The sequence below is a fragment of the Algoriphagus sediminis genome (assembly GCF_030403435.1).
Taxonomy (GTDB): domain Bacteria; phylum Bacteroidota; class Bacteroidia; order Cytophagales; family Cyclobacteriaceae; genus Algoriphagus; species Algoriphagus sediminis.
In genome coordinates this window covers 1-115,343 of record NZ_JAUEPH010000005.1, presented here as the reverse complement: position 1 = coordinate 115,343, position 115,343 = coordinate 1, and the positions used below count along the sequence as shown (strand labels likewise).

Below are 115,343 nucleotides of genomic sequence, written 5' to 3'. Positions count from 1 at the left end.
TGTATCTGTATTCGAAATGGTTGGTGCTTTTGGGACTTTTGTAAACAAAGGGGAATATACCACACCGTTCTACATCGATAGGATTGAAGACAAAAATGGAAATGTCATCCAGCAATTTACTCCTCGTAAAAGACCAGCTATGAGTGAGGAGCACGCATACTTAATGACTTATATGCTGCGAGGAGGTTTTGAAGAAACCGGTGGTACGAGTCAAGGTGTACCTTACGACCTTCGCGAAGGAAATGAGCTGGGCGGAAAGACTGGAACTACTCAAAACGCCTCGGATGGTTGGTACATGGGCATAAGCAAAGATTTGGTTTCTGGAACCTGGGTTGGTGGTGACGACAGGGCTATTCACTTCAGGAGTTGGATAGCTGGCCAAGGGGGTAGAACCGCGAGACCAATTTGGGTGAAATACATGACCAAAGTGTATGCGGATGAAAGTCTGGGTTATACAAAGGGACCTTTCCCGAGACCAGAAAGACCACTAAGCATAGAAATCGATTGTGATGTTTATGAGCAGGAAAGTCAGCGATTCGCAGATTTTGACTATGATGCAGATAAGAACGATTATTAAGTGACCCTAAACAAGAAGAAAATGGCTGAACCTCTTCAGCCATTTTTTTATTTTTAAAGTATGGAGTCATCCTCATTTTTACCCGAAGAACACCTCAAGCTTCCAGATCAGCCCGGAGTCTATAAATATTTTAATGCTGATAAGGACCTGATCTATGTTGGCAAGGCCAAAAGTCTGAAAAAGCGGGTGAGTAGCTATTTCAACAAGAATTCCGGAGTAAATCTGAAAACAAGGAGAATGGTTCGGGAAATCCGTAAAATTGAAATCACCATGGTGAATTCGGAACTGGATGCTCTCCTTCTGGAAAATAATCTCATCAAGAAACACCAACCCAAGTATAACATCCTTCTTCGGGATGATAAGACCTATCCATATCTCTTAGTTACCAAGGAACCATTTCCTCGCATTTTTCAGACTAGAAGAATGATACCTAAAAGAGGAACTTATTTCGGGCCTTTTGCAAGTGTAAAAGCAATGAATAATGTTCTGGATCTGATTAGGGAATTATTCACCATCAGAACATGTAAGCTGGATTTATCTCAAGCCAAAATAGCTGAAGGAAAGTATAAGGTGTGTTTGGAATATCATTTAGGAAACTGCCAGGGGCCTTGTGTGGGGAAACAAGAAGAGGCAGACTATTTAAAAGACTTGGAGCAAGCAAAGCATATCCTAAAAGGGAACTTAGGAGCAGCCAAGAGTTATTTCAAACAGGAAATGCAAACCTATGCGGAGGAACTAAATTTTGAATTGGCTCAAAAGTTCAAAGATAAATTAGATTTGCTCGAAAAATACCAATCGAAGTCACTCGTAGCCAGTCCAAGTGTGAAAAACCTGGATGTTTGCACATTGGTTACAGATGAGAAAAGTGGATACGTAAATTATATGCGAGTCAAGGACGGAGCTTTGATCACCTCAAAGAATGTGGAGGTCAAAAAAAGACTCGATGAAAACGATGAGCAATTACTTCTCACAGCTTTGATTCGCTTGCAAGATCAATTCAATAGTGACGCAGATGAAGTCTTGTTGAATATTGAGCTTGAAGAGGAAATAGATGGCCTCAATGTTTTTACTCCAAAAATTGGTGACAAGAAAAAATTAATCGAGCTATCTATCAAAAATGCCATGTACTATAAAAAGGAAAAGGCATTGCTCAAGGGGCTTAATGAGGATAAGAAGGACCGAGTAATTAAACAACTTCAGGCAGATTTAAGCCTTCAGGAAATACCCGATCATATCGAATGCTTCGATAATTCAAATATTCAAGGTACTAATCCTGTGGCAAGCATGGTTTGCTTTCTGAATGGTAAACCTGCGGTCAAAGAGTATAGACATTACCATATTAAAACGGTGGATGGTCCTGATGATTTTGCATCAATGAAAGAGGTGGTGGGAAGAAGGTACCGAAGGCTAATTGAAGAAAAAAAACCACTTCCCAAACTAGTAGTGATTGATGGGGGTAAAGGTCAACTCTCTTCTGCTGTTGAAGCATTGAAAGAGCTAGATCTTTATGGCAAAATGCCAATAATCGGCATCGCAAAAAGATTGGAGGAAATCTATTTTCCAGGCGATCAATTCCCCATTCACATTGATAAAAAATCAGAAAGTCTGAGATTAATCCAGAGAATCCGTGACGAAGCTCACCGCTTTGCTATTACTTTCCACAGAAAGGTTCGTAGCAGAAACGCCTTCGGAACCGAATTAACCTCTATTCCGGGAATAGGAAAAAATACTGCAGATCAACTCCTCAAACACTTTAAATCTGTCAAGAAAATCAAAGAAGCCGAAAAAGAGGAAATTCTAAATGTTATCGGTAAAAGCAGGGGGAAACAACTTTGGGAGTGGATGGAAAAAAATAAAGGGGCTTGAAGCCCCTTTTATTTTACCACTCCCAGAGAGTGTTTTCGAATTCTAATAGTTTGTACTCAAAAGCCAAAGCATCCATATAGGCCTGAACATCAGGATTAGGGTGTTCCGCATCAACCATATCCGCGATCAATGCTTCATCAGGATTGGTAAATCGACGTACTACAGACCTGAATAATCTCGTATCAAAAGCTTTGTCATAGGTTAAGCTTTGAGAGAGATTCTGAAAATTAATCCATCTTGCCTCAGGATGATCTTTAAAGTAGTTGTAGAAATCCTTATACCTGATATAGGCGATTGTTTTTTGACCAGCATTTGAATTGGTCTGTGAAGGCATCACCAAGTGGATATACTTTATATCAAAAACCATATCAGAATGATGCTTATCAAAAACAAAATCCTCTTTGAAATCCAAATAATAAAGCTGCTTCACGAAAATCGAATCACCAACTGCATTTAACCAGAAGTTCTCTTGAAACTCAGCAATTGACAATGGGGTAGTAAATTCATCATCACCAAAAACTTCTAAGGCATTTTCGTCAACAACTGCCTTGTAAATGTGATTAATGATTCCATTTCTTTTACTATCACCAGATCCATAAAGAGAAAGATTGTATTTCTCCCTTAGGTCTATTCTTCTCCATACCGAAATTTGATACATCTTATCATCCTCTCTAATTCTTTTTGCAGAGAAGATCGTATCCATATCGAATTGCCTGTCTCCGTAACCCGATGGATTAACGCTCGTCGCTACTTGAGCAGTCGAGCCTACAGGCATCCAGGCACAAGCAAGGAGCAAAGCAACGATTAGGTGTGGAAAATACTTTTTCATAATCCTTTTATTTTTCTGTTTCCGCCCGAATTACTTAACCGGGATTCGGATAATTTGTCTTAATTCTGAAGGAATTCTATTCCCTCGGAAGTTCGTTCTGGTTACCTGACGAATTTCAAATACAATGTCATCACCAGCCCGTGCAGTTTCTAGAAGTTGTCTCATAGCAAGACTAGCGCCATTTGTGATTTGAACAGTCTGACGAGGAACTTCATTTCTCAGCAGCCTCATCTCACCACCTGTCACCTCGAAATTAGCATCTCTCGCCATCGTTCTTCCAAATGTTGGCTCAGGAACTGCATTGATTTTGAGCCCCGTTAAAGAACCAATTGCTTGAGCTTGTGAAAGATCTACAGGTGTTCCGTTACCTAGCACAGGCTCTAAAGTAGGAGCTGGTACTGGTTTTATTTCATACGAAACATCTCCGATTTTATTGCCTCCACTGCTCACTCCGATAGTTACAGATCCAGATGCTCCTGGCACAACGGTAAGTTGACCTGGTGAATTTCCTTTGATAGCCTGACCATTAGACACTGTGAAATCTGGTGCATATGAATTACCTAGAGCAGGCACTTCAATCAAAAGATCATTAGCACAATCAGCATATAGCTGTTGAACTACCTCAGAGGAAACCTTTATTATTGGCTGAGCCACATAATATGGGTATTCAACTTCGAGAACTTGATCCTCTCCACCTACATTGGTAAGAATCTCTCCCCTCAATACCCTTTCGGCGAGTCCTCTCTCATCATATTCACTAGCAGGAGGAACAGTAAAGCTAATTTTACCAAATCCATTTTCCACTGGAACCTCTCTTCCGTCCAATGTCATGGTCGGAGCTGCTGAAGAAGAACTTGATGCAATAAACATATCCCCTTCAAATTGTAAACCTGCAGCTACCACATTTGAAGTGGCTGCGATTCTCGCTTCTACAATATCGGCCTTGAAATAGAACGTACCGATTGAATTGGAGATTCTGGTAAGCGACTCACTTTCAATGTTTAAAACTTCATTTTGCCACTGTGAGATTAAAGCTAAAACGGCTCCAACTGGTGACTTCACAAAATTCAAAGAAACAAAGTCTTTATTTCTTACTTCAGAGTCATTCGCAAAAATTGGAATTTCATTTGCGTCCTTTGCGATATCATCAAACTGAAGATCATCAATACCAATTCCTTGTAAAATGCCCTCTATTTGATCTGGATAAGAATTGAGTCTTGTTTTAAGTTCTTCACCTATTCCCTGGTTATTAAACATGTTTCCAGGAATTTCAGTGTTTTTCAAATTTGCGTTCTCAAAGTTTCCCTCATCATTCTTTGCATTTGACTGCTCAATAAGGTCTTGCTTTAATTGCCCTAGATAAGAATAGATATCCCTTGTAGCAGAGCGAATTTCTTGTGCTGCTCCTACCTTTGGCACATCCTTCTCATTGTTTCCCTGCTGCTCAACTGTATATTCAATTGACTCAACTGTCGAAACATTCTTATTTATAAAGTTCTGAGATGTTCTCTCCATTCCGTCATTGATCAGAATGAATTTTTGTAGAATCTGATTACTTACCTGCAATGCTAGCAAAGCCGTAAGAACCAGGTACATCATCCCGATCATCCGTTGTCTTGGTGTCTCTTTTACTCCTGCCATTTCTTTTTGTTAGCGTTTAAAATTTGAAGAGTTTTGAGATTAACCTTTCATGGCAGAAAGCATTCCACCATAGATTTTATTAAGAGAACTTACATTATGATTCAACTTGGAAAGCTCATTTTTGAAAGCTTCAGTTTCTTTTCCAGCCTCAGAAAGACCTTCCATAGCAGCAGTCATATTGGAGTAGAACTTATTTAAAGTCTTCACATGACTGTTTGCATCCTGTAATTCCATCTCGTAAACAGAATTCAAAGCTGAAAGATTTTTCGTTACTGCCTGTACCTGATTATGATATTCTTTGGCATCCTGAGAAGCAGAAGACATTTCTGTCAAAGCCGCAGCTGTCTTGCTGTAAGAAGAGTTCATGTCTACAAGAGTCTTCGCAGCGGTTTTTACGTTCGCGGCATATTCGTTAGTCGCAACTGCTGCATCAGAAAGATTACCCATCTTTTCGGCAGAAGAAGCAAGGTTTTGCATTCCTTTCCCTAGACTATCGATCAATTCAGGGCCGATCTTAGATTTCTCAAGCATCTTATCCAACTCCTGAGTCACAGAACCAGATTTTGCTTTTGCCCTAGCTTGTGCTGGACTTTCACCTGCAAGTTCAGGATAAACTTTTGTCCAATCTACTTCTTCTGGCCTTGGCTCGAAAGCTGACAAAAAGAAAATGATTGCCTCAGTTGTCAAACCTATACCAATCATTAAGTTACCGCCTGCCCAATCAAGAATTTTGAACATGGCACCAAGGATAACGATAGAAGCACCGATACCGTAAATTTTCGGCATCACATTGCTGTAGAATTTTGCTTTAAATGAAGTGTTGTCAGCCATCAGGTTAAATTAAATTTTAAGGTGTTAGGTTTTTTTATTGTTGAAGTGATTTTATCTTTTTCTTCTTCTTGAAGATTTTACGTCCATAGAACCTGATCTACCAATGAAGGTCATAACAGTTCTAAAACCGATGTGCGCTTGAGCTACATCTTCATACTCATAAGTTCTAGTGGAAGTCTCCAAATAGTGAGCGATATCTTTCCATGATCCCCCTCTTACTACTTTTCTTGGCTCATTTGGATCATCATAAATTGGATCCAAATCCCAGGTAAGGGTTCTTGAAGTAGTGGAATAAGCATCCATTACCCATTCAGCAACATTTCCAGACATATTATATAATCCAAAACCATTTGGAGCGAAAACATCTACAGGAGCAGTATATGCAAATCCGTCATCGATGTAATTACCTCTTCCAGGCTTGAAGTTTGCCATAAGACAACCTCTTTTATTCTTAAGATACGGACCACCCCAAGGGTACTTGGCAACATCCTTTCCGCCTTTGGCAGCATATTCCCACTCTGCTTCACTTGGAAGTCTAAAACTTGGAGCATCAAAATCTACATCATCGTTGGCGTTTTGATGATAAGTTCTCCACTCGCAGTATTGCTTTGCCTGATCCCAGGAAACTCCGACTACCGGGTAATTGTCAAACGCAGGATGATCAAAGTAGAATTCCATTAATGGATCTCCATAGTGATAAGAAAAGCTTGTGGACCAAACTGTGGTATCAGGCTTTAGCTCTTCAAGATTAAAGGTGGGCGGCTCTTTTAGAGTAGTAGGAGTACCCGTCTCAAGCTGACCCTGAGCAACTGCCTCAAGAAATTGCCTGTATTTATTGTTAGAAACTTCGTATTTGTCCATGAAGAACTCAGAAATGGTTATCTGCTTGTTCATGGAAGATTGGGTAAACGCTATATCTTCATCAGATTGACCCATCCAAAAAGTTCCCGCTTTCACAGGGACCATTTCTAAAGGAAGTTGTTGTTGCCAGGCAGTTCTTTTAGGAACACCCGTAACCTCACCTCTTCTGTTCGCCTTTTCACTTGCTGAACCCTTTTTATTAAAGAGTCCACAGCCTGGTAAAAGTGTCGCTATAGCCAAGCCAAGCACTACTGGCAAGAGGCGACTGTTCATTTTTTTATACATAAATGACAATTTTGATCATATCTATTGCTGACTAGAAAGTTCGTATCAGTCAGACTGCGAAATTTAGCTGAATTTGGCACAATAATGCAAATAACTTGCCAACTTTAAACGTTCTGTTTTCTGCTTAAAGTGAATCAATTCTTTAGTTTTTTATCCATAAATCAGGCTTAAAACCTGAACCGCGGAGTACGCTGAATCACCCTCTCTATTTCCCTGCTGATATCAGGTAAAGTATACCTCAACATCAGCTCATGGCTAGTTGGTGATTTCGCCTCAAGACCTCCTACCACTAAATCAAATGCATACCCCACTGTAAGAGAGTTATCTCTAAGCAGACTATAGCCTAAAATAATCGAAACGGATTCCTCGCCTCTAAAGGCCAGACCTCCACTTATTCTATTTTGATGCGTAGCCATAACGCTCACTTCGTAGGAAAAATTATTAAAGGATACAGTTTTCAACAAAAAGCTTGGCTCAATCACCAAAGCTCCAACTGGTCTGAATCGGTATCCGAATAATGCATAACTATGATTTCTAAGCTGGTTGTCAAAAGAACCATCTCCAAAATCAAAAGCGGGCTCATTCAAATGCCTACTGCTGAGCCCCAAATAATATCGCCCTTTGTCAAGCAAAAGACCTGCACCAAAATTGATATTTACTTGTGTTTCCTTTCCCGATGTGGGCAAGCCTGGCTCGGGATTCACAGTAATTAATTCACCATAATCCAGTGAACTTGAGAACATACCAGCATATAACCCAAAACTCAGTGTCCCTTTCTTTAAATTGCGGTGATATGCACCCTGTAAGTTAATTTCAAGATTACCATTAGCACCGATTTGATCATTCACTAGGGTAATTCCATAACCAATATTCTTCCCGTCTAGACTTCCCTGTGCTGTCAAAAGCTGAGTAACAGGAGCTCCTCCTGCACCAGAGCTGGTCGTATAATTAAGCCACTGAGATCGGTGTAGGGCTGAAAATCTAAAACCTCCATCTTTTCCCGCAAAAGCAGGATTATAATACATGCCATTGTACATGTACTGTGTGAACTGAGCATCTTGCTGGGCCCACCCCTCTTCTATGAATCCAAAGGAGGAAATCAAAAAAATCGATATCCGAATGAAAGGAAAGAAAACTCCTTTTCGACTCATCTGTGGTTGCTTTAGTTTTAGTTTTCGGCTAATGATATTGATTTAAACTGAAAAACAACACATTTTGATTCCAAGAATTACAAATTATTTGCCTTCTTGATGTAAAGCTCCAGAGCTCCGGTCATACTTGGGGCGTTTGGAAGCGGTGCTTCTATATCGATAATCATCCCCAAATCTGCAGCTGCCTGAGATGTCGTGGGCCCGAAAGTCGCAATTCTCGTTTGCCCCTGAACAAAATCCGGAAAGTTCTGCATGAGTGATTTTAATCCAGAAGGGCTAAAAAACGCCAAAATATCGTACTTCACATTTGCCAAGTCAGATAGATCGTCTGCGAGGGTATGGTAAATTACAGCCTCGGTGAAATCAATATCATTTTCGGTAAGAAAATTCGGAATGTCATCCTTTCTAATATCAGAACAGGGGAAAAGAAATTTCTCTCCCTTGTGCTTTTTAAAATATTCGAAAAGATCCCGAGCAGTCTTATATCCTACAAAAAGCTTTCGCTTTCTGATAACAATGTATTTCTGAAGGTAGTGAGCGGTCTGCTCTGAAATACAGAAGTATTTCATATCTGCAGGCATCTCAATTTTGAAATCTTTACAGATGGAAAAAAAATGATCGATAGCATTCCTAGAGGTAAAAATTACCGCTGTATGCTTAAGGATATCTATTTTTTGCTTTCTAAATTCTTTAGCTGGAACAGGCTCGACCCGGATAAATTGCCTGAAGTCAATCTTAAGCTTATATTTTTCTGCCAGCTGAATGTAAGGAGACTTTGGATTAGAGGGCTTAGGCTGAGAAACCAAAATGCTTTTCACTGGTCTCAACCTATCTTTGCTCACTGTGCTCATTCGAAAATACGTGTTTTAGCTTCCTAAATTACTGACCCAAATTCATGATGATCTTGGCAAACACCAGAAAGGGTACCATTTCTGCGAGGCAAAGGTAAGTAAATAAATGATATTTATTAAAGCTGAATCGATTACTCATAATTATGAAAAGCATAAAAACCCCTAAAAGGTAAAGCCAAAAAATTGCCTGTAGCAAAAGATTCAAAGCCTCTTGAGACTGATCAAAGTTGTTTACCAAAAAAAAGGCGATGATCAATAGAAGAATTCCACTTCCAATGATCAGAATTCTTAGCAAATAGAAAAAATGTGAAAATGGAACCCTTCCCAGATCAAAAACAAAAGCCGTGGTTCTCAAAAAGGAAAATTTGACAATTGTAATCAGAAAGAACGCAAAGGAAAGTAGGAGCCATAAACCAGCCAAAGGCCAAAACTCAAACCCCGTCCAATTTGAGACCCATGAATCCTGAAATAAGGCCAGCCCAACCAAGGATATCATTCCCAACAATAAATTCGTGATCATCACGAAAAGTAAAATATCAAGTGAAAAGAATTTTTGAAGGGATCCACTTTGAGAAAAGTCCTCCGCATTAATCAAGGATAAAGGCTGAGTCATCGAAGCAAAGAGAAAAGGATAGGCCATCCTGTAAATCGCAGTGAGAAAAAGAATAATGATCACCCCAACGAAAAAAACATTATTTAAAGAAGATTTGGTCAACCCTTGTCTTACCTCTAGAACATTTGATGTTTTCTTTGCCTGTGGAAGATTAGCTGATGATAGAACCTTTTGGACCTTGAAATCTTCGATACTTAGCTTTTCACCCATGAATATCAAACTTAGCTCCTCTCCGGCAAACGAATTTTTTATTGAAGACAAAGGCATTAGAATGGTTGTGTCTTGCCCTGCAAAAAACCAAACTTCAGAATTGGCAAACACCGTAATCGGACCCGGTAAATTCATCAGCACATTGGAACTAGGAAAAGCCTTTAAATCCAAGTCCAATTCGTATCGTACCTGAGTATCTAATAAATTTTCCTTCGGCAGTCTTTCAATCTCACCTGTGTGATCAACGAGGGTTTGAGCATAGCCCTTGAGACCTATTGCAAAAATGATAAAAACTAAAATTGCTCTAATTACTCTCATTTGTCAAAAGGTTGCCACATATCCAAAATGAATCCTTGAATAGGAAATAGAAAACGGCTGTTCATTGGATGAACCCAATCCCAAAATAAATTTAAATAACCCATTGCCAGTGTCTAAATTAAGCCCCCCTCCTACTGAGAAGGCTGTATCCCGGCTTATCTGAGAAAATGGATCTTGTATAATCCCTCCATCCACGAAGGCCAACAAATAGGACCCTTCTCCGAAAAACAGGCGCTGCTCAAAATTCAGATATCCAAAACTACGTGCATAAAAGAAGTTTTCATTAAATCCACGGATACTTTTTAACCCACCAAGCCGAAAAAGATCATTCGTTAATAGGTTTTCGTTTTCTATCCATCCAAAAGAAGAGCGAGCCCACATTCCCCATGATGGATTTACGTTGATGAATTTTTCGATAGATCCATACACTGAATACTGAGCGGTATTTAAATCAATGGAATTATAGATTTCTTCTGGAATCGCGGTGTTTTGGATGATCCTTTTATTTCCAGCGGAGAAATTCGTCAAAAATCTCCACCCTGATCTTGGAAGAATCGGTGAGTCTAGAGTATTCCAATCCAGGCCAAATCCATATTGATTCCAGCGAAAATCAGCAGCATCTGGTAACTCCGTTATTTCACCAAAGCCAAAAGTGGAAATTAGATCACTGGCTTCTCTAATCGTAAAAAAGCTCAAACTTAGATTTGGCCTTGGCCTATAGCCAAAGGATAATTCAAAATTCCTATTGAGGAAAGTCGTATCCTGCTTAAGCAAGTTAAACCCAATGCGGGCGCTGAGAGGTGATCCAAAGAGGAAGGATTCCCGATAACCGAGGCTTAGACTCTGAGTTTCCACATTCAATCGCTGCCAGTGAACTTCAATATCCCTTCCTTTTCCTCCCAAGTGATAGAGCTCCAGATCAAGCTGGCCTGTGATTAACACCTTGCCTTGCTCGTTCTCATTTGGCAAAATTCCAATCACCCCATCCAGCCTATTTGCCCTTCTATCTCGGAGAGTAAAAACTGGTTGGGCCTTGCGCTGTTGAAACCTTAATTCAGGATTTCTGGCTAGCGAAAAGTAAGGTGAACAAGAAATCAGAAGTGTTGCTTGCTCGAATTTAGATTGTGAGAATGGTTTCCCTATTTCTAGAAAACTTAAATTCTGAAGATATTTAGGTGAAGTCCTACTTTGCCCTTCTACCTTTACAGAATCCCAAGTAATTCTTGGACCAGGGTCGAAAACCAAACTCCCGATCAAGCTCTCTCCGTCTCTTTTTACGGAGTCCAGTTCCAAACTTGCAAAAGGGAAACCTTCGTTTTCAGCCTGTAAAAGAATCTTCTGAGTCCATTTCGAGTACTCTAAATAGGTCCTTTCATTTTTGCTTTCGCCTTCATTAAATCTGGTCGGAAGGTTATCTGAATAAATTCGAACTGACTTGATTTTTGGACCTAGATCCAAAACAGCAAAAAGTGTATCCGCTTTTGTTTCCTGATTCCAATAGGCAGAAAGATATCCTTCAGCTACCTTCTGGGTAAGTATAGAGTCAAGAAAAATTTCCCTCGAACTCGAGCTGAGAAATAATTTTTCCTGCTTAACCTCATCATTATTTGTCAGCCAAATCAAAACCGAAGAATCCTGGGCGTAACTGATCTGTGTAAAGCAAATCAACAGGAAAAATACTATTTGGGTCAGTCGGTTCAGAGGAGTAAGACTAGTAGTTATATTTGCAAAATAACGGAATTACTTTGGCAGGCATTTACATCCATATCCCATTTTGCAAGCAAGCTTGTCATTATTGTGATTTTCATTTTTCTACGAGCCTGAATCTTAAAGAGCAGATGATTTCAGCAATCTGCAAGGAATTGGAGCTTAGAAGGGGTTTTCTTAAAGGACAGAGGATACAGACCATTTATTTTGGAGGTGGAAGTCCTTCTATTCTTGAAGCAAAGGATATCGAGCGCATTCTGAACACGGTCCACTCATTTCACCGTTGTGAACTTCAAGAAGTGACCCTAGAAGCAAACCCGGATGACCTCTCTGAGGAAAAACTTCAAAGCTGGAAAAGCTTAGGGATCGACAGGCTTTCCCTTGGAATTCAGAGCTTTCAGCAAAACCGACTGTCCTTTTATAATAGAGCCCACACAGCAGAAGAATCTTTATTAGCCATTGACAAGGCTAGAAAAGAGGGATTTGAGAAGTTCAATCTGGACCTGATTTATGGGTATCCCGACACAAGCCATGATGCCTGGATGAAGGATTTGCAAATTGCCCTTGAACTAGATCCTGGCCATTTGTCCTGCTATGCTTTGACTGTGGAGCCAAATACAGCTTTAGGCCACTGGGCCCAAAAAGGCAGCTTTAAAGAGGCCAATGATGATTACGTAGCTGTGGAATTTGAAATCCTCCAGGAATACACAGAAAAGATGGGCTACACTCAGTATGAGGTATCGAACTTTGCCAAGGATGGTAAGCTATCCCTCCACAATTCAAACTATTGGAAACATATTTCTTACTTGGGGGTGGGGCCTTCTGCCTTTAGTTTTGATGGTGAGGACAGAGGAAGTAATGTTAGAAATAATGCCATCTACATTAGAAAGCTTTCTCAAAATCAAATCGCATATGAATCAGCATTTTTAAGCCGTGAAGACAAAATCAATGAGTATCTTCTTACCAGTCTCAGAACGATTTGGGGAGCTGATCTGGATTATCTAAAGTCAAAATTGAACTTTGATCTCCTTAAATTAAAAATCAAACTAATCGAGAAGATGAATGAGGAAGGCTTACTTCTTTGGAATGAAAAAAATGTAACTTTGACGAAGAAAGGTAAGCTACTCGCAGATAGTGTGGCTTCAGCACTTTTTACCGATTAATATGCAAAGATTTTCCAGCTCAAGCCGAAAGAAAGACGCTGCTCCCATGGAGTCGGCCTTTAAGGAGTTATTAAAAGCATATCGTCTTGAGGATAAATTCCAGGAAAAGTCTTTGATCCATCAGTGGCCTGAACTGGTGGGAAAAACCATCTCAAGTCGAACCACAAACCTTTATATAAAGGACAAAAAACTTTTTGTAAAAATACAATCTGGACCGGTGAAAAAAGAGCTTCAGATGAATAAGCAGAAAGTTCTGAACCTAATCCATGAAAAGTATGGGGAAGATTTGATTACGGATCTGGTGTTTTATTAGAATTCGTTAAAACCTACCTTTCTCCAACTTCAGCGCGAGATTTCTCCACCTAATTTCAGGGATAAATAAGTATACTTGTGCGAGATAACTATGTTAAAAGCACTCAAGATTAATTCAGGTAGGCTAAGCTTTCTCCTCGCTATTCTAGTGTGGCTGGCTCTGCTATTCGTGGACTTAGTCAGGGTTTTTGGTATAGTGAATGAACTGGAATCCGGTATTCGAGAAGAGTTCACATGGATTCTGGAGATTCTCTTTTTCCTTTCCGTTTACAGTTTCTATAACTACACGATAAATAAGGGAAATCAAATCAATTTTCTTGGTCTTATCTGGAGAGCTGCTTCAACCGGGATTTTCGCATCTGGATTTGCCTTGCTTGTGACATTTTTTTATTCGAGCCTTGGTGACACAAAACTGGCAAATGAGCCTTTCCTGAAAAACTTTTTCTATCACATAAATTTTGCCCTCACATCCATCTTTTTGATCTCCGTTACCCTGCTTTGGAAGAATTTGATTTTATATCAAAAGAACAAACGGGTAGTAAAGCAATGGCAGGCCTTTGAGTTTATACTCCTGATCTCCATGGTTTTCATTTTTTTCAATCAAAACACACTTGACTACAGCTTCCTTTTTGGAATGGTAATTTTGATTGGTTTTGGAATTATTCTGTCTGTTAACCTGAAGTGGATACCCTATTTGACCTTCAAAGAAAAATGGAAGTCGCTTCTGTTTTTAGCGATAATCATCATTTCCTGTGGATACCTTTTTTTCCAGCTTCGAAATTATACAGATAGAAGTGTATACATGGTAAACCTAACAGACAACCTGTTTTTAATTGCTCTTTTCTCCTTCATTTTCACATATGCTGTTTTTGCCTTTCTAGTCACCCTATTCAATCTACCTACTTCTTCAGTCTTCGAGCAAAAACTCACTGAGGCCCTCAGCTTTCAGCGTCTAAGCCAATCAATTCAGCCCGATGAAAATGAGGAAAAAGTTCTGGACATTTTGATGGACTCATGTATGAGCGCTTCATTTTCAGATGCGGCATGGTTAGAATTGAATGGGAAAATTATAGAGAGTGATTCCAATCTTCAAGCTCGACTCATTGATAAAAATACTAAGGAAGAAGTCGCTAACCTAATCGAACAAAACAAGGCATCGAGAGATTTTCCCGAAGACGAAATTTCGCATGAAATAGAACCGATTCCACTTCGCCTTGTACACCCGAAATTTGAGTCTGCACTTTTAGTACCCTTGATTCTAAATCGAACAGTTATTGGAAGGATGGTTCTATTAAAAGAGGTGAAGGATGGTTTTAATAAAGAGATGATCTCCATCATCACCACCTTCGTCAGGCAAGCATCCATTTCTGTAGAAAATCATAGGCTGCTTAACCAAGCAATTAGAAATGAGCGATATCAGGAGGAATTAAAGATTGCTCAGCGCGTACAAAAAGCCCTATTACCTGAGAATCTGGATCACAACGAGCATTTCGATATTTGTGCATTTTCAAACACCGCAGATGAGGTAGGAGGTGACTATTACGACACTTATCAATTAGATGAGAATCGATTCGTTCTGATTATTGGAGACGTTTCTGGGAAGGGAACATCAGCTGCATTTCACATGTCACAGATGAAGGGAATCTTCCAAAGTTTAATTCAACTTGATCTATCTCCGGCAGCATTTATGGTGAAGGCCAATGCAGCCTTGAGTAAGTGTTTGGAAAGAAACCACTTCATTACCGCTTCCATCTTTATTTTGGACACTTCGAAAAAATCGATTTGTCATGCCAGAGCAGGTCATGTACCGACTCTTTACTTTGATACCAAAACTTCCCATTCAGAGTACCTTGGAATCGAAGGTCTTGGCTTAGGAATTTTAAGAAACAAGCAATATTCAAATCACGTAGAAGAAAAGACTTTCCACTACAGCGATGGAGATACTTTGGTGCTATTCACAGATGGAATCGTAGAGGCTAAAAATGAAAAGTCCCAGCAATTTGGTTATGAAAGAATCCGAAACCTTTTAGAGGTTTATCATGGTCTAGGCCCCGAAGAAATTCAACAAAAAATAATTCAATCTCTCCACGGTTTCGTTGGTGGTGATGGTCTGATAGACGATGACTATTCCATGATGGTGGTAAAGTTTAAGAAATAAACAATGCTCAAACTCAAACAAATTTCCGAAAGTCCAAATCATATCTTGAGGGTACAGGGAGAAATAGATGCCAGTAACTCCGTGCAGCTGGATGAAGCCATGCAGGAAGCTATTCAAACAGGAACCAAAAGTATTTTGGTGGATTGTCTAGGATTGGAATACATTTCCTCGGCCGGGCTCGGTGTTTTCATGTCATACTTAGAAGATTTTAAAGAAGAGGGCATTTCATTCAAGATTTATGGTCTTTCCGAGAAAGTTTTCGAAGTATTCAAAATCCTAGGTTTGGATCAGTTAATACCAATATTCACAGATAAGGAAGCTGCTTTGGCCAGCTGAAAATGAATAATGTCATAAAATTATATTGCCAAACTGCATCGCTCGCCGAACTCCGTAAATTCTTGCAAGAGAAGCTGGAAGAAAGTGCCATTTCGGATGCTTTACAATTACAGTTGATCCTTGCTGTGGAAGAGGTTTGTGCCAACCTGATCATTCATTCGCATCATTGTAACCAAAGCGAACATATCAGTGTGCAAGTGAGCCAGAGCGAGAGTAGAATTATTTTTGAGATCAGGGATCAAGGTGATTCCTTTAATTTACTCGAATACGACACTCCAAAAATCAAACAAGTGGTGGGAGAAAAAAGAAAAGGTGGTATAGGAATTATTCTGGTCAAGAAAATTATGGATGAAATCAAATTTTCAGCCGTAGGAAAAACAAACATCTGTCAGCTGATAAAGAAGATTTGATCCTAATTCATGTTAAAAGCCTGATGGGCAATTAGAATCCCCTCATTTCTTGATAAATTTGTAACATTGCGAACTGAACGCATTACGATCAACCATGAATTTTTATCTCAAAATAGCAACATTTTATGCGCTGCTGAGCTGTCTTAGTTTCTTTCAGATGGAAGGGGCATTGGCTGATCAGTCAGATGAGATCATGACTATCGGTGGGGAGCCCGTTTCCAAATCTGAGCTAATTTATCTCATCTCAAAAGGTCAAAAAGAAGATCCATCTGTGGGAGGATTATCCAGAGAGGAGTTCGAAGAAAACCTGGAGCTTTTCGTCAATTATAAACTGAAAGTTAAAGAAGCCGAAAGCCTGAACCTCCACAAAACCGAAGAATTTTTAAGGGAATATGAATCCTTCAAGGAGAACTTAATGGCCCCTTATTTAATAAAAAATTCTTTGGAAGAAGGAGAAGTTCGAAAAGCATATTCCAGAATGCAAGAGGTGGTAAGGGCGAGCCATATCCTTTTCCAATTCCCTCCAAATGCCAGCAAAGAAGATTCTCTGATCGTATTGCGGATGGCTGTAAAAGTGAAGCAGGAAGTAGAAAATGGAGGAAACATTAATGAACTCGCAGTAGAGTATTCGGATGATCCTTCTGCCAAACTAAATCGTGGCGATTTGGGCTATTTCACTGCTTTGCAAATGGTACCTGCTTTTGAAGATGCAGTTTACAATATGCGCACGGGAGAAATATCAGATCCGGTATTGACCGACTTTGGGTACCATATCATCCAGGTAATGGATCGACGACCAAACCCAGGGCAGGTAAAGGTTTCTCACCTGCTGGTCAGAATAGATCCTGAAAATCCTGATGGCGAAGACAATGCAAAACGGTTGGTTGGAGATATCTACCAGGAAATTCAAAAAGAGAGCACCAGCTGGACTGAAATAGTTAAAAATTTCTCAGAAGACGCATCTACGCGAGAAAAAGGTGGAATGCTACCCTGGTTTAGTGTGGGGTCAATGATCCCAGAATTTGAAATGACTGCATTTTCACTTTCCGAAGAGGGAGAAATTTCTCCTCCAGTAAAAACTCAATATGGGTACCATATTTTGAGATTGGAAGACAAAAGGCCCTTAGAGTCCTTTGAATCTCAGGAACAGGTTATTCGTTCCAAAATACTTCGAGCTTCCAGGAGATCACTGATTCAGTCCCAGGTAATGGCGATCCAGAAATCAAGATACAGTTTTGAGGAAAATGAATCGAACTACCTTAGCCTAAAGGAAAACCTAGAGGGCTTTTCCAGAGCCAGTGACTATCAAAATTTCAAAGATTCACCCAATTGGAGTGATAGTGAACTCTTCCGAATCAGTGGAAAAGCGTACACCACCACAGATTTTTTGAGCTTTGTCTCATGGAAAGAAAGAATCCCAAATTCAAACTCTGAAACTTTGTTCGATAGCTGGTATACTGCCTTTACGGCCGAGTGCCTCAATAGAACTGAAGAAAAGGACGTCACTGAATCAAATCGGGATTATCAAATGACTCTGAACGAGTACAGAGATGGCATTCTCCTTTTTTCACTGATGAATCAGGAAGTATGGCAAAAAGGCATTATGGATTCTTTGGGGCAGAGAAGCTACTATAACGCAAATCTGGAAGATTACTTCTGGAAAGATCGTGTAGAGGCTATGATGGTCAAGGTCTTAGACATTGGTAAAGCCTCCCTCGCAAGAGATTTTCTTATTTCAAAAAACCTGACCCCTGACTTAAAGAAGGAATTTGAAAATTCGATACAAAGCCAAAATCAGCTTGCCTTTCAAAGTGAATACGGATTGATGGAAATAGACAATCACCCTGTTCTTTCCTCAGCCGACCTCAACCAGACCTATCAGGAAGTAGAAGCAAATGGTCACCTTCATCTTTTAGTAATAGGAGATGTAATTGAAGGCGGTCCCAAAGATTTTACCGAGATTCGCGGTTTGGTTATCAAAGATTATCAGGAATACCTGGACGATAGTTTAATCGAAAAACTAAGAGAAAAATATCCAATTGTAATCGATGAAGAGGCAAAAGAGGAAGCTTTCATCGCATTGAATCAATAATTTAATCACCTAGTTAACTATCCGTATGGGATAGCTCATTTATAAAATGAAAAAACTAAACCACATAATTTTACTAGCCCTTTTCTTGATCAGTAGTGGAAATATCCTTGCCCAGGATGAAGAACCCACCGGTCAGGTATTGGATAAAATCGTTGCCAAAGTTGATAATTTCATTGTACTGGAATCAGATGTTCAGCGAAGTTTCATTGAAGCGATCGCTCAATCCCAGCAAGGAATCGAACCTCCCACACGATGTCAGGTTTTTGAGTCTTTACTCATCAATAAACTAATGGTTGCCAAGGCCGAAATAGATTCGGTGGTTGTTTCAGATGCTGAGGTTATGCTTCAGGCTGACCAAAGATTCAATATGGTCATGCAGCAATTTGGAGGTGACGAAGGTACCCTTATCGAAGTTTATGGAAAGACTTCAGACCAACTCAAGTCTGAGATCGAAGAAGTAATCAAAGAGCAGATGATTGTGCAAAGGATGCGGAGTAGAATCACTGAAGGATTAAGTGTTTCTCCAGCTGAGGTTCGGGAGTTTTTTGAACTAATCCCAACCGATTCTTTGCCATTTTTCTCTGCTGAAGTGACTGTGGGACAAATCGTAAAAAAGCCTGAAGTGAGCCTGGAAATAAAAGATCAGATTGTGAATCAGCTTAGGCAGTTCAAGGAAGATATTTTAGCAGGGAAAGCAGATTTTGCCGATCTAGCAAGGAGGTTTTCTGAAGATCCTGGTTCTGGCCCTCAAGGTGGAGATTTAGGTTTCTTCCGTAGGGGTGAACTAGCTCCAGAATATGAAGCCACAGCTCTAGGTCTCAGACAGGGAGAAATAAGTGATCCCGTTGAAACTGATTTCGGAATTCATATGATTCAACTACTGGAAATCGATGGATCCAGATACAACACCAGACATATCCTTAGAATACCTCAAGCTTCAGAAGCAGATCTAATGAAGGCAGAAAGGTTTTTGGATAGTTTGAAAACAGAAATCCAAGCAGGAAATATTGATTTTGCGAAGGCCGCCAAGGAAAACTCTGATGATAGAACTACCTCTGACAATGGAGGATTTTTCACAGATCCAAATAACGGTTCAAACCGGCTGACCTTAAGAACTCTCGAAGATCCTGTTTTATACTTTACTCTAGATAGTATGGAAGTGGGAGAAATTACTGAACCTATTCGTTTTGAAACCCCACGAGCTGGGACCCAAATTCGGATTCTTTACTATCAATCCAGATATCCTGCTCACAGAGCTAATCTCAACGATGACTACGAAAAAATGAAAGCAGCAACTTTGAGATCAAAAGAGGATGAACTACTCAGTGAATGGTTTCTCACAGCAAAGGAAGATGTTTTTATAGATTTGGATCCGAGCTATGACCGATGTAATGTTTTAGAAGAAAAATGAGAAAAAGCTCCAATATTGGAGCTTTTTCTCATTTCATGAAAAGTGCCTTAAGGGCCAATCCAATTTGTTTTAATCCTTCGGCTAAATGATTTTTTGATTCTTCTAGCCTTGGGTCAATTTTTTCCTTTTGAGATTTAAATTCTTTTTCGAGTAGGTCTTTACCCTTTTTTAACTCTTCCTCCAGAGTCGTTTTATTTTCTCTTAGCTCTGAAAGCTTTTTGTCAATTTCCACTTTTGCCTCCTTTCCAGCTTCCTCACCCTTTTTCACGAGTTCTTCTATTTTCTCTCCTATCTCCTGAAGGACGTCTTCAATTTCGTCAATTGTGCTTTTTTCTTTTTTCATAAGGCTTAGGTTTGAATTAATAAGTTACTCAATTTTTGAGTGAAAAAGAGGCTAAATCAAAGGTTCGTCCATGGATTCGCTACTTTGGGTCTGCTTCTCATATAGGTCTGCATAGACTCCTTTCTTATCCATCAGTAGGCTATGTGTACCCTGCTCAACAATTCTTCCATCATCTAATACGATGATGTGGTCAGCAAGTTTGGCTGAAGAAACTCTATGAGAGATAATGATGGACGTTCGATCCTTCATAATATCTCTCAAAGCATTTAGAATGACATTTTCTGTTTTGGTGTCCACTGCAGAAAGACAGTCGTCTAAAATGAGGATCTTTGGTTCCTTTGCAATAGCCCTGGCAATGGATACTCTCTGTTTTTGTCCGCCGGAAAGAGTAATTCCTCTTTCCCCAAGAATTGTATCAAAGCCCCTGGGGAAGTCGACAATATTTTGATAAACGTCTGCATCTTTGGCCGCCTGTTCGATAATTTCCTTTGTTGGGTTTTCCAGACCAAAAGCGATATTATTTCGAATGGTATCTGAAAATAAGAAGACGTCCTGAGGAACATAACCTATTTGCTTTCTAAGGCTCTCTGTGGAATATTTTTCCAAAAGCTGACCATCCACTTTTATCTCACCGTTTGTAGGATGATACATTCGCATCAATAGATTGGCGATAGTTGACTTCCCTGAGCCGGTTGTACCTATAATGCCCAAAGTCTGCCCATGTCCAATCTCAAAAGACACTTTATCCAGCGCTTTCACCCCTGAGTCCGGATACACAAAAGACAAATCAGTCACTTGAATTTCACCTTGAATATCAGCCTCTAGGTTTTCCGTACTAACCAGATGGTTTTTCTCATCCAAAAATTCATTGATACGAGTCTGGGAGGCTGCGGCACGTTGGATGATACTAGTCACCCAACCTAAAGATGTCACAGGCCAGGTCAACATATTTACATAAAGAATAAATTCTGCGATCACCCCATAGCCTATTTGACCATTGATCACCTGCATCCCTCCAACATAGACTGTAATTATGGTTGAGATACCTACAAGCGCCATAATCAATGGAAAAAACAAGGCATTTACTTTTGTGAGATCGATTGATTTTACTTTATAATCTTCACTCGCTGTATCAAAATCTCTTGCACTGTCTTCTTCCCTCACGAAAGCCTTTAAAACCCGAATACCCGAGAATGCCTCCTGAACAAAAGTGCTCAGTCCAGACAAGCTCCTTTGAATTTTTTCAGACCGCTCGTTAATTAGATTATTCACGAAATAAATACTGATCGAAAGTACAGGAAGAGGAAGAAGTGAATAGAAAGTGAGCGTAGGATTTACGGAAATCATGTAGGAGATCACCAATGGAAAAAGAATCAAAAGATTAATCCCATACATAATGGCAGGTCCCAGATACATTCTTACCCGGCTTACATCCTCGGTGATCCGAGCCATAAGGTCTCCCGTGCTATTTTTTCTAAAAAAACTTAAAGGGAGCTGTTGATAATGATTGAAAATGTCATTTTTTAAATCATACTCTATCTTTCGAGACATGATGATAATCGTCTGCCGAATTAGAAAGAGGAAAAACCCTCTTAATAAAGCCATTGCCAGAATGAGGACTCCAAAAATAAGAACGTAATGGAGGAACACCTCCCTTGCTTCATCAGCCAGACCTGCCATTTGAAGAGGCTGATAAAAAGTAACACTCTCAACCACATAATCTATGGCTAAACGAACCAACTGTGCAGGAATAATTACGAATATGTTTGAGATTACCGTAAATAGTATTCCCAGAAGTAATAGTCCCCGATATCGGTACAAATACTTATTTAATCTCCAAAGTGACTTCACCAAATAAAAACTTTAATTATGAGAAAACAGTCATTTAAAACTGCGTATCTTGACCCAATAAAGACGGAAAAAAGTATTTAATTTTGTTCTTCAATTTTCCTGTCAAGGAATTACCCAAATATAACACATTCTAAAAGTGTAAGTTCGTATGTTAGAAACTAAAGCCAAAGAAACAATGAAGCAAGGGTCTGTTTTTGGTCAAATCACGGAAATGGAACACGAACAGCTTGTCGTTTGCCACGATAAGGCTACCGGGCTAAAAGCCCTTGTTGGAATTCATAACACTACTTTGGGGCCTGCATTGGGTGGTACCCGAATGTGGCCCTACGCCACCGAAGAGGAAGCTATCACTGATGTCTTGCGACTTTCCAGAGGGATGACTTTCAAAAATGCCCTCGCCGGATTAAATCTTGGCGGTGGTAAAGCGGTAATCATTGGGGATCCTAAAATGAAAAATGAAGCATTTCTGAGACGATTCGGACGTTTCATTGAAGGGCTTTCAGGTAGGTATGTGACAGCTGAAGATGTGAACATGAGCACTGCTGACATGGAATATATTGCCATGGAGACAAAGCATGTCACCGGATTACCCGAAACTCGTGGTGGTGGTGGAGACCCCTCACCTGTCACAGCTTATGGAACTTACATTGGAATGAAAGCTGCCGCAAAAAAAGCATTTGGTAGTGATAGCCTTGAAGGAAAAACAATTGCTGTTCAGGGCGTAGGGCAAGTTGGCCGATTTCTAATTGACTACCTTGTGAAAGAAAAAGCAGACATTCTTATCTCGGACATTTTTGAAGACAAATTGAAGAAAGTGGCAGCAGAGACAGGGGCTACCATCGTGGATCCGAATTTAATTTATGAAGTGGAGATGGATATCTATGCTCCTTGTGCTTTGGGTGCAACTCTTAATGACGATACCATAGACAAGTTAAAGTGTCAGGTGATTGCCGGAGCTGCGAATAATCAATTGAAAGACGAAGAAAAGCATGGTCTTGAGCTTCAAAACCGAGGAATTATCTATGCCCCTGATTTTCTAATCAATGCCGGTGGAGTAATTAATGTTGGAGCTGAATATTTAGGAGGTCATGACAAAGAAACCGTCTATCGACAAACTGAGAAGATTTATGATACCTGTTTGGAGATTTTTGAAAAATCTGAAAGGGAACAGATATCTGCTCAATTAGCGGCCATCAAGGTTGCGAAAGAAAGAATAGAGGCCATTGGTAGGGTCAAACTATCCTTCTGATAAACTCACATGCTAATGAGACCACTGATATACTCAGTGGTTTTTTAGTGTCTCAAGTAAATTCACGGACGCGTAGAATTCAGTATATTTAGATCAATTTTTCATATCATGCTTAATCGAAGAATCTTACGAGTAAAAGCCTTTCAAACTTTGTATGCTTACGAACAATGCAAAGCTTCGAACCTGAATCTGGCAAAAGACCACGTCAAAGAAGCCTTCCAACCGGATTTAAATAGCATGGAATATCAGGACAAAGATCTTCTGAATGCTCAAGCCAATGTTGCCATGAACCTTTTAGATCAAAGTGTGCAGGCAAGCCAAACCCATATCAGTGAGTCTGAAGACGCCAAAGTCAATAAGGTTGCCAAGGATGCCCTTGAGCAATACCTGAAATCCAATCAGGCAGACCGGGACTTCCTCATTAAGAATATGGTAAGTTCCGCTGAAAGAATTCCTCAACTTTACCTTTCCACTATTCAGCTTTTAATCTCCTTTTCAGACCATGTCGCAACTGAATTTGAAAAGAAAAGGAAGTTCGAAGACAAAACTGGTACCGCAGGAACTGATACCAGATTAAATCTGGCCCAAAATAAAATCTTAGCTAGAATTAAAGACTCTAAGTCCTACCAGGCCGCAATTGGGAGATATCATGTGTCCCTTGAGGACATCGAATTGGAGATTAAAGAATGGTTCAGGGAATATGTAAAACCTTCGGAGGAATATCAGGAGTATTTAAAAATCGAAAAACCTGATTTAGCTGACGACCTCCATGCTGCGGAAGCAATCCTGAAAAGGATAATTTTCAAAAATGAAGTGATTTTGAACTACTTCGTAGAAAAGGACCTTAATTGGGTAGAGAATAAATCTATCGTAAGAAGTTTGGCTTCGAAAGTTTTGAAAAACGCAGCTGAAAATGATTCAAAAGAAGACAATCTACTACCCGAGCTAGCAATCAACTGGGAGGAGGATAGGGAATTCTTTCAAAATATCTTTAAATTCACACTTGAAGAAGCGCCTAGAAGCAAGGCGCTTATTGCTCAAAAAACGCAAAACTGGGACATTGAAAGGCTAGCTTTTACTGACAAAGTAATTATTTCGATGGCTTTGGCAGAAATGAAAAATTTCCCAAGCATCCCAGTGAAGGTCAGTATCAATGAATACATTGATATTTCTAAGACATACAGTACGCCAAAAAGCAAACAGTTTGTAAATGGCCTGCTGGATGTTATTTCAAAAGAGTTAACTGAAAGCGGAGAAATCCGTAAAAGTGGTAGAGGACTTTTAGATAATAAATAATAAAGACATGAGTAAAGGAAGCAATTCATTAGTAGCATTTCTTGTAGGGGCAGGCGTAGGTGCCGCTCTGGGAGTTTTATTCGCTCCAGACACAGGAGATAACACCAGAGATAGATTGTCATACAGACTATCTAAATACCAGAAGGAACTTGAAGACCTTATCGGGGATTTAGTGGAAGGAAAGGAAATCCATTTAAATGAGGCAAAGACCGAAGGGAAACGAGTTATTTCAGAAGCAAAAAGCAAAGCTGAGGGTTTACTCAGCGACGTGAATAAGCTAATTGAACAAATCAATAAAGACCAGAATTAATTTAAGTGGAATAGTGATTTTTGGGAATATTCCCAAGCTTTGTTTATTTCGCGATCTATTTAAGACCAAATAAATACCATTATGAAATTAAGATTATTGAGTGCTCTGGCGCTTTGTGGACTGCTGGCCATGGGAGCTTGCAACCAAAAGAGTGACCAGGAAGCCAAAATTCAAGCATTAGAAGAGAAAATAGCAGCTTTGGAATCAAAATCTCCAAGTGCTGTCACTCCAGTAAATGCTCAGGCATCACAGCCAGCTGACCCTTCTTCTCTAGGCCAATTCGAGTTTTCCGAAATGGAATATAACTTTGGAACCATCCAAGAAGGTGAAGTTATTGAACATATTTTCAACTTCACCAACAATGGACAGGCTCCACTAGTGATTTCAAATATCACAGCGTCTTGTGGATGTACCAGCCCTGACTGGACCAAAACTCCTGTTAATCCAGGTGAAGATGGATTTGTAAAGGTAGTATTTAACTCAAGGGCAAAATCCGGTTCTCAGGCTCCAACAGTGACTATTCAAGCAAACACTAACCCAACAGTTACTCGTCTTAGAATGAGGGGAACTGTTAATCCTAAGGCAGGTGGTGCTGGTGCTCCAGTTGGACCAGTTAAGAGATAATATATGATCACAAGCATTTTAGCCCAGGCTGTTCCCGGTGGGAGCGGTATTATGGGTCAAGTATTTCTATTTGGCTCAATAATTCTGATCATGTATTTCTTCATGTTCAGACCTCAGCAAAAGAAACAGAAAGAGACAAAAAAGTTTATTGAGGAGATAAAAAAAGGAGATCAAGTAGTTACCATAGGCGGTCTTCATGGAAAAGTATTTAGCGTAGACGGTGATGTAGTCACGATGGAACTGGATCGTGGCTTAAAAGTGAAAGTAGAAAAATCAGCTATCTCCTTAGACTTCTCAAAAAAGACAGATAAGAAATAATTGAATTTTGCCGGAAACCAAAAAATCATCCTTTAGGATAACACCTAAAAAAGTTTCCAATTTAAAAGTGGTAGTCCTGTGTATAATCACGGCTACCACTTTTTGGGTTTTAAACGCCCTGAATAAGGATGATTACAACACTATTGTTGATTTTCCGATAGAATTCACCTTTGACGAGAGCAGGTATGTGGCGGTTTCTGAATTGCCAAGGAGGCTAGAAATTGAAATAAATGGAAACGGCTGGGACCTTTTACGGAAATACTTCAATATCAATGAAACTCCATTCTTAATTGAACTTGGAAATGCAGGAAATACCGACTATCTCCTGTCAGATGACCTAGAGAGACCGCTCGCCGAGTTTATCTCACCCACCGAACTTGTTTCAATCCTGAATGATAGCCTTATATTTAATATTGACCGAATCGAAACTGCTCGACTTCGCCCGGTTTTAGATTCAAATTCCTACAGCCTAGCGGAGAATCACCGACTGATTTCAAAGCCAGTTTTTACCCCTGACCAAATAACGGTACAAGGTGCAAGTTCCATTTTGGAGAGTTTTGCTGGAGAGTTTCCAATCGACCTAGATGAAACCCGAATTAATGCGAATCTTTCCAAAGAAATTACTTTGGAGGTCCCCCGGAATTTGGAAAACCTATTGTCATTAGAAAATGAAAAGGTTGAGGTATCAATGGAAATTGTACCCTTTTTGGAGGGAAACCAAACATTAAAACCGGTTCGCAGAAACTTTCCAAGATCAGCAAGCATAGTAGAAGAAGAGGATCCTATTATTTTTTATTATCTCTTGGATTCCAGAGAAATTGAAAAATTCCAAGAATTGGAGTTCGAAGCAATCTTGGATTATTCTCAAAGGAATCGGGAGGATTCTACACTTAATGTGCGAGTCAACCCTCTCCCTAAATATGTAGAACTGATCAGAATTGAGCCTTCCACAGTCAAACTGAAATATGAATAATCCGCTGAAAATAGGAATCACGGGAGGAATAGGCTCAGGAAAAAGTATCATTGCCAAAGTTTTTAAATTACTCGGAATTCAGGTTTATTCAGCAGATAATAGAGCAAAATGGCTTATCTCAAACGACCCGGATCTTAAGAAAGCCATCATTAAGAACTTTGGGCAGGAGGCCTATTTCCCTGATGGAACTTTAAATCGGGGTTTTTTAGCAAACACAGTTTTTTCTGATCCGGAAAAGGTCAAAATAATAAACTCTCTGGTCCATCCTGCAGTGGGAAAAGATTTTGAAAACTGGGTAAAAGATCAAGGGGGTCAATATGTTTTGAAAGAAGCCGCATTGATCTTCGAGACTGGGGGTGAGAAGAAACTAGATGGAGTAATTAATGTTAGTGCTCCTTTAAAAATCCGAATCAATCGTGTTCTTTCAAGAGATTCACATAGAACTCTGGACCAAGTAAATAAAATCATCGATCAGCAACTTCCTGACAAGCAAAAATGTGATAAGGCTGATTGGGTGATAAGAAATTCGCCAAATCGTCTCGTACTTCCCCAAATTTTGGAAATTCATCAGGAACTTTCCGGGAGAAAGAATTAAGATTTCTGAGAAAATTATCCAACCCTCGCTAGATTTATGGCTTTTTACCGAAGGTCAAAAAATTGACAGAATTAGTCTAGAACTCTGGATGTCCAGCTTTTGTGAACAATCTTCCAGGCCCCATCTATTTTTAGAAGAGTAAGGTAATCGTAATAGTAGATTCCGGGCCAAAAAAGCTCTGTTTCAGCCACAGCTGTAGTTCCATTCACGTGAATGACTACCAAATTATTTTTGTATTTACTGATATCACGAGGCTCTCCGCTGGCTGTTCCACTAGCCCAGTCTTCATATTCGGTAACCGTGTATTGATCTTTGCGAAAGCCGATCAAACGAGCCTCTGAAGCAAATGCCTTATCCAGTTTTGCCCTGTCCCGCTCCATCATCCCATCAAAATATAGTTGTACCGTCGCGGCGATTTGCTCTTTTTCTTTGGATTCCTGTGAAAAAGAAGAAACCGAGAACCCTAACAAAAGGACGAGAAAGCCAATCAAATTTTTCATGACTATCAATTAATTATATCAAAGCCAAGGTAAGGGATGAGAACCTTTGGCATTTTAATTCCATCCTCTGTCTGATTATTTTCCAGAATGGAAGCCACTATTCTTGGTAATGCCAAGGCACTTCCATTCAAAGAATGAGCTAACTGACTTTTTTTATCCTCCCCTCGAAATCTCAATTTAAGGCGATTCGCTTGATACGTCTCGAAATTTGAAACAGAACTGACCTCAAGCCATCTTTCCTGCGCTGCCGAATAAACTTCCATGTCATAGGTCAAAGCAGAAGTAAAACCTGTATCCCCACCACATAGTCTCAGAACACGGTAAGGAAGTTCAAGTTTTTCAAGGATGCCCTGGACATATGAACTCATATCTTCCAATACTTCATAAGAACGGTCGGGATGAGTAATCTGCACGATCTCAACCTTATCAAACTGATGAAGTCGATTCAGTCCTCGAACATGCGCACCCCAGCTGCCAGCCTCTCTTCTGAAACAGGGTGTATACCCCACATTCTTTATGGGAAAATCCTCTTCTGAAAGGATCATATCTCTATATAAATTGGTGATTGGAACCTCTGCTGTAGGAATCAGATATAGATTATCCTCATTGGCATGGTACATTTGTCCTTCTTTATCAGGAAGTTGGCCGGTTCCATATCCTGAATCTTCATTTACCAGTATTGGTGGTTGTACTTCCATGTAGCCTTCGGCCAAAGCTTCATCAAGGAAGAAATTAATCAAAGCCCTCTGTAATCGAGCCCCCTTACCTTTATATACCGGAAATCCAGCTCCGGTAATTTTTGCACCTAGGTCAAAGTCAATAATGTCATATTTTTTTATCAGCTCCCAATGAGGCAACTTGCTAGCACCTAAAACTGGCTTTCCCCCTTTTTCTAGAATAATTTCATTATCCTCGGCACTCTTACCAGCTTTCACGGAGCTATGTGGAATATTTGGAATCGTATAAAGCAGTTCTCTTAGAGAAATCTCTATTTGATTGTAATCTTCTTCTAAATCTTTGATTTGACCCTTAATCTCGCTGGTTTTCTCCTTGATAGCATTCGCTTCTTCCCGCTTCCCTTCTTTCATCAGCCCACCAATTTGCCTTGATAAGGAATTAGATTCAGCCTGAATTTTATCTCTTTGAGTTTGGGTGTCTTTCCTGGCACGATCAAGATCCAGCACTTTGTTTAAGGTGGTCTCGGCATTTGGAAAGTTTCTTTTTTCTAGGCCCTTAAGGCATCTCTGAAAATCTTCTCGTATTTGACTGACTAATAACATGCGACTGATTAAATCATGAAGCCGCAAAGATAAAAAGGTTATTCTACAATTATGGTCTTATTGACTTGAGAGAACGGTCCTTCTAATGCTTTTCCAGACTTTCTTTCCAGGCTTACCTGAAGATTGTATTCTCCTGGGGATAAATTAGAAATGATAATTGGAGACATATGATCTACCTCATAGGTAAGATTCCCCACCCCAACTTTAACATTCAATCCATCTAACTTCATATCCCCTCCCAATACCAAAAAGTCAACCACTATATCCTCTCCGCCTTCATATCGCTGTAGGTTTCTTGGATAATTCAATGCCAAATATGGCTCTGCAGAATATGGAAAAGGGCGGGAATCACCAACTTGGAAATCCCGATCCACGTAGTTCCCAAAGTTTTTTAATGCTAAACCATCCTCATCAACAAGGTAAGCCACCAGTCTATAGCTGCCTTCTGCCAATTCCTGCTGGAATATGGGAGCATAATGTCCTACGGGATCACCTCCATTTAAAATATTGAATAGCTTAAAATCCCTCGAATCCGAATCTTCGAAGGGATAATTTTTAATGTTGAATTCGAATGGAACTTTGCCAGGGGCAAAAACCTGATTTCCCAAAGGTGTGAATAGCTCTAAGATCGCATCTGGATATTCAGGGGCATCCTCGTATTGAAAAAAAGAAACCTGAGGTTTTTTCTCCTCCACATCAGACAAAACAGAATCCACAATGGGTACATCCATTACAGTTTCATTTATTTTTTTCTTTTCCTCAGAGCAGGAAATCAAGAGAAAAACAAGACACGAGGAATAGCAAAGGATTTTTTTCATATTGGAATGAAATGAGTTTAAAGATATTTAATTTTAGAGAAAAGCGAGTAATAACACACCAACCTTAGTTATGGAAATACTTTTTGATGAAGTTCCAAGTCTGGATCTGGCCGACTTCACCCATGGAAATGAAGAAAAGAAATTAGCTTTTGTGCAAAAACTTGGAGAGGCTTACCAAAATATCGGTTTTGTTGCCATTAAAAATCATGGCCTGGACGATGAACTTCAAAAAAGCCTTTATACATCAATAAAGTCATTTTTCAACTTACCGGAAGAGGTAAAAAGCAAATATGAACATCCGGAAATAGGTTACCAGCGCGGCTACACCGGCAAAGGTAAAGAGCACGCCAAGGGTCGCAATACCGGAGATTTAAAAGAATTTTATCATGTAGGTCAAGAATTGGAAATGGTTCCAGACTCGGATCCGGTAAAGAAAGAATACCCTGAGAATATATGGCCTTCTGAAGTAGTGGAGCTAAAAAGTGCTTCCATTAGGGCTTTTCAGACACTTGAAAAGGCAGGTAAGGCCATGCTTAGAGCGATAGCTTTGCATTTGGAACTTGAAGAAGATTACTTCGAGGATAAGGTGGCATATGGGAATTCAATTCTTCGTCAAATTCACTATTTCCCAATTGAAAATCCAGAAGAAGTTCCTTCTGATGCAGTTAGGGCAGCTGAGCACGGAGATATTAATCTGATCACACTTCTGATGGGTGCTAGCGCAGATGGGCTCCAGGTTCTCCGAAAGGATGGAAAATGGATTCCCATTACAGCTTTACCCGATCAGATTGTGGTAAATGTGGGAGATATGCTGGAGCGATTGACGAATAAAAAATTGAAGTCAACCATTCACCGGGTAGTAAACCCTCCACGGGAAAAAATGAATAGCAGTAGATATTCTATTCCCTTTTTCATGCATCCAAGATCCGAGATGGATCTTACTTGCCTTGAAAATTGCATAGATGAAAATAACCCAAAACAATTTCCAGATATTACCGCTGGAGGATTTTTAGATGAGAGATTGAGGGAACTAGGTTTGAAATCCTAACTCATGTCCGTCAAAAAGGTCAGATATTACCTTTTCCTCAAAGACATTTTAGCTCTTGCCATCACAGCTTTTGGAGGCCCTCAGGCCTTTCTGGCGATGCTTCTGGAACGAATGGTTCAACATCGAAAATATGTCAGCGAGGAAGAACTGTGGGAACTAAATGCCCTTTGTAATATGCTCCCTGGACCCTCCTCGACACAATTGGTGTGCGCCATTGCCTTTCGCGTTGGCGGACCTAACCTGGCCTATTTGGCACTTTTGGTATGGATTCTACCGGCCAGTCTACTAATGACAACTGCTGCGATTTTGATTGATTTTCTTCAGGAAAACACCCCTGGAGCACTGAATTTCGCGCAGTTTATTCAGCCCATGGCTATTGGCTTCGTGATCTTTGCTGCGCAAAAGACAATCAGTAAACTGGTCCAAACGACTGAAGCAGGGATATTGGTTTTGATTTCGGCCTTTGTTTCGTTTTTCTATAGCTCTCCATATGTATTCCCAATTCTGCTCATTTTAGGTGGATTAAGCACTTCCATCAAATACAAGAATCAACCAAAAATGGAACGGGATGAGCCCTTGAAGATTAAGTGGGCTAATTTTTACCTATGGGGTGGAGTATTGCTAGGGGCAGCTCTCCTTGGTGCCTTTACCAAAGACCCTTCGATTTTACTTTTTGAAAATTTTTATCGTAACGGGAGTTTGATCTTCGGTGGAGGCCAAGTTTTGGTTCCTTATCTATATACCGAGTTTGTAGATTTTAAGCAATTTTTATCCTCGGAGGAATTTCTTACCGGTTATGCCATTTCTCAGGGTATCCCTGGTCCCACATTTAGTATTTCTTCTTATGTTGGCGCCCTTTCATTAAGGGAATTTGGACCAGGTGGTTTTATGCTTGGCGGTATGGTATCCGCAGCAGGGATTTTCTTGCCTGGGATATTCCTTATTTTCTTTGTCATTCGATTTTGGGACCAGTTGAAAACCTATCGACCCGTTCGTGCAGCTTTGGAAGGAATTAATGCTACTTCATGTGGAATGTTAATTGCGGCAGCTTATTTGCTGTTCGAACCTCTAGAAGCAAATTTCATAAATATCTTTATGATATTGGGGACCTATATTCTTCTCCAATTCACGAAGATATCGTCCCCGATGATTATTTCTGGGGGTATTTTGCTTGGAATTATAGTCAATTACTTGACGAATGGAATAGGGAGTTAAGTCAATCTGGAACAAGTTAAAGGTCCAAAGCGTTTTATTCAGAACTGATATTATTTATATTTCACAATGCAAGCATCCGAGTTCATAACAGATTTTATCCCGCCGCTCAAATTGAGCGATAAGGTTAGCCTTGCATTGGCTTGGATGGAGGAGATTAGGACAGCCGTACTGCCCGTAGTGGATCAAGGCAAATTCCTTGGCTTTGTCAGAGATGAAGTCATCCTTGACCTAAACGATTTAGGCTTAACCATTGCAGAAATTGAACTGGATGGTTTAGACTGCAAGGTTTATGGGGATCAGCATGTTTATGAGATTTTAAAAGCCGGTGCAGAAAATGGGTTTAATGCAGTGGCTATTCTAAATAGGGAAGATATTTATCAGGGTGTGGTTACCATCGAGGATTCCCTGACGGCTTTTGCAGAAAGTTTATCTATTCAGGCAACAGGAAGTGTATTGGTTCTATCAATGGAAATGACAGATTATAGTCTGTCAGAAATAGCCAGGTTAGTAGAAACCGAAAATGGAAAAATTTTAAGTTCGATAATTAGTAGTGATCCTCTGGACTCTTCCAAAATCAAGCTTACCCTAAAAATAGACCAACCTGAATTAAGACATATCAAAGCTACTCTGGAGCGATTTGGTTACAAGATTATTGATCATTTTGAGGAAGAGGCAGGAATTAGCAGCGAAGAAGATCGAATCGGAAACCTTTTGAGATTTTTAGATATTTAAACCATGAAAGTGGTCCTGCACGGCCTGAAATTAAAGGTCAGTCAATTTGCGCACATTGAATTCCTTGTTACTCAGCTAGCCAGTCATTCTGTAGAAATTTTTTTGACAGAAAGGCTAAAAAAAGAACTGAGAAAAATCGGTACTGAACAGTTACCTGTTAAGGTTTTAAATGAGGAACAATCCCTTTCTGATATGGATTTTCTGATATCAATAGGCGGAGATGGGACCATGCTTGACTCTCTTTGTGAGGTTGGAAATCTTGAGATTCCGATGTTAGGGATAAATACAGGGAGGCTGGGTTTTTTAGCTACCGTGGCCACAGAAGAGATTTCAAAAGCTGTTAAATTCCTCGTAGAAAGAGATTTTCAAATCGAGTCCAGAAGTCTCATTTCACTGGAATCAGAAGAGGTCTTATTTGATGGTTTGAACTTTGGCCTGAATGAATTTACCATTCATAAAAGAGACACCTCTTCCATGATTACTGTCCATACTTTTATTGACGGCACTTATTTAAATAGCTATTGGGCCGATGGTCTAATCGTATCCACTCCTACTGGATCCACAGGCTATTCTCTCAGTTGCGGCGGGCCATTAATCTCACCTGAGGCAAAGAATTTTGTCATTACACCGGTAAGTCCTCATAATTTAAATGTACGCCCCATAATTGTATCAGATGAGAGCGAAATAAGCTTTGAGATTGAGGGGAGATCAAAAAAGTTTTTGATTTCACTTGATTCTCGATCTACTTCAATCTCCCCAAAAGTAAAATTGAAGGTGAAAAAGGAGAACTTTTCGGCTAAATTGGTGAAGCTTCCAGAGTATCATTTTTTTGATACCTTGAGGCATAAATTAAATTGGGGTTTCGATATGAGAAATTAGCATCAAATAATCTAATTGGAACTAAATTTAGCTTAACAATAATTAACCCAGCAGATACTAAAGGCCGTTTTTAATACGTTTTGTACTTCATAACTTGCACCGTCTTGAAAAAAGTCAATTTTCAGATTTTCAAACACTTAATTCTCATTTGCAGTGTGTTTTTCCTATTTGGAAATTCTCTACTAGCGCAAAAATATGAGGTGGGTGCTGGAGCTGGAGTGGCTGCCTATTCTGGAGATATTATTCGTCGAATTGATCCAGGTCAATTAGGACTTCAAGGAACGTTGTTTGGCAAGAGAAATTTTGACAATGTATGGTCACTTCGAGCTGGTATTAATCTGGCAAGATTAAATGGAGCAGATAGTATAAAGCCAATAGACAGATTGGCTGAAGTAAGAGATGGTAGGTTCCGCGCTGGAATAGTTGAAATCAGTGCAGTGATGGAGTTTAATTTTCTAGACTATCTAAGGAATAATTCTGAATTCAGATGGTCTCCTTATGCCTTCTTTGGTCTGGGATACACCTTCGTAATAGGCCGAGGGAATACTTATGCTTTTAACCCTTCTACGGATTATAATCTGAGTACACTTGTAATTCCCTTTGGAGGAGGAGTTAAATATCGTTTAAACGACCGTTGGACACTTGCCCTGGAAGTGGGAATGCGACCCACCTTTACAGACTATTTAGACAAAATAGACACTCAAGAACCCGTAGTCCCACGGTTTCAGGACCCGAATGCTCCTGGAGAACCCTACGGCATTAATTTTGGCAATCCTAATGATAAGGATTGGTATTACTTCACCGGCCTCATGATAAGTTACACTATCGCAAGCACCAAGTGCTACGCCTATTAATTATTTGGCACATCGTCTGAATAATTGGAAAAGAAATGGCATTTTTGTAGCTGCAAAAAAGTGAGCTGTTCGGATACTATCTAGTATGAAGGAAGTAATAGACCCTACACGCATCCCTAAACATATCGCGATTATCATGGATGGCAATGGCAGATGGGCCAAGCAAAAAGGCGCTTTGCGCATTTTCGGCCATAAAAATGCTGTTCAGGCGGTGAAGGATGCTATTGAAGGGGCAAAGGATTTAGGTGTAAAATATCTGACCTTATTTTCATTTTCAACTGAAAACTGGTCCCGTCCTCAAGATGAGGTAGATGGACTGATGGAGCTATTAGTGAAAACTATCACCAAACAAGTTCCATTGATGATGAAAGATAATATCCGTTTTGCAGCTATGGGAGATATCGACAGCATGCCGGATGCAGTCCAGAAAAAACTGGCATGGGCAAAGGAAATGACCAAAAATAACGATGGGCTGATTCTAAATTTAGCTCTAAGTTATAGTGGTCGTTGGGAGCTTACACAGACCTTTAAACGCATTGCTCAAAAAATCTCAGAAGGGAAACTTACTGTGGACGAAGTTACTCAAGAGTTGATCCATGATCACTTGGAGACACCCGACATTCCTGATCCTGAACTTATGATCAGAACGAGTGGTGAATTTCGCATAAGTAATTTTCTCTTATGGCAACTGGCTTACACGGAGTTACATTTTACTCCAGTGCTTTGGCCAGACTTTAGACGGGAACACCTGATCGAAGCTATATTGGATTATCAGCGGAGAGAAAGGCGGTTTGGAATGACAGGGGAGCAAGTTAAACCTTAAGGTATTGATGAAAAAAAGTTTACTGTTTTTAATATGTTTAGTTTGGGCCAATATGGCAATGTCTCAGATTCGTCTGGGCCAGAGTCGGTATGCCTCGAACAAACCAGTAGATATATTGGAGTTAAATTACTCCAAACCGGAGACTTACCGAATTGCGGAAATTAAAGCCGTTGGTCTTACCACCCTGGATGAAATCGCAATTATTTCTCTTTCAGGCCTGAAGGTAGATGACCAGATAGAAGTTCCTGGAGATGAGATTTCAAACGCACTAAAAAAACTTTGGAGCCAGGGCATCATTGGCGATGTGAAAATCTTGGTGACCAAAATAGAAGGAGATGACATCTATCTTCTTTTGGACCTTACTGAGCGTCCGCGATTTTCACGCGTTGAATTTACCGGAGTGAATAAAACTCAGGAAAGTGAACTACGGGATAAAATCAATATACGTGGACGAGTAGTTCGTGACGATGTGCTTAACAATGCCAAAAGAAACATAGAGAAATATTATGTGGACAAAGGCTTCCTGAATACAGAAGTAAAAGTCATTCAAGAGCGAGACACTTTGCTACCTAATAGTGTCAAACTTCGATTTGCTGTTGATACCCAGACTAAAGTTAAAATCAACGAAATCAAAGTCTATGGTAATGATGAAGTTACCGACAACAAGGTGAAAGGCAAACTGAAGAAAACGAAAGAACATGCACGTGTGCATATTTTTAAGGACCTTTTCTCTAGGGCTACTGATGCTTCTGCAAAGGATTATGCAAATGCGCTATTGCACACCGACTCAGCTTCTACTCAAGATGCCAAAAGCTACATCAATAAAACCTTAAAGCTAAATTTCTTCAATGGGTCCAAATTCATTCCAAAGGAGTACAGAGCAGACAAGGATAATGTCATTGGATACTACAACTCTCAAGGATTCCGGGACGCGGAAATCGTAGAAGATTCAGTTTATGATTTTTCTAAAGACAAAATCAATATTGATCTTGAAGTAGAAGAAGGTAAAAAGTACTACTACAGAAATATCACTTTCCGCGGAAATTACATTCACCCAGACCAAGTACTACTTGCTAAACTTGGGATTCAGAAGGGTGACGTATATAATCGTGAAAAACTAGATAAAAGACTGAATTACGATCCTCAAAAAGGTGATGATGTTTCATCCCTTTATCAGGATGATGGCTACCTGTTCTTTAGCATCGATCCAGTGGAGGTGAATGTGTTTCAGGATTCCATTGACTTGGAGATGAGAATTTTCGAGGGGCCTCAGGTCACTGTGAATAGTGTGAATATCCAGGGTAATGAGAGAACTTCAGACCATGTGGTCATGCGAGAAATTCGAATCTTACCTGGACAAAAGTTCAATAGGAGCCTTTTGGTTAGAACTATTCGGGAACTTTCCCAGCTTGGATACTTTGACCCTGAAAATATTGAGCCGGATCTAAGGCCTAATTTTGAGGCAGCCACTGTAGATATCACTTTTAAGCTTCAGGAAAGACCTAATGACCAAATCGAACTATCTGGTGGTTGGGGAGGATTCTTCGGCTTTGTAGGAACGGTTGGATTGACCTTCAATAATTTCTCTTTGAAAAACATTGGAAACTTTGACAAGTGGGATCCACTTCCTGTAGGAGATGGTCAGAGGCTTTCATTAAGAGTACAGGCTAATGGCCGTTCTTTCCAGAATTATTCAATTTCACTTACTGAACCATGGTTTGGAGGTAGAAAGCCGAATGCATTGAGCTTTAGCTTTAACCACTCTGTCCAAAGACAGGTAGACTTCTTCAATCAGGATAATTTTGGAAACGAAATAGGCTTCTTTAAAATTACCGGGGCAACCATAGGCCTGGCCAAAAGGGTAACATGGCCTGATGATTACTTCAGCATCAGTAACTCTCTTCAGTTCCAGGTTTACGAATTTGATCAGTTTGGTACCTCTTTCGGTCTGAGCTATCCAACAGGAGTATCAAACAGTATTGCCTTTAACACAACTGTTTCTAGAAACAACATAGATAATCCAATATATCCGAGATTTGGATCTAATATTATCCTTTCAGCTACTTTGACTCCTCCTTATTCCTCCTTGAATCAAAATATCGATAGAGAATCACCTGATGAGGAGAAGTACAAGTGGCTGGAATACCACAAGTGGATGTTTGATGCTTCCATTTACACGCCTCTTTTTGGTTCAAATAAATTAGTGGCAAGCGCCAGAGCTCACATGGGCTTCCTTGGATCATATGGAAACAGAATTGGTCTAATTCCCCTGGAGAGGTTTGTAATGGGTGGAGACGGTATGACCTTTAATAACTTTGCTCTAGGGCAAGAGATTATTGGTCTTCGAGGATATGAAAACCAGTCCATCACTCCTGGTAGAGACACCAGAGGAACCGCAAATCCTGATCCTTTTGGAGGGGTAGTGTATAACAAATATGTGATGGAAGTTCGTTACCTCGTATCCCCTAACCCATCGGCAACAATTTTCGTACTTGGTTTTGCGGAAGCTGGAAATAACTGGGGCTCATATGCAGACTTTAATCCATACGATCTGAAAAAATCTGCTGGTGTAGGTGCAAGAATATTTATGCCGGCCTTCGGACTACTTGGTGTGGATTGGGGTTATGGCTTTGATGCCATCCCAGGAGCTATTAGACGAAGCGGATCTCAGTTCCACTTTACTATTGGTCAACAATTCAGATAAAATGATAAAGTCGCTTAGGCTTGTTGTAATATTGTTCTGTCTAAGTTTTGCCTTCAAAACTGAAGCGCAAAAGCTAGGTTATGTGGATACTGAATATATTCTGAATAAACACCCTGATTACAAAATCATTCAGGATGAATTAGAGAAGCTAGGAAATCAGTGGAAACAGCAAGCTAAAGAGCTAGATACAGAAATTAAAGAGCTTTACACCCAACTTCAGGCCGAGGAAGTCCTCCTGACTGAAGAGATGTATAAGTCCAGATTAGCCGCTATTCAGCAAAAAGAAAAGGAGTCTCAAGCCTTTAATAGCAGAATTTTTGGAATTAATGGGGAATATTATCAAAAACAGGCAGAATTATTGCAACCTTTGCAATCCAAAATCTACGACGCTCTGGAAGTTGTGTCCAGAAAAAATAATCTGGGGATGCTTTTTGATAAAGCCTCCGTGCCGACGGGATTGATTTATACCGACCCAATTCACGATTATTCAGAGTTTGTCTTAGCAGAATTAGGAATAGAAGAAAACAATTAATTATTAAACTACAGAATGATGAAAGTAAAAGTTATCCTTTCGGCAATTGCATTGCTTTGTGTAGGATTTGCAGCGAATGCGCAGGAAATCAAGATTGGTTACACCAATGTGGAATTGATTATGGACTTGATGCCAGAGATGGAACAGATTGGTGCTGATATCCAAGACTATCAGACTCAACTTCAAACAAACATCCAGACAAAAGGTGCAGATTTCCAGAGACAAGTTCAAACCTATCAACAAGCGGCCGCTACCATGACTGAAGAGGCTAGAGCTGTTCGTGAAGAAGAACTTGGAAAGCTTCAGCAGGAAATCCAGAAATATGAGCAGGATGCTCAAATCAGCTACCAAAGAAAACTTCAGGAGCTTCTAGAGCCAGTCCAGACCAAAGTGATCAATGCCATCAACGCAGTGGCCGCAGAAAATAATTACACCCATATTTTTGCAGAAACTGCAGGTCAGGCCCCAATTCTTCTTTATACTAAGGAAGAGGATAAGTTCACCGAATTGGTTTTAGAAAGACTAGGCGTTGAACTTCCAACTGCTCCAACAGGAACTGAAGGAGGAAATTAAAATTAAAGTACTGTAAAAAAACCGGCCAAGGCCGGTTTTTTTGTTTCTTAGCGACTATGCCAAAGCAAAGTCCAAAAGAGAAAATACTCAAGAGCCAAAATCCGGTCTTAGTAGACTTTTATGCAGATTGGTGTGCCCCATGTCAAACCATGAATCCCATAATAGAAAGTGTGCTTTCGGAATTAAATGGAAAGATTCGACTGGTGAAAGTTAACATTGACAAAAGTCCACAACTAGCTCAGCAATTCGGTGTACGCTCTATTCCCCACTATATCCTTTTTAAAAAAGGTAAGATAATATGGAGAAAAGGAGGTATTATCCTCAAAAGAGAATTAGAAAAATCTCTCCAGGGATTTGCTTAGATAAAGTATTTTAGTCGGATGACTTCTTTTTCCGAAAGGAATCGATAATTACCCCTCTTCAGGTCCTTTTTATCAAGACCAGCATACATTACCCGATCCAAAGCTGTGACCTCATAGCCAAGATGTGCAAAAATCCTTCGCACAATACGGTTTCTTCCAATATGAATTTCAAGTCCAAGAATTTTTCTATCCTTTGAAAGAACCTGGATATCATCTACCGGAGCTGGTCCATCTTCTAATGTCAAGCCTTCCCTTACATCGGCTTCATCATTTTGTGATAATGGCTTATCGAGAGTAACCTGATAGATTTTTTTCACTTGATTCGAAGGGTGGGAAAGTTTAGCGGCGAGTTCTCCATCATTAGTAAAAAATAAAAGACCCGTAGTATTTCTGTCCAATCGTCCCACCGGGAAAATACGCTCATCACAAGCATTTTTCACCAAATTCATAACTGTCTTTCTCTCTAAGGGATCATCCGTAGTCGTAATAAAATCCTTTGGTTTATTCAGTAGGATGTAAACAGGCTTCTCTGGGTTAATCTTTTTACCCTGATAAACTACTCTGTCAGATCTCTTAACCCTTAATCCCATCTCAGTAACGACTTCACCGTTTACTGAAATTTCTCCCTTCTTAATCAACTCATCTGCTTCTCTTCTCGAACAAATGCCGGAGTTTGCAATAAACTTATTAAGCCTGAACTCTTCATCCGGAGATTTTTTTCTGCTAGAGGGAATGGATTCGAATTTATATTCGGGGCGCTCAGAATCTGATTCATTAAAGCCACCTTGCCTGTTTTTACCGAAACCAAATGATTTCTTAGGCTTCTTAAGCCTTTCAGGTTTCTTACTTCCGAAAACCGGCTTTTCGTCCTTACTTCTTCCCTGATAATACGTATTCTCTTCCCTTTCATTATGGCTTCTTTTTTTCCCAAAGCCTCTTGGCTCTCTTGGCTGATCTTTGCTCTTTGAGCGTGAATCTTTGTGCTTAGGTTTATGAGTTAAGGATTGCTCTTTTGGCCCTTCCTTTGAGGAAGACTTTTTTGAAGCAGTATCGGAATTTTGGAAAAACTGTTTTTTCGGACTTTTCATATTAACGCAGCATCTCTGCTGGATTATTTTTTTGAACTAACTGACTACCAATTTTTTATTGGGATGCAAAGCTAGAGCTATTCTATCTCAAAAGCTAATCTCTTACGAAAATGAGATTAATTTTTACTCTGAAAATAATCAGTAGCAGCCCTGACTGATCCCTTTTCAAGGAGTAATTTTTTTGCCTCACCTTCCGGTAAATTAGTGGCCTCCATGATCATCCTTGTTCCTCTTTCCACAAGCTTAGCATTTGAGAGCTGCATATCCACCATTTTATTTCCTTTTACTCTGCCAAGCTTAATCATAACGCTGGTAGAAATCATGTTCAAAACTAACTTTTGTGCGGTTCCTGCTTTCATCCTAGTACTTCCCGTCACAAATTCAGGTCCTACCACAGCCTCTAATGGAAAATCTACCTCTTTCGATAGAGGAGAGTTAGGATTGCATGTAATAGCGCCCGTGAGTAAACCTTCATGTCTAGCTTTCCTCACACCACCTATTACATAGGGAGTTGTCCCTGAGGCCGCAATCCCAATAACAGTATCGTTTGCATTGAATCCATATTCCTGAATATCAGACCAGGCTTGATTCGGGTCATCCTCCGCATTTTCGACTGCTTTGCGAATGGCATGATCTCCCCCCGCAATCAAACCAATAACCAAATCATGAGGAACCCCGTAAGTGGGAGGACACTCTGAGGCATCCAAAATACCCAGCCTTCCACTTGTCCCTGCTCCGATGTAGAAAAGTCTACCGCCTTTTGCCATCCGAGGTACAATTGCCTCCACAAAAGCCGAAATCTGAGGAACAATTTTTCCCACTGCCAAAGGAACCGTTTGATCTTCTTTATTCATGTTTGACAAAATGTCTAAAACAGACATTTCTTCCAGATTTTCGTAATTCGAAGAGCTCTCAGTTACTTTCATAATTTCTCCTGATGATATAGAGTTAGTCCTGCTATTGGGCTTTCCAAAATTAGGTTTACTTGAATATTTGAATCCATGGCTGCTTTTCGGAGAATATCGCTGTTGTAGAAAGCGATTGAGCCAACAAAGTTTACCGGTTTTGATTCATAATTTTTGTATTTCTTCACGTGGCGATCGAAGAAATCCAAGAAACTCTGGTAGTAAAGCCCATAGCAATATGGGTTTGATTTGTGTTCTGAGATGAATTTACAGAAACTTGCCATATATCGATTGGGGAATGGTTGTCGATATACGTGCTCCTGAATAATATTTGCAGTCAGGGAAAATTTCTCCTTAACTTCCTCATAGATTTCTTGAGGCATTTCTGAATTGATGAAGTCTTTAAGGAACTGCTTCCCGATATAACCTCCACCCCCTTCATCCCCGAGAATGTATCCAGGAGCTGGCCTGGTATCAATTATTTTGTTCCCATCGTAATCGCAGCTATTAGAACCTGTTCCGAGAATACAGGCTATTCCCGCATTATGTCCACAAGTAGCATGAGCTGCTGCGGCTAAATCATGATCTACTGCGATAAAAGCTTCAGGAAAAATGGTGTGAAGGGCTCTTTCCACCTCCCGGTTCCTTTCTGGAGCAGAACAACCAGCGCCATAATAGAATATTTTTTCAATCTCAGATTGTAGATTAATCAAAAAGTCCTGCTGCAGTTCCATGGCCATTTCTTCAGAAGTTTGATAATAGGGGTTAAACCCTAATCCTCTGAACTGACTTATCTCTCCATTTTTATGAATTACTCTCCAGTCTGTCTTGCTGGAACCACTATCTGCGATAAGAATCATTTTACTTTCAAATGGCCTATAGCCTCAAATTTCTCAAAAACTTTATCCGTATGAGGAGCATCCTTAAGTTCTGACGTCAAGTCCTGACCTGCCCAGTGCTCGTAATGCTTCCCATCTCTCCAAAGTCTTGACTCAGTGACCTCATAAATCACTCCTTTATAACATACCCAGATTTCAGGCCTATCCTGACCATTTCTCAGGGCTAACTGTCCCAGTGAATAATCTTTCATAAATATTTGATCTGAGCATTTACCCATCGCTCAGGAATCTCTCCAGTCTGCGCCAACTCATAATCCGAATAGCTACATGCTATCGTCTGAATTCGGTCATATGGATAGCCCTCCTGTTGTGGAATCTCAATCCACCATTTTCCACTTTTTTTACTTTTATAAAAAACCAATTCATTGGGTTTATTATCTAAGGCCACCCGATATTTCACATAATCACTGCTTTCAAATGAAAGACTATCCTTTCGGCTGTAAAACCCTTCAAGAAAGTACCATATCATTACTGCGACAATCTTAGCAGTTTTATTATGCATATCATCCTGGTATGGGTCATATCCATAAATACCAAATGAACTTAATTTCTCATTGGTACCGGCAAACCAGGCTATTTGACAAGCCTCTTCCCCTGTTAATCCAAAGGGCTGTGGATTTAAGGCCCCAGGAGCATCTGAAGATTGAATAGCTGACAAGTCAAAGCTCAGGAAGTCTGCTTCCCTGATCAAAGGCTCAGCTTCTTGGAAATTATCTCTAAGCTGACCCAGTCTCAAATGGTCAAAGGATAACTTTTCAAGAACTCCTAAAAGCTTTGGGTCAACCAAAAAACTCTGATGACCAATCTGAGCATAAGAAAACAGAAAATTAGGTTGATGAAGGATAATGTCCTGAACATGGCCCGCAGCTTTCGATTCATTCTCTTCTAAATCAAAAGAGGAATCGACATTCAACATGGTAACTAGCTTGTCCAGATTTTCATAAGACATGTATTGGCCGTAATCCAAATCATGAGTTCCCCCAAAATAAACAGGCAAAATCTGCCTTTTCATTAAGTATTCTCCCACTTGCTGCATTCTGGAGTAAGTCTCTTCAAGGCTGTCCCCCAAGATTAAATTCCCCAGATCTGCTACTCGATAAGAATTCACCCCACGTTTGAGCTGATAAAGCTTTTCCCGAATCTCGATACTTCCCCTCTCTATACTTTCACCACCTTTATATCCACGGGTCTCCTTGAGCCCTATTAAAGCGACATGAACACCCTTCAGATCAGGGAAGCTTTCTCTGTAAATATGAATCTGTTCAAAAAAAGAGCTATCCGAATACTTGGTCTGCCAAAGAAATTCATCTACGGGCTCAAAAAAAGAATCTATTCTCATGTCACTTTAGGCTTAGGTAAAAATAAGGAAAAAATATCGGCCTAAAGAATAAATTTTTAAAGAAGAGTATTCGCTTTATTTGAAATTTTAGAAAATCCCACAAAATGAAAAATCTCGCCAAATGGCGAGATTTTCACTTATCCTCCGAAATCATCAAATCGGATATTTTCATCTGGAATTCCCAAATCATCCAACAATTTGAGAACCGCTGCATTCATCAATGGTGGTCCACAAAGGTAATATTCAACCTCATCTGGCTCTGGGTGATCTTTCAAATAGTTATCGTAAAGCACCTGGTGAATAAATCCTACGTAGCCGTCACCATCATCATCTAGGGACTCTTTAATTTTCCAGTTATCTTCTGGTAGAGGTTCAGACAGCCCGATGTAAAACTTGAAGTTCGGGAAGTCTTTTTCAATGTCTCTGAAGTGTGGGGTATAGAAAAGTTCTTTCTTTGATCGACCACCATACCAGTAAGAAACTTTCCTATCAGTTTTCTCCGTGTGGAAAAGGTGGAAGATATGAGATCTCAATGGGGCCATTCCAGCACCACCACCAATATAGATCATTTCTCGGTCGGTAGGATTGATATGGAATTCTCCATAAGGTCCCGAAATGGTTACTTTGTCACCTGGCTTTCTACTAAACACATAAGAAGAACAAACTCCTGGATTCACATCCATCCATCTGTTATTGGCACGATCCCATGGTGGAGTTGCTATACGGATGGTAAGCATTACAATGTTACCTTCGGCAGGGTGATTAGCCATGGAGTAAGCTCTGAATAGCTCCTCGTCATTTTTCATCACCAAATCCCAAAGTCCAAATTTATCCCAATCACTTTGATATACATCTGCCGGGTGACCCAACTCAGGATGAGGAGCAATGTCCATATCCTTAAAGTTTACAGTAATCTCAGGAACATCAATCTGGATATATCCACCAGATTCGAAGTCCAAATTTTCCCCTTCTGGTAGTTTCACCTTAAATTCTTTGATAAAAGTGGATACGTTGTAATTGGAAATTACTTCACACTCCCACTTTTTAATACCGAATATTTCCTCTGGAATTCGGATTTGCATATCGTTTTTCACCTTCACCTGGCAGGATAAACGAACATTACCCTGCTTCTCAGCACGGCTCAAGTGGCCTTCCTCGGTAGGTAATACTTCGCCTCCACCCTCTTCAATCACACACTTACACATGGCACATGTTCCCCCACCACCACAAGCTGATGGCAAGAAAATCTTCTGATTTCCTAAAGTGGAGAGCAGGTTTGTTCCGGCTGAAGTGATGATAGGATTACTTTCGTCTCCATTGACAATGATTTTCACATCACCTGAAGAGACAAGTTTTGACTGCGCGAATAAAAGAATAAAAACGAGCAGCAAGATGATAATCGTAAAGGCTACAATCGACGTGATTATTACAGAACCCATATACGTGTTATTTCATTAATGTTTTGTCCCGATTTCGAGAGCACAAATATATTTATTAATAGACATTTTCTACCAATTAGGAAGCCCTTTTTGGCTAGAAAATACATCTACGGTTATGTCTCTAACTGATTAATTATTCAAGAGGTTTAAAAGAGTGGTTAGTCTGGTTTTCAACTGCCGCCTATCGATGATAAAATCAAGAAATCCGTGTTCCAAAACAAACTCGGAACTCTGGAAACCTTTTGGTAAATCCTTGCCAATAGTCTCTCTAATTACTCTTGGGCCCGCAAAACCAATCAAGGCTTCAGGCTCTGCAATGTTAAAATCTCCCAACATTGCATAGGAAGCAGTAACACCTCCAGTGGTGGGGTTAGTTAGTAAAGAAATGTAAGGAATACCAGCCTGACTAAGCTGCGCCAACTTTGCTGAAGTCTTTGCCATTTGCATTAATGAGAATCCTGCTTCCATCATTCTTGCCCCACCTGACTTTGAAATCATGAGAAAGGGAATCTTATTTTTCAGAGAATGCTCGATAGCTCTAGCAATCTTCTCACCTACCACAGAGCCCATAGATCCACCTATGAAATTAAAATCCATACAAGCTACCACCAGGTCTAGCCCATTCATTTTACCATAAGCCGTCCTGACAGCATCATTTAATGAAGTCTTTGAAATAGTGGCCTGGATTCGAGTAGTGTAGGGCTTGGTGTCGCTGAATTTGAGTGGGTCCCCTGAGGTCATATTTGGGTTCAGCTCGGTAAACTTGTTGTCATCGAAAAGAATCTCAAAGTACTCTTTCGAGCCTATCTTGACATGAAAGTCGTCATCCGGACAGACATATGCATTGTTCTTAAGCTCCCTAGTGTGGATGATATTTCCTTTTGGTGTTTTAAACCAAAGACCATCTGGAGAATCTTTCTTTTCAGCCGTGGAAGTTTTAATTCCTTTATCTGTTCTTTTAAACCAAGCCATACATAATATTTTGTCATGCTTTGATACCAAAGCTCTAACAAATTTAGACCTTATCTCCATTAAATAAAATCTTAGATTTAGGATAAGGAGGCAAAGGTTTTTGGCCTTTTGCTAAATTGTGGCTTATTAGCTGAAAATTAGAACTTATTTCAAAATCTGGCCAGATCTCAAAATTAAAATCAAATGAGCATTGCAGTATTACTAACTATCTCAGGAATTATCCTATTTGCTGCATATAAAATCTATGGCGCATTTGTCTATAAGCAATTTAACCTCAGTGATGAGCAACCTTCTCCAGCACATACTCACAGGGATGGAGTAGACTATGAGCCGAGTAAGCCCATCGTGGTCTTAGGTCATCATTTCGCTTCTATTGCTGGTGCTGGGCCTATTGTCGGTCCAATTATAGCCTTAACCTTCGGGTGGATTCCGGCCGTTATCTGGATTCTGGTCGGCGGAATATTTTTTGGTGCCGTACACGATCTTGGGAGTCTTGCGGCCTCATTGAGAACCGAGGGTAAATCTATAGGAGTAATCATTAAAAATCAGATTGGAATACAAGGAAAGCAGCTATTTATTCTTTTCAGCTTTTCTACTCTAATCTTAGTCATCGGAGTCTTCGCTGATATTATTGCAAAGACCTTTGTCAGTAACCCAGGGGTAGCTTCAGCATCCATTTCCTTTATTTTGCTCGCTGTAATCTTTGGTGGATTCAGCAAGCGATTTGGAAACCGGAAAAATGCTTTCGTTATCATTACTATTGTAGGAGTTGTTTTGATGTACCTTTTTGTTTACTTGGGTACACTTTTCCCCTTCTCCTTGGACTACAGGGCCTGGATCGCATGCCTGCTGATCTATGCATTTATTGCTTCCGTCACTCCAGTAAGTATTCTTTTGCAGCCCAGAGATTATTTGAATAGTTACCTTCTTTATGGTTTAATAATCGCTGCGGTGATCGGTGTTTTTATAGCTAACCCAGAAATTCAAATGGGCAATGAGATCTATTTCAAAAGTGAAAATCTGGGTGTGATTTTCCCTGTTCTTTTTGTCACCATTGCCTGTGGAGCTATAAGCGGTTTCCATTCCCTAGTCGCCTCCGGAACTACTTCAAAACAGCTGAATAAGTTCAGCGATGCCAAAGTTGTAGGATTTGGCGGTATGCTCATTGAATCTTTTTTAGCCATTATTGCTGTTGGGGCGGTAGCAATTTTAAGCAGGGCTGAATATCTGGATCGGTTTTCCACTGAAGGGCCAGTGCCCTTGTTTTCGACAGGGCTTGGAGGAATGATTTCTTCCTTGGGGGTTTCAGAGGAATTTGCAGTTGGATTTGTTGCACTTACCGTCTCAGCTTTTGCCCTAACCACCTTGGACACCTGCACGCGATTAGCTCGATTTACCCTGCAAGAGTATTTTGAGGACATGCCTCAAAAAGGCGCACAAACCATTTCCAAAAACCGATTTGTTTCTACTGGGCTGGTAGTCTTATTTTCTGTGTTGCTTCTAGCTTCAGGCGAATTCACTACTCTCTGGCCTATCTTTGGTTCTGCCAACCAGCTCCTGGCAGCTTTGGCACTATTAACAATTTCTGTATGGCTTATTAAGAAAAAGGTGAATGCAATATTCGTGATCCTTCCCATGTTTTTCATGTTCACAGTCACTTTGGCTTCATTAGGCCTTTTTGCATGGAAAAATTTTCAGGATCAGATTTATGTGCTCTCCCTTATTGCTACACTACTTTTTGTTCTTGCCGTTTCTTTAATGGTTTTGGCTTATAAAAGCCTAAAAAAAGAAGCAATAAAAAAGGTTACTTCCTAGATAAATAACACAATCATTCCAAAAACAAGGAAAGGTACACCGTAGTATAGAAGGACTTTTTTACGATTAACACTGTCTAAAAACCATAGGCTATAGACAGGTCTTATTAGTCCCAGGAATAGCCCCAAAAAGCAAACCCAGAAACATCCCCAAATTAAAGCGATCAAAATCTCCATAAAAAAAAAGGAGCTTATGAGCTCCTTTAAGTTTTTACTTTTTCCTTTTTATTTCTTTCATCTCGTAACCTTCAATGGTATCATCAATCTGGATGTCATTGTAGCCCTTTATTGAAATACCACATTCGTAACCAGCTTTCACTTCAGCTACATCATCCTTGAATCTCTTCAGTTGATCGATCTCACCTTCATGAATTACAATACCGTCTCGAATCACGCGAATCTTATTCTTTCTTGTCACAAAGCCATCAGTCACATAACAACCAGCAACTGTACCAACCTTAGAAATCTTGAAGACCTCACGAACTTGGATATTACCAGTGATTACTTCCTCGAATTCAGGCTCCAGCATTCCTTCGATCGCATCCTTAATTTGATTGATCGCATCATAAATGATGGAATAGTGCCTAATTTCAATTTCCTCTTGTTCGGCCAGTCTCTTGGCGTTTGCAGATGGTCTCACTTGGAAACCAATGATGATCGCATCTGAAGCCGACGCCAGAAGTACATCGGATTCGGAAATCTGACCTACACCTTTATGAACGATCGAAACTCCAACCTCGTCTTTTGACAGTTTTAGCAAAGAATCTGAAAGAGCTTCCACGGAACCATCCACATCACCTTTAATGATAATATTTAGCTCTTTAAAGCTTCCGATAGCCAATCGACGACCGATCTCATCCAGAGTTATATGCTTTTTAGTACGGATACTTTGCTCTCTTTGAATTTGCTCTCTTGAATTCGCAATTTCTCTGGCTTCTCTTTCGGTATCATAAACCTTTATGATATCACCCGCCTGAGGCGCACCACTCAGACCCAATACTTGAACAGGTGTAGCCGGACCAGCTTCTTTCACCTTTTTACCCAAGTGATCAAACATGGCTTTTACGCGTCCATAATGCTGACCTGCCAGCATCACATCCCCAACTCTTAGAGTACCAGTCTGAATCATCAAGGTAGCTACATATCCACGCCCCTTATCAAGAGAAGCTTCTATAACCGTACCTTGTGCATTTCTGTCAGGATTGGCTTTGAGTTCAAGAATTTCAGCTTCCAGCAATACCTTCTCTAAAAGGTCATCAACGCCTTGGCCTGTTTTGGCAGAAATATCCTGAGACTGATATTTACCACCCCAATCTTCCACGAGTAAATTCATATTTGCCAGTTCCTCCTTGATCTTATCAGGATTGGCATTCGGTTTATCAACCTTATTGATCGCAAAGATCATAGGTACTCCAGCCACTTGCGCGTGATTAATGGCTTCCTTGGTTTGAGGCATTATGCTATCATCCGCAGCAATCACAATAATCGCAACATCGGTGATTTTGGCACCACGTGCTCTCATCGCAGTAAAGGCTTCGTGACCCGGTGTATCAAGGAAGGCAATCTTATGCCCATCTTTTGTGGTCACATCGTAAGCTCCAATGTGCTGGGTAATACCTCCAGCCTCATCAGCGGTAACCTTTGAAGTTCTTATATAATCCAGTAAGGATGTTTTACCATGGTCAACGTGTCCCATTATGGTCACGATAGGAGCTCTTTCTGAAAGGTCTTCCTCACTATCCTCTACCTCTGTTTCAACTTCTTCTTCAGCGTCCTTAGTGAACTCTACCTCATACCCAAATTCATCCGCTATAATGGTAATTGCTTCAGCATCCAATCGCTGGTTTATAGAAACGAACATACCAAGCGACATACAAGTGGAGATGATTTCATTTACACTGATATCTAGAAGTGAAGCCAGATCATTTGCTGATATAAACTCAGTAACCTTTAAAAGCTTTGTTTCCTCCGCTCCTTCTACTTCAGCCTCTCTTTCTCTCTCCGCTTTTTTATCTTTTCTACTCTTAGTTTTGCCTCCGGATTTATTTCCCTGAAGTCTGGCAAGAGTTTGCTTAATCTGATCTTGGATTTCCTTCTGAGTTGGCTCTCCTTTTTGTGGTCTACCTCCTTTTTGGCCACGGTTACCTTGGTTTCTATTCCCCTGGTTTCTGTTTCCTTTATCAATCCTTTTCCGAGGACGCTTTTTATCTCTATTACGCTCATCAGAGGAAGCTACTGGACCACCCTTTTTCTTTTTCTCAGCAGGAAGCTCAATTTTTCCCAAAACTGTCAGACCTTTCAGGGAATCCGCTTTGGCTTCAATAACCTTTGAATCAGGCTTTTCAGGTTGCTCAGGCTTTTTCACCTCTGGTGCTTTCGGAGCTTTTGGAGTCTCTACAGGTTTAGCCGGAGGAGCTTGCTTTTCTTGAGCTGGCTCTGACTTCTCCTTTTTCTTTTCTTCAGGCTTTTTACCAAAAGGTTTCTTTCCTGAAGTTTTGCTCAGATCGATTTTACCCAAGACCTTAATGCCCTCCAGTTTCGGTGCTTCACTTTTCACCGGTTCAGCTGGCTTCTCTTCCTTTTTAAGCTCTTCTTTAGGCTCCTCCTTGGCCTTTGGCTCTGGCGTTGGTTCTGGAGCAGGCTTTTCTTCTATTTTAGGTTCTGGAGCAGGAGGCGCAGGTGCTTCAGGCTCTTCTTGCTTTGGCTCACTTTCCAGGGTGACAGGCTCATGGCGTTTGCCAATGGAAAGGTGTGAAGCCTCTTCTTTTTCTAAAGCAGAGGATCTAAACTCCTTATTCAACATTTCCACTTGGGTCATATTGATTTTGGAGTTCGGATTATTCTCGACCTCAAAGCCATTTTTAGCTAGAGTCTCCACGATGGTCGCCGTACCAACGTTGAGCTTCCGAGCTACCTGGGCTAATCGCATCATTTTTTCGTCTGACATAAGCTAAAAACTCTTTCGATTCTTGTCTTTTATTCTTCTGGCAGGGCTAAAGATTTATTGTTCAAATTCCTGTTTAAGGATTTTGAAAATCTCTTCTATAGTCTCCTCCTCTAATTCTGTTCTCCTGGATAAATCTTCCACAGTGAGGTTCAAAACGCTCTTTGCAGTATCTAATCCAGTCTTTTTCAATTCTTCAAGGATCCACTCATCGATTTCATCAGCAAACTCTGAAAGAAGAACATCTTCCTCCTCATGTTCACTAAGCTCTCTGAATACATCTATTTCATAACCCACAAGTCTGGAAGCCAGCTTGATATTATGACCGCCCTTACCGATGGCTAAAGAAACCTGGTCAGGCTTTAGGAATACCGAAATACGTTTGGTCTCCTCATTCACCGTTAACGATGAAACTTTAGCCGGGCTCAGGGCACGGCTTACATATAAATCCAGATTTTCAGTGTAGTTAATTACATCGATATTTTCATTCTGAAGCTCTCTTACTACAGCATGAATTCTGGACCCTTTCATACCCACACAGGCACCTACCGGATCAATTCTATCATCATAGGATTCCACAGCCACTTTGGCTCTCTCCCCTGGCTCTCTCACGATTTTCACAATGGTAATCAACCCATCATAAACCTCGGGAACTTCATTTTCAAATAACCTCTCAAGAAAAACTGGAGAAGTTCTGGATAAAATGATTCTTGGGTTGGCATTCGACATATCCACTCGATGTACGATTGCCTTCACTGAATCTCCCTTTCTGAATCGGTCCTTTGGAATCTGTTCGCCTTTCGGCAAAATCAATTCATTTCCTTCCTGGTCAATAAGTAAAACCTCTCTGCTCAAGATCTGATAAACTTCTGCGCTTACTATTTCTCCAACTTGCTCCTCATACTTATTGAATAGTATATCTTTTTCAAGGTCTTTAATCCGTTGGATCAAAGTCTGGCGAGCCATTTGGACCGCTCTTCTACCGAAGTCTTCTAATTCGATTTTTTCATAAACCTCTTCACCAATCTCAAAATCGGGCTCAATTTTGATAGCTTCAGAATGACTTATCTTATCAAAATCCCAAATGTCCTCGGAGTTGTCATCTACGATTTCTCTATATCGGAATATCTCCAAATCTCCCTGATCAGCATTGATAGTCACGTCGAAGTTCTCATCAGATTCGAACTTTTTTCGGATCATAGCTCTAAATACATCTTCCAGAATTCGGATCATGGTAGGACGATCCACATTTTTTGATCTCGCAAATTCAGCGAAGGATTCAATTAAGACTTTAGCATCCATGTGATTTATTTAAACGATATCTGAACAATTGATTTTATGATTTCAGAAAAAGGAATCTCAACCTCTTTCGTTACTATTTTTTTCGATTTCCCCTTTGCCTTTTCTTTGGCATTCAGCTTAATTCCTGAATCATCCACTTCCAGCAAAGTACCTAACACTTCTTTTCCTTCTCCCAGAGTGACCAGTATATCGCGATTCAAATTTTTACGATACTGTCTCAAGGTTTTCAAAGGAAAATCTACTCCTGGCGATGACACTTCCAGTACAAATGCATCTTCTATGATGTCCTCAGCCTCTAATTCTTCCGAAATAGCCCGACTCATGTCTGCACATGTTTGAATATTTACTCCCTGGTCACCATCTACCAATACGCTCACTAACTTTTTACCCGCTTTTTCGCTGATAAGCACATCTACCAGATAATGACTTTCATCCGGCAAATGCTTTTGAGCAATATCAATGAGCTTTTCTTTTAGCATTTTCTAGTCAAATACAGAAAGAGGGGACGTGGTGTCCCCTCAAGAAACTTTCAAATACGGCACAAATGTAAAATAATTTTACTCTAAAAACAATTTCTGTGCAAAATGTAAATCTTACCCTGATGTCATTTTCAGCATACTTTTTGTGCTCTTGTTAAAGTGAGTTTTTTATGAGATAAAATTAACTGCAAAGTTAAGTTTGTAAAAAGATTCCAATTCGTTCAGAATTGTGCTCACAACATAATAGTTTTGCTGAGTTAAAGATGCTTTCCTGACTCAGGAGTAGTAAAATCATTGTCCTTTACCGTAAAGCCAGCCAATAGAAAATGGGATTATTTGACTTTTTTTCAAGCGATATCGCTATAGATTTAGGTACAGCTAATACCTTAATTATCCACAAGGATAAAATTGTCGTAGATGAGCCTTCGATTATCGCGATTGATAAATCAAATAATCGGGTTTTGGCCGTGGGAAGAGAAGCAATGAACATGCATGAAAAAACGCATGAAAACATTAAAACTATACGGCCGCTAAAAGACGGTGTGATTGCTGACTTCTACGCAGCTGAGCAAATGATCCGAGGCTTAATCAAAATGATCCCCGGTCAAAAGAAAGGACTATTCCCGCAGTCTCATCGAATGGTTATCTGTATTCCTTCGGGGATTACTGAAGTGGAGAAAAGAGCCGTTAGAGACTCTGCTGAGCATGCGGGAGCAAAAGAAGTTTACATGATTTTTGAGCCCATCGCAGCGGCCATAGGTATAGGAATCGACATAGAAAAACCTATGGGATCCATGATCGTGGATATCGGGGGTGGTACTACTGAGATCGCTTTGATCGCACTTTCAGGAATCGTAGCCGATCAGTCCATTCGTGTAGCAGGTGATACCTTCACCAAGGACATCCTTGATTATATGAGACGTCAGCACAATCTTTTGATTGGCGAGCGATCCGCTGAGAAAGTGAAAATTGCTATAGGTTCTGCCCTTACTGAACTGGAAGATGGTCCAGAAGATTACGAAATCAGAGGCCGGGATCTGATGACGGGAATCCCAAAAGTGATCAAAGTATCCTATTCGGAAATCGCTTTTGCATTGGATAAGTCGGTTTCGAAGATTGAGGAGGCGGTCCTCAAGGCATTGGAAATTGCTCCACCTGAGCTGTCCGCGGATATTTATGACAATGGCATTCACCTGACAGGTGGTGGAGCTCTTCTGAAAGGTCTGGATAAAAGACTTCATCAGAAGACTAAGCTCCCAATTCACATTGCAGAGGATCCACTTAGAGCTGTGGTACGTGGTACCGGTACAGCACTAAAAAATGTTCACAATTTCAGAACCGTATTGATGAGCTAAGATTTAATGCTACGAATTCTCCAGTTTCTTTATAACCTCCGAGCATTTATCTTATTTGTATTCCTAGAAGCGATCGCCGTTTGGCTCATCGTTTCGAACAATTCTCCACAGGGAGCAGCTTTCTTTAATTCCTCATCTAAGCTGATAGGCATTGTCCTCGAAACTCAGTCAAATGTGTCGGAATTTTTCGACCTTGATGATGCCAATATCATTTTGCAAGAAGAGAATGCCCAGCTGATGGAGAGATTAAACTTCACCTCAGCTCAGGCCGACTCGTCATATATTGAGTTGGACTCCGCATTCGAAGCAACTTTTGAATTCAAGGGAGCACGTGTGATAAGTAATTCTTTGCGCTTCGCGCAAAACCATGTTACCCTGAATAAAGGAGCAAAGGATGGTTTAAAGCCGGGAATGGGTATTTTCAATCAGCAAGGCGTAGTTGGTCGCCTGAAAATGGTATCAGAAAATTTTTCTGTCGGCATCTCCCTTTTGAACACGGATTTATTGGTTTCTTCAAAAATAAAATCATCTGACGTCTTCGGCTCGGTAAAGTGGATGGGAGAAGATGCCAAAAAAGCCAAGCTTTTATATGTTCCTAGGCACGTGACCGCTCAGGCCGGAGATTCTGTAATCACCTCTGGATTTAATGCAGTTTTTCCCGAAGGAATTCCGATAGGGGTGATCAGGGAAGTAAGTCCATCCTCGGATAACCCTAACTACCTTGATATTGACCTGGAGCTCACTACCGACTTCAGTAAGGTAGGGTACGTTTACTTGGTCGAAAACACCCAAATTCAGGAGCTCGACTCCTTATACTCAGAATCAGAATTACCCAATGAATTTTAGATCAATTTTCGGCACAGTTGGGCAGTTTCTTTTACTTCTGGCCATACAGATTCTTTTTCTGAAGAACTTAGCCCTTTTTGGATTAGCATTTTGCTTTATCTACTTATTGGCTTTACTTCTTTTACCCGTTTCGATTCGTTCTATTCCGCTAATGATCATTGCATTCATGATGGGAATTAGTGTGGATGTTTTTTATGAAACCATAGGAATGCATGCTGCAGCCGCCACTTTTCTTGCCTTTTTGAGGAACTTTTGGTTAAAAATCATTAGTCCATCCGGAGGCTATGATGAAGGGGATATTCCTTCCATTCGATCTCAAAGTACAAGTTGGTTTGTAACCTATGCTTTTCCTTTACTTTTTGCCTTTTGCCTGGTTTTATTCTCGCTAGATTTTTGGGGAACAGGAAATTGGTTAAATGTGCTTAACAAAAGCTTTTTCTCCTCGATTTTCACCCTCATTTTGGCTATAATTGTACAACTTTTATTCTTCCCACGTAGAAGGGTAATCTAAATGACAGACAAGAGGCCACAGATCATAATTATTGTAATATTTTTGGTTGGGTTTGTCTTGCTCGCAAAGCTCTTTTCCATCCAGGTTTTGGATGACAGCTTCACCAAAAAAGCCGAAAGAAATGCAGTTCAGAGAATAGTAGACCATCCTTACCGGGGTCTGATTTATGATCGTAATGGGAAGCTTCTGGTTTACAATAACCCGATTTTTGATCTCATGGTGGTCCCGAAAGAATTTGCTTTGGAGGACACGACCAGATTCCTTGAAATCTTTAAGATAGAAAAAGAAGAATTAGAAGAACGCTACGAGGCAGCGAGGAAATATTCTTGGGTAAAGCCTTCCATTCTGAAAAAGCAAATCTCAACAACTGATTTCGCCAAAATCCAGGACTATCTTATCGACTATCCTGGCTTATTTATCACGACTCGTTCAGTTAGATCTTACCCTGAGCCCATTGGATCACATGCTCTAGGCTACATCGGTGAAATCAGTGGAAGAGCACTGGAAAGAGACACTACGGATTATTATAAACAAGGCGACTATGTAGGTCTGAGTGGGATGGAAAGGTACTATGAGTCCCTTCTGAGAGGAGTCAAAGGTGCCAAATATAAAATGGTCAATGTGCGCGGCATCGATAAGGGTCCTTTCAAAGATGGCATTTATGATACTGCTTCAGTGGAGGGTCTTAATATTACTTCTACGCTCGATATGGATCTTCAGAAATACGGAGAAATGCTCATGCAGGGGAAAACGGGTTCTGTAGTGGCCATTGAGCCTAAAACTGGTGAAATCCTTTCCATGATTTCTGCTCCTTTCTATAATCCAAATGATCTAACCGGAGCTGATTTCGGAAAGAATTACCAAGCACTGAACTCCCTACCCACAAAACCATTATTCAATCGTCCGATAATGGCCATGTATCCACCAGGATCCATATTTAAAATAGTCCAAAGTTTAATCGGCCTGCAGGAAGGAATCCTATTTCCTGAAACTACTTTCGCTTGCAATAGGTCTTTGGTGGCCTGCCATAATCACCCTTCTCCGGTCAATCTTTTCGGAGCTATCCGAAACTCTTGCAACCCTTATTACCATCAGGCTTTCAGAAGGATGATTAATCAGGAAGTCTCTTCTAATACTTACAAGGATACAGAGATTGGTCTCACTGCCTGGAAAGAAAAGGTGGAAAAGTTTGGACTTGGATCAGCTCTAGGTATGGATATGAGCGGTGAACTAGGTGGTTCCATCCCTTCTAGTCAATACTATGACAAAGTTTATGGAGAAGGTCGATGGAAATATTCCACAATTTATTCTCTCTCTATAGGTCAGGGAGAATTGCAGGTGACTCCACTTCAAATGGCGAACCTAGCAGCGATTTTTGCGAACAAAGGATATTATTACACTCCTCATTTAATAAAAGCTGTAAATGGTGATCCTGATGAGATTCCAGCCAAGTTCAGAGAAAGACATAATGTCGGCGTCGATGCAAAGCATTTTGATTTGATTCAAGACGCAATGGCTGAGGCTATTTATGGAACTGCTGCAAGGGCAGTGATAGATGATATCGTATTAGCCGGCAAAACGGGAACTGCGCAAAATCCTCATGGTGAAGACCACTCCGTTTTTATCGCATTTGCACCAAAGGATGATCCCAAAATTGCTATTGCGGTTTACGTGGAGAATGCAGGCTGGGGTGGCCGAGCTGCAGCGAGCACAGCTTCTTTGATGATTGAAAAATACTTGAGAGGGGAAGTACTTCGAGAAGGACTTCAGGAATATGTTTTGGCGGGAGACTTTATTTATTGATGAGACAGGACATTCAGGTTAATCGGATCGATTGGGTCACCATACTCATTTACTTTGCCCTTGTCTTTATTGGCTGGTTCAATATTTATGCTGCTGTTTACGACGGTCAAGATGCCAAAAGCATCTTTGACCTTTCCATTAATTCCGGGATCCAGCTTGTTTGGATAGGCACATCTGTAGTTTTGATTATTCTCATTATGGCGGCCGATTATCGGTTATTTGAGAATCTTGCCATTCCTCTTTATTTACTCTTTTTGGTCCTTCTTATTCTTACTCCTTTCGTCGGAAAAGAAGTAAATGGACAAGTCCTTTCTATCGGAGTAGGTTCTTTCAGAATCCAACCTGGAGAATTTGCCAAGTTTGCCACGGCTTTGGCTTTAGCCAAATTTATGGAGCGCCCCACTTTCGATCTTAGCAAAGTGAAATATCAGATCAGGGCCTTCGCTATTCTGATGGTTCCGGTGGTTTTGATTCTTTTGCAGCCTGATACAGGAACCGCAATGGTTTATTTTTCCCTTCTCATCATGTTTTATAGGGAAGGCTTTCCGTCCAAGTATTATCTTCTTGGAATCGGAATGATCGCCATAGTTCTCCTGTCCCTAGGGATAGAAAATAATCTCTATTTGGCTGTGGCTATTGGAGCAATTTGCCTCTTTTTAATCCTCTTGGGAAAGAGATCCTGGCAAAAAACAATAGTCTTCAGCCTGATTGGACTTGGACTGATTGGGATTACTTACAGTATTGATTTTGTGGTATCTAAGCTGCCTTCTCACCAGCAAAATCGTATCATGGTATTATTTAATCCTGATATAGACCCTTTGGGGGTGGGCTGGAATGTGACACAATCCAAGATTGCGATAGGATCAGGTGGTATGTTTGGGAAAGGCTATTTACAAGGTACGCAGACCAAGTTTGACTTTGTACCAGAACAGCATACAGATTTTATCTTTTGTACTCTCGGAGAGGAATTCGGGTGGTTTGGAAGCCTTGTGGTCATCAGTTTGTTCGTAGCACTACTGGTGCGAATTGTGATTATGGCAGAACGACAAAAGAATCGTTTCTCAAGGATCTATGGATACTCTGTGTTATCCATTCTCATGTTCCACTTTATGGTGAATATCGCCATGACAATAGGCCTCTTTCCGGTAGTAGGTATTCCTTTGCCTTTCCTTAGTTATGGTGGCTCATCACTTTGGTCATTTACAGTCCTACTATTCATTTTTATAAAAATGGATGCATCCAGAGCCTCACAGCTGGGTAGACTGAGTTAAGAGTTCAGCAATTTAGATAACCAATATTGTTTCTTTGGCTCTCTATTCTTTTTAGCAAATGGAGTGTGGAAATAATGCGACTTTAAAAAATTGACCTGAAGATTTTTCCATTCCTCTTCAGTTTTCAGGATATTCATAAAACTGAGCTCCTTGTATAATTTCTGGCTAATTTGGGGATAATCATCTCTCCCAAGATAATCCAAATCTGCATCACAGATAATCTTTTCAAGTTCGTTCTTTGGAGATTGAGGTATTTTGGTGGCCATAACCAAACCTCTCATTACGTCAATTCTCTTTTTACTCATCCCAATTTCCTGCATAATCTTAGCCGCCATATTAGCACCGGTTTCCTCATGATTGGCAGGACCTTTTAAAAATCCCATATCGTGAACGATGGCTCCAATTTTAAGCATTAACCGGTCTTCAGCATCTAAATTATACCTTCTGATATATTGATTGCACACATTCAATACGTCTAAGGTATGGGCAATACCATGATAAGACAGGTGAGCAGGAAGCTCCTCTTTAAGCTGATTTAGGACTGTACGGCGTAAAAAAAGATAATCCTTCATTGATTACTCTGGGTTAGCTTTGTAGATAAGCTTTGATCGCATAATACAAAATAAAAACAAACAATAGGCCAATGTTATAGGAAAGATACTTAATTGATAAGTTCACATTCCTAAACTTAGTAGCGGTGATTTTTGCATTCACAAAAACTTGCTCACCGAGTTGATCATATAGGGGTCGTGATTTGGTACTTACTCTTTCTAATTCTTTCACATAATCCTTTATGCCACCATACTCCTTCAGGATATCCCCGAAAAAAAAGACAGAATTATCAAACTTATCTTCTATTTGGGGCATAAAGCAGCGAAAACTGTAATAAATAGACACTACACTGAATACAAACCACAGAACCATGAAAATATACACAAAAGGATCATCCGCTGCCGTAGTAAACAAATGGTCTGAAAATTGAAAAAAGAAATTAAATAGAAGGCCGTAAAAGGAAAGCACTAGCCCAGCTTTGATCTCTGAAGCTTTGATCAAATCTCTTAAATAATTGATTAGATACCAGTAATTGTCGACGGGATCCAGACCCGCATCGAATTGAGGTTCTTTATCAAATTCTTCTTCGCTTTTCTCGCTCATTAATTAAATAGGGCGCTGAGTAAAAGGGTAAATTCAAAATAATCTTCGTATAAACCAAACCATTTATAGCCTAATACAAAACAGAGCACTATAAAATCAGTGGAACATGATATTTTCTAATTCTCAAATCGATGGTAAATAAGTCGAAGAAACTCCTGAACAGGATCAGAATTTAGATTCCAATTCATTTCCTCCACGTAGCGAACATCAATGTAATTCACCGCCTCCTCAAAACTATTACTGGAATCAATTTTCTTAAGGGCATGCATAAGCAAATCTGAATTTCCTTCAAAAAGCTCCTTGGTAAACATGAATCGCTGATTTATCGCCAAACTTTCAGCTAAACTACCCATCACGGATTTCATTCCTGGATATGATTCCACCTCGAATTGACGTCTTAGCTCTGAAGCATCCAGTTTCCCGCTGGGGCCAGTCACAGTATTTTCAACTGGTGCAGATTCCGATTCATGCTCTGAAACTGGAGCCTCATCTGGCACCTCTTTCTTGACTTCTTCTCCTTCCTTTGCTTCAGGAATAGGAGACGTCTCCTGTTTATCAACTGAATCAAAAAAAGATTTATCTGAGGAGTCAATCTGGCTATTTGCATCAGATCCTAAATAGGCATCCAAGTCAAATGGAGCAATATCCCCTAATGTCGCCAAAAGCAGGTTTTGCGATTCCAGGTCATCTTTGATCACCTGATAATTTGCACTGATAGCTTTTAGGTATGGGTCTTTTTCTAATCCAAATCCAGCTTTGTCAATAAGGAAAGAAATTACCGGTACATGCCATTTGTAATACTTCCTATTCTCCTTAAGGTACTCATTGATATGATCTTTTGGGGCTCTTTCGACTTCAGCCTTGTAATACGAAACCGGGTCTGTAGCCACATGAATAGCTTCTGAGACTGCTTTCACCAAAAGAGGTTCAAAATCGGATTTTTCTACCTTGATTCGTTTGGAAAGAATATTCATGAAATTGGTTAAAGCCTCATGAACTGTGATATCCCTATAGTCGAAATAGGGGTTGCTTCTGAGCTTTTCAAGCTCTGATTGCCATTGAGAAAAAAGCTCTTTCAACACGAAAAAATTAACCTGGGTGCTGTTAGTCAGGTTCACTATATCCTGACCGGAAATAAACTGTTTCCCTTTGAAAAACTTATTACAAACCTCGCTGGAATACCTGGAGGCATAATTTTCTAAATATTTGCTGTTAATTTGGCCCACAATAGATCGGATTAAATTATTTCAACACATCGATGCCCAAAGTCATCATTGAAAACCTGTTTGAACTGGAAATAGAAACAAACGACGCTGATCGTAAAGTTATAGATTTAATTCACGAAAATGGAATAGATTGGATGCATGCTTGCGGGAAAAAGGGCAGATGCACCACCTGTAAAATGATCATGGTCTCCGGAGAAGAAAACCTCTCCCCTATGAATGAGTTTGAGAAGCGGTTCTATGAACTGGGAAGGCTAAAAAATGGCGAACGCTTAGCCTGCCAAAGTATCTTGAAGAAAAAACAAATCAAAATGCGGGTCGCAGAAAATAACAAGTTCCCTCATATTAGATACAGCGATTGATATGTTCATAGAACCACGAATCGGCAGAAAAAAATTGCCTGAAGGCAAAGGGCAGATCGAAATAATCTGTGGGTCCATGTTTTCCGGCAAAACAGAGGAACTTATCCGTCGGCTTAACCGTGCCATCATTGCGAAGCAAAAGGTTGAAATCTTTAAACCAAGCATAGATAAGAGATATGACACTTCTGAAGTGGTCAGCCATGATGATGCCCGCATCCGTTCTACGCCTGTAAATTTTGCAGAGGACATCCTTCTTCTCAGTGGAGATTGTGATGTCATAGGGATAGACGAAGTTCAGTTTTTCGACTCTCAAATAATTTCGGTTGTACAAAAACTTGCTAGACAAGGCAAAAGAGTGATCATGGCAGGACTCGACATGGATTTCAAAGGAAAACCATTTGAACCGGTTCCTCAGCTTATGGCCATTGCGGAATATGTCACCAAAGTCCATGCAATTTGTATGAAATGTGGAGATCTCGCTTCTTTTTCGTTTCGGAAGACTTCCAATGAGGAAAAGGTTCTTTTAGGAGAAAAGGAGAGTTACGAAGCGAGATGCAGAAAGTGCTTTTATGAAGACCTCACTTAAGACCTTATTCATTTTCTGTCTTTTTTTCTCTCTTTCCAATTCATCCATACTGGGACAGCAGGCGGTTGGAGATTGGAAATATCACCTTAATTATACGGATGGAGAGCAAATCGTAGGCAGTGAAAACGAAAGCCTTTTTGTCTTAAACCCACATAGTCTTTATTATTTCTCTGGGCCAAATCAAGAACTTGATGAACTAGACCGAACGGACGGCCTTTCAACTCAAAACTTACGAAGTCTATATTTTGATAATACCAAGAATCAACTGCTACTTGCTCATCAAAATGGAATCATAGATTTCATCTCAGAGGAAGATATAATCCCTTTTTTCGGGATTCGGGATAGCGAGTTTATCTCTGAGAAAACTTTGGCAGGCTTTTCTTCTCAAGGAAATCAAGTCTGGGTTTCCGGAAGTTTTGGATTTGCAGAACTTGATCTACAAAATCAAATTCTAAAAGATACCTATCTAAACCTCGGGGAGAATGGCGAAACCCTTCAGGTAAATAGCGTCGCAAGCAATACAGGTATTATTTTCATTGGCACGACTAAGGGCATTCGATATGCGGCGCTTAGCTCTAATCTGAAAGATTTTCGATCCTGGCAAACTATCCCCGGTTCTGAAGAATTCTTATGGAAGACTTTGATTATCGATGGACCAGCTCAATGGGCTTTGAATGAAAATGGAGCTCTTATTGAATTTTCAGTTACCGGCATTGATGAAATCGCTGGCATAAACGGGGCAAAAAATCTAAAGTCAATCGATGGAGAAGTTTTCTTCCAGATGGATAATCAAATCTTCAATTTGGAAGAAAATGGAAATTTCAGACAGATCGCAGAAGCCGAGGATAAAATTCTAGACTTTTGGGTCAGCGAATCTGTAATCCACTTTCTTTTAGAGAATAAAGGTATCCTTCTCTCCAATCAGGCAGAAGGATTGCTTCCGAATGGTCCTGACAGTAAATCAAACGGACTTGGCCATCTCAATGGCAATCCTATTTCCCTTTCAACCAGATATGATATCGATCAAGGCGTTATCAGCTCTTCCTCAGCTAGGTCCAGTGAATTTGATTACAGCATTTGGGAGGAACTGTCGGCTCCTGATTCAGTAACCGTGTCCATTTCCTGGAATGGAGAAAACTATTGGGGCACTCCAAATGGACTTTGGAAATCGACTGCAGAAGGTTTGGAAAAAGTATCACTCCCGGATGGACAGGATAATTTACCTATCAGTTCTTTTACTAGCGATGCCTTGGGGAATCTTTGGATAGGAGTTTTTGATCAGGAAAGCCGGCTTTTAAAAATCAATTCAGAAGGAATCAGCTCAGTTCCTGTTCCCGGACTATTACTTTCCAAAAAACTAATATCCGATCTACAATCAAGAATCTGGATCATTCAAGGGAATAGATTTGGCAGAACCCTCAGACTTTTTGATCCGGAATCCGGAAGATCTCAAAGCTTTGGCTCCGCTTCAAATCAGGGAGGGCTCCCTGATAATCGGGTAAATGATATTTTTTTGGATGATTCGGATCGGCTTTGGATGGGTACCGATCGAGGAATAGCCTTCTTCCCTTCCGCACCCTTGGTAGATGAAGGCAGCAATATCCAGGCTTTGCTGCCCTTAATAAATAATCGCCCGGTTCTAGCTGGAGATCGGGTGAATACCATTCAACAGCTCGCTGATGAGACATTTTTTGTAGGAACCAACAGTTCGGGGCTCTGGCATTTTGATGTCAACTTTGAAGCTATCAAAGCAAACTACACCTTTGAAAACAGTCCGATCCCTTCGAATCAAATCCTGTCACTTTTAGATTTTTCCAAAGGCGGGGAGCTTTTCATTTTGGCACCTGAGGGCATCATAAGTCTGAGAACAGGAATTAAAGAAAGTTTTCCAGAATTAGATGAGCTGAAAATATTTCCAAACCCGGTAACGGATCAATTTGACGGGATTCTCACCATAGAAGGATTGGTGGATGGAGTGGATGTGATAATCACAGATACAGCAGGGAATGCAGTATTCCGTGCATTTACGCAAGGAGGCTCCCTTACCTGGAACCTTCAAGACGGAAATGGAGCCAGGCTAAAAACCGGAGTTTATTTGGTTTATGTTTTGGATTCAAATGGAAATCAACGTGCAAGAGGTAAATTTTTGGTGATCTGATATGCTTAAAAAGACCAGTGCCGTCGTCCTAAACTACATCAAGTACAAGGAAACTAGTATCATCGCTAAGATTTTCACTCGTGAAATAGGGCTGAAGAGTTATATCATCAATGGAGTCAGGAGTAAAACTGGAAAAAATAAGATCGGTTTTTACCAACCCATGAGCTTGCTCGATCTGGTGGTTTATGACAAAGGGAATTCAGGACTGCAAAGAATCTCCGAAACCAAATTAGCTTACGCAAGCCAGCAAATTCCTTTTGATTTTCGCAGAACCAGCATTTCTCTTTTCATGGCAGAAGTGATTGGAAAGTCAATTTTTGAGGATTATCAGAATGAAAGCCTTTTTGATTTTATCCATCAGAGTGTCCTCCATTTAGACAGTAATCGTGTGAATCTTGCTCACTTCCCTTCCATTTTTCTGATCAATCAGGCAAAGTATCTGGGCTTTGCACCTGCGGATGCTAAAGAGTTTTTCCTGGAATCCATGATCCAGCCTTTTGAAATTGAAGAACTGGAAAGGGTAAAATATTTTGTAGATGATGCATTGCGAAATGGATTTTCCACTAGCCAAAAACTTAGTAAAACCAATCGACAACTGATGCTCGATTATCTTAAAGACTTCTATTCCAGACACATGGATCAGGATTTGAAATGGAAAACCCTAGATATTTTAAGGCAGATTTCTGGTTAATCTTGATATACGTAAATAATATTTGTTAAATCCGTTAGCAAGGCGTAATATTGTGCCATCACGATGAATTACAAGTCATCCCACTTGACTTGAGCTTTTCTTGCAGATTTTTTGCTCCGAAAGATATTCATCACCCGAAATACCGATACTACATTTCATTTATTTCATACCCTTTTTATGTACAACATAGAAGAACTCAGAATCAGACTTCTGTCTGAGCTTAAAGAAATTGCTGAGGAACTCAAGGTTAAAAACTTCAAAAGTCTGAAGAAAGACGAATTGATTTACGCCATTTTGGACCAACAGGCTATCCTACCGGAAAATGCCCTCCCAAAGAAAAAACCTTCATCCGCTGAAGCAGAGCCTGAACAGAAACCAAAGTCTCAGCCTAAAAGAAAGCCTGCGGCAAATTCAGGACCAGGCGAGGAAGAAGCTTCCTACAAACCAAAGTTTAAAAGGCAAAACGTAAAAGATTCCAGCTCCGAAGAAAGTAAGCCTTCAGAGACTCCTTCAGAAGAAAAAGCTGAAGCAAAGCCAAAATATGAGCGAAAAGAGCGAAAGCCAGCCGAAAAAACTGAAGCTTCCGAAGAAGGTAAAACCTTCCGTCCAAGACGTAAAGTGGTAGAACAAGTGGCCACAGATGGCTCAGAAACCGATGAAAAGGCTGAAGCTTCAGAAAAGCAGGATCGTAGCAACGACAATCGCGGCCGAAGAAATTCAAAATCAGACGATCAAAACGGTAATACTGACAACAACAACGGGCGAAGAAAGCAGCAGGTCAATGTTCGTGAGTTTGACGGAGTGATCGAAAATGAAGGTGTTTTGGAAATGATGCAGGAGGGTTACGGTTTCCTAAGATCCTTGGATTATAATTACCTCGCTTCACCAGATGATATTTATGTTTCTCCAAGTCAAGTGAAACTTTTCGGTTTGAAAACCGGTGATCATATCAAGGGCACCATCAGACCACCCAAAGAGGGTGAAAAGTATTTTGCTCTGCTGAAAATCTCCACGGTCAACGGAAAAACCATCGATGAGATAAGGGACAGGGTTCCATTTGAATACTTAACTCCCCTATTCCCAGAGGAAAGATTAAATCTTACCACGACTCCAGATAAGTTCTCCACCAGAGTTCTTGACCTCTTCGCTCCTATTGGAAAAGGCCAGAGAGGAATGATTGTGGCGCAGCCAAAAACTGGTAAGACTGTTTTGCTTCAGCAAATCGCAAATGCCATCACCAGAAACCATCCAGAAGTTCACCTGATGATCCTATTGATTGATGAGCGACCTGAAGAAGTGACGGATATGGCCAGATCTGTAAATGCGGAGGTGATTTCCTCTACATTTGATGAGACTGCCGATCGACATGTGAAGGTTTCTAATATCGTATTGGAAAAAGCCAAGCGTATGGTAGAAGTGGGACATGATGTGGTTATCCTTTTGGATTCCATCACCCGACTTGCCCGAGCTCATAACACCGTAGTTCCAAGTTCAGGAAAAATCCTTTCCGGTGGTGTGGATGCGAATGCATTGCATAAGCCAAAAAGATTCTTTGGAGCTGCCAGAAATGTAGAAAATGGAGGGTCGCTTACTATAATTGCCACAGCACTGGTAGAAACTGGTTCCAAGATGGATGAGGTAATCTTTGAAGAATTCAAAGGTACAGGTAACATGGAATTGGCTTTGGACAGAAAGCTGGCAAACAGAAGGATCTATCCTTCTATCGATGTTTTGGCATCCGGTACCAGAAGAGAAGATCTCCTGATGGACAAAGAAGAGATGCAACGTGTTTGGATTCTGCGAAAGCTAATGAGCGACATGACTGCCCAAGAATCTATGGAATTCCTATTACAGCGAATGAAAGGAACCCGCGACAATGCGGAATTCTTGATCAGTATGAATGGGTAAATAAGAAAAACCATCAACCCATAAAGAACCCCAAGTCGCAAGTCTTGGGGTTTTTTGGTTCAATTAAATTTTTTAGAGGAGAAATCAAATTATGGTCCTATCGAGTATTGCTTATTATGTTGGGAGTCTAGTTTGTATCTTTAGATTCTTTTTAAACCATCGGTAGGAAAAGTTAGTAAGATAATTAATGCCCTTCTATACCCGACCATATTTTCAATTCAATACAGCATTTAAACTTAGTGGGTTTAGTATTGCACTTTTCTTATTATTTTTTGGAAAAGCCTTTAATAGCCAGGCTCAATATTCCCGCTCATTCACTGTTACTAATACCTATACAAGCACTGGTTTATTTACATTAACAGATATTTCTGATGACCCCTCCTTTGACCCTACAACAGAAACTTTTGCTGTTGCGGATGCCGAAATAATTATTGTTGGCGGTGGTGGAGGTGGAGGTGGAGGGATATCTTCAGGTGGCGGCGGTGGCGGTGAAGTTCGAGTTAGAAACGTCCAACTTGGGTTAGGAGCTACTCTAGAAATCATTGATTTTGGAACAGGGGGTGCAGGTGGAACAAATCGAGGAAGTAATGGAAGTAACACGAATGTTAGATTAATTTCTGGCACTCTTAATGAACGTGCCGTCGCACGAAGAGGTGGTGGAGGCGGTGGTTCTGGGAGTCAAAATGGAAGAAATGGTCCTGGCAGTGGAGGAGCCGGAGCTTCAACATCTTCAGCTGGAAACCCTGGTACCACTGGAGGTGGAGGAGGTAGTAATGACGGCTTATGGTCCAGCAGTGCCCCTAGTTCAGGTGGTAATGGCGATTTTGAAAATTCCAATTTCTTTGGTTTTTCGGGTTCCGCTGGAGGCGGAGGCGGAGGGGCCGGCTCTGCGGGTGGTGATGGAACAATTCTGGATTTATTTTTCGTTTTTGGTAACGGGGGTGATGGTGGTGATGGAGCAGTTACTTCCCAGGGTACTTTTGGAGCAGGTGGGGGTGGTGTCGGTACTACTACCAATGGTAGTGGTGGAGCAGGTGGGGGCGGTGATGCAGGAACCATTAATGGCGATGATGCATCTGGTATTGGTGCAGGGGGCGGTGCAGGGGGGACTCAAGGAGGCGATGGTGCAGATGGCGTGGTGATTGTAACCATCACTTATAGGATTCTACCTGTAGAATTTGCTTTCATTAGTGCCGTTTATAATGAAGCACTGCGAACATCAATAATTAGTTGGGCTACCACAAAAGAATGGGAAAATTCTCACTTCGATATAGAACGTTCTATCAACAACGTGACTTCTTGGGTAACGATTGGCCGCGTAGAAGGTCAGGGCTATTCGGAGGTTTTGGTTGATTACAACTTCATTGACAAGGTCCTACCAGTTTCCGGAGGAAATATTTTTTATCGCTTAAAGCAAAACGACTTTAATGGGGACTTCTCCTATAGTGAGACGAGGGCGATTCAGGTGGAACCGCTTTCTGGAACAAAATTCTGGAGAGTCTATCCTAACCCGACCGATGGCGATCCTTTCACTATTGCAATGCTTAATCCAGAAGATTTTAGGGATGAGCCCATCACCCTAAGTGTAATCTCAATGTCCGGGGTAGAACAGTCTTGGCCCATCCTAGATCCTGACACCATGGGTCAGCTGGCGGGACAACACTTACTCTCCCAGTCTTCAGGTGTATACTTAATTCGAATAACTTGGGGTGAGCGATCCGAGACCCATAGGGTAATTCTGAATAAGTAAAAGAGTAGTATTCATCACTGTGAGTTTCGTACTCGCCTATCCCCTTCCCATATTTCTGGACTGATCTTGTTATAATATCTAGATTTATGCAATGGAATAGATAAATAATAACTTCTTCAAAATAAATCAGGAAAATCGATTTAAAAAACTCTAAATCAGTGATATAAGAAAATTGGAAGAATGGTCTGAATTCAAAGCTCCCAGATTTCCAAATCACTCCGATTTAGGCAAAGTTCAACTTTTTGTATACCAAAGGAAGAAAACATATGCCCAAAATAAGATTTTGTTATATTAGTATTTACCATATATTTTTCGATTACAATTCGAGTTTTAAAACAAAACAAAAGTTGGAAAACGAGGAAAAAATATTGGTCTTATTAATCCTTTATGGAGGATCAAAAGGACCTCGAAGACAAGTTCAAAAGTGTCTGCTAACACCCTGAAAATCATGCAATTTTATTAGTACAAAATGCATTTTTTTGTATTTTTGTAGGTTAGATAACTCTAATGGATGAGGAACGTTTACCCCGAAATATTTTCTACGCTTAGATTCCGAATTTCACAATCCGGTTTTGGTGGGGTGTTTTTTCTTTTTTTCCTAGTCACTTTTTTTATATCCAGCTCATTTCTTTCCAATTACGCGAATGCCCAATGTGCCTCGACCACACTCACTTATGATGGTACTGGTACATTTACCTATGTAGTTCCAGCTGGAGTCACAAGCATTGATATTCAAGTTTGGGGAGCCGGTGGAGCTGGTGGTGGAAGTACTGATGCTGGAAGGTTTCGTGGTCGTGGTGGTGCCGGAGGTGGCGGAGGTGCTTATGTAACGGGTACAGTCACAGTCCAAGAAGGCGAAACACTTACGATTATAGTAGGTGCTGGTGGGACAGGAGTTTCAGGAGGTAATGGAGGTAACGGTGAAAATTCAAGTATCACTGGATCAGTAAGTGGTACCCTAGCTATTGCTGTTGGTGGTAATGGCGGGGCCGGAAATACTTCTGGTGGTTCCCCTGCGGGTGGTGCTGGTGGGAATTCTGGATCTATAGGCGGAACGGTGACGGCGGGGCAGAATGGAGGTAATGGAGAAACAGGATTTGGTGTAGACAGTGGAGCTGGTGGAAACGGCGGAAACGGTGGAAACGGTGGTGGTTCAATTGGTGGAGGCTCCTCAGATGGTAATCAAGGAAGCGTAATCGGCGGAGGCGGAGGCGGTTCACGAACATCTCAAAACGGAGGGCCCTATGCTGGTGGGAACGGAGCTCGAGGGGAAGTCCGTATTTCTTTTGATGCGGATCCTCCGGATTCAGGTTCTATTTCAGGTACCCAAACGATCTGCTCTGGGGGTGACCCTTCAATACTCAGTAATTCCATAGCAGGGGAAGGATCAACCTATCAGTGGGAAAGCTCCGTAAGTCCTTTCTCCAGCTGGAATGAAATATCAGGGGCGACTTCTGCCAATTACGATCCTCCCGCAGGACTTACCGAAACAACACAATACAGAAGAATATCGATTACTTCAGATGGATGCGAATCAAACCCATCCAATACTGTACAGGTATCGATCGAAAGCGTCAATCCAGGATCAATTACCGGAACTCAAAGTGTTTGTGCAGGAGGAGACCCTTCTCAAATAGCTAATGCAAATGCGGGAAATGGTGCTTCCTACCGATGGGAGAGCTCAGTGAGTCCTTTTTCTTCCTGGACTACCATAGCAGGAGCTACTGCTACTAGCTATGATCCTCCATCTGGTTTGACAGAAACAACTCGCTATAGAAGGGTTGCTATTACAGCTTCTAATTGTGAAGATGTTACAGTTGAAGTAGAGGTTACTGTAAATCCTGACCCAACGGCAAATGCCGGGTCTGCTCTTGCGCCAGTTTGTTTGGGCGACACAACCCCGGCAATGGGTGGAAGTGTGGGTGGATCTGCTGCCGGAGGAACCTGGTCAGGAGGAGCTGGTTCATGGTCTAATCCAACTGACCCAGCGAATGCTACATACACGCCGGATGCAAGTGAAACAGGTTCGACCATTACATTAACATTAACTACCGTTGATGGAGGCTGTGGGGTGACAACAGCCACTAAAACACTTACCATCACGCCAAGTCCAATCGCAAATCCCGGAGGTACACTTGCAGAAATTTGTGACGGTGAGACTTCAGCGCCAATGGGAGGAAGTATTGGTGGTTCGGCCACAAGCGGTGTATGGACGAATCTAAATGGTAACGGTACCTGGACCAATGCAAACAATCCTGCCACTGCAACCTATACTGCTGCAGCAGACGATAGTTCTTTGGGTATTATCACCTTACAACTTACCGCCAGCGGAGGGTCTTGTAGTGATGTTCTGGCCACGAAAACTCTGACTGTTAACCCAGGAAAAACGGTAACCCCAGTATCTACAGAGACTGTTTGCTTTTTTACAGGAAATGTGAACCTCACTCATGCGACTACAGGCGCCACCGGAATTGATTCTGACGGAGTGGATAGTGCGAATGGGCTACCAGATGGTGTAAGCGCTTCTTTTAATGCCTCAACAGGCCAAATCAGCATAACTGGGAACCCAACCGAACTGGGAACATTCAACTATAGCATCGAATTACTAGGGACCTGCGGAGTCGCTTTTGCTACAGGTACAATCGAAGTTGAGGATTGCGGATGTGTGGAAACTTTTGATTTTGATACGGATCCTTCAGGGACTTGGGTGGTTCCTGATGGAGTAACAGAGCTAATCGTAGAAGCCTGGGGTGCTGGAGGAAGAGGTGGCACTAGGACTAGCGATGGGTATGGAGCAGGAGGAGGCGGAGGTGGATATTCGCGTTCAATCCTTTCAGTAAATCCTGGAGATAGTTTTAGTTACTCAATAGGACAGGGAGGAAACAACAGCAATATTGATGGTGGAAATACGATCTTTGGGTCCAATTTAGTTGTTGCAAATGGTGGTGAAGGGGCATCCAACAACTCGTCTGCAGGTGGTGATGGGGCTACTGCAGGTACGGGTGATGTTACTTATTCAGGTGGAGATGGTGCCAATGCAGATAACTTCGGAGGAGGACAAAGAAGTGGTGGTGGAGGTTCATCCGGTGGTCAGGACTCTGATGGAAATGGTGGAAGTGGAAGAAATGGAGGTACCGCAGTAACAGGTGGTGGAGCAGGAGGGGATGGAGCAAATGGAGGTTCAAATGATCAAGCAGGTGGTGATGGTGCTCAACCGGGCGGTGGAGGTGGAGGTGCTGATAGAATTGGCAGTAGCACAGTTAACGGAGGCGAAGGTGGGGATGGTCGAATTAAATTAACCTATACCCTAAACGCCGGAATTGTGAATGGCCCACAGTCTATTTGTGTGGGTGGAACAACCACTTTCACTTCCACCATGATGGGCGGAGTATGGTCTTCAGCTGATCCTGCTATAGCTACAGTCGATCCTAGCGCTGGTGTGATCACAGGAGTAAGCCCAGGTGCTGCTACTATCCGATATACGATTACTGGTTGCACAATCGCAACCTCATCGAGAACTGTCTTTGTTAATGCCCCTATCAGCCCAGGGACAATCAGCGGAGATCAAGATATCTGTATAGGAGGAGATACTCAGCTTTTATCCTCTACAGCATTTGGAACTTGGTCTTCTGACAATACTTCTATCGCTACCGTGTCAAACACGGGTGTTGTAACAGGGGTGTCACCTGGAATTGTTGATATTTTCTATACCCTTCCAGCAAGTGGAGGCTGCCCAGCTCCCGAAACCAGTATTAGCATTACTGTCACAGCGCCACCAGATGCAGGCACATTAAGTGGAACACAAGAAGTATGTGAAGGTGGAACCAGAACTTTCTCATCCACCACTTCAGGTGGAGTCTGGTCTTCAGGAAATCCAAGCGTTGCAACAATAGATCCTTCTACCGGGGTTATCACAGGAGTTTCTGCAGGTTCTGCAATTCTTACTTACACTGTTTCTGGCTCTGGAGGCTGTCCGGATGACTTTGAAACCCGAACAATAACTGTAACTCCAGCGCCCGATGCCGGAACCTTAAGTGGGACTGATGAACTTTGCATTGGAGAAACATCTGTATTTAGCTCAACCTCCCTAGGAGGAACTTGGTCTTCAAGCAATCCTGCTGTCGCATCGATCAATGCCTCAACGGGTGAAGTCACTGCCCTTTCTAATGGTACAACCACCATTAGTTACACTGTGACAGGTTCAGGAAGCTGTACGGATGATGTAGCAACTCGGACTCTAACGATTAACTCCCTACCAAATCCAAGCTTTACAGCCCAACCAACCGGGATTGTATGTATAGGGGAGGCGGTGACATATTCCACTCAAGCAGGGCAATTCAACTATGATTGGCAGATTTCCGGAAGTGCTGGTGTTGACTACAATATAGTATCTGGGGGAACCATGACGGACAATTCTCTTACACTCGAATGGCTATCACAGGGTTCAAAACAGGTATTCCTGAATTATGAAAATGCTAGTGGATGCTCTGCTCCCACAGCGATTAGCAATACTATTTCAGTAAGCCCACTACCCAACCCAACATTCATAAATCAACCTTCAGGAGATTATTGTTTAGGCGAGGTAGTGACCTATACCACACAATCAGGAAGATCAAACTACAATTGGAGTCTTTCTGGAACTCAGGGAACGGACTATAACATTACCGCAGGTGGAATTAACACCAATTCGATTTCTGTAGAATGGCTGACTACAGGCTCCAATACGGTAACAGTGAATTATGAAAATTCAGGAGGATGTGAAGGCGCGACTCCTGCTTCTAATACAATTAATATAAACCTAAGGCCAGTCCCAACTTTCACTGCGGAGCCAAACGGAGCAATTTGTATAGGGCAAGAATACACCTTTGAAACTCAATCAGGTGCTGGAATTACAGATTTTGAATGGTTTGTTTCTGGAAATGAAGGAGTTGATTTTAATGTAACTGCAGGTGGCACTAATAGTGATAATTTGATTTCCCTTATTTGGTTGACAGATGGGGAAAAAACAGTTTCTGTCAATTATTTGAATTCCGATGGTTGCCCACCTTTAGCTCCTGCCACGAGTACCATTGATGTGGACCCCCTTCCGGTTCCAACATTCATTATGGAGCCTTCTAATCCAACATGCATCGGAGATGAGGTAACCTATACTACGGAATCTGGACAATCAAACTATATCTGGACCATTTCTGGTGTTTCAGGAACTGATTACAACATCATTTCGGGTGGTATTGGTACAGGCAGCCCTACTGTGACAATTGAGTGGTTAACTGATGGAGATAAGACCGTTACCGTTGGGTACACAAATGCAAATGGGTGTGTCACTGCGGCAGCAGCTTCAAATACCATTACCCTAGCTCCTCTCCCGGTTCCTACTTTCACAGTTGAGCCAGCAGATCCAGTTTGTATTGGAGATGAGGTTACCTATACCACCGAATCAGGGCAATTCAATTATACCTGGAATATCCCCGGTTCTGAAGGAACAGATTTCACTATCACGGGAGGTGGAATTGGAAGCAACAGTAATTCGGTAACTCTCCAGTGGTTAACGGATGGTAGTAAAACAGTAACTGTAAATTATCAGGATTCAAATGGTTGTTCCGGAATAGCTCCTGCCTCAAATACAATCAACCTAGATCCGCTACCTGCTCCAAGCTTCACCGCGGAACCATCTAATCCTGTCTGTCTGAATGATGTGGTAACCTATACAACTCAAGCTGGCCAAACGGATTACTCATGGACCGTTTCAGGTTCTTTAGGTACTGATTACAACATCACTGCAGGAGGAATTGGAACGTCTAGCAATACTGTCACCATTGAATGGTTAACGTCTGGAACTAAAACTGTGACAGTTAATTATACCGATGGAAATGGATGCTTTGTACCTAGTCCTGCTAGCAATACTATTGAAGTAAGTATTTTCACCTCCATCGTTACACAGATAGACAACACCAATTTACTCGAATGCTTTGGAGATGGTTTTGATCCATTATTTGTGGTGGCAACTGGATCAAACCTATCCTACCAATGGTATAGGAATACTACCGGAGTTATTGATACTTCAGTAGATACACAAGTTGGAACAAATTCTAATACTTATACGCCCCCTTCTACACCTGTAGGAAGCTCGTATTATTATGTAGTTGTTTCTGGAGATTGTGGTAGTGAAACTTCTGCCATTTCAGGTGTACGCATTGTGGATCCTTCGGGAACGCTAATAACAGACGATCCTGATGTCTTGGATGAAACAATATGTTTTGGAAACTCATTCTCTCAAGCATTAGATGTAGCCGCCTTAGGGGATGGAGGAAGTACTGTTACGTATCAATGGTATCAAAATACAACCCCGGATAACACGGGAGGGGTTATGCTTTCAGGAGAAACTAGCCCAACTAATTTCACTCCCCCTTCTGATGCAAGTGTCGCGGATGGATTACCAAGATATTACTACGCTACCGCGTCAAGTAGCTGCGGTACCGTTCCTACTGCAATATCCGGTGCGTTTATAGTTAATCCATTGACATCTATTGAAACTGAGAATCTTACAGGAGCAACAATTTGCGATGGTCAAGGACCCTTTAGTCCTATTTCAGTTAGTGCAATTGGTACAGGAACATTGTCTTACCAGTGGTACAGCAATACAACAGGTGTAATTAACACTGGAGTCGATAGCCAAGTGGGAACTGACTCTGACACGTTCACTCCACCTTCAAATGTTGCAGATGGAGTACCTGTTTATTACTACGTGGTAGTTTCTAGTTCAGGAGGATGTGGGTCCGATCAGACGTCTAGTATTTCTGGAGGTTTTGTGGTAAATCCTCTTCCGACACCAACCTTCACCATTGCTCCTCCTTCTGAAGTTTGTGTGGGAACATCTGTTACTTACACTACAGAATCAGGTCAGGCCAATTATGTTTGGAATGTTCCTGGTGTGGAAAATACGGATTACACGATAACCTCAGGTGGAATAGGAAACACTGATGAGACTGTAACACTTACCTGGCTGACTGGTGGAACTAAGGACGTAACAGTTAATTATAGCAATGCAAATAATTGTTCGGCCACCACTGCGACAATCAATTCTACTATTGTTAATGCACTCCCAGAGCCAACATTTACCACCGCACCACCAACGGAGGTTTGTGTTGGAACTTCAGTGACCTATACGACAGAGTCTGGACAAACCAATTATGTATGGAATGTACCTGGAACAGCCGGCTCAGATTATAATATAACCTCTGGCGGAATTAGCGGTACTGATAATTCGGTGACTCTAACATGGCTAAGCGCTGGGGCTAAAGACGTTTCGGTTAATTATACTAATGCCGATAATTGTGCCGCTGCCACTGCAACAATCAATTCTACCATAGTAAATACATTGCCGACACCAACATTTACCACTGCACCTCCCGCTGAGGTTTGTGTTGGGACTTCGGTAACCTATACAACCGAGGCAGGTCAATCTAATTATGATTGGAATATCCCCGGAACCGCAGGAACAGATTACTCTATTACTGCGGGCGGAATTGGTAGTACAAGTAATACGGTTACCCTTACCTGGTTATCGGACGGCACTAAGGATGTTTCCATCAATTATAGCAATTCTGATAATTGTTCTGCTGCTACTGCTGTAGTTAATTCGACAATTGTAAACGCTCTTCCTAACCCAACATTCATCACTGAGCCTCCTATTGAGGTTTGTGTGGGAACTTCTGTGACCTATGCCACCGAATCGGGTCAATCGAATTATGTTTGGACTATACCTGGATCAGCTGGAACCGATTTTAATATCACGGCTGGTGGAGGAACAACAGATGATACGGTAACACTTACTTGGTTAACTTCAGGCACCAAAGATGTATCGGTTAATTACACTAATTCGAATAATTGCTCTGCCGCTGCTGCAGTTGTAAACACTACATTTGTAAATTCTCTCCCAGCACCTACATTCACAACAGAACCTACTTCTGATGTCTGCATTGGGACTACTGTAACTTATACCACCCAACCAGGTCAAGATAATTATGCTTGGTCTGTACCCGGTGTAGCAGGCACGGACTATACCATCACTTCGGGTGGAATTGGGCCGTTTGATAACTCTGTTACCTTAACTTGGTTGTCTGCTGGTACCAAAGATGTCTCTGTAAATTATAGTAATTCAAACAATTGCACGGCGGCAACAGCTATTTCAAATAGCATTGATGTTGATGCCCTACCTGTGCCAACATTCACGGAGGCTCCGACTTCAGACCTCTGCATAGGTACTCCTGTAACTTATACCACGGAGGCTGGACAAACAAATTATATCTGGAATCTACCTGGATCGGCTGGTACAGATTACAACATTACAGCAGGAGGTATAGGATCAAATGACAATTCGGTTACTTTGGTCTGGCTGACAGAAGGCACAAAAAATGTTTCCGTGAATTACTCGAATGCAAATGGATGTACTGCAGTTTCAGCAGTAAGTAATTCTACATTGATCAATGTGATCCCTGTAATTTCTGACATTACAGGTACCACGATCAGTTGCGGAGCCAGCTTTACCGTTACACCAGTGGATGGAACTAATGGTTTTGTTCCTGCTGGAACTACCTATACCTGGACCGTCATAGACAACCCTGATGTTACAGGTGAAGCTGATGAGTCCAATCCACAAACCAATATATCCCAGTTATTGACCAACACCTCCATAGTGGATCAGGTAGTGACATATACCGTCACTCCTACCACCCCTGATGGATGCGCTGGAAACCCTTTTGACGTGGATGTATTAGTCCGAGCAATTCCAACAGTAGATCCAGTACCAGATCAAAATATAGGATGTGCTGGTCCATCAACGACAGCAGTTAATTTCACCGGGAATGGGGTTGCCGGTGTGGTCTACAACTGGACAAATAGCAATCCTGAAATTGGCCTAGCGGCAGCTGGTTCTGGAAATATTCCTTCTTTCGTAACTCAGAATACTACATCAGCTACCATAGACGCTGAAATTATAGTAACACCTACGGTGAATGGTTGTACCGGGCCATCCGAATCCTTTACCATTTCAGTAGATCCAACTCCTGAAATTACCCTTCAGGCTGACTATTGTGCTGTAGACGGTGAGGTGGTATTAGTAGCTAGTTCGGCTGTTACGGGAACGACTTTTGAGTGGAGTACTGGAGAAACCACTCCCTCCATACAAGTGGATTTGGCAGGGCTTTATTCTGTTACTGCTACATCTCCTGATGGTTGTACGGCTACTGCATCTTTAAGTGTTGCTGAAGAATTAATCGTTGATGGATCATTCACCAATTTTGATCCAGCTAATCCAAGTTTCTTCACTGAATATACCCAAAACCAGGCCTACTATGTTTCAGGCGACCCGAACACAGGGTTATGGCCTGAAGGCTACTATGCAGTAAATATTAATGCGCAGGGTAATACCACAACCACTCCACCAGGTTATCACTCGGCATTTTATGGAAGAGATCATACAAACAATGCCACTGGCGACAGGAATTTTATGATGGTGAATGGTGGAGAACTCATAGGGACTCCATTAAGACAGCCTGTAATTTGGCGACAAACTGTACCGGTAGAGCAATTTACAGAATACTATTTCTCTGCATGGGCCATGAATCTAAACCCAGCATCAAATGCAAGGCTCCAATTTAAAATCAATGGCCAATTAGTCGGAACTGTCTTAGACTTATCTTCTGCTCCTGAACCAACAAGTGATGCTGAAGTAGGACTAGATAACTGGAGAGAATTTAGATCTGATCCAAGCTGGAGTTCAGGAACTGCGACAACCGCCGTAATTGAAATTGTGAATTTGAACACAACCCTTGGTGGAAATGACTTCGGTTTAGATGATATCTCTTTTGGCACGCTTTCACCATTTATTAGATTAACCTCAGACCCAGGAACTGATGATAGCCAGGTTGTTTGTCAGGATTCACCAATTATAGACATTACCTACGATGTAGGAGGTGGACTAAGTGGTCCAGTAGTTACTAATTTACCGCCAGGTGTTACAGCCATTTGGAATGGAGTGAATTTGAGGATAACAGGCTCTCCAACTACACCTGGAGACTATACCTATGAGGTCTTTACCACTGGATCTTGTCAGCAAGTACGTGTGGAAGGTTTGATAGTGGTAAGGGATGTTCCAGATGAAGGAACCATAGCCAGTGACCAAACCGTGTGTCTGGGTGATACCCCAGCTACCATAACTGGTAGTGTTTATACCCCACAGGATGCGGGTGCAGTCATTTCCTACAGATGGGAAATGAATACAGATCTTACCACACCGAATTGGGTGGATGTTCCTGGTAATCCATCAGGAGCGGACTATGACCCACCAGTATTAACTGAAGCTACCCAGTATAGAAGATATACTATTTCAACAGTTGGAACGAATAGTTGTGAAGGACCTGCAACAGATCCTGTGACAATCACCATACAGACAGAACCAATTGCTGGAACAATTGCAGCTGATCAAAGTATTTGCCCTGGAGATGACCCTGCAGCATTTATAAGCACAGAATCAGGTGCAGGGGATGGAAATATCAGTTACATCTGGCAGTTTAGAAATTCAACCACAAATCCACTATGGACTACCATTTCAGGAGCAACAGGAGAAACCTATGACTCGCCTGCATTAACAGAGACTACCGAATTCCAGAGAATTACGGTTTCCACCTTAAATGGTGTGGATTGCGAATCTGATCCTACTCCTGCTGTCACGGTGACTATTCTCCCTGAAAACACAGTTACCCCAGTGAATCCAGATCCACCGCTGTGTTTTGATACACCGCAACCAGTGACAATCATTCATAATTCTACAGGAGCTACTGGAATAGAAAATGCTGGAGTCGAAGGGGCCAATGGTCTCCCATTAGGAATTAGCGCTTCATTTAATTCGACGACTGGAGACATCACTATTTCCGGAACGCCTGCAGAAGTTGGTACATTCAATTATAGTATTCCATTAACCGGAGGCTGTGGAGATTTGAATGCAACTGGAACCATCACGGTTGACAATCCAACCTACCCAATTATCAGTATTGATGTTCAAGACCCTCCTCAAGGTTCTTCTCCGCCTTACACGTCGACATTTACTGTATTCAGCAATGAATTGGCACCTGGTGATTATGAAATTAATTATAGCATCACGGGAACCAATGCTGGTTCAGACCAGACTATTTCGGTGACTGTAACTACTGCAGGTCAATTCACCTTTGACTCGCCTCCATACACTAATGGAGGAACCAGTGTCCTTACCATTAACTCTATTAGGGAAATCACTGACCTTTGTCCATATACTCCACCAAACAACAACACTGCGGAATTTGGAGCTTCTTGTAGTACGGAATTCTTAGAATCTGACGGAAATGCAACCTATTCGGTTCTAGCCGGAGTATCAGAAATTACCATCGAGGTATTTGGAAATGGTACAGGAGGTAATACAGCTTCACAAACTATGAATGTCACTCCAGGAGGACAGATATTCTTAGTGTATGATGCTTCTGATAATATTTATGCAACGGAACTGCCAGACACGGAGCCAGATGCAGACAGATTGGCTCAAGCCATTGTAAGTGTTACGGGTCCTGACGGCAGATTCTTGATTACCTATGAATGCCCTGACGATCCATCCTGCACGGATTCAGGAGCTGTAACTCAATACACAGACTCTGAAGGATACACTGTAATCCGATTTACCGGGGAATGCCAATGGACCGTTCCAGAAGGACTTGATGAATTTGAGGTTCTTGTTGTTGGCGGCGGTGGCGGCGGTGGCTTCGGAGATGCAGCCGGCGGCGGTGGTGGCGGTGGCGTCTTCTATCAGAATTACACAGGAATTACAATGAATGGAAATCCTGGTTTGCAAGGAGCTGTATTCCAGGTGTCACCTGGTGGTCAGGGAATAGGCTCCACGAATCCAAATCAACAGGGTGGTGATGGTGAAGGCTCTTCTTTCACAGGTCCAAGCTTTGATTATGCCGGAGGAAATACTTTCTCAAATATTAGCGTTGCAGGTGGCGGCGGCGGTGGCTCTTCAAGTTCGAGTCCAACTTCCAGAGCAGGACGTGATGGCGCTTCTGGAGGGGGTGGAGCTGCTTTCGGTGGTGATACTTCTGGAGGAGGTATTGCTTCTCCTGATGGAAACGAAGGTGGTGCAGCATTTGCTCAGGGTTCTAGTGCCTCAGGTGCAGGAGGTGGTGGAGCTACTACAGGTGGCGGTGACGGCTCTGGTGATGCATCTCTCGTGAGCGCTGGCAATGGAGGAAATGGGTTTATTCAAGGAATTTCAGGAGAAGATCTGTTCTATGGAGCTGGTGGAGGAGGAACATCTTCTGGAGCTACCGTGAACGAACCAGGATTGGGAGGAAGCCCGTATTCCGATGGCGCATCGCAATTCTATGCTGGAGGACGTGGTAACAATACTGGTGTTGGTCTACCTGCAACTACCTATGGTTCTGGTGGTGGAGCGGGAAGAACCGGAGGAAGTAATGGTTTCCAAGGCGTGGTTTACATTCGCTACCCTAACTTCCGTATCCTACCCGTTGAATTCCTCTACTTCGAAGCAGAGCATAATGAGGCGCTACGATCAGGTGACTTGACTTGGGCCACTGCCCAAGAATGGGAAAATGATCGATTTGAAATTCAGCGATCTCTGAATGCTGCCAAGGATTGGGAAATCATCGGTGAAGTAGAAGGTGCCGGATATTCAGATCAGGTTCAAATGTATGACTTCAGAGATCTAAACCTACCTCCTGCCGGTGGAGATATCTTCTATAGGCTGAAGCAATATGATGAAGATGGAGACTTTACATATAGCGAAACCAGAGCGATTCAAGTGGAACCACTTCCAGGAATCACACGATGGAGAGTCTATCCAAACCCAACGACTGGAGATCCGATTAATTTCGCGCTTCTGGAACCATCCTTATATGAGGACGAAGAGATTACGCTTAGAATTATTTCGCCAACCGGAGATTATGTGATCATCGAAGTAGATGATATGACTACGATGGGAGCACAAGTGACTCAATATTTCAGAAATCTTGCCGCAGGTGTTTATACCATTGAAATTTCATGGGGTGAACAAATAGAATACCATAAGGTAATCCTAAAAAGGTAAGCTATTCGAACTCGAAAAATTCATCCTCTTTTCTAGCTGGAGCATTGGTTCTACCTAGTCCCACAGAAGATTTAAGACCGCTAAATGTAGCCTTCCACCATCCGGCGAAGATGAATTTTGATTTGTCTCTTTGGTAATAAATCTTCCGGGAAACCTTCTTTTTAAATAGGCCTCTAGGGTTTTTATTCTTTAAAGCTGTATTCGCTGCAAAAGTGTATAAGCTAAGTTTTCCCTTTCCAGGTAAAAGGGTCAAAGTATCTAAAAATTCAACTTTTAAATCTTCATAAAAAAACTTCATTCGCCCCCAGGCTTCATTCTCATTGATTTTAAACTTCCATTTCCCATCGGTAACCTGACCAGACTTCACTCCTATGAATGAAGTACGCGTGAGAATATCATTGGCATTGGTAAGATCAAAAGCACCAAGTCGAACATCCACAGCCATCTCATAAGGAGCCTCGAATTTCATGTCTACATCTAATCGGACATCCCCCTGCCCTTCCACTAATGCTTCTGCATACATTCTTGCTTTTTTCAGAGGATAGGCTATGGTGTCAGGTGTCAAGATAAATGGGGCTATGGATGCGTTGATGTCCTCGAATTGTAAAGTCCCCACCAGGCTAGATTTGGGCACAAACTCCTGATATCGGATCTGGGAATTTTTCACGATTACAGAATCTAATTCCACATAAATCGGAAAATTCTGCATCAATTCCTGTGGCATGGGCTTGACCACTCCTTCTTTCAGAGGAAGTCTCTTATCCCTAAAAATATCCATGGACAAGCTATCCACTAATAGATTACCTGCCCTGACCTTCCTTGATTCAGCCAAAACATCGAAATCAATTTGGTCAAGAATAACTCCACTAACCTTTGCTTCTATTGCATCTGTCTGAAAACCAATTTTTCTTAAGTATTCGTATCTGCCCAAGGCTGGTCTAAACCAAATATCAGCAAGCTCCACAGATTCATCCTTAAAAGTTACCTTCCCAACTGTAAGCTTATTTAAACTATCACTGGTAAAAATGGTGTAGTTAGCAAGAGAAAGATCAAGGTTTTGGTCCAAAAAGAAATCGGCTCCCATTTCCTGTTTGCCCCCTAAAAGCTCAAGATTTAAATCCTTTAGGGTAACATTTACATTATTAAAATTAAGCTTCGGAATTGGCTGATTTTCCTTGTTGAAAATCTGAATTCCCCCATTTTCTAAAAGCACATCATCCAGCAAAATAGAACTTATGAGACCCTCCGTGCTCTGCTCTTTCTTTGGCTTCGCCAAAGAATTTTCATCTTTCACAGGAGCCTCCTTATCCAGATAAATAAAGACTTCCGGGTCAGTGAGCTTAACCTGTGTGATATTAAACGTTTGGCTACCCAGGATACTTGCCAGCTTATTGTTTTGCACCGCCAAAAAAGGAATCTGAGCTGAGATAATGGGCTTTCCAGAATGGCCTGATATGCTATTAGGTATCACCTGAAAATCCTTAAATACAGACTCATCAGTGGCAGTATTCAACTCCAGTTCAGAGAATTTCAGGGTGTGGATGCTGTCCGGAAGGGCAAAGGAAAAATCCTGTAGATCAATAGTAATTTGGTCAAACAAGCTGGAAATATTCTCCTCAGATGCAGAGATTGAGTCCAGATTAAAGCCCTGAACCAGAAGGTCAAACCTGGTTTCTATGGATTGAATATCAGTCTCCCCCAATAGATACTGTAGCTGCAAAAATGATTGATCTGCTTCAACACTGTCGATTAGAATTTTATCTATAGATGGAGGTAATTCAGGCCCATTTCCACGAGGCAAGGAATCCGCTGAGGAAGCAGATCTAAGTGCTGGGTTCAATTCTAGGTTCAGGTCACTTCCTACCACCTTTAACTTTCTTAGTTCAAGGATATTATCGAAAAGGAAGCGATCGATATTCACTCCTTCAAGGACGACTTCAGGAAGCCCCACATTCAAAATAACCTTACTTTCCAAACTAGGAGATGGCCTTAGGGTAAGATTATCAATATTTATTCTCTCAGCTTTAGAATTATACCTTATGTTATTTGTAAGCACAGTGTAATTGCCTCCTGCCAGGCTAAAAGCGTAATCTTTAAAGCTTATATCAATTTCATCTGAGAAAAAAGTTTGATCAGGACCTTGTGGCAAACCCCTCTCCACATGAAAATTCTTCAGGGCCAAACTAAGGTCATCCTCCGTGATAGAAATCGACTTTGAACCAGAGAAATTCTGATATTCAAGATCTCCTTCCAAAAAATTCAAAGAATCGATAGTTATAGACTTGAAGTATTGGGTTAGTAATGATTCTAAATCATTATCAGAAGAAATAGTCCCTGTAGAAGTTTTTGGTCTTTTGCCATATCTTTCTAGACTGATTGATGAAGAAGGAATGGTCAATAAGCCTATTTCTAAAGTTTCTTCGAAGAAAGCCTTCTTTAGATCTATATCCTCTACTGCAAAATAAGGCACATCCATGTCCATGACTGCTGTTTTATCATAGATGTTCAAAAGGCCTTTTACCTGGGAAGAATCTGGCGGAGTAATGCGAAAACCTTGTAATTCAACACGATCATTTTTAGAATCAATGATGACTTTTGTGGCAGAAAACTCATGTATATTATCTTTTAATTTTAGCCTATAATTGTCCATGTCCAGGACAAGCTCATTGGCGAGGAAAAATTCCCGCGTATTATTGACCTTTTCGGGTTCAATAAAAATATCTTCAAGCAAAAGGCTAAACCTATCGAAACCTAAATCTTGATTTCTAATTCCAGAGGAGTTTGAAAAGGAGATAACTCCATCATTTAAGTCAAAAGACTTAACCCTTAACTCCCGCATGTAACCTTCAAGCAACTCATTAATTGGGGCTTTATTTTCGGAGGTTTGCACCAGAACACTCTCATTCTCTACTATCTCCACCTGAGGGTTATCCATCCGAATTGTGGATACATCAAAAATACCATCGTTGTAAAACCGCTTAAGGTCTGCCCCGTCAATTTTCAGTTCTGGAAGTTCTACCTTAAGTAATAATCTTGGATCGGTTTCGATAAATACAGAATCTCGTGGAGATATCTTGAATCCTTTTACTGCTATCTGGTTTGTAAAACTGTTTACCGCTACACTTTCGCCCTGAATTTTATGCACACCATCTGAAAGATAGACCTCCACATCACGAATAGCCATAGATGCATCATCTCCATAAAAAAACTGATTCTCCTTTTTGGCTACATCATCTCCCAAGTAAAACTCTACCATCTTGAAATCCAGATTCCCTAATTCAATTCGGTTTTTTAAAGAATCCAAAAGATCAGAACTCACAAATTGCCCTCTATTGACCGACAACTCTTGAACTTCAATGGAGTTCAGAATCCCCTCAATAAGGTCATTCAGATCGGTTGTCCCCTGTTCGCTGGTATTTTGTGATTTATTTGATCTGGCTACATTAAAAGACGGTTCATTAAGGATTATTTCCTCTATTTCTAACTCGGAAGTTTGAAAAGCACTATTGAGATCTACTTTTTTAAGCTGTAATTCATCAAGCGAAAGCTCATAATAGGCTTGACTTTCTTTACTCCGATCAGGAATCATTTCAAATGATTGAAGATTGATCTGTTGATCAATAGAAGAAATAAAAATTCGGTTTGCTTTAATTGTATGAACCTCGTCAGGAAGCAAGAATTGCCCTTTCTCCATTTCAAATTCGAAACCACGGGCATTAAAAGGAGTGGTCCATTCCTCCTGGGTAGTCCAATTAACGTCCTGAATCTGGAGCTTACTGTTTTGTACCTGGAGGTTATTGTCAGATAGAAAGTTAAGAAAGAAAAGATCAGCATTGATGATTTCTATTTCCCGGATAACCAAAGCATTTAAAGGTGAACTCTCGATAGTTTTTCTAATCTCTCTTTCTAGAGATTTTACTGGAGACTCCCTGTCCACCGTTTCATCCGTTTCACTTTCAACGGGTTCTGAGCTTTCGGAAAATGTCAATTTGACGTTGGGGTTATCAAATTCCAGTCTTCCCAAATAGAATATATTTTCATCCGCTGAATACCATGATCCCTTTAGCGCCAGCTGATCTAAAGAAAAATCAAATAAGGTCTGATCCTCCGGTACCTGAGCCTCTGGATTAGGCTTCATGACTATCCCATCTAAAAAGACCCCACGTCGGATCAGGGATATATTTAATCGGTTAAAATCGATGGTATAAATCTCAGAAGAAGCTTCGTTTACTTTTCTTCTGGCCCAGTTAGCAAGGAGTAAATTGGATCCAAAGTAAACGATAAACTCAAGAAAAAGAACAGCTAAAAGAATACCAATGACCACCCGAAGCACACTCTTCCTCAGGCGATGACCTTTGATCTTTCTTAGTTTTTTTTCACTCATGGTTTAGCTCCCTTAGGCTAAAATAGGTAAATGCCTGAATTTTTATTTCAGAAATAAAAAAAGGCAGCGATAAATCGCTGCCTTTGCTGTAGGAGAAGGATTCGAACCTCCACGAGGTAGTTAGGCGATAGTCCGGTTCAGAATATGCTTTATCCCACTCTGTCCCATTTGTTTCGAGCTGATCGACACAAACGGGACAGATTCCTCACCCCCGAGACAGGAGGGCTTGTCTGCCAATTTCAACATCCTACAATATTATACTTCATGCCCTTATGGCATTGACATGATAGATCATCATTTCGATCTCTCTGTTGTTTCAAAAGTAGCAAAAACCCCTATTCTTTAAAATTTTGATAACTTTTTTGTCAATTTTTTAGAGTTTTTTTAATTGAATGCTGATATATCAATGATAATTCAAAATCTACCAAGAAAATAGCTGATATTTTAAAGATACTTCAATGCTCCAGTTTAATTTGGACATAAAAAAACCATGAAAATCAATTTCATGGTCTTAGTCAATTAACAATAAACCCAAAATAACCTGCTGTAGGAGAAGGATTCGAACCTCCACGGAGTAGTTAGGCAATTTTCACGAGCTCGCTAAAAACGCTTTATCCATTGACCCCCACCCCCGAGACAGGAGGGCTTGTCTGCCAATTTCAACACCCTACAGTATAAATTTTTACCCTTTTGGTATATACAAATATAGGTTATTGAATTCCTTTTTTGCAAATCTTACAACAAATTGATTAAATTTTTACAGTATTTTTAATTTTAAGTTTATTTCTTATCATTCTATTTAATTTACTATGTGCTTCTTCTAGGATTATTGCCAAATTCGAAATCAACTCTCAAAAGTCACATAGTTCTGCCATTTCTCAAGGACCGAGCTCATATCCTCTGGTAGCGGAACTTTAAAATATAGTTTCTCTCCAGTTTTGGGATGCGTAAAGCCGAGAGACTTGGCATGAAGTGCCTGCCGAGGAAGAGTTGAAAAGCAGTTTTGGACAAAGGCTTTGTATTTTGAAAACTGGGTCCCTTTACGAATTTTATCCCCTCCATACATAGCATCGTTAAATAACGGATGCCCTATAAATTTCATGTGAGCCCTGATCTGGTGGGTTCTCCCTGTTTCAAGTTTGCACTCAACCAAACTTACATACCTAAGCCGCTCAAGAACTTTCCAATGGGTCACAGCATGCTTTCCCTGACTTCCGTCCGGATAAACATCCATCACTTTTCTATCTTTTTGACTTCTTCCTACATGACCCTCTATCCTTCCTTCATCTTCCTGAGGTTCTCCCCAAACCAGAGCTAAATAGGATCTGTCAATGGTGTGATCAAAGAACTGTGAAGCAAGATTAGTCATAGCCTCTTCTTCCTTTGCGATGACCAGCAATCCTGAAGTATCCTTATCAATTCTGTGAACTAAACCCGGTCTTCCCTCATTTCCTTTCATTTCTGGAAGGTCTTGAAAATGATGAACCAGAGCATTGGCAAGGGTCCCTGTCCAATTTCCATGTGCCGGATGAACCACCATCCCCGCTGGTTTATTGACCACCAAAAGAAACTTATCCTCATAGATTATATCCAGAGGAATATTCTCAGGATACACCTCCGTATCCCTTGGCGGAGCAGCCATCATTACTTGGATTACATCTCCTGCCTTTATTTTATAATTTGATTTTTTGGTTTGTCCATTCACCAGAACATTCCCTGCATCCATTGCCTGCTGAACCTTGTTTCGGGTAGCATTTCCGATCTTTTCACTAATAAACTTATCAATTCGAACACTAGTCTGACCAGGATCGACTACTATCTTATGATGCTCAAAAAGCTCATTGTCTTCCAAATCAGATTGTTCGTCTAGGTTATTCATCATGCTATAAAAGTACAAGTATCTCCTTTAAATTTACACCAAAGTCAAATCACAGAGCCTTGCTCCATCATTCCCCTATCACAAATCAATTCCTATTCAGAACTGAATCAGGTGTAGAATTCTGGATCAAAAGATTGGACTTGGTCCATCCTGAAGTATCTGGTAATAAATTTTTCAAGTTGAAATATAATCTCGAGGAGGCTAAAATTAAGGGATACGATACTATCTTAACCTTCGGAGGGGCTTACTCAAACCATATTTATTCTACCGCCAAAGCTGTCAAGGCTATTGGGATGAAAAGTATTGGAATCATAAGAGGAGACGAGTTAAAGGTATTAAACCCAACCTTGCAAGCCGCAAAGGAATCCGGAATGCAACTGAAATTTATTAGCCGCGAAGATTACCGGAGAAAAAATGAAGAGAAATTCATCAAAAATCTGAAAGATCGATTTCAAGGTTTTTACCTCATCCCTGAAGGAGGAACAAATGCGCTTGCCATCCATGGCACTCAAGAAATACTTCAATATTCAGATGCTAAATTTTCACATATTGCTTGTTCCATTGGAACTGGAGGCACTTTCGCTGGACTCGCACTTTCTATTCACCCCGATCAAAAACTGTTGGGGGTATCCTCTTTAAAAGGAAATTTCATTCATCAAGAAATAAAGTCGCTGCTTGAAGCTTCTCAAAAAGATTTTGTTGGAGATTATGAAATCCTAGACAGCTTCCATTTTGGAGGATATGCGAAACATACCCCTGAGCTCATCAAGTTTATCCATGATTTCTACCAAAAATATCAGGTGACTTTAGATCCTGTCTACACCGGAAAGACAGCTTTTGCAATTTTAGACCTGATAGAGAAAGGGTATTTCAAGGCCAAATCAAAAATTCTAATGATTCACACGGGTGGACTTCAGGGGAATCTAGGTTTTACAGAAAGAACCGGAATTAATCTTCCCCCTTCAGGGTAAAAAAATCTTCAGATTCTTGGGGGTGAAGCTCCAAGACGCTGGCTAGAGTTAGCCGTACCAAAGTTCTAGATGCCAAAAATTTAGGAATTCTGGCAATACGCGAATACTCTTTAACCGTGATTTTCCCATGCTCCTCTATGGCTTTCATCAAGGTTTCTTCTTTCTCACGGTAAGTGAAAACCACATCTCTCGGCTGCCTACTTTTTTTAATCACTTCCCAAACTTCCTTACTGGCTTGAATAGAACGATCCTCCACCCTTACATAAGACTTTCTCTTCCCTTCTTCATATAAAAAATGTGGCCGGTTGGGACTTTGCGGAATTTCGAAAATAGCGATCCCCTTTTTCTCAGTGATTTCTATTATTTCTCGCGAAAATTCAATTTTAGGCCTGATCTCTTCCTCAATTGCCTTTTCAAGAACATAAACTTCGTCTTGGATAAATTTTTGACCGGACACAGTACCGTCATCATCCACACCTAGCAAGAGAGTGCCGCCAGAAGTATTCGCAAAGGCAATTATTTCTCGAATAATCTTTTCAGGATGAGCCGCTTTCTTTTTGAATTCAAGAGAAAGTCCCTCTCCCCGACTAGCAAGGCGTTTTACTTCGGACAATAACATGTGAAATTAATTTCCTGGTCCCCTATTCAATTCATCGAGACGCTTCTTTTGAGCTTGCCACTCGTCCCGAAGCCGCGCGGCCTCCATAAAATTCAGTTCCTTTGCCGCTTTTTCCATTTGCTTTTGAGTCTGAGCAATAAGCTTTTCTAACTTATCCTTTGTCAGAAACTGAACCAAAGGATCGGCAGCCATCTCAACTCCTGGACCAGTCGGTTCTGCATAAACCTTAGCGTTTTTCTTGCTATCTGCCACCTTCGTCTGACCCATGATTTTTTCTCTCGATTTGATGATAGTTTTCGGCACAATACCATGCTTCTCATTGTACTCGAGTTGCAAGGCTCGTCGACGCTTCGTCTCATCAATCGCCGAACTCATAGATTCTGTGATTTTATCTGCATACATAATTACCCTGCCCTCATCGTTCCGAGCAGCGCGCCCGATAGTCTGTACTAAACTTCGCTCATTTCTCAAAAAGCCTTCTTTGTCTGCATCCAGAATGGCCACTAGGGAAACTTCAGGTAAATCCAATCCTTCACGAAGCAAATTTACCCCTACCAAAACGTCAAATATCCCCAATCTCAGCTCACGCAAAATCTCAACCCGATCCAATGTCTTCACTTCTGAGTGAATGTATCGTGACTTTACTCCCGCCCTTTCCAAATACTTCTGAAGCTCCTCAGCCATTCTTTTGGTCAGCGTGGTTACGAGAACCCTCGCATCCTTTTGGATCGTTTGATCGATTTCCTCCAGTAAATCATCAATCTGGTTCTGACTTGGCCGCACTTCGATGGTTGGGTCTAATAGACCCGTAGGCCGGATAATCTGCTCCACTACCACACCTTCCGTTTGGCTCAACTCGTAATCTGCAGGAGTGGCTGAGACATAAATCACCTGATTAGTTAAATCTTCAAACTCTTCAAATCGCAGAGGCCTATTGTCCAAAGCTGATGGAAGCCTGAAACCAAAATCAACGAGGTTCACTTTCCTCGATCGGTCACCTCCCCACATGGCCCTCACCTGAGGTACCGTTACGTGGCTCTCATCAATCATCAACAAATAATCATCTGGGAAATAATCTAGAAGACAGAACGGCCTCATCCCGGGTTTTCTCCGGTCAAAATACCGGGAATAGTTCTCCACTCCTGAGCAATAACCTAATTCCCGGATCATCTCCAGATCAAACTCTGTTCGCTCTTGCAGTCTTTTCGCTTCGATAAATTTTCCTTCCTTTTCAAAGAAATTCACCTGAGCTACCATGTCATCCTGGATTTCTTTAATCGATTGATCAATCACATCCCTGCCAGTCACAAATAGATTTGCCGGAAAAATAGAAATGATGCGTTCATCTGAAATCTTCTTTCCTGTCTGCGGGTTAATCCTCTGAATCGCCTCAATTTCATCACCCCAAAAGAAAATTCTATAGCCAAAATCCGCATAGGCCACGAAAATATCCACCGTATCTCCTTTCACTCGAAAGGTTCCATGGCTCAATTCCTGATGAGTTCGACTGTAAAGTATATCGACTAGTTTGAACAAAAGCTGATTCCTTGGTATTCGATCACCTTCCTGAAGTCGAATTACATTTTTCCCGAATTCCTCTGGATTTCCTATACCATAAATACAAGAAACCGAAGCCACTACTATCACATCACGCCTGCCGGTAAGTAATGATGAAGTCGCACTTAACCGCAGTTTTTCAATCTCTTGATTTATGGAAAGATCTTTTTCTATATATGTCCCAGAGGTGGGAATAAATGCCTCAGGTTGATAGTAATCGTAGTAAGAAATGAAATACTCGACTGCGTTTTCAGGGAAAAACTGCTTGAATTCACCGTAAAGTTGAGCTGCCAAAGTCTTATTGTGGCAAAGCACCAAAGAGGGTCTTTGCACTTCCTGGATCACATTTGCCATGGTAAAGGTTTTTCCTGAACCAGTAACACCAAGAAGAACCTGTGCCCTCTCTCCCTCCTCTATACCTTCGGAAAGTTGCTTTATGGCATTGGGCTGATCACCAGTCGGTACGTATTCAGATGTGATTTTAAAATTCATAATGGATTGCCCCTTGACAACAACAATTCAACCAATTTTGGTTTAACCTTTGGCAGAAACTTTGTACTTCCCTATATTATAATAGAGATAATTCGTGCGAAGAATGATCACCAAAAGCAGGGGTACGATACTCGGGTGAAAGCTTTGCCAGCCAAAAATCCAAAAGACAACGGCCGCGTCAGCAGCAATCAATGCAAAAAGCAAATACTTCCTAACCCAGCTTTTCAGGTTTTTTGAAAGCAAAGCGAAGGCAAGAACGAGGTGCCCCGGAAAAGCCCAAAGGATATTCCAATTCATTTTAGTAGCAATGTGATCTGTGGCAAACCACAATAGGAAAATTACAATCCCGAGTAATCCCAAAATGGAAAATAACCCAAAATCAAAACCTATGTACAATCGCTTTCTGCGGTAGCCCAAATAAGTAATCGTTCCAAAAAGTATAGCTAGTAGCCACAGCAAAACATAGGGATTGAACAAGCCCCATGATTTCGGCTGAGCAGGTGGAAAATCAAGAATGATATTCGTTTCCTTGACCAGAGGTCGTATTCCTCTGATATCTCTTTGCACCTCCGCCCTGGCAAATGCCTCCTGCATGTAATCCGGAAGAAACTGAGCCTCATAAGCACTCGCTTCTTCATCAATCACAGAACCCAGTGCCAAATCAATTCCGAAATCCGCCCAAACGCTGCTGAGAATATATTCATCGATCAGGTTTCTGAAGGTTTTAGGTTCATCGGCCGGTTCAGGCTCCGCCCAAATCAAATCATCACCCAGAGCCAATTCAAATGCATCTCTTATTCTGGTGGCACAATTGTCAAAAAAGAAATCGTAGCGATAATATCTCCTCTCTGGAAGCAGGTTCACTTCCAGAAACTCCACAAGATATCGGGCCTGCTCACCGGAAATATCCAAAACCTGTTCGGTTACCCCTCTTTGTTCTGCATTATAGGCCTGAATAAATCGAGCATAGGTGGTCACAGATAGCTGGTAGTCCAGCGTTCTCCTGGCAAACTTATATAGGAAAAAAGGGGTATCGAAATCAAAAGTCCCATAATTGAAAACCATATCTCTACCGCTTCCTATATCCATAATTCGGATGGCACTATGCCCAAAGGCAGAATAAAGCTCCTCTCCGGGCTCACAGGTCAAAAGACTTACTCTATAGACCTGGGCCTGAGCCACCGAGCCCAAACAAAAAAATAACGATAAAAATAGTACAAAGGCTTTTGAGTTAAGCTTCATTTTCGTATTTTGAATTACTTTTTTAGGATTTTTTGTGTGTTAGTTAAGGCCAAAATAACTGCATTCGGCAGTATTTTTTCTTGCCGAATATACAGGATAATATTCTCAAATTTTTACTTGATGTTTTCCTGCCTGGCTATCTATGGTCAGGATATTAATTCATTTAGAACAATTAACTCTGGAAACTTTTCTGACATAGGGATCTGGGAAACTTTTGATGGCTTCACATGGAATCCCGCCGTAAGCACACCAAACTCCACGAATGATATATACATCGACCAAACCCACACATTAAATCTACTTGGTGACCAAAGTGTCAAGTCCCTTTTTATCAATGCCGAAACCGGGGCAGGCGAAAAACTTAATTTAAATGGAAATGCACTTGAGGTCTTTGGTACACTTCAGGCATTTTCTGGAGCAGCACCTGGCACACCTTCAGGTACTTGGAATTCGATTAATTGGATAGGGAATTCAATAGATAGCAGAATCATTTTCAAAGGGAATAGTAGAACCATTATTCCTAATGGTGCCTGGAGCGGATTTGCAACACAGAGTCGATATACGGTTATTTTTGATCCAGGGAATGGAGAGGTACTTACCATTGAAGAACCGATCAAAAGTATGCGATTTATTTTCCGGTCGGGTACCGTAATTCAAAAAATCGATACTTCAGTTAACCCAGCGACCTGCCCGACATTATCATTCAATTCAGAGAATTCCTTTGGAACAGATGATTTTGGTGATCTCATCATTGAGGGTGGGGCCATCTTTATTTCTGAGTGCGATGAAGATATCGTATTCAGGTCTAATACCAGAAGTGCTTCACTCTTTGAAATAAGGGATGGCGGAGAACTTATTCTAGAGGGTGACAACCCAGCGATGGAGGTTGTACAGTATGTGTTGGATGGAAAAGTAACCTTTGCAGCGGGTATCACTGCCAAATCCTTTATTGATAAATCTTTCCCTACAAGTAGTTTCGCGAATAATTTTCATGACCTCGAACTTAGATCGAGTCAAAACCTTGCCCTACCAGGAAATCTCTCAATAACCGGTGATCTCATACAAAGCAGTACCGGAAACTTTGATTTCGCATCCACCAATTTAGAGTTCACAGGCTCAGGAGAGCAAAGAGTAATTGGTTTCCCTCTTATCGTATTCAATCTTTCGCTTGACAAGGCTAATGGAGAAGTTAGCCTCGAACAGGATTTAACGGTTTTATCCAATCTTCAAATGCTTTCTGGAGGGCTTAATTTGAATCAAAACTCCCTTTCCATTAATCTGCTTGGAACAGGAGGTTTGGACTATTCAGGAGGATATTGGAGAGATCTTGCTGATTTCACCTACTTTCAAATTCCTGGCACCTTGACTGCCAGCAACTTCACTTTGCCCTTCCTGGATCAATTTCAAGGTGGAATCAGAAAAATCCAGCTTTTAGGCTCTGGTCCAACTGGAAATTTGACCGTAAATTTCACAGAGTTCCTTGGGGCTGATACTGATCCTCAATTCGATGATTCAGATGGAACAACTATTCTTTATCGTCTCTTTTCTTATTTCCAATTTTCTGGTTTAACCCCTTCTTCAGATGTAATAGAGATGAGAATTTCAGGGGATGAGCTAATCGTTAATGATGTAGACGATTTAAGAATCGTTGGGACAGGATATGCAGCTCCCGGGACAAATCTTCCAGGCATTGACCCCATAGAACTTTGGGCGAGGAGGTCAATTTCTTATCAGGATTTGGAAGGCCCCAATTTTACAATTGGAAGCTTTAGAACATTGAGTATCCTTCCTGTTACCTGGCTGGGGGTTGAAACCCAAATATCAAAACGAGGCACTTTTGTTGAATGGGAAGTAGCTTCGGAAAAGGATAATGAAAAGTTCGAAATCTATCGAAGTGATGATGGAAAAGGAGAATGGTCTAAAATCGGTGAAACAGCAAGTTTAGGAGATTCCAACAACCCAAGAATTTATACTTTTCTAGATTCGACCAGGCTCAAGTTCCAGCACGCATATTATCAAATTCGCCAGATAGACTTTGACGGGAAAGATTCATGGTCAGAGGTCATACTTTCAGAAAAAGTACCTACCCCAAACCTTCAAATAAACCCCAATCCATACCACTCTGGAAAAATATCAATTGTAGTTCCAGGGCTTTCCGAAAATGAAACGATCTATTTTTCTATCATCGGAATCGGCGGACAAATGATTAAAGAGGGGAATGGAACCTTAAAATTTCTGGAAGATTATATGACCGCTTTGCCACAAGGATTATACATAATAAAAGTTCACAGCTCCACCTCTTCCTATCTTACCAGATGGATTAAGAGATAGCGGCCAATTCTGAAAGAAATTCCTATCTTCAGATTTAAGCCCAGCCCAATATGACCATACTTCTGGTATTGCTTAGTATTCTGATTCTGGTTCTACTTATCGTTTGGGCCAAGATCAATCCCTTTCTGGCTTTTTTGATTTCTTCCATCTGTGCAGGTTTCTTTTTGGGCCTGCCAGCCGGAGAAATTGCATCCTCCATTCAAAATGGTATTGGAAGTTTACTTGGAGGTCTAGTCATTGTGATCGTCACAGGAGCGATGTTAGGAAAGCTCGTGGCAGAAAGTGGAGCGGCACAGAGAATCGCAGGTTCTTTAATGAATGTGTTCGGGGCCAAATACATCACTTGGGCGATGACTCTAACCGGAGTAGTGGTAGGTATTCCGCTTTTCTACAGTGTTGGATTTGTCCTATTAGTTCCTCTTGCCTTTACTCTGGCCTATCAATATAAGCTGCCTGCGGTTTATGTAGGTATTCCACTTTTGGCAGCCCTTTCAGTGACCCACGGATTATTGCCACCACATCCTGCCCCGGCCGCCTTGGTTGGCCAATTCCAAGCAAATATGGGACTTACACTTTTGTATGGAATGATAATCACTATTCCAACAGTGATAATAGCTGGGCCTATTTTCGCCAAAACACTTAAAAAAATTTCCGCAAAGCCACTGGAAACGTTTCAGGCAGAAGTTAAACCCGAGTCTGAACTCCCCTCAATCGCAAATAGCTATTTAACTGCATTACTTCCGGTTTTCCTTTTAATCATTACCACGGTTCTAAATTTGAACACTTCTGAAAATAGTGTGCTAGCTCCTTTTGTAAATTTTGTCTCCGAGCCAAGCATAGTCATGCTGATTTCTATATTGGTAGCCACATTTACACTGGGGATAGGTAGAGGTTTTAAAATGCCCAAGGTGATGGATATTTATACTATCGCCACCAAAGACGTTGCTATGATACTTTTGATAGTGGCTGGTGCAGGTGCCTTGAAACAAGTCTTGACGGATACAGGAGTAAGCCTGATAATTGCTGAGGCTTTAAGCACCTGGCAAATGCACCCTTTGATTCTAGCCTGGTTGATTGCCGCTCTGATTAGAATTTGCGTTGGTTCAGCTACAGTGGCAGGTTTAACTACGGCAGGAATCATCGCGCCATTGGTGAGTACAATGAATGTGGACCCAAACCTGCTAGTTTTAGCCATTGGTACGGGAAGTGTCATCTTTTCCCACTTTAACGACTCAGGGTTTTGGCTTTACAAGGAGTATTTTAATGTAAGCGTTAAAGACACACTTAAAACCTGGTCACTTATGGAAACCATCGTGGCTGTAGTCGGACTTATCGGAGTTTTAATTTTGGACCAAATAATTTGAAAAATATGGATGCAGATAAAAATTTTGAGTCACTTGGATTGACTTTGCCACCGGCACCAAAACCACTTGGAGTTTATAAGCCATGCTTAATCGATGGAAAATACCTTTACCTATCGGGACACGGCACGGTAAAAGAGGATGGATTTCTTATAGTTGGGAAGGTAGGTCAGGACCTCAATACTGAAGAGGCAAAACTGGCCGCCAGACAGGTCGGGCTAGCTATGCTTTCCACAATAAAAACCAACCTTGGCACACTTAATAAGGTGAAGCGGGTAATCAAAGTATTAGGTATGGTGTATGCCACACCAGATTTCGGAAAGCACCCATATGTGATCAATGGCTGTAGCGAGCTTTTTGCTTCTGTATGGGGTGAAGAAAATGGAGTGGGTGTCAGATCCGCAATAGGGATGGGATCTTTGCCTGATAATATTCCAGTGGAAATTGAAGCAATGTTTGAGCTAAACGAAGATTAACTCTTTCCAGTGTCGACCAAGGCCTTGTACGCTTCAAATATACTCATCACATCTTTGACATAGGCTACCGCCAAATGCCCTTTGGCGTAGCCACTTTTTACCAATGGATCTTCATAAAAGACAGGATCATTTTTTCTGGCAAGATACTGACTGACTGCATCCCAGCTTTGGGTATTTTCACCGTATTTAAGCGTAAGCCTCCAGGCATCTTCCACATGTCCATGACCGACATTATAAGATGCCAGTATAAACTTAATTCGCTCGTTGCTATCCGGAACCCTAGTTAGCCAGAATTTATCCAAATAAGCAAGATACCTGACGCCGCCAAAAAGGGACTGTTCAGGATCATTGGGGTTATCAACTCCAAATCGCTCCAGAGTCACAGGCATTAATTGAAGCAATCCTCGAGCCCCAGCATAGGAGGTGGCAGAGGTATCGAAGCGCGATTCTTTATACACCACAGAAGAAAGAAGTCTCCAGTCCCACCCAAGGTATTCTGCTCCACTTTTTATGATTTCATCATATTGGGAAATCCGATCCCCAGCAATAGAAGAAAATGGACTATTACTTCGAAAGTATCCGTTTTTTGAGTTTAAAAAATACTTGGCATAAAGATCAGGAATAAAACGCTTCTGCTTATCCTCAATCCATTCATTTAAAGAATTAAGTAGCTCCTTAGAGTTATCTCTGGTCACCCAGCCCACTTCCCCAGCTTCATTAACTACCCAGGAAATATCCAGGCCATCATAATAGGTAGTATTGGCCTTAGCCACATTTTGGTCCGCCATGGTCCAATCAATCTCCTCACTGACTACTGCATCGATAAGAGCCTCCTCATGTCTGGGGTCTTCCAGGATAGTGAAAGCTAAATTGAGAGTGTCCCGAATCGCCTGAAGTTGGTTTTTATAAGCAGAGTTCGACCTCACGTAAATGGTATCGTTTTCGAGTTCCTCCCAGTTTTCGATTCGACCAGATTTTGCTCTGCCTACCAAAACAGTATTCATTTCGTCGATTGGAGAAGTGAAGGAGGTGTTCTTTTCGCGCTCAGGTGTTTTTTCCAGATTCATCGCGATGATATCTACTTCGCCGCTTTCTAGTTTATCAAAAGCCTCCTGAATGTCGGAGGTCAGTACCAAATCAAGCCCCACTCCAATTCGCTCCGCATAATCCCTGAGCAATTCATATTCATAGCCCATTCTACGGCCTCTATAGATATAAAAGCCCGTGGTATTATTATCAACAGCAGCGCGAATAAATCCCCTTTTTTGTATTCCCTGAAGATCCAGAATATACCTGGGTTCTTTAAAAGTATCCCCAAAGTGCTTTTCCAAGAAGGTACACTGAACCCCAAATAAAAGGGTCACCAAAAGTGTAGAGATTAAGGAAATCGTTCTTCTCATTCGTTAGAATCCTTGGATTCAGAATAGTACGAAGTCCTTTTAGACAAATGCTATGCCAAAGCAAAAATCAGAGTATCAGACAGATAGGTTAAAAAGTGCTAATTCCCCAGAACTTCCTCGATGGGCTCAAAACTATTTGAGAAGTAAATTTTGCCAGATAGTCTGAGCAATTCAATCTCCTGTTCCTTGATATTAAATATGGAAGTGATCAGTCTGTTTTCTGCACTTAGAAGATTAACCTGCGCATCCCGAAACTCTAAATACGATGAAATTCCAAGTCTAAATCGTTCCAGGGCTAATTCAGTGTTCTCTTTTGCCACAGCATAATTCTTTTGCTCAATCTCCAACAGAGCTTTATTGGTTTCATAGGTATTAAAGGCTCGCTGAATGTCTGAGCTCAGCTGAACCTCATATTGATCAAGTGCATAGTCAGTAATTTTTCGCTGAACCTTTGCACTCTGGATTCTGCGATTAAGCGTGAGACCACTGAAAAGATTCAAAGTGATATTTCCACCATAATTAAATCCTTGTCTTTGGTTTTGCACAAGAAACCCCGCATCAGAATTAAATGTGTTGTTATTGTAGCTTCCATTCAAATTTAGGGTTGGAAGCCTCTGAGCTCTCAGCTCTTTTTCCTGCAAATAGGCAACATTCTCCTGTCTTTGAATGATCAGGAGCTGCTTATTTTCTAGGAAAGCATTCTCTTGTAACTCCATTAAATTCAAGTCTTCCCCGATTAAAATGGTGTCGTTCACCACAAATTCTGTATCAGGTTCGAGAGCAAGTAATTGGTTTAAATCTACCTTGGTATTTTGGATAACTTGCTCTTGTGCCCTGAGCAAAGTCAAATCCGAATAATAATCTACCTCTGCAGTAAGAAAATCCCTTCGCCCTGCACTTCCTAATTCATATTGTGCCTGGGATATATCTAGTCTCGACTGGCTTAATTCAAGGGTTCTTTCAAGAACTTCGTATCTCTGCTGCTCCAAAACAAGACGATAGTAGGCAGAGGAAATATCAGCAACCGAATTTTCTACAACCACTTTCGCGTCAAGCTCGCTGATTTCATTGAGCTGACCAAGACGCTTCATCACAACAAAGCTCTCTGGCCGGAAACCATAAATCGCAGCTAAAGTGAAGTTCTCTGTTTGACTTTTGGCCCCATCAATGACTCTCGGCTCGGGGTCGTTCAGAAAGGTTTGTTCTACATCTTCACTGCCATAATTTCTGGTGTATGTCGCGTCCAACTGGGGCATAAAAAAGTCCCCAACCCCTATTTTTTTGTCAAACTCTGTGATGTCAATATTTTCAATTGCAATCTTGACATCAAAATTATTCTCCAATCCAAGTTGAATTGCTTTCTCTAAATTCAATTCTTCTTGAGCCTGGGAAATTCCAGACCAAAAACAGGCGGCTACTAGTAAGTAATAAAATTTCTTCATTATACTCTGGCTAAACGACCTTCCTTCGAGGTGAGGTATGTGTATACAGCAGGGATGATAAATAAAGTAAGAATGGTAGCAAAGGCTAGTCCTCCAATTACGGTTGCTCCCATAGGAACTCTACTTTCTGCACCGGCACCAAGTGCCAAAGCAATAGGTAAAATCCCCAAAATTGTAGATAAACTAGTCATCAAAATTGGTCTGAACCGAGCAACTGCCGCTCCATATATAGCCTCATGAATACTCATTCCCTGAGCCTTTCGCTGATTAGCAAACTCCACGATGAGTATACCATTTTTGGTCACCAGTCCTATCAACATGATAATACCAATCTGACTGAAAATATTCAGGGTGTAATCAAATGCCCAAAGAGTTCCCAAAGCTCCAAACAAGGCGAGCGGAACTGTAAACATAATAGTCAGGGGATCTCTAAAACTCTCAAACTGAGCAGAAAGAACCAGATAGATCAAAACCAGGGCAAATAGGAATGCAAACAAAAGACTATTACTACTTTCCCTGAATTCCTTTGAAGGGCCAGAAACATCCGTAGTAAATGTTTCGTCCAAAACGTCAGCAGCAATCCGATCCATTTCCTCCAAGCCATCTCCTATAGTATAGCCTTCAGCAAGGTTAGCTGAAACAGTAGCCGAAACGAATCTATTGAATCTGTACAATTGTGGAGGTGTACTTTTCTCAACTACGCTCACCAGATTATCAAGCTGCACAAGTTGTCCATTTTCAGCCCTTACATAGAGCATTCTAAGATTTATGGGTTCATTTCTGTCCTCAATTTGCATTTCTCCTACTACCTGATACTGCTTTCCATTCATGATGAAATAGGCGAATCGCTGACCTGAAAAAGAAAGCTGCAAAGTTCTGGCAATTTCCTGTACGGAAACTCCAATATTTCTAGCCTTCTCTCGATCAATCTCAATTTCCAGCTCCGGTTTGGTGAACTTGAGATTGATATCTGAGAAAATAAACTTATCGCTTTTACCCACTTCTTCCATAAATGGAGGAATGGCTTCTTTCAATTTTTCAAGGGTCTGGGCCTGGAGAACATACTGTACCGGAAGCCCTCCTCTCCTATTTCCTATCGACTGTGGTTCTGAAGCAAATGCTCTTACGGAGGTATATCCTCTTAATTTTTGGTTGATTTCATTGAAATACTCATGCTGCGACTTTTCTCGATTTTCTGAATCGGTGAGAATAAATCGTACAAATCCTGAATTAGTACTTGCAGTACCAAAGCCTGGAGAGGTTACGGAAATCAATCCCGTCACTTCTTCTTTTGAGTACGTGTTGAGAAAATCCCCAACCATTTCATCAATCACCCTGTCCATATATCCAAAGGTAGCTCCCTCAGGTCCGGCTAACTGAATTCTGATTTCTCCTCTGTCTTCAGTTGGGGCTAATTCTGTTGGTATGCTTGAAAACATGCTGTAGATCCCAAGTCCCATTAGAGCAATCAATGGAAAAGCTACCCATCTGAATTTCATAAACCAACTTAATGCCTGGTCATATTTATTGTTCATCCAAACAAAACCTGGCTCTGTAAAATTGTAAAAAGCATTATGCTTTTCTCTTCTCTTAAGTAATTTAGAACTCAGCATTGGAGTCATGGTCAATGCCACAAATGAGGAGATGATGACCGCACCAGCTACCACAATTCCGAATTCACGGAATAGTCGTCCGGTCGTCCCTGTAAGGAAAATTACTGGTAAAAACACAGCCGCCAATGCTACGGTGGTTGCGATTACCGCAAAGAAAATTTCTTCTGCCCCCTTTTTGGCGGCATCCAAAGGCTTTTCTCCCTTTTCTATTCGGGTGTAAATATTTTCAAGTACAACAATAGCATCATCCACTACCAAACCAATGGACAAGACGATACCCAGAAGAGTCAGGACATTGATAGAAAAATCCATCAAATACATGACAAAAAAGACCCCGATAAGAGATATCGGTATGGTTAATACTGGGATGAAAGTTGTTCTCCAATCCCTGAGAAATAAGAAGATAATGGCAACTACGAGAATAAATGCAGTGATAATGGTTTCCTGCACTTCTGAGATTGAGTTACGAATGTAGGTGGTGGAATCAAAGCCAATTTCCAAACCAACATCAGCAGGCAAATCTTTTTTGATAAATTCCAGCCGCCTGTAAAACTCATCAACAATCTCAATATTATTCGACCCAGGAAGAGGAACCAGAACTACTCCAACCATGGGTACTCCATCTCTCTTCAGTACCGTTCTCTCATTGAGTGCTGCCAGCTCTGCCTTACCTACATCTTGGAACCTCACAATATTATTTTGGTCTTCCTTGATGATTAGCTGGTTAAATTCCTGAGGAGAGGCCAGCCTGCTTTTTGTCCTCACAGATAGCTCAATGGTTTCTCCTTCTATTCTTCCAGAAGGTAGCTCTACGTTTTCAGATTGAACTTTCTGAAGCACATCTAGCGGAGTCACTCCATAGGAAGCCATTTTCAAAGGATCCATTCTTAAACGAATGGCATATTCTTTTTCACCCCAAATCTGGACCCTACTTACTCCAGGAATCGTTTGTAATCTTTCTTTGAAGATATTTTCTGCAATGTCAGATAGATCCAATAGACTTCTTTCATCACTTTTTACATTGAGGAAAACAATAGGCTGAGAATCAGCATCTGCCTTAGAAACCACAGGTGGATCGGCATCTGGAGGAAGATTTCTTTGTGCACCTGACACTTTATCCCTCACATCATTGGCGGCAGCTTCCAGATCAGCTCCAACATCAAATTCTACCGTAATACTACTCGATCCGTCATTAGATGTAGAGGTAAGAGACTTTATCCCTTGAATACCATTGATCGCCTCTTCCAGAGGTTCTGTGATCTGTGCCTCTATCACATCGGCATTAGCACCTACATAATTTGTTCTGACATTAATGACCGGGGGATCTACACTGGGAAATTCCCGTATCCCAAGCAATGAAATCCCGATCACGCCAAAAAGCACAATCAGAATGGACATTACAATGGCAAGGACTGGCCGATTGATACTTAAATTTGATAAGCTTGCCATATTAGTTCAATTTATTGATTTGTAAATCAGTGCCTGTTCTGGCCTGGAGAACTCCAGTAGCCAAAACCAAATCACCTTCTTCTAGCCCACTCACTATTTGCACCTGATTTTCAGTTCGAGTCCCAATTTCTACTGTTCTTTCTTGCGCCTTATTTCCCTCACCTACTACAAAAACTTTATATCCCTGCAATTCAGGAATAACTGATTCTGCTGGAACCATCAAGGCATTATCAATTTCATTTAGTACATAATTGATCCTGACAAACATTCCTGGTAGAAACTGACGGTCCTTATTTGGTGCTTCCGCTCTGAGCCTTAGCGTCCTGGTGGCAGCATCAATCTGCGGCTCATAGGCATAAACTATTCCTTCAAAGACCTGATCAGAGGACTCGTTAGTGAAAAAAACTGTGGACCCTAGCTTTACCATATTGCTGTATCGTTCGGGAATGGAAAACTCAATTTTAATTGGATCCATATTCACCACTGTAGCAATCACATCTCCGGTTCCGATCACGGAGCCTTCACTTACCTGCCTTAAGCCCAAAACACCATTGAAAGGTGCTCTAATTACAGTTTTTTCGATCTGTGCCTCCACTAGCTTAAGATCTGAAAGCGTGGTATTATATTGGTTCAGAACTATATCGTATTCCTCCTGACTTATGGCCTCACGAGCAAGAAGCTGCTTCTGTCGATTTTCCTGACTTTCAAAAAGCTTTTGAGTGTATTGTAGTCTTTGATACTGTGCCTGAAGCTCATCATCATTGAGGTAAAGTAATGGGGCGCCTTTCGTCACATATTGGCCCTCCTTAAATGAAATCCGAGTCACAAGTCCAGAAACTTCTGGTCGAAGATCCACAACTTCGTTGGGTAGAATAGTACCGGTAATGGAAAGCTCATTTTTTAAAGTTTGCTTTTTCATTTCGACCACATCCACTGGTAAACCCTGTGGTGCAGATGATTCAGCTACCGGGCCAGAATTTTCATTAGAATTCCTGCTATTCCATCGTGGGTAAAAGAAGGCAAGGGCAACGATAACAATGATCCCTACAATCAGGATCGTTTTAGTTTGTTTGTTCATAGGTTTGGTTCCAAAGCAATTAAACTTGCTGCTGGATAAATTTTAATGATAAGCTATTAAATACATCGGGTTGCTGCACATTGACTACATGACCACACTGATCCAACACCTTCAAAACAGAAGCCTTGTGCTTTTTCACCATGGTTTTCACAGGTTCTAAAAACATCACGTCCTGATCACCCATTACATATAAAGTTGGAATCCCTAGATCAGATTCCTTGAAATATCGAAGCAAGGGATTGATGTCCTTTGTCAATTTGAACCAACGGATAAATTCTTTCTGACAAAGCTTCTTTGCTTCCCTGACAAATAAATTTCTCGATTCACTATGCTGCTTTCTGGGCATAATGATGAAGGCAAATAATTGATATAGCCACATATAAGGAATCACCTTTTTAAAAGTATTTCCAAGGAAAACCAGCAATCTAGATTGAATGGTTAATCGTGTCACAGCACCAGCCATAACCAAGGATTTGACTCTTTGAGGCTGCATTTCTGCAAGTTGCCTCGCTAGAATAGTCCCCAATGAAACACCCATAAAGTGGGCTTTAGGAATATTAGCATCATCCAAAACTTCAATAATATCCTCAGTTACCCCTTCAAAAGTATACTCCTGGTTATAGATTTTCTCCGGAAGATCTGTGGACTTTCCATGGCCTCTAAGATCAATCAACAGTAAATTGAAATGCCTCTTGAAAAATTTAAACTGCTTATACCAAACGGCAGAAGATCCCCCGGCTCCATGAATAAACACGAGCCACTCTTTACTCTCAGGATGATTATATCGTTTGTAATAAAGCATTTCTGATAAACTACTCAACTCGGATAAAAGTTGCCTAAGTGTAAAAGTACCGATTGATATCGAGTGTTAACAGGACAAAAAATAAGGATGGCAAATGTCATCCTTTAATGGAAAAAATGGATGATACTTACATAATTGGCTGTCTAAAAAGTCCAACCAACCGTAGTCTGGATTACATAATCTGATCTGCTCGCGTTCTCTGCCGGCTGATTATCATAATTATACGTTCCACCCACTTTGAGAAACAAGTCCTTCACTATGGTGTACTTAACATCCACACGACTATCAGACCTGAATCTTCCTTTTTGCGTTATGCCAGAAAACCCTATGAACTGGCCTTGTACACTCAACTTATCAAAAATTTCCCTGCTAAAAGTAAACCCATACGTCAATTCCGAAGACTGGGACGTCTCAGCTAAATTGGAGAATCGCTCCAGATTCAAATTCCACCCAGCAGAAGTAGAAAGTTCTTGCTTTGGTTTCTGAATGACATACCATCCTGAACCCAGTTTCAGATCCATCCTTATATCAAGAAGTTGTTCGGTGTTACTTAGAAAATTTGCTCTAGTCAAAGCAAACCAGCGATTTGTAATCAGATAAATTATCAAAAGCCCTCCATCAGTTCGGCTAATGTCCTGCGTTTCGTTTTGAGTGGATCGAATGCCATTAAAACTTACCGCAGTAGCAAACCTCCCTCCTTGATAACTCAACCTGCTTCTTAAGGCCGTTTGTCGAAGCTTATTAGCTTTTGCCAAATTTATTCCAAGGCTTACATCTCCATCCAGTCGATTAAAAAAACCCTTTTTTTCTATTTCGATATGAGAAATTTCGCCCTTCCCTATTTTTAATCTTTCGACACCATAAAATCTATCCGAGGTCCTTCTTTTCAAGTAAATCTGAAGTGGCCTAAAACTCAAAGAATCTCCCTCCAATCTTTCTAATTCCACCAAAGCCCTTTCCCCTGCATTCAAAGTAAATATGAAGTTTCGATTAGATTGAAGGCCTATTATTTCATTCCAATTTAGTTGAATAGTAGCATTGGCATAGCTTGGTTTTATTGAGAGTGTACCTTTGGATAGTTGTTTGATTTCCCCAATAATCCTATCCCCATTTTCTATAAAAACAGTGTCTTGGACGTTTTGGGCAAAGGAAGAAAAAAACACTCCAAAAGTCCCGATTAAAAAGAAAAAGAGTATTTGAAGTGATTTTTTTGAAACCATCAAAGCCAATTTAAAGCTCCCAACCTACTGTAGTTTGAAAAATGTAATCTAGAGTTGGAGCGCCTTCTACAGGCTGATTATCATAGTTCAGTGTAGTTCCGAATTTCACATAGAAATCATCTAGAAAATCATATTTAACGTCAAGAGCAAAATCCGTTCTTAATCTGCCTTTCTCTGATAAACTCGGGTATACCGCGACATTGGTTAAAAGGTTAAAATCACCTATATCATAAAGATTTAACTCCGAACCAATAAATGCTTCACCCGATTGCCGAGTCGGTGTATCATCAAGAAAGACTTCATTGTTAAAGTTAGCTCCTACCTGAAAAGCGAAGTAAGTTCGATTAGTTCTGGTGAAATACTTACCCACTGACAGTTTATTTCCTGTTCTTAAATCTAGCAGCTGTTCAGTATTAGATAAAAAGGTAAAATTGTAAGCCAGGAACCAATCTTTAGGTAAAAAGAAATTAAATGCCACTCCTCCATCGGTTCTTCTGATATCCTCTACTTCGTTCTGAGAAGACGAAAGCGAGTTGACGCTTGCCGAGGCTTTCCACCTATTTGCCAGATAGCCCAGACCACTTCTCAAGCTTACTTGTCTAAGGTTATTTGCTCTTGTAAGGCTCCATCCAAAATCAATATTAGCAGATAATCGGCTCCAGAAACCCTCGTCTAAAGAATTCAAGTAAACGATGTCTGCAATTGGGACAAAGGCGACAAAGTCTGTTGGTTCATCCTCCTCATCGGCTTTTTTCATTTTTATTATTTTGTCAGGGTTATAGTAATCGATTCGCACTTGTCCCTCCTCCGTTGTATTTAGCTTTCCATTATATCGAACCCCTTCAGTCGTGGAAATTAAAAAATTTACATTTGAATAAATCTCAGCAATTTCAAGCCAGGTCACCTTAAAGTCAGAATCGGAGTAGTCTGTTTCAATGGTCAATACTCCTCGATCCATTGATTTTATCTCTCCTACGATGTAATTCTTGTTCTTCAAGACCAAAGAGTCAGTCTGTGCTGAGACCTCATAGCCAAGAACAAATGTCAAAATCAAGAGTACAAAAATTTTTCGCATAACTGCTAAAGGTTGGTGAAGAAGCAAAAATAAAAAAAGCATCCCTTTCAGGATGCTTTTTTTAAAATATCTGGATTGATATTAGTTGAAAATATATCTGACACCCACTTGCATTCTCCATGTATCACTGAAGGAAGTAGAAGTTCTGAAAGTCTCTGTTGGGAAATCAGAAGTACCAGGGATGGTGGTTAGCCTATACACTGGTTCATTCAATTGGTTTCTTCCTCTGTAGCTAAGCGGGTTTTCCTGATTAGCAAATTGTGGAACGCCCCATTCAGAGTTGAACAAGTTTCCTATGTTTAAGATATCGATGGACAGCTGAAGTCTATTCTTCTGATCCTTGGTAAATACCAAATCCTGAAGAATTCTGAAATCAAATCTATTCAACCAAGGTCTTACCGCACCATTTCTCTCTGCCACAGAACCTCTGTTTTCTCTCAAATAGTCATCCTGCTCAATATAGGCATCGAAAAGTGTCGCTTGCTCTGCGGCGGTGATGGTTCTTCCTCCTAATTCAAACTCTTCAAAATTCAACTCGCTTGCACTATTTGGAATATACATCAGACGATCAGAAGCATCCCCAAAGTTGCCCGCATAAGTGTAAGAGAATCTACCCGCATCAGAACCTTCGTAAAACAACGAGATCGTTGTATTATCAGACTGATAAGAAAGATTACCAATCACTCTGTTTGGAACATCAAATCTGGAAAAACCGAGAGCTGGATTATTTCTGTCACTTGCTACTGCCGCTGGCCATAGTGATACTGCCTGAGAACCTCCTGCTGCATCAAGATCCTGTGATCTTGATCTAGTGTAGGCTGCCATCACATTCCAACCACTTTCAAATGACTTCTGAAGTTGAGCTGTGATGGAATAGTAGTTTGCATTTTCCTGTGCATTAGTAAGGAAGAACACATTCCTGAAATCAGGATCATTAGAATAGTTTGTACCCTCCCAATATGGTCTTTGATCAGGACCCGCAAGGGTTCCATCAGGAGTTCTCAAAACGGCGTTGTAAGCTATAGGTGTGGAAACATCTCTCGAATAGATAAATTCCAAAGTACCGATGATTCCAAATGGAAGCACTTGGTCTACAGCAAGGTTTGTTCTCCAAACTTGAGGAAGTTTGAACTCCTCGTCCGTCAGGTTCAACTCATTGGAAAGAGACTGTCCTGGGTTTTCTGGGTTACCAAAGGTCACGTCTGGATTAAACACATAATTAGGACCAAATGCTTCAACCACTTCTTCTCCCTCGTAACCAATTCCACCTCTTACTACTCCAGAACCATTTACCTGGTTTGAAAGCCATACGAATGGAATTCTTCCAGAGAAAATACCTGTACCACCTCTTACCTGAGTGGTTCTATCACCCTTAGCATCCCAGTTAAATCCGACACGTGGGGACCATAGTGGGTTTACCTTTGGGAAAGTACTTACGTCTGGAGTAATCGTTCCGCTTGGAGTTTCGAATGTTTTATTCAAATCATCCAGAAGCTCGTTTCTTGGGATGTCGATTGGATAGAATGGGAAATCCACTCTTAAACCACCGGTCAATTTCAGGTTTTGAGTTGCCTGCCATTCATCCTGTACATAAAGTCCGACCTGACCAAAAGCAGTCTGATCAGTAGGAGGAGTAGTTGATCCATCCAAAGCAAATGAGGTAGCAAAAGTCTCTGGGTATGTACCAGGAGTTCTGTTGATTACAGTTTCCACGAAGGAATCATAGGAGAGGAATCTGTAATGTCCATTGAAGGTTGGATTAAAAGCGTTATCAAAGGTCATGTACTCGAAATTCACACCAAATGTGTAAGTATGGTTTCCTTTGAAAAGGGAGAAGTTATCAGTAAAGTTGAAGATATTATTCTCCAATAAGTTCCCCACGGTAAATAGCTCATTTCCTACTGAAGTGTAGTAAAGTAAGTTACCGGCCTCATCTGGTTCAAGAATTTCAATGAAAGGGAACGCCTGTCCACCAGGTATTCCTCTTTTTGGATCCGTTATGGATGTGTAACCAATATTGATCTGGTTAGACATATTTGTGCCGATTCTGGAGTTCAATTCAGCCACCCATGAAGATACATTTCTATCATTCGTATAATTTGAATTTCTAAAGTTCATCGCCTCTATTCCGGTCCTGGAAGTATTTCTATATCGGGTAGAAATGAAGCGAATGGAATTACGATTGGTAGGTACATCTGTAAACGCTGTGTAGTTGTTGTATCGAACAGAAAGGTTATGCCTGTCATTGATGTTCCAATCCAATCTTGCATTAAACCTAGTTTGCTCAGAAGCAAAAGGATAACCTTCATAAGGACCTGTCTCATAATCGTAAATATTTCTCAGATTTTCTCTGATAAAATCCAAATCTGATGCTTGAACTCTAGATACAGTCAATCCATCAGGCTCTAAGCCAGGTCTTGCAGCAACTTTTGTAAAGCTTGGAACAGCCTCAGTTTCTTCCTCGTATGAAACGAAAAAGAAAAGTTTATTCTTAATAATTGGGCCACCAAGACGGAAGCCAACAATTTCATTCTTTGAATCGTCTATTGGAAGTCGTGTATCTCCTACTTTATCGCCGATCATCTGATCATTTCTCAAGAAGTAGTAAGCCGACCCAGAAAACTCATTAGTACCGGATTTGGTGATTGCATTCACAGATGCACCTGTAAAGCCTGCCTGCCTTACATCAAATGGAGCTAGGTTTACTTGCACTTCTTCTATTGCATCCAATGAAATCGGGTTAGATCCTGCAAATTGTCCTGAGCCTAGTCCAAAGTTATTGTTGTAAATATTTCCGTCAATTGTGTAGTTATTGAATCGGTTAGAAGTACCTGCAAATGAAGTTCCGTTTGACTGAGGAGTCAATCGAGTAAAATCATTGATACTCCTGTTGACGGTAGGTAATGCATTGATGGTTTCATTATTTAGGTTCAGTGAAGCACCTGTTCTGTCTGAATTCATCACTGCATCCTGACTGGCTATCACTTCTACAGCTTCAAGTTCTAAGCCATCAGCTAATTCAGCATTGATTGTATATTGCTGACCTAGTCCAAGAACTATTCCTTCGAAAGTCTGATCTTCAAAGCCCACGAAAGAAACGATGACCGTGTAAGGACCACCTACACGCATGTTTGGAAGAACAAATCTTCCCTCAAGATTACTTACAGCCCCATATCGGGTACCAGAAGGCTCATGTGTCGCCACCACGTTGGCACCTGGGAGTGCTTCACCCGTTTGATCCACCACGGATCCACGGATACTGGCAGTGGTTACACCTTGGGAGAAAGCCACCGTGCTTGCAAAAACAGCAATCAAAGTGACGATCAAAGGTTTAAGTAGATTTTTTCTCATCTTTAGTTGATTAAATATTGATGTTCAAAAGTTGCACAAATGTAAAAATTACAACTTCTTTTTAGCCAGTTGTTTAAATTAATTTTATCTACTTTTTTTTACAAAAATTAACAAAAAATTAACATTAGAAGAAAAATTTAATTTGTTTGAGTTACTGAATTTAATAAGTCATCAAACTTATATTTCAAATTTTTGCTAAATAACGATTTTTTATTTTGTGAATTTTTGTTAATTATCTGATTTATCTTTCCTATTTTGTTTGATTCCTAGACTCGAACTCATACCCTCCTTGAATATTTTCGAAGATTGAAAGATAAAAATATCATATGGCTGTATTTATTCCTGATCGCCACCCTCGTGGATTTGGCCTTTCTGGTAGAAGGTAATGCTGAGTCTAGGATATACTCAAAGCCATTCATCCTTATTGGATTAATTATTTATTTCTTCCAGCTATCAAAGCCAATCCGAGGTACTCTACTCGGGAAAGCTATTTTGAGTGCTTTGATTTTTAGCTGGATTGGAGATGTACTTTTGCTTTGGGAGAACCTTTTTATCTATGGTTTGGGCAGTTTTCTCATTGCCCAGGGATGCTACATCATTGGTTTTAAAGTAGCTCAATACAACCCAGAGCGAATTGGAAAAGTAAATTTTATCCGGACTTTTTTTCTCAACCTGCCGATTTACTTTGTAGGGGCTTTTGTATTCTACCTGATCAACCCGAATCTGGGATCATTGAAAATACCGGTTGCCATTTACATTATTGTAATCGTGATGATGCTGACCACAGCCAGAGAGCGATTTAAGAACTGTAATCCAGTCTCATTTTGGCAGGTATTCATTGGAGGGGCTTTCTTTCTAATATCTGATGCTATTATTGCCTTGAACAAATTCTACGAGTATCACCCCGAAAGTGATATAATGATTATGGGGACCTATGCCATCGCCCAGCTACTTATAGTTATGGGAATTCGCACCCATATCCTGAACCCCATAAAAAAATGAGGCCGAAGCCTCATCCTTTTACTTTTTATTTTTCAATTGAATCGATAACTCATCTAGCTGCTCTTGGCCTATGGCACTAGGTGAATCTATCATCACATCCCGGCCGGAATTATTCTTCGGGAATGCGATGTAATCACGGATCGAATCTGATCCCCCAAAGATGGCACATAGCCGGTCAAACCCGAAAGCAATTCCACCATGGGGCGGTGCTCCATATTCAAAAGCTTCCATTAAAAACCCGAATTGCTCATTCGCTTCTTCACTAGTAAAACCCAAATGCTTAAACATGGTACTTTGAGTTTTCTTATCATGAATCCTTATGGATCCCCCTCCGATTTCCACTCCATTAATTACCAAATCATAAGCATTAGCTCTTACTTCTCCTGGATTAGAATCTAAAAGAGGTATGTCTTCCTTTTTAGGGGATGTGAAAGGGTGGTGCATTGCATGGTATCTACCAGTCTCCTCGTCCCACTCAAGCAATGGAAAATCTACAACCCATAGTGGTTTGAAAACATTCTTATCCCTCAAACCAAGTTCATCTCCCATCTTAAGCCTCAATTCCGACATCTGCTTTCTCACAGGATTAGTATCTCCACTCAGAATCAGAATTAAGTCACCCGGTTGAGCGTCGAATCGCTTTGCCACCTGCTTCAAATCATCCTCAGAATAGAATTTACCCACAGTAGACTTTAATGTCCCGTCCTCATTATATTTTATATAGACCAAGCCCTTGGCACCAATCTGAGGACGTTTAACCCAATCCGTCAAAGCATCTAACTGCTTTCTGGTGTAGGTTCCCGCTCCCACTGCACAAATACCCAGAATTTTCTCTGCCTGGTCAAAAATCCCAAATCCTTTTCCCTGCATTAAATCATTCAGCTCCTGGAAACGCATTCCAAAACGCAAATCAGGCTTATCATTTCCATACCATTTCATCGCATTAGCGTAAGACATTCTTTTTACTTCTTCCAGTTCGATTCCTCTCACTGTCCTGAATAAATGTTTTGTCAAACCCTCAAATGTTTCTAGAATATCCTCCTGATCCACGAATGACATTTCGCAGTCTATCTGGGTAAACTCTGGCTGTCTGTCTGCCCGCAAATCCTCATCCCGAAAACATTTTACGATTTGAAAATAACGATCAAAACCACTCACCATTAATAGCTGCTTGAAGGTCTGAGGAGATTGAGGCAATGCATAAAACTCACCCTGGTTTACTCTGCTCGGAACAATAAAATCACGCGCACCTTCAGGAGTTGACTTAATCAAAACAGGGGTTTCCACTTCAATGAAATCAGCAGAGTCCATATACTTTCTGGTCTCTTGCATCATTCTATGTCTTAGCTGTAGTTTTTCACGAATGACATTTCTCCTTAGATCGAGATATCTATATTTCATTCTAAGTTCTTCACCCCCATCGGTTTCATCTTCGATAAGAAATGGAGGAAGCTTTGCAGGATTAAGCACTTCCAACTCAGTTACCTTTATTTCAATTTCTCCTGTTGGAAGATTCGGGTTTTTCGAAGTCCTTTCTATCACCTCACCTTTCGCCTGAAGCACAAATTCACGACCTAAATCAGCAGCCTTTTCCAAAAGCTTTGGATCGGTAGATCCTTCTTCAAAAATAAGCTGAGTAAGACCATACCGATCTCTCAGATCCACCCAGATCAAACCTCCTTTGTCACGGACTCTTTGTACCCATCCGGACAATGTGACCTGACTTCCTACTTGATCCAATCTAAGCTCCCCGCAATTGTGTGTTCTAAGCATTTTTCAAACTTTTATTCGGCCGCAAAGATAACTAATTGAAAAAGATGCAAAGTAAATTCCCTAAAATTTGATCTCTTCTTCCTCTCTTCTGGATCAGGGAATGATTTTTGCTAGTTTTTGTGGAGCTTTCAAAATATCGGGTATTAAAAAACCGTTACTTTTGTAGCTAGTTAATTAAAAAAATCTAACTTCCTCAATTACTTCAAATCAGACGCGCGGATGAATAAAAAGTGGATGGCCTTGACAGCCGGTATAGTTTCAATAATTACACTTTCAGTTTTTTATTTTTTCGATAGTGCCAGCAAACCAGAAGAAATTGCTGTCGAGATCCCAGAAGAAGAGGTAATAGAGAATAAGGAAAACCTGGTTTACGGAATTGATGTGACCGGTTTAAATATTGTAGAGGGTGAAGTTAAGAGAAACCAGACACTATCATCCATTCTCAGCCCGTTCAATGTTTCTTTCGCGACGATTGACGAATTAGCGAAAAAGTCAAAGGAAATTTTCGATGTCAGAAAGATTAAATCGAATAGGAAATTTACTATTCTAACGCCAGGGGACTCGGCTGTGGCCAAATATTTTATTTATGAACCCAATCCGGTGGAGTTTGTGGTATTCGACCTTGACTCGCTTGACATTTATAAAATTGAAAAGCCTGTTGAATTAAGAAAAAGAGAAGTAGCCGGTTTAATCAACACAAGTCTTTATGTAGATATGGTTAAGCAGGAAGTTTCTCCAGAACTTATTGACCTCTTCGCTGATCTTTACGGTTGGTCCGTTGATTTTCAGGGACTGCAAAAAGGCGATAAATATAAAGTCTCCTTTAAAGAGAAAGTCATTGACGGTCAGGTTGTGGGAATTGAAGGAATCGAAACTGCTCTGTTCGAGCACAAAGGACAGACCTATCATGCGATTCCTTTTGAGCAAAATGGTGAATGGAATTTCTTCGATGCAGAGGGTGAAAGTTTGAAAAAGGCATTCCTGAGAGATCCAGTAAAATTTACCCGAATCAGCTCAAGATACAATCTTAGAAGATTCCATCCTGTACAAAAAAGATATAAGCCTCACTTAGGAACTGACTATGCTGCGGCCACAGGTACTGAAATCAGGGCGGTGGGCGATGGAACCGTTACCCATGCTACCTACCACCGAGGTAATGGAAACTACGTCAAAATAAAGCATAACGCTACTTACACCACCCAATATCTGCACATGTCAAAGATTGCGAAAGGCATGAAGCCAGGAACAAGAGTGAAGCAAGGACAGGTGATAGGATACGTAGGAAGTACTGGTTTAGCGACAGGTCCACACCTTTGTTTTCGATTTTGGAAGCATGGAAAACAAGTGGATTGGCTAAAGGAAAAGATCCCGCCATCGGAGCCAATTCTTCCAGAAAACTTGGTTGCCTTCGAATCAACAAAATCTCAATATTTACAGCTACTCGCTTCTATTCCTTTCCCTGAAGATCAGCAGAGGCTATTGGCAGAAAAAGAAACTATGGCTGAGCCAGTTTCTACACTTGACTAAAAACCACCGTGAGCGAATCTGATTCCATTCGCATCAATAAATACCTGAGCGAGGTTGGGTATTGCTCCAGGAGAGAAGGTGATAAACTCCTGGAACAAGGCAGAATTCGGATTAATGGAAAAAAGCCTGAGTTAGGGACTAAAGTAAAGCCAGGGGATACGGTCACAGTCGATGGAAAGCCGATAGGAAAGCCCACCCAAGATCACACATATATTGCTTTCAATAAGCCAGTTGGAATTGTTTGTACTACAGATACCAGAGTAGAAAAAGACAACATTATTGACTTTATCAAACACCCAAAAAGAATATTTCCTATTGGAAGATTAGACAAAGAAAGTGAAGGGTTGATTTTTCTAACCAGTGATGGAGACATTGTTAACAAAATCCTCAGGGCCAAAAACAATCATGAGAAGGAGTATATCGTGACGGTTGATAAACCTATTAATGCTCAATTTCTTAAAGGCATGGCCAAAGGTGTTCCGATTCTTGATACCATTACCCAACCTTGTACTATATCTAAACTCAGTAAATTCAAATTCCGGATTATTTTGACACAAGGCCTAAATAGGCAAATCCGGAGAATGTGTGAATATTTTGGCTACAGTGTAAAGCAACTAAAAAGGGTAAGGATCATGAACGTAATGCTTGACATACCTGTCGGAAAATGGCGTGACCTGACGCCTGACGAACTAGCAAAAATCAATGAACTAACCTCAGACTCCTCAAAGACATTTGACGGATAAACAAAAGCCCCTCAAATGAGGGGCTTTCTGTGTTATGTTAAGTCTTGAATTATTCTTGGCTGAGGATTACTCCTCTTCCATCGTATCCACTTTCTTCTTTCGACCTGTGTAGCTGAAGCTTGA

General features: G+C 41.0%; 86 protein-coding genes (1 of these 86 running past the window's edge). 46 read left to right on the top strand and 40 right to left on the bottom strand.

Annotation, left to right across the window (positions count from 1 at the left end; translation table 11 throughout):
• A protein-coding gene (locus tag QVH07_RS12140) for a penicillin-binding protein 1A (protein ID WP_290000731.1) crosses the window boundary here: on the top strand, nt 1–577 show its 3' portion. 1,727 nt of this gene lie to the left of the window's left edge; the window shows 577 of its 2,304 coding nt (coding positions 1,728–2,304); its start codon lies off the left edge, out of view; it ends in the stop codon at nt 575–577.
• Between the two features lie 60 nt (nt 578–637).
• Entirely contained in the window at nt 638–2,443 is a 1,806-nt protein-coding gene (gene uvrC, locus QVH07_RS12135; RefSeq protein WP_290000729.1) for an excinuclease ABC subunit UvrC, read from the top strand.
• Between the two features lie 13 nt (nt 2,444–2,456).
• On the opposite strand, the gene porN is transcribed toward uvrC, so the two are convergent.
• The 8 genes from porN to QVH07_RS12095 all read right to left on the bottom strand — a co-directional run bounded on the left by porN (nt 2,457) and on the right by QVH07_RS12095 (nt 11,701).
• Nucleotides 2,457–3,272 carry a type IX secretion system ring subunit PorN/GldN gene (gene porN / locus QVH07_RS12130; RefSeq protein ID WP_290000727.1) on the bottom strand — a complete coding sequence of 272 codons (816 nt, stop codon included), beginning with the start codon at nt 3,270–3,272 and terminating at the stop codon, nt 2,457–2,459.
• Nucleotides 3,273–3,302: 30 nt separating this feature from the next.
• Nucleotides 3,303–4,913, bottom strand: a complete 1,611-nt coding sequence (gene porM, locus QVH07_RS12125; RefSeq protein ID WP_290000726.1) for a type IX secretion system motor protein PorM/GldM — start codon at nt 4,911–4,913, stop codon at nt 3,303–3,305.
• 39 nt (nt 4,914–4,952) lie between these two features.
• Nucleotides 4,953–5,744 (bottom strand): type IX secretion system motor protein PorL/GldL, encoded by a 792-nt coding sequence (porL, locus tag QVH07_RS12120; RefSeq protein ID WP_290000725.1) that lies wholly within the window; start codon nt 5,742–5,744, stop codon nt 4,953–4,955.
• 51 nt (nt 5,745–5,795) lie between these two features.
• Nucleotides 5,796–6,890, bottom strand: a complete 1,095-nt coding sequence (gene porK / locus QVH07_RS12115) for a T9SS ring complex lipoprotein PorK/GldK (RefSeq protein ID WP_290000724.1) — start codon at nt 6,888–6,890, stop codon at nt 5,796–5,798.
• 167 nt (nt 6,891–7,057) lie between these two features.
• Nucleotides 7,058–8,041, bottom strand: coding sequence for a PorP/SprF family type IX secretion system membrane protein (locus QVH07_RS12110; protein ID WP_290000722.1), 984 nt, complete (start codon nt 8,039–8,041; stop codon nt 7,058–7,060).
• A gap of 77 nt (nt 8,042–8,118) precedes the next feature.
• Nucleotides 8,119–8,892 carry a uroporphyrinogen-III synthase gene (locus QVH07_RS12105; RefSeq protein ID WP_290000720.1) on the bottom strand — a complete coding sequence of 258 codons (774 nt, stop codon included), beginning with the start codon at nt 8,890–8,892 and terminating at the stop codon, nt 8,119–8,121.
• Between the two features lie 28 nt (nt 8,893–8,920).
• Nucleotides 8,921–10,033 carry a DUF4271 domain-containing protein gene (locus QVH07_RS12100; RefSeq protein WP_290000718.1) on the bottom strand — a complete coding sequence of 371 codons (1,113 nt, stop codon included), beginning with the start codon at nt 10,031–10,033 and terminating at the stop codon, nt 8,921–8,923.
• Between the two features lie 3 nt (nt 10,034–10,036).
• Complete coding sequence (locus QVH07_RS12095) at nt 10,037–11,701, bottom strand: BamA/TamA family outer membrane protein (RefSeq protein ID WP_290000716.1); 1,665 nt, start codon at nt 11,699–11,701, stop codon at nt 10,037–10,039.
• A gap of 56 nt (nt 11,702–11,757) precedes the next feature.
• Between QVH07_RS12095 and hemW the strand changes: the two genes are divergently transcribed.
• From hemW to QVH07_RS12060, 7 genes are all read left to right on the top strand, one after another.
• Nucleotides 11,758–12,903 (top strand): radical SAM family heme chaperone HemW, encoded by a 1,146-nt coding sequence (gene hemW, locus QVH07_RS12090; RefSeq protein ID WP_353890991.1) that lies wholly within the window; start codon nt 11,758–11,760, stop codon nt 12,901–12,903.
• Nucleotide 12,904: 1 nt separating this feature from the next.
• Entirely contained in the window at nt 12,905–13,216 is a 312-nt protein-coding gene (locus tag QVH07_RS12085; RefSeq protein ID WP_290000714.1) for a DciA family protein, read from the top strand.
• A gap of 90 nt (nt 13,217–13,306) precedes the next feature.
• Nucleotides 13,307–15,373, top strand: coding sequence for a GAF domain-containing SpoIIE family protein phosphatase (locus QVH07_RS12080; protein WP_290000713.1), 2,067 nt, complete (start codon nt 13,307–13,309; stop codon nt 15,371–15,373).
• Nucleotides 15,374–15,376: 3 nt separating this feature from the next.
• On the top strand, nt 15,377–15,709 hold the full coding sequence (locus tag QVH07_RS12075) for an STAS domain-containing protein (protein ID WP_290000712.1): 333 nt from the start codon (nt 15,377–15,379) through the stop codon (nt 15,707–15,709).
• Nucleotides 15,710–15,711: 2 nt separating this feature from the next.
• On the top strand, nt 15,712–16,119 hold the full coding sequence (locus QVH07_RS12070; RefSeq protein WP_290000710.1) for an ATP-binding protein: 408 nt from the start codon (nt 15,712–15,714) through the stop codon (nt 16,117–16,119).
• 94 nt (nt 16,120–16,213) lie between these two features.
• On the top strand, nt 16,214–18,211 hold the full coding sequence (locus QVH07_RS12065; RefSeq protein ID WP_290000707.1) for a peptidylprolyl isomerase: 1,998 nt from the start codon (nt 16,214–16,216) through the stop codon (nt 18,209–18,211).
• Nucleotides 18,212–18,257: 46 nt separating this feature from the next.
• The gene (locus tag QVH07_RS12060) at nt 18,258–19,622 is read left to right on the top strand and encodes a peptidylprolyl isomerase (RefSeq protein ID WP_290000706.1); all 1,365 of its coding nucleotides are present in this window, start codon (nt 18,258–18,260) and stop codon (nt 19,620–19,622) included.
• 28 nt (nt 19,623–19,650) lie between these two features.
• Here the strand turns inward: QVH07_RS12060 and QVH07_RS12055 are convergent, their stop codons facing one another.
• Nucleotides 19,651–19,965, bottom strand: coding sequence for a hypothetical protein (locus QVH07_RS12055; protein ID WP_290000704.1), 315 nt, complete (start codon nt 19,963–19,965; stop codon nt 19,651–19,653).
• Between the two features lie 51 nt (nt 19,966–20,016).
• Nucleotides 20,017–21,816, bottom strand: coding sequence for an ABC transporter ATP-binding protein (locus QVH07_RS12050; protein ID WP_290000703.1), 1,800 nt, complete (start codon nt 21,814–21,816; stop codon nt 20,017–20,019).
• Nucleotides 21,817–21,964: 148 nt separating this feature from the next.
• On the opposite strand from QVH07_RS12050, the gene QVH07_RS12045 reads away from it, so the two are divergent.
• The 7 genes from QVH07_RS12045 to coaE all read left to right on the top strand — a co-directional run bounded on the left by QVH07_RS12045 (nt 21,965) and on the right by coaE (nt 27,181).
• Nucleotides 21,965–23,065: a Glu/Leu/Phe/Val dehydrogenase dimerization domain-containing protein gene (locus QVH07_RS12045; RefSeq protein ID WP_290000702.1), complete on the top strand. Its 1,101-nt coding sequence runs from the start codon at nt 21,965–21,967 to the stop codon at nt 23,063–23,065.
• Between the two features lie 108 nt (nt 23,066–23,173).
• Nucleotides 23,174–24,361 (top strand): transcription antitermination factor NusB, encoded by a 1,188-nt coding sequence (gene nusB / locus QVH07_RS12040; protein WP_290000701.1) that lies wholly within the window; start codon nt 23,174–23,176, stop codon nt 24,359–24,361.
• Between the two features lie 7 nt (nt 24,362–24,368).
• Nucleotides 24,369–24,671, top strand: a complete 303-nt coding sequence (locus QVH07_RS12035) for a YtxH domain-containing protein (RefSeq protein WP_290000699.1) — start codon at nt 24,369–24,371, stop codon at nt 24,669–24,671.
• Between the two features lie 81 nt (nt 24,672–24,752).
• The gene (locus QVH07_RS12030; RefSeq protein WP_290000698.1) at nt 24,753–25,295 is read left to right on the top strand and encodes a DUF1573 domain-containing protein; all 543 of its coding nucleotides are present in this window, start codon (nt 24,753–24,755) and stop codon (nt 25,293–25,295) included.
• Between the two features lie 3 nt (nt 25,296–25,298).
• Nucleotides 25,299–25,613: a preprotein translocase subunit YajC gene (gene yajC / locus QVH07_RS12025; protein WP_290000696.1), complete on the top strand. Its 315-nt coding sequence runs from the start codon at nt 25,299–25,301 to the stop codon at nt 25,611–25,613.
• A 67-nt stretch (nt 25,614–25,680) separates the two neighbouring features.
• On the top strand, nt 25,681–26,586 hold the full coding sequence (locus QVH07_RS12020; RefSeq protein WP_290000694.1) for a YbbR-like domain-containing protein: 906 nt from the start codon (nt 25,681–25,683) through the stop codon (nt 26,584–26,586).
• Nucleotides 26,579–27,181, top strand: a complete 603-nt coding sequence (gene coaE, locus QVH07_RS12015) for a dephospho-CoA kinase (protein WP_290000692.1) — start codon at nt 26,579–26,581, stop codon at nt 27,179–27,181. The genes QVH07_RS12020 and coaE overlap by 8 nt, the downstream gene beginning before the upstream one ends.
• A 71-nt stretch (nt 27,182–27,252) precedes the next feature.
• Here the strand turns inward: coaE and QVH07_RS12010 are convergent, their stop codons facing one another.
• Genes QVH07_RS12010 through QVH07_RS12000 form a run of 3 tightly spaced genes read right to left on the bottom strand, consistent with a single transcriptional unit; the run spans nt 27,253 to nt 29,779 of the window.
• Nucleotides 27,253–27,681 carry a nuclear transport factor 2 family protein gene (locus QVH07_RS12010; RefSeq protein ID WP_290000690.1) on the bottom strand — a complete coding sequence of 143 codons (429 nt, stop codon included), beginning with the start codon at nt 27,679–27,681 and terminating at the stop codon, nt 27,253–27,255.
• A gap of 5 nt (nt 27,682–27,686) precedes the next feature.
• Nucleotides 27,687–28,961 (bottom strand): serine--tRNA ligase, encoded by a 1,275-nt coding sequence (gene serS / locus QVH07_RS12005; protein ID WP_290000689.1) that lies wholly within the window; start codon nt 28,959–28,961, stop codon nt 27,687–27,689.
• 38 nt (nt 28,962–28,999) lie between these two features.
• Complete coding sequence (locus QVH07_RS12000; protein ID WP_290000688.1) at nt 29,000–29,779, bottom strand: hypothetical protein; 780 nt, start codon at nt 29,777–29,779, stop codon at nt 29,000–29,002.
• A gap of 70 nt (nt 29,780–29,849) precedes the next feature.
• On the opposite strand from QVH07_RS12000, the gene QVH07_RS11995 reads away from it, so the two are divergent.
• From QVH07_RS11995 to trxA, 10 genes are all read left to right on the top strand, one after another.
• Nucleotides 29,850–30,827: an isopenicillin N synthase family dioxygenase gene (locus QVH07_RS11995; RefSeq protein WP_290000687.1), complete on the top strand. Its 978-nt coding sequence runs from the start codon at nt 29,850–29,852 to the stop codon at nt 30,825–30,827.
• A 3-nt stretch (nt 30,828–30,830) separates the two neighbouring features.
• Nucleotides 30,831–32,042: a chromate efflux transporter gene (gene chrA, locus QVH07_RS11990; protein ID WP_290000686.1), complete on the top strand. Its 1,212-nt coding sequence runs from the start codon at nt 30,831–30,833 to the stop codon at nt 32,040–32,042.
• Nucleotides 32,043–32,108: 66 nt separating this feature from the next.
• Entirely contained in the window at nt 32,109–32,774 is a 666-nt protein-coding gene (locus tag QVH07_RS11985) for a CBS domain-containing protein (protein ID WP_290000684.1), read from the top strand.
• 3 nt (nt 32,775–32,777) lie between these two features.
• Entirely contained in the window at nt 32,778–33,653 is an 876-nt protein-coding gene (locus tag QVH07_RS11980) for an NAD kinase (protein ID WP_290000682.1), read from the top strand.
• Nucleotides 33,654–33,808: 155 nt separating this feature from the next.
• Complete coding sequence (gene porG, locus QVH07_RS11975) at nt 33,809–34,507, top strand: type IX secretion system protein PorG (protein WP_290000680.1); 699 nt, start codon at nt 33,809–33,811, stop codon at nt 34,505–34,507.
• Between the two features lie 85 nt (nt 34,508–34,592).
• Nucleotides 34,593–35,330 (top strand): undecaprenyl pyrophosphate synthase, encoded by a 738-nt coding sequence (gene uppS, locus QVH07_RS11970; protein ID WP_290000679.1) that lies wholly within the window; start codon nt 34,593–34,595, stop codon nt 35,328–35,330.
• Between the two features lie 7 nt (nt 35,331–35,337).
• The gene (locus tag QVH07_RS11965; RefSeq protein ID WP_290000678.1) at nt 35,338–38,034 is read left to right on the top strand and encodes a BamA/OMP85 family outer membrane protein; all 2,697 of its coding nucleotides are present in this window, start codon (nt 35,338–35,340) and stop codon (nt 38,032–38,034) included.
• A gap of 1 nt (nt 38,035) precedes the next feature.
• A complete protein-coding gene (locus tag QVH07_RS11960) occupies nt 38,036–38,566 on the top strand; it encodes an OmpH/Skp family outer membrane protein (RefSeq protein ID WP_290000677.1) in 531 nt (176 codons plus the stop codon).
• A gap of 15 nt (nt 38,567–38,581) precedes the next feature.
• The gene (locus QVH07_RS11955) at nt 38,582–39,139 is read left to right on the top strand and encodes an OmpH/Skp family outer membrane protein (protein WP_290000676.1); all 558 of its coding nucleotides are present in this window, start codon (nt 38,582–38,584) and stop codon (nt 39,137–39,139) included.
• A 56-nt stretch (nt 39,140–39,195) separates the two neighbouring features.
• The gene (gene trxA / locus QVH07_RS11950) at nt 39,196–39,501 is read left to right on the top strand and encodes a thioredoxin (protein WP_290000675.1); all 306 of its coding nucleotides are present in this window, start codon (nt 39,196–39,198) and stop codon (nt 39,499–39,501) included.
• On the opposite strand, the gene QVH07_RS11945 is transcribed toward trxA, so the two are convergent.
• The 7 genes from QVH07_RS11945 to accD all read right to left on the bottom strand — a co-directional run bounded on the left by QVH07_RS11945 (nt 39,498) and on the right by accD (nt 46,143).
• On the bottom strand, nt 39,498–40,589 hold the full coding sequence (locus tag QVH07_RS11945) for a pseudouridine synthase (protein WP_290000674.1): 1,092 nt from the start codon (nt 40,587–40,589) through the stop codon (nt 39,498–39,500). The two genes, trxA and QVH07_RS11945, sit on opposite strands and share 4 nt — an antisense overlap.
• 116 nt (nt 40,590–40,705) lie before the next feature.
• Complete coding sequence (murQ, locus tag QVH07_RS11940) at nt 40,706–41,515, bottom strand: N-acetylmuramic acid 6-phosphate etherase (protein WP_290000673.1); 810 nt, start codon at nt 41,513–41,515, stop codon at nt 40,706–40,708.
• On the bottom strand, nt 41,512–42,354 hold the full coding sequence (locus QVH07_RS11935) for an N-acetylglucosamine kinase (protein ID WP_290000671.1): 843 nt from the start codon (nt 42,352–42,354) through the stop codon (nt 41,512–41,514). The genes murQ and QVH07_RS11935 overlap by 4 nt, the downstream gene beginning before the upstream one ends.
• A complete protein-coding gene (locus QVH07_RS11930; RefSeq protein ID WP_290000669.1) occupies nt 42,351–42,584 on the bottom strand; it encodes a cytochrome b5 domain-containing protein in 234 nt (77 codons plus the stop codon). Before QVH07_RS11930 ends, QVH07_RS11935 begins: the two co-directional genes overlap by 4 nt.
• On the bottom strand, nt 42,581–43,732 hold the full coding sequence (locus tag QVH07_RS11925; protein ID WP_290000667.1) for a formimidoylglutamase: 1,152 nt from the start codon (nt 43,730–43,732) through the stop codon (nt 42,581–42,583). The genes QVH07_RS11930 and QVH07_RS11925 overlap by 4 nt, the downstream gene beginning before the upstream one ends.
• 137 nt (nt 43,733–43,869) lie before the next feature.
• Nucleotides 43,870–45,171: an NADH:ubiquinone reductase (Na(+)-transporting) subunit F gene (gene nqrF / locus QVH07_RS11920; protein WP_290000665.1), complete on the bottom strand. Its 1,302-nt coding sequence runs from the start codon at nt 45,169–45,171 to the stop codon at nt 43,870–43,872.
• A 129-nt stretch (nt 45,172–45,300) separates the two neighbouring features.
• A complete protein-coding gene (gene accD, locus QVH07_RS11915; RefSeq protein ID WP_290000663.1) occupies nt 45,301–46,143 on the bottom strand; it encodes an acetyl-CoA carboxylase, carboxyltransferase subunit beta in 843 nt (280 codons plus the stop codon).
• Nucleotides 46,144–46,326: 183 nt separating this feature from the next.
• On the opposite strand from accD, the gene QVH07_RS11910 reads away from it, so the two are divergent.
• The gene (locus QVH07_RS11910) at nt 46,327–47,958 is read left to right on the top strand and encodes a carbon starvation CstA family protein (protein ID WP_290000662.1); all 1,632 of its coding nucleotides are present in this window, start codon (nt 46,327–46,329) and stop codon (nt 47,956–47,958) included.
• A 210-nt stretch (nt 47,959–48,168) separates the two neighbouring features.
• Here the strand turns inward: QVH07_RS11910 and infB are convergent, their stop codons facing one another.
• From infB to rimP, 3 genes are read right to left on the bottom strand one after another with little or no spacing between them, the layout of a single operon-like run.
• Complete coding sequence (gene infB / locus QVH07_RS11905; protein ID WP_290000661.1) at nt 48,169–50,904, bottom strand: translation initiation factor IF-2; 2,736 nt, start codon at nt 50,902–50,904, stop codon at nt 48,169–48,171.
• Between the two features lie 54 nt (nt 50,905–50,958).
• The gene (gene nusA / locus QVH07_RS11900; RefSeq protein ID WP_290000659.1) at nt 50,959–52,203 is read right to left on the bottom strand and encodes a transcription termination factor NusA; all 1,245 of its coding nucleotides are present in this window, start codon (nt 52,201–52,203) and stop codon (nt 50,959–50,961) included.
• Nucleotides 52,204–52,208: 5 nt separating this feature from the next.
• Nucleotides 52,209–52,682 (bottom strand): ribosome maturation factor RimP, encoded by a 474-nt coding sequence (rimP, locus tag QVH07_RS11895; RefSeq protein WP_290000657.1) that lies wholly within the window; start codon nt 52,680–52,682, stop codon nt 52,209–52,211.
• Between the two features lie 326 nt (nt 52,683–53,008).
• Here rimP and QVH07_RS11890 point away from each other — a divergent pair, with 326 nt between their 5' ends.
• The 5 genes from QVH07_RS11890 to rodA are packed head-to-tail and all read left to right on the top strand — an operon-like array spanning nt 53,009 to nt 58,468.
• Entirely contained in the window at nt 53,009–54,037 is a 1,029-nt protein-coding gene (locus QVH07_RS11890) for a rod shape-determining protein (RefSeq protein ID WP_290000655.1), read from the top strand.
• Nucleotides 54,038–54,043: 6 nt separating this feature from the next.
• Nucleotides 54,044–54,883: a rod shape-determining protein MreC gene (gene mreC / locus QVH07_RS11885; RefSeq protein ID WP_290000652.1), complete on the top strand. Its 840-nt coding sequence runs from the start codon at nt 54,044–54,046 to the stop codon at nt 54,881–54,883.
• Nucleotides 54,873–55,394 (top strand): rod shape-determining protein MreD, encoded by a 522-nt coding sequence (locus tag QVH07_RS11880; protein WP_290000650.1) that lies wholly within the window; start codon nt 54,873–54,875, stop codon nt 55,392–55,394. The genes mreC and QVH07_RS11880 overlap by 11 nt, the downstream gene beginning before the upstream one ends.
• A complete protein-coding gene (mrdA, locus tag QVH07_RS11875) occupies nt 55,395–57,197 on the top strand; it encodes a penicillin-binding protein 2 (RefSeq protein ID WP_290000648.1) in 1,803 nt (600 codons plus the stop codon).
• Nucleotides 57,197–58,468, top strand: a complete 1,272-nt coding sequence (gene rodA, locus QVH07_RS11870; RefSeq protein ID WP_290000646.1) for a rod shape-determining protein RodA — start codon at nt 57,197–57,199, stop codon at nt 58,466–58,468. Before mrdA ends, rodA begins: the two co-directional genes overlap by 1 nt.
• Here the strand turns inward: rodA and QVH07_RS11865 are convergent.
• The 3 genes from QVH07_RS11865 to QVH07_RS11855 form a co-directional block, all read right to left on the bottom strand.
• Nucleotides 58,465–59,040, bottom strand: coding sequence for an HD domain-containing protein (locus tag QVH07_RS11865; RefSeq protein ID WP_290000645.1), 576 nt, complete (start codon nt 59,038–59,040; stop codon nt 58,465–58,467). The two genes, rodA and QVH07_RS11865, sit on opposite strands and share 4 nt — an antisense overlap.
• A gap of 13 nt (nt 59,041–59,053) precedes the next feature.
• Nucleotides 59,054–59,623 carry a Pycsar system effector family protein gene (locus QVH07_RS11860; RefSeq protein WP_290000644.1) on the bottom strand — a complete coding sequence of 190 codons (570 nt, stop codon included), beginning with the start codon at nt 59,621–59,623 and terminating at the stop codon, nt 59,054–59,056.
• A 116-nt stretch (nt 59,624–59,739) separates the two neighbouring features.
• Nucleotides 59,740–60,849, bottom strand: coding sequence for a DUF8457 domain-containing protein (locus QVH07_RS11855; RefSeq protein ID WP_290000643.1), 1,110 nt, complete (start codon nt 60,847–60,849; stop codon nt 59,740–59,742).
• Between the two features lie 32 nt (nt 60,850–60,881).
• Between QVH07_RS11855 and QVH07_RS11850 the strand changes: the two genes are divergently transcribed.
• From QVH07_RS11850 to QVH07_RS11820, 7 genes are all read left to right on the top strand, one after another.
• Nucleotides 60,882–61,208 (top strand): 2Fe-2S iron-sulfur cluster-binding protein, encoded by a 327-nt coding sequence (locus tag QVH07_RS11850; RefSeq protein ID WP_290000642.1) that lies wholly within the window; start codon nt 60,882–60,884, stop codon nt 61,206–61,208.
• A 1-nt stretch (nt 61,209) separates the two neighbouring features.
• Nucleotides 61,210–61,794 (top strand): thymidine kinase, encoded by a 585-nt coding sequence (locus tag QVH07_RS11845; RefSeq protein ID WP_290000639.1) that lies wholly within the window; start codon nt 61,210–61,212, stop codon nt 61,792–61,794.
• Nucleotides 61,778–63,952, top strand: a complete 2,175-nt coding sequence (locus QVH07_RS11840; protein WP_290000637.1) for a PorZ beta-propeller-like domain-containing protein — start codon at nt 61,778–61,780, stop codon at nt 63,950–63,952. The genes QVH07_RS11845 and QVH07_RS11840 overlap by 17 nt, the downstream gene beginning before the upstream one ends.
• A gap of 1 nt (nt 63,953) precedes the next feature.
• Nucleotides 63,954–64,643 (top strand): DNA repair protein RecO, encoded by a 690-nt coding sequence (gene recO / locus QVH07_RS11835; RefSeq protein ID WP_290000635.1) that lies wholly within the window; start codon nt 63,954–63,956, stop codon nt 64,641–64,643.
• A gap of 177 nt (nt 64,644–64,820) precedes the next feature.
• Nucleotides 64,821–66,551 (top strand): transcription termination factor Rho, encoded by a 1,731-nt coding sequence (gene rho, locus QVH07_RS11830; RefSeq protein WP_290000633.1) that lies wholly within the window; start codon nt 64,821–64,823, stop codon nt 66,549–66,551.
• A 187-nt stretch (nt 66,552–66,738) separates the two neighbouring features.
• Nucleotides 66,739–68,301: a T9SS type A sorting domain-containing protein gene (locus QVH07_RS11825; protein WP_290000631.1), complete on the top strand. Its 1,563-nt coding sequence runs from the start codon at nt 66,739–66,741 to the stop codon at nt 68,299–68,301.
• A gap of 511 nt (nt 68,302–68,812) precedes the next feature.
• Nucleotides 68,813–81,433 (top strand): DUF8696 domain-containing protein, encoded by a 12,621-nt coding sequence (locus QVH07_RS11820; protein WP_290000629.1) that lies wholly within the window; start codon nt 68,813–68,815, stop codon nt 81,431–81,433.
• Nucleotide 81,434: 1 nt separating this feature from the next.
• Here QVH07_RS11820 and QVH07_RS11815 read toward each other — a convergent pair whose 3' ends face one another.
• Both QVH07_RS11815 and QVH07_RS11810 read right to left on the bottom strand, forming a co-directional pair.
• Entirely contained in the window at nt 81,435–85,817 is a 4,383-nt protein-coding gene (locus tag QVH07_RS11815) for a hypothetical protein (protein WP_290000627.1), read from the bottom strand.
• A gap of 844 nt (nt 85,818–86,661) precedes the next feature.
• On the bottom strand, nt 86,662–87,699 hold the full coding sequence (locus QVH07_RS11810; protein WP_290000625.1) for an RluA family pseudouridine synthase: 1,038 nt from the start codon (nt 87,697–87,699) through the stop codon (nt 86,662–86,664).
• A gap of 56 nt (nt 87,700–87,755) precedes the next feature.
• Here QVH07_RS11810 and QVH07_RS11805 point away from each other — a divergent pair, with 56 nt between their 5' ends.
• Nucleotides 87,756–88,667 (top strand): 1-aminocyclopropane-1-carboxylate deaminase/D-cysteine desulfhydrase, encoded by a 912-nt coding sequence (locus tag QVH07_RS11805; protein ID WP_290000623.1) that lies wholly within the window; start codon nt 87,756–87,758, stop codon nt 88,665–88,667.
• Here the strand turns inward: QVH07_RS11805 and QVH07_RS11800 are convergent.
• From QVH07_RS11800 to QVH07_RS11790, 3 genes are read right to left on the bottom strand one after another with little or no spacing between them, the layout of a single operon-like run.
• Nucleotides 88,645–89,286, bottom strand: coding sequence for an AlbA family DNA-binding domain-containing protein (locus tag QVH07_RS11800; protein ID WP_290000621.1), 642 nt, complete (start codon nt 89,284–89,286; stop codon nt 88,645–88,647). The two genes, QVH07_RS11805 and QVH07_RS11800, sit on opposite strands and share 23 nt — an antisense overlap.
• Before the next feature lie 6 nt (nt 89,287–89,292).
• On the bottom strand, nt 89,293–91,335 hold the full coding sequence (uvrB, locus tag QVH07_RS11795; protein ID WP_290000619.1) for an excinuclease ABC subunit UvrB: 2,043 nt from the start codon (nt 91,333–91,335) through the stop codon (nt 89,293–89,295).
• 42 nt (nt 91,336–91,377) lie between these two features.
• Nucleotides 91,378–92,577, bottom strand: coding sequence for an Lnb N-terminal periplasmic domain-containing protein (locus QVH07_RS11790; protein ID WP_290000617.1), 1,200 nt, complete (start codon nt 92,575–92,577; stop codon nt 91,378–91,380).
• Nucleotides 92,578–92,697: 120 nt separating this feature from the next.
• Between QVH07_RS11790 and QVH07_RS11785 the strand changes: the two genes are divergently transcribed.
• Genes QVH07_RS11785 through QVH07_RS11775 form a run of 3 tightly spaced genes read left to right on the top strand, consistent with a single transcriptional unit; the run spans nt 92,698 to nt 96,745 of the window.
• The gene (locus tag QVH07_RS11785) at nt 92,698–94,908 is read left to right on the top strand and encodes a T9SS type A sorting domain-containing protein (RefSeq protein ID WP_290000616.1); all 2,211 of its coding nucleotides are present in this window, start codon (nt 92,698–92,700) and stop codon (nt 94,906–94,908) included.
• A gap of 50 nt (nt 94,909–94,958) precedes the next feature.
• Nucleotides 94,959–96,272 (top strand): gluconate:H+ symporter, encoded by a 1,314-nt coding sequence (locus QVH07_RS11780; protein ID WP_290000614.1) that lies wholly within the window; start codon nt 94,959–94,961, stop codon nt 96,270–96,272.
• Between the two features lie 5 nt (nt 96,273–96,277).
• Nucleotides 96,278–96,745 (top strand): RidA family protein, encoded by a 468-nt coding sequence (locus QVH07_RS11775; RefSeq protein WP_290000611.1) that lies wholly within the window; start codon nt 96,278–96,280, stop codon nt 96,743–96,745.
• Here the strand turns inward: QVH07_RS11775 and QVH07_RS11770 are convergent.
• The 8 genes from QVH07_RS11770 to QVH07_RS11735 all read right to left on the bottom strand — a co-directional run bounded on the left by QVH07_RS11770 (nt 96,742) and on the right by QVH07_RS11735 (nt 110,175).
• Entirely contained in the window at nt 96,742–98,145 is a 1,404-nt protein-coding gene (locus tag QVH07_RS11770; protein WP_290000610.1) for an MltF family protein, read from the bottom strand. The two genes, QVH07_RS11775 and QVH07_RS11770, sit on opposite strands and share 4 nt — an antisense overlap.
• A 98-nt stretch (nt 98,146–98,243) precedes the next feature.
• Nucleotides 98,244–99,587 carry a TolC family protein gene (locus tag QVH07_RS11765; RefSeq protein WP_290000608.1) on the bottom strand — a complete coding sequence of 448 codons (1,344 nt, stop codon included), beginning with the start codon at nt 99,585–99,587 and terminating at the stop codon, nt 98,244–98,246.
• Complete coding sequence (locus QVH07_RS11760; RefSeq protein WP_290000606.1) at nt 99,587–102,649, bottom strand: efflux RND transporter permease subunit; 3,063 nt, start codon at nt 102,647–102,649, stop codon at nt 99,587–99,589. Before QVH07_RS11760 ends, QVH07_RS11765 begins: the two co-directional genes overlap by 1 nt.
• Before the next feature lies 1 nt (nt 102,650).
• Nucleotides 102,651–103,727, bottom strand: coding sequence for an efflux RND transporter periplasmic adaptor subunit (locus tag QVH07_RS11755; protein WP_290000604.1), 1,077 nt, complete (start codon nt 103,725–103,727; stop codon nt 102,651–102,653).
• Between the two features lie 19 nt (nt 103,728–103,746).
• Nucleotides 103,747–104,529: an alpha/beta fold hydrolase gene (locus QVH07_RS11750; RefSeq protein ID WP_290000602.1), complete on the bottom strand. Its 783-nt coding sequence runs from the start codon at nt 104,527–104,529 to the stop codon at nt 103,747–103,749.
• A 143-nt stretch (nt 104,530–104,672) separates the two neighbouring features.
• Nucleotides 104,673–105,749, bottom strand: a complete 1,077-nt coding sequence (locus QVH07_RS11745) for a DUF481 domain-containing protein (protein WP_290000600.1) — start codon at nt 105,747–105,749, stop codon at nt 104,673–104,675.
• Between the two features lie 10 nt (nt 105,750–105,759).
• On the bottom strand, nt 105,760–106,824 hold the full coding sequence (locus QVH07_RS11740; RefSeq protein ID WP_290000598.1) for a DUF481 domain-containing protein: 1,065 nt from the start codon (nt 106,822–106,824) through the stop codon (nt 105,760–105,762).
• An 81-nt stretch (nt 106,825–106,905) separates the two neighbouring features.
• Nucleotides 106,906–110,175, bottom strand: a complete 3,270-nt coding sequence (locus tag QVH07_RS11735; protein WP_290000596.1) for a TonB-dependent receptor — start codon at nt 110,173–110,175, stop codon at nt 106,906–106,908.
• A 306-nt stretch (nt 110,176–110,481) separates the two neighbouring features.
• Between QVH07_RS11735 and QVH07_RS11730 the strand changes: the two genes are divergently transcribed.
• Nucleotides 110,482–111,177, top strand: coding sequence for a lysoplasmalogenase (locus QVH07_RS11730; RefSeq protein WP_290000594.1), 696 nt, complete (start codon nt 110,482–110,484; stop codon nt 111,175–111,177).
• Nucleotides 111,178–111,195: 18 nt separating this feature from the next.
• Here the strand turns inward: QVH07_RS11730 and aspS are convergent, their stop codons facing one another.
• The gene (gene aspS, locus QVH07_RS11725) at nt 111,196–112,950 is read right to left on the bottom strand and encodes an aspartate--tRNA ligase (protein WP_290000593.1); all 1,755 of its coding nucleotides are present in this window, start codon (nt 112,948–112,950) and stop codon (nt 111,196–111,198) included.
• A gap of 219 nt (nt 112,951–113,169) precedes the next feature.
• Between aspS and QVH07_RS11720 the strand changes: the two genes are divergently transcribed.
• Entirely contained in the window at nt 113,170–114,477 is a 1,308-nt protein-coding gene (locus QVH07_RS11720; protein WP_290000591.1) for a M23 family metallopeptidase, read from the top strand.
• An 8-nt stretch (nt 114,478–114,485) separates the two neighbouring features.
• Nucleotides 114,486–115,220: a 23S rRNA pseudouridine(2604) synthase RluF gene (rluF, locus tag QVH07_RS11715; protein WP_290000589.1), complete on the top strand. Its 735-nt coding sequence runs from the start codon at nt 114,486–114,488 to the stop codon at nt 115,218–115,220.
• Nucleotides 115,221–115,343 lie beyond the last annotated feature (123 nt).

Excerpts from the sequence above, each read along its gene's own strand:
- chrA (WP_290000686.1), top strand. The coding sequence starts at position 30,831 with ATGTCCGTCAAAAAGGTCAGATATTACCTTTTCCTCAAAGACATTTTA.
- QVH07_RS11810 (WP_290000625.1), bottom strand. The coding sequence starts at position 87,699 with ATGATGAATAACCTAGACGAACAATCTGATTTGGAAGACAATGAGCTT.
- QVH07_RS11750 (WP_290000602.1), bottom strand. The coding sequence starts at position 104,529 with ATGCTTTATTACAAACGATATAATCATCCTGAGAGTAAAGAGTGGCTC.
- QVH07_RS12000 (WP_290000688.1), bottom strand. The coding sequence starts at position 29,779 with ATGAAAAAAATCCTTTGCTATTCCTCGTGTCTTGTTTTTCTCTTGATT.
- QVH07_RS11980 (WP_290000682.1), top strand. The coding sequence starts at position 32,778 with ATGAAAGTGGTCCTGCACGGCCTGAAATTAAAGGTCAGTCAATTTGCG.
- accD (WP_290000663.1), bottom strand. The coding sequence starts at position 46,143 with ATGGCTTGGTTTAAAAGAACAGATAAAGGAATTAAAACTTCCACGGCT.
- QVH07_RS12060 (WP_290000706.1), top strand. The coding sequence starts at position 18,258 with ATGAAAAAACTAAACCACATAATTTTACTAGCCCTTTTCTTGATCAGT.
- QVH07_RS11930 (WP_290000669.1), bottom strand. The coding sequence starts at position 42,584 with ATGAAAGATTATTCACTGGGACAGTTAGCCCTGAGAAATGGTCAGGAT.
- QVH07_RS11825 (WP_290000631.1), top strand. The coding sequence starts at position 66,739 with ATGCCCTTCTATACCCGACCATATTTTCAATTCAATACAGCATTTAAA.
- porK (WP_290000724.1), bottom strand. The coding sequence starts at position 6,890 with ATGTATAAAAAAATGAACAGTCGCCTCTTGCCAGTAGTGCTTGGCTTG.
- rodA (WP_290000646.1), top strand. The coding sequence starts at position 57,197 with ATGAGACAGGACATTCAGGTTAATCGGATCGATTGGGTCACCATACTC.
- QVH07_RS11910 (WP_290000662.1), top strand. The coding sequence starts at position 46,327 with ATGAGCATTGCAGTATTACTAACTATCTCAGGAATTATCCTATTTGCT.
- mreC (WP_290000652.1), top strand. The coding sequence starts at position 54,044 with ATGCTACGAATTCTCCAGTTTCTTTATAACCTCCGAGCATTTATCTTA.
- QVH07_RS11800 (WP_290000621.1), bottom strand. The coding sequence starts at position 89,286 with ATGTTATTGTCCGAAGTAAAACGCCTTGCTAGTCGGGGAGAGGGACTT.
- coaE (WP_290000692.1), top strand. The coding sequence starts at position 26,579 with ATGAATAATCCGCTGAAAATAGGAATCACGGGAGGAATAGGCTCAGGA.
- infB (WP_290000661.1), bottom strand. The coding sequence starts at position 50,904 with ATGTCAGACGAAAAAATGATGCGATTAGCCCAGGTAGCTCGGAAGCTC.
- QVH07_RS11815 (WP_290000627.1), bottom strand. The coding sequence starts at position 85,817 with ATGAGTGAAAAAAAACTAAGAAAGATCAAAGGTCATCGCCTGAGGAAG.
- QVH07_RS11735 (WP_290000596.1), bottom strand. The coding sequence starts at position 110,175 with ATGAGAAAAAATCTACTTAAACCTTTGATCGTCACTTTGATTGCTGTT.
- QVH07_RS11955 (WP_290000676.1), top strand. The coding sequence starts at position 38,582 with ATGATGAAAGTAAAAGTTATCCTTTCGGCAATTGCATTGCTTTGTGTA.
- porM (WP_290000726.1), bottom strand. The coding sequence starts at position 4,913 with ATGGCAGGAGTAAAAGAGACACCAAGACAACGGATGATCGGGATGATG.
- QVH07_RS12030 (WP_290000698.1), top strand. The coding sequence starts at position 24,753 with ATGAAATTAAGATTATTGAGTGCTCTGGCGCTTTGTGGACTGCTGGCC.
- QVH07_RS11720 (WP_290000591.1), top strand. The coding sequence starts at position 113,170 with ATGAATAAAAAGTGGATGGCCTTGACAGCCGGTATAGTTTCAATAATT.
- QVH07_RS11740 (WP_290000598.1), bottom strand. The coding sequence starts at position 106,824 with ATGCGAAAAATTTTTGTACTCTTGATTTTGACATTTGTTCTTGGCTAT.
- QVH07_RS11965 (WP_290000678.1), top strand. The coding sequence starts at position 35,338 with ATGAAAAAAAGTTTACTGTTTTTAATATGTTTAGTTTGGGCCAATATG.
- QVH07_RS12085 (WP_290000714.1), top strand. The coding sequence starts at position 12,905 with ATGCAAAGATTTTCCAGCTCAAGCCGAAAGAAAGACGCTGCTCCCATG.
- QVH07_RS11985 (WP_290000684.1), top strand. The coding sequence starts at position 32,109 with ATGCAAGCATCCGAGTTCATAACAGATTTTATCCCGCCGCTCAAATTG.
- mrdA (WP_290000648.1), top strand. The coding sequence starts at position 55,395 with ATGACAGACAAGAGGCCACAGATCATAATTATTGTAATATTTTTGGTT.
- nqrF (WP_290000665.1), bottom strand. The coding sequence starts at position 45,171 with ATGGGTTCTGTAATAATCACGTCGATTGTAGCCTTTACGATTATCATC.
- porL (WP_290000725.1), bottom strand. The coding sequence starts at position 5,744 with ATGGCTGACAACACTTCATTTAAAGCAAAATTCTACAGCAATGTGATG.
- QVH07_RS11850 (WP_290000642.1), top strand. The coding sequence starts at position 60,882 with ATGCCCAAAGTCATCATTGAAAACCTGTTTGAACTGGAAATAGAAACA.
- rho (WP_290000633.1), top strand. The coding sequence starts at position 64,821 with ATGTACAACATAGAAGAACTCAGAATCAGACTTCTGTCTGAGCTTAAA.
- yajC (WP_290000696.1), top strand. The coding sequence starts at position 25,299 with ATGATCACAAGCATTTTAGCCCAGGCTGTTCCCGGTGGGAGCGGTATT.
- QVH07_RS12100 (WP_290000718.1), bottom strand. The coding sequence starts at position 10,033 with ATGAGAGTAATTAGAGCAATTTTAGTTTTTATCATTTTTGCAATAGGT.
- QVH07_RS11845 (WP_290000639.1), top strand. The coding sequence starts at position 61,210 with ATGTTCATAGAACCACGAATCGGCAGAAAAAAATTGCCTGAAGGCAAA.
- recO (WP_290000635.1), top strand. The coding sequence starts at position 63,954 with ATGCTTAAAAAGACCAGTGCCGTCGTCCTAAACTACATCAAGTACAAG.
- QVH07_RS11745 (WP_290000600.1), bottom strand. The coding sequence starts at position 105,749 with ATGGTTTCAAAAAAATCACTTCAAATACTCTTTTTCTTTTTAATCGGG.
- QVH07_RS12105 (WP_290000720.1), bottom strand. The coding sequence starts at position 8,892 with ATGAGCACAGTGAGCAAAGATAGGTTGAGACCAGTGAAAAGCATTTTG.
- nusB (WP_290000701.1), top strand. The coding sequence starts at position 23,174 with ATGCTTAATCGAAGAATCTTACGAGTAAAAGCCTTTCAAACTTTGTAT.
- QVH07_RS11860 (WP_290000644.1), bottom strand. The coding sequence starts at position 59,623 with ATGAGCGAGAAAAGCGAAGAAGAATTTGATAAAGAACCTCAATTCGAT.
- QVH07_RS11865 (WP_290000645.1), bottom strand. The coding sequence starts at position 59,040 with ATGAAGGATTATCTTTTTTTACGCCGTACAGTCCTAAATCAGCTTAAA.
- serS (WP_290000689.1), bottom strand. The coding sequence starts at position 28,961 with ATGTTATTAGTCAGTCAAATACGAGAAGATTTTCAGAGATGCCTTAAG.
- QVH07_RS12075 (WP_290000712.1), top strand. The coding sequence starts at position 15,377 with ATGCTCAAACTCAAACAAATTTCCGAAAGTCCAAATCATATCTTGAGG.
- QVH07_RS11760 (WP_290000606.1), bottom strand. The coding sequence starts at position 102,649 with ATGGCAAGCTTATCAAATTTAAGTATCAATCGGCCAGTCCTTGCCATT.
- QVH07_RS12055 (WP_290000704.1), bottom strand. The coding sequence starts at position 19,965 with ATGAAAAAAGAAAAAAGCACAATTGACGAAATTGAAGACGTCCTTCAG.
- QVH07_RS11995 (WP_290000687.1), top strand. The coding sequence starts at position 29,850 with ATGGAAATACTTTTTGATGAAGTTCCAAGTCTGGATCTGGCCGACTTC.
- aspS (WP_290000593.1), bottom strand. The coding sequence starts at position 112,950 with ATGCTTAGAACACACAATTGCGGGGAGCTTAGATTGGATCAAGTAGGA.
- QVH07_RS11770 (WP_290000610.1), bottom strand. The coding sequence starts at position 98,145 with ATGAGAAGAACGATTTCCTTAATCTCTACACTTTTGGTGACCCTTTTA.
- QVH07_RS11820 (WP_290000629.1), top strand. The coding sequence starts at position 68,813 with ATGAGGAACGTTTACCCCGAAATATTTTCTACGCTTAGATTCCGAATT.
- uppS (WP_290000679.1), top strand. The coding sequence starts at position 34,593 with ATGAAGGAAGTAATAGACCCTACACGCATCCCTAAACATATCGCGATT.
- rimP (WP_290000657.1), bottom strand. The coding sequence starts at position 52,682 with ATGCTAAAAGAAAAGCTCATTGATATTGCTCAAAAGCATTTGCCGGAT.
- QVH07_RS12110 (WP_290000722.1), bottom strand. The coding sequence starts at position 8,041 with ATGAGTCGAAAAGGAGTTTTCTTTCCTTTCATTCGGATATCGATTTTT.
- QVH07_RS11960 (WP_290000677.1), top strand. The coding sequence starts at position 38,036 with ATGATAAAGTCGCTTAGGCTTGTTGTAATATTGTTCTGTCTAAGTTTT.
- porN (WP_290000727.1), bottom strand. The coding sequence starts at position 3,272 with ATGAAAAAGTATTTTCCACACCTAATCGTTGCTTTGCTCCTTGCTTGT.
- QVH07_RS12070 (WP_290000710.1), top strand. The coding sequence starts at position 15,712 with ATGAATAATGTCATAAAATTATATTGCCAAACTGCATCGCTCGCCGAA.
- QVH07_RS12035 (WP_290000699.1), top strand. The coding sequence starts at position 24,369 with ATGAGTAAAGGAAGCAATTCATTAGTAGCATTTCTTGTAGGGGCAGGC.
- QVH07_RS11880 (WP_290000650.1), top strand. The coding sequence starts at position 54,873 with ATGAATTTTAGATCAATTTTCGGCACAGTTGGGCAGTTTCTTTTACTT.
- QVH07_RS11780 (WP_290000614.1), top strand. The coding sequence starts at position 94,959 with ATGACCATACTTCTGGTATTGCTTAGTATTCTGATTCTGGTTCTACTT.
- QVH07_RS12045 (WP_290000702.1), top strand. The coding sequence starts at position 21,965 with ATGTTAGAAACTAAAGCCAAAGAAACAATGAAGCAAGGGTCTGTTTTT.
- QVH07_RS12065 (WP_290000707.1), top strand. The coding sequence starts at position 16,214 with ATGAATTTTTATCTCAAAATAGCAACATTTTATGCGCTGCTGAGCTGT.
- QVH07_RS11935 (WP_290000671.1), bottom strand. The coding sequence starts at position 42,354 with ATGATTCTTATCGCAGATAGTGGTTCCAGCAAGACAGACTGGAGAGTA.
- QVH07_RS12080 (WP_290000713.1), top strand. The coding sequence starts at position 13,307 with ATGTTAAAAGCACTCAAGATTAATTCAGGTAGGCTAAGCTTTCTCCTC.
- QVH07_RS11890 (WP_290000655.1), top strand. The coding sequence starts at position 53,009 with ATGGGATTATTTGACTTTTTTTCAAGCGATATCGCTATAGATTTAGGT.
- QVH07_RS11840 (WP_290000637.1), top strand. The coding sequence starts at position 61,778 with ATGAAGACCTCACTTAAGACCTTATTCATTTTCTGTCTTTTTTTCTCT.
- QVH07_RS11765 (WP_290000608.1), bottom strand. The coding sequence starts at position 99,587 with ATGAAGAAATTTTATTACTTACTAGTAGCCGCCTGTTTTTGGTCTGGA.
- QVH07_RS12010 (WP_290000690.1), bottom strand. The coding sequence starts at position 27,681 with ATGAAAAATTTGATTGGCTTTCTCGTCCTTTTGTTAGGGTTCTCGGTT.
- murQ (WP_290000673.1), bottom strand. The coding sequence starts at position 41,515 with ATGAAAGTAACTGAGAGCTCTTCGAATTACGAAAATCTGGAAGAAATG.
- nusA (WP_290000659.1), bottom strand. The coding sequence starts at position 52,203 with ATGGATGCTAAAGTCTTAATTGAATCCTTCGCTGAATTTGCGAGATCA.
- QVH07_RS11790 (WP_290000617.1), bottom strand. The coding sequence starts at position 92,577 with ATGAAGCTTAACTCAAAAGCCTTTGTACTATTTTTATCGTTATTTTTT.
- trxA (WP_290000675.1), top strand. The coding sequence starts at position 39,196 with ATGCCAAAGCAAAGTCCAAAAGAGAAAATACTCAAGAGCCAAAATCCG.
- QVH07_RS11785 (WP_290000616.1), top strand. The coding sequence starts at position 92,698 with ATGTTTTCCTGCCTGGCTATCTATGGTCAGGATATTAATTCATTTAGA.
- QVH07_RS11775 (WP_290000611.1), top strand. The coding sequence starts at position 96,278 with ATGGATGCAGATAAAAATTTTGAGTCACTTGGATTGACTTTGCCACCG.
- QVH07_RS11755 (WP_290000604.1), bottom strand. The coding sequence starts at position 103,727 with ATGAACAAACAAACTAAAACGATCCTGATTGTAGGGATCATTGTTATC.
- uvrB (WP_290000619.1), bottom strand. The coding sequence starts at position 91,335 with ATGAATTTTAAAATCACATCTGAATACGTACCGACTGGTGATCAGCCC.
- QVH07_RS11945 (WP_290000674.1), bottom strand. The coding sequence starts at position 40,589 with ATGAAAAGTCCGAAAAAACAGTTTTTCCAAAATTCCGATACTGCTTCA.
- uvrC (WP_290000729.1), top strand. The coding sequence starts at position 638 with ATGGAGTCATCCTCATTTTTACCCGAAGAACACCTCAAGCTTCCAGAT.
- QVH07_RS11925 (WP_290000667.1), bottom strand. The coding sequence starts at position 43,732 with ATGAGAATAGATTCTTTTTTTGAGCCCGTAGATGAATTTCTTTGGCAG.